95 protein-coding genes and 2 tRNA genes (2 of these 97 running past the window's edge) are annotated in these 115,343 nt (G+C 60.8%); 67 read left to right on the forward strand and 30 right to left on the reverse strand.

Going from position 1 to position 115,343, the window contains the following annotated elements; genetic code table 11:
* The 5 genes from CPH57_RS21035 to CPH57_RS21055 all read right to left on the reverse strand — a co-directional run.
* Positions 1-651, reverse strand: the 5' portion of a protein-coding gene (locus tag CPH57_RS21035; protein ID WP_047573224.1) for a sugar phosphate isomerase/epimerase. Its footprint begins 102 nt before the window's first position; the window shows 651 of its 753 coding nt (coding positions 1-651); its start codon is at positions 649-651; the stop codon falls past the left edge of the window.
* A 165-nt stretch (positions 652-816) separates the two neighbouring features.
* Positions 817-1,851 (reverse strand): LacI family DNA-binding transcriptional regulator, encoded by a 1,035-nt coding sequence (locus tag CPH57_RS21040; protein ID WP_004933951.1) that lies wholly within the window; start codon positions 1,849-1,851, stop codon positions 817-819.
* 124 nt (positions 1,852-1,975) lie between these two features.
* Complete coding sequence (locus CPH57_RS21045; RefSeq protein WP_033645129.1) at positions 1,976-2,638, reverse strand: OmpA family lipoprotein; 663 nt, start codon at positions 2,636-2,638, stop codon at positions 1,976-1,978.
* A gap of 248 nt (positions 2,639-2,886) precedes the next feature.
* Entirely contained in the window at positions 2,887-3,339 is a 453-nt protein-coding gene (locus CPH57_RS21050; RefSeq protein ID WP_033645128.1) for an N-acetyltransferase, read from the reverse strand.
* The gene (locus CPH57_RS21055; protein WP_033652312.1) at positions 3,336-3,902 is read right to left on the reverse strand and encodes a DNA-3-methyladenine glycosylase I; all 567 of its coding nucleotides are present in this window, start codon (positions 3,900-3,902) and stop codon (positions 3,336-3,338) included. Before CPH57_RS21055 ends, CPH57_RS21050 begins: the two co-directional genes overlap by 4 nt.
* A gap of 197 nt (positions 3,903-4,099) precedes the next feature.
* Here CPH57_RS21055 and CPH57_RS21060 point away from each other — a divergent pair, with 197 nt between their 5' ends.
* Positions 4,100-6,088 carry an autotransporter outer membrane beta-barrel domain-containing protein gene (locus CPH57_RS21060; protein WP_096242699.1) on the forward strand — a complete coding sequence of 663 codons (1,989 nt, stop codon included), beginning with the start codon at positions 4,100-4,102 and terminating at the stop codon, positions 6,086-6,088.
* 592 nt (positions 6,089-6,680) lie between these two features.
* Entirely contained in the window at positions 6,681-7,427 is a 747-nt protein-coding gene (locus CPH57_RS21065; protein WP_033652310.1) for a LuxR family transcriptional regulator, read from the forward strand.
* On the opposite strand, the gene CPH57_RS21070 is transcribed toward CPH57_RS21065, so the two are convergent.
* Entirely contained in the window at positions 7,374-8,048 is a 675-nt protein-coding gene (locus CPH57_RS21070) for an acyl-homoserine-lactone synthase (protein ID WP_033645124.1), read from the reverse strand. The two genes, CPH57_RS21065 and CPH57_RS21070, sit on opposite strands and share 54 nt — an antisense overlap.
* A gap of 475 nt (positions 8,049-8,523) precedes the next feature.
* Between CPH57_RS21070 and glyQ the strand changes: the two genes are divergently transcribed.
* On the forward strand, positions 8,524-9,441 hold the full coding sequence (gene glyQ / locus CPH57_RS21075) for a glycine--tRNA ligase subunit alpha (RefSeq protein WP_004933966.1): 918 nt from the start codon (positions 8,524-8,526) through the stop codon (positions 9,439-9,441).
* 9 nt (positions 9,442-9,450) lie between these two features.
* Positions 9,451-11,520 (forward strand): glycine--tRNA ligase subunit beta, encoded by a 2,070-nt coding sequence (gene glyS, locus CPH57_RS21080; RefSeq protein WP_033645123.1) that lies wholly within the window; start codon positions 9,451-9,453, stop codon positions 11,518-11,520.
* Between the two features lie 40 nt (positions 11,521-11,560).
* Here glyS and CPH57_RS21085 read toward each other — a convergent pair whose 3' ends face one another.
* Positions 11,561-12,565, reverse strand: coding sequence for a Fic family protein (locus CPH57_RS21085; RefSeq protein WP_060660858.1), 1,005 nt, complete (start codon positions 12,563-12,565; stop codon positions 11,561-11,563).
* 217 nt (positions 12,566-12,782) lie between these two features.
* Between CPH57_RS21085 and CPH57_RS21090 the strand changes: the two genes are divergently transcribed.
* From CPH57_RS21090 to CPH57_RS21105, 4 genes are all read left to right on the forward strand, one after another.
* Positions 12,783-13,502, forward strand: coding sequence for a DUF3053 domain-containing protein (locus tag CPH57_RS21090; protein WP_025304780.1), 720 nt, complete (start codon positions 12,783-12,785; stop codon positions 13,500-13,502).
* Positions 13,503-14,044: 542 nt separating this feature from the next.
* Entirely contained in the window at positions 14,045-15,958 is a 1,914-nt protein-coding gene (locus CPH57_RS21095) for a PTS mannitol transporter subunit IICBA (RefSeq protein ID WP_033652307.1), read from the forward strand.
* 58 nt (positions 15,959-16,016) lie between these two features.
* Complete coding sequence (locus CPH57_RS21100; RefSeq protein ID WP_096242700.1) at positions 16,017-17,162, forward strand: mannitol-1-phosphate 5-dehydrogenase; 1,146 nt, start codon at positions 16,017-16,019, stop codon at positions 17,160-17,162.
* A 94-nt stretch (positions 17,163-17,256) separates the two neighbouring features.
* A complete protein-coding gene (locus CPH57_RS21105) occupies positions 17,257-17,808 on the forward strand; it encodes an MltR family transcriptional regulator (protein ID WP_016929575.1) in 552 nt (183 codons plus the stop codon).
* Here CPH57_RS21105 and CPH57_RS21110 read toward each other — a convergent pair.
* Positions 17,805-18,413: a LysE family translocator gene (locus tag CPH57_RS21110; RefSeq protein WP_096242701.1), complete on the reverse strand. Its 609-nt coding sequence runs from the start codon at positions 18,411-18,413 to the stop codon at positions 17,805-17,807. The genes CPH57_RS21105 and CPH57_RS21110 overlap by 4 nt on opposite strands.
* Before the next feature lie 148 nt (positions 18,414-18,561).
* Here CPH57_RS21110 and CPH57_RS21115 point away from each other — a divergent pair, with 148 nt between their 5' ends.
* Positions 18,562-20,028, forward strand: a complete 1,467-nt coding sequence (locus CPH57_RS21115) for a PLP-dependent aminotransferase family protein (protein WP_033645119.1) — start codon at positions 18,562-18,564, stop codon at positions 20,026-20,028.
* Between the two features lie 73 nt (positions 20,029-20,101).
* Positions 20,102-20,464 carry a YibL family ribosome-associated protein gene (locus tag CPH57_RS21120; protein ID WP_021504152.1) on the forward strand — a complete coding sequence of 121 codons (363 nt, stop codon included), beginning with the start codon at positions 20,102-20,104 and terminating at the stop codon, positions 20,462-20,464.
* 11 nt (positions 20,465-20,475) lie between these two features.
* Here the strand turns inward: CPH57_RS21120 and CPH57_RS21125 are convergent, their stop codons facing one another.
* Both CPH57_RS21125 and yiiM read right to left on the reverse strand, forming a co-directional pair.
* Positions 20,476-21,255, reverse strand: a complete 780-nt coding sequence (locus tag CPH57_RS21125; RefSeq protein ID WP_033645118.1) for a class I SAM-dependent methyltransferase — start codon at positions 21,253-21,255, stop codon at positions 20,476-20,478.
* Between the two features lie 102 nt (positions 21,256-21,357).
* A complete protein-coding gene (yiiM, locus tag CPH57_RS21130; protein ID WP_033645117.1) occupies positions 21,358-22,029 on the reverse strand; it encodes a 6-hydroxyaminopurine reductase in 672 nt (223 codons plus the stop codon).
* Positions 22,030-22,160: 131 nt separating this feature from the next.
* On the opposite strand from yiiM, the gene CPH57_RS21135 reads away from it, so the two are divergent.
* On the forward strand, positions 22,161-22,775 hold the full coding sequence (locus CPH57_RS21135) for a histidine phosphatase family protein (RefSeq protein ID WP_046688002.1): 615 nt from the start codon (positions 22,161-22,163) through the stop codon (positions 22,773-22,775).
* Positions 22,776-22,807: 32 nt separating this feature from the next.
* On the opposite strand, the gene CPH57_RS21140 is transcribed toward CPH57_RS21135, so the two are convergent.
* Both CPH57_RS21140 and sodA read right to left on the reverse strand, forming a co-directional pair.
* Positions 22,808-24,736: a methyl-accepting chemotaxis protein gene (locus CPH57_RS21140; protein ID WP_033645116.1), complete on the reverse strand. Its 1,929-nt coding sequence runs from the start codon at positions 24,734-24,736 to the stop codon at positions 22,808-22,810.
* Between the two features lie 125 nt (positions 24,737-24,861).
* The gene (sodA, locus tag CPH57_RS21145; protein WP_004934003.1) at positions 24,862-25,482 is read right to left on the reverse strand and encodes a superoxide dismutase [Mn]; all 621 of its coding nucleotides are present in this window, start codon (positions 25,480-25,482) and stop codon (positions 24,862-24,864) included.
* A 427-nt stretch (positions 25,483-25,909) separates the two neighbouring features.
* On the opposite strand from sodA, the gene fdnG reads away from it, so the two are divergent.
* The 8 genes from fdnG (at position 25,910) to selB (ending at position 36,161) form a co-directional block, all read left to right on the forward strand.
* Positions 25,910-28,957, forward strand: coding sequence for a formate dehydrogenase-N subunit alpha (gene fdnG / locus CPH57_RS21155; protein WP_103101707.1), 3,048 nt, complete (start codon positions 25,910-25,912; stop codon positions 28,955-28,957).
* Between the two features lie 12 nt (positions 28,958-28,969).
* Positions 28,970-29,872 (forward strand): formate dehydrogenase subunit beta, encoded by a 903-nt coding sequence (gene fdxH, locus CPH57_RS21160; RefSeq protein ID WP_004934014.1) that lies wholly within the window; start codon positions 28,970-28,972, stop codon positions 29,870-29,872.
* Complete coding sequence (gene fdoI, locus CPH57_RS21165) at positions 29,869-30,504, forward strand: formate dehydrogenase cytochrome b556 subunit (RefSeq protein ID WP_004934017.1); 636 nt, start codon at positions 29,869-29,871, stop codon at positions 30,502-30,504. Before fdxH ends, fdoI begins: the two co-directional genes overlap by 4 nt.
* Complete coding sequence (gene fdhE / locus CPH57_RS21170; RefSeq protein WP_033645113.1) at positions 30,504-31,433, forward strand: formate dehydrogenase accessory protein FdhE; 930 nt, start codon at positions 30,504-30,506, stop codon at positions 31,431-31,433. The genes fdoI and fdhE overlap by 1 nt, the downstream gene beginning before the upstream one ends.
* A 114-nt stretch (positions 31,434-31,547) precedes the next feature.
* Positions 31,548-32,198 (forward strand): DcrB-related protein, encoded by a 651-nt coding sequence (locus CPH57_RS21175; RefSeq protein ID WP_033645112.1) that lies wholly within the window; start codon positions 31,548-31,550, stop codon positions 32,196-32,198.
* A gap of 40 nt (positions 32,199-32,238) precedes the next feature.
* Positions 32,239-32,844, forward strand: coding sequence for a glutathione S-transferase (locus tag CPH57_RS21180; protein WP_033645111.1), 606 nt, complete (start codon positions 32,239-32,241; stop codon positions 32,842-32,844).
* 69 nt (positions 32,845-32,913) lie between these two features.
* Positions 32,914-34,308 carry an L-seryl-tRNA(Sec) selenium transferase gene (gene selA / locus CPH57_RS21185; protein WP_096242702.1) on the forward strand — a complete coding sequence of 465 codons (1,395 nt, stop codon included), beginning with the start codon at positions 32,914-32,916 and terminating at the stop codon, positions 34,306-34,308.
* Positions 34,305-36,161 (forward strand): selenocysteine-specific translation elongation factor, encoded by a 1,857-nt coding sequence (selB, locus tag CPH57_RS21190; RefSeq protein WP_096242703.1) that lies wholly within the window; start codon positions 34,305-34,307, stop codon positions 36,159-36,161. Before selA ends, selB begins: the two co-directional genes overlap by 4 nt.
* Here selB and CPH57_RS21195 read toward each other — a convergent pair.
* Complete coding sequence (locus tag CPH57_RS21195; protein ID WP_033645108.1) at positions 36,151-37,062, reverse strand: LysR family transcriptional regulator; 912 nt, start codon at positions 37,060-37,062, stop codon at positions 36,151-36,153. The two genes, selB and CPH57_RS21195, sit on opposite strands and share 11 nt — an antisense overlap.
* A 121-nt stretch (positions 37,063-37,183) precedes the next feature.
* On the opposite strand from CPH57_RS21195, the gene CPH57_RS21200 reads away from it, so the two are divergent.
* Entirely contained in the window at positions 37,184-37,810 is a 627-nt protein-coding gene (locus CPH57_RS21200) for a LysE family translocator (protein ID WP_033645107.1), read from the forward strand.
* Positions 37,811-37,863: 53 nt separating this feature from the next.
* Here the strand turns inward: CPH57_RS21200 and CPH57_RS21205 are convergent, their stop codons facing one another.
* A complete protein-coding gene (locus tag CPH57_RS21205) occupies positions 37,864-39,111 on the reverse strand; it encodes an MFS transporter (protein ID WP_033633516.1) in 1,248 nt (415 codons plus the stop codon).
* 217 nt (positions 39,112-39,328) lie between these two features.
* On the opposite strand from CPH57_RS21205, the gene CPH57_RS21210 reads away from it, so the two are divergent.
* A complete protein-coding gene (locus CPH57_RS21210) occupies positions 39,329-40,321 on the forward strand; it encodes an acyltransferase (protein ID WP_033645106.1) in 993 nt (330 codons plus the stop codon).
* On the opposite strand, the gene CPH57_RS21215 is transcribed toward CPH57_RS21210, so the two are convergent.
* From CPH57_RS21215 to CPH57_RS21225, 3 genes are all read right to left on the reverse strand, one after another.
* The gene (locus tag CPH57_RS21215) at positions 40,316-41,239 is read right to left on the reverse strand and encodes a GlxA family transcriptional regulator (protein WP_033645105.1); all 924 of its coding nucleotides are present in this window, start codon (positions 41,237-41,239) and stop codon (positions 40,316-40,318) included. The genes CPH57_RS21210 and CPH57_RS21215 overlap by 6 nt on opposite strands.
* A 2-nt stretch (positions 41,240-41,241) precedes the next feature.
* Complete coding sequence (locus tag CPH57_RS21220; RefSeq protein ID WP_046688011.1) at positions 41,242-41,793, reverse strand: isochorismatase family protein; 552 nt, start codon at positions 41,791-41,793, stop codon at positions 41,242-41,244.
* Between the two features lie 100 nt (positions 41,794-41,893).
* Entirely contained in the window at positions 41,894-43,282 is a 1,389-nt protein-coding gene (locus tag CPH57_RS21225) for an amidohydrolase family protein (protein WP_046688012.1), read from the reverse strand.
* A gap of 208 nt (positions 43,283-43,490) precedes the next feature.
* Here CPH57_RS21225 and CPH57_RS21230 point away from each other — a divergent pair, with 208 nt between their 5' ends.
* Complete coding sequence (locus CPH57_RS21230) at positions 43,491-44,111, forward strand: nucleotidyltransferase domain-containing protein (RefSeq protein WP_033645102.1); 621 nt, start codon at positions 43,491-43,493, stop codon at positions 44,109-44,111.
* Positions 44,062-44,502, forward strand: a complete 441-nt coding sequence (locus tag CPH57_RS21235; protein ID WP_033645101.1) for a hypothetical protein — start codon at positions 44,062-44,064, stop codon at positions 44,500-44,502. Before CPH57_RS21230 ends, CPH57_RS21235 begins: the two co-directional genes overlap by 50 nt.
* 6 nt (positions 44,503-44,508) lie before the next feature.
* On the opposite strand, the gene CPH57_RS21240 is transcribed toward CPH57_RS21235, so the two are convergent.
* Complete coding sequence (locus CPH57_RS21240; RefSeq protein ID WP_033645100.1) at positions 44,509-45,363, reverse strand: LysR family transcriptional regulator; 855 nt, start codon at positions 45,361-45,363, stop codon at positions 44,509-44,511.
* 210 nt (positions 45,364-45,573) lie between these two features.
* Here CPH57_RS21240 and CPH57_RS21245 point away from each other — a divergent pair, with 210 nt between their 5' ends.
* The 3 genes from CPH57_RS21245 (at position 45,574) to CPH57_RS24475 (ending at position 48,301) form a co-directional block, all read left to right on the forward strand.
* Positions 45,574-46,689 (forward strand): cyanate transporter, encoded by a 1,116-nt coding sequence (locus tag CPH57_RS21245; protein ID WP_277988502.1) that lies wholly within the window; start codon positions 45,574-45,576, stop codon positions 46,687-46,689.
* Between the two features lie 75 nt (positions 46,690-46,764).
* Complete coding sequence (locus tag CPH57_RS21250) at positions 46,765-48,108, forward strand: esterase-like activity of phytase family protein (protein WP_025304806.1); 1,344 nt, start codon at positions 46,765-46,767, stop codon at positions 48,106-48,108.
* Between the two features lie 98 nt (positions 48,109-48,206).
* A tRNA-Sec gene (locus CPH57_RS24475) sits at positions 48,207-48,301 on the forward strand.
* A 147-nt stretch (positions 48,302-48,448) separates the two neighbouring features.
* Here CPH57_RS24475 and CPH57_RS21255 read toward each other — a convergent pair.
* Positions 48,449-48,787 carry a colicin E1 family microcin immunity protein gene (locus CPH57_RS21255; protein ID WP_033645080.1) on the reverse strand — a complete coding sequence of 113 codons (339 nt, stop codon included), beginning with the start codon at positions 48,785-48,787 and terminating at the stop codon, positions 48,449-48,451.
* A 199-nt stretch (positions 48,788-48,986) separates the two neighbouring features.
* Positions 48,987-49,889 carry a LysR family transcriptional regulator gene (locus CPH57_RS21260; protein ID WP_046688564.1) on the reverse strand — a complete coding sequence of 301 codons (903 nt, stop codon included), beginning with the start codon at positions 49,887-49,889 and terminating at the stop codon, positions 48,987-48,989.
* A 140-nt stretch (positions 49,890-50,029) separates the two neighbouring features.
* Between CPH57_RS21260 and CPH57_RS21265 the strand changes: the two genes are divergently transcribed.
* The 6 genes from CPH57_RS21265 to CPH57_RS21290 all read left to right on the forward strand — a co-directional run bounded on the left by CPH57_RS21265 (position 50,030) and on the right by CPH57_RS21290 (position 55,895).
* Positions 50,030-51,565: an MFS transporter gene (locus CPH57_RS21265; RefSeq protein ID WP_033645079.1), complete on the forward strand. Its 1,536-nt coding sequence runs from the start codon at positions 50,030-50,032 to the stop codon at positions 51,563-51,565.
* Between the two features lie 41 nt (positions 51,566-51,606).
* Positions 51,607-52,650: an HlyD family secretion protein gene (locus tag CPH57_RS21270; protein WP_046688034.1), complete on the forward strand. Its 1,044-nt coding sequence runs from the start codon at positions 51,607-51,609 to the stop codon at positions 52,648-52,650.
* Positions 52,647-54,092 carry an efflux transporter outer membrane subunit gene (locus CPH57_RS21275; protein ID WP_033645077.1) on the forward strand — a complete coding sequence of 482 codons (1,446 nt, stop codon included), beginning with the start codon at positions 52,647-52,649 and terminating at the stop codon, positions 54,090-54,092. The genes CPH57_RS21270 and CPH57_RS21275 overlap by 4 nt, the downstream gene beginning before the upstream one ends.
* Entirely contained in the window at positions 54,073-54,846 is a 774-nt protein-coding gene (locus CPH57_RS21280; RefSeq protein WP_033645076.1) for a siderophore-interacting protein, read from the forward strand. The genes CPH57_RS21275 and CPH57_RS21280 overlap by 20 nt, the downstream gene beginning before the upstream one ends.
* A gap of 21 nt (positions 54,847-54,867) precedes the next feature.
* Positions 54,868-55,311, forward strand: a complete 444-nt coding sequence (locus tag CPH57_RS21285; RefSeq protein ID WP_033645075.1) for a universal stress protein — start codon at positions 54,868-54,870, stop codon at positions 55,309-55,311.
* A 71-nt stretch (positions 55,312-55,382) separates the two neighbouring features.
* A complete protein-coding gene (locus tag CPH57_RS21290) occupies positions 55,383-55,895 on the forward strand; it encodes a DUF962 domain-containing protein (protein WP_046688035.1) in 513 nt (170 codons plus the stop codon).
* 64 nt (positions 55,896-55,959) lie between these two features.
* On the opposite strand, the gene CPH57_RS24605 is transcribed toward CPH57_RS21290, so the two are convergent.
* Both CPH57_RS24605 and CPH57_RS21295 read right to left on the reverse strand, forming a co-directional pair.
* Entirely contained in the window at positions 55,960-56,130 is a 171-nt protein-coding gene (locus CPH57_RS24605; RefSeq protein WP_162837995.1) for a hypothetical protein, read from the reverse strand.
* Positions 56,131-56,510: 380 nt separating this feature from the next.
* Positions 56,511-57,611: an alkene reductase gene (locus CPH57_RS21295; protein ID WP_033645073.1), complete on the reverse strand. Its 1,101-nt coding sequence runs from the start codon at positions 57,609-57,611 to the stop codon at positions 56,511-56,513.
* Between the two features lie 378 nt (positions 57,612-57,989).
* Between CPH57_RS21295 and CPH57_RS21300 the strand changes: the two genes are divergently transcribed.
* Positions 57,990-59,156: an MFS transporter gene (locus tag CPH57_RS21300; protein WP_033645072.1), complete on the forward strand. Its 1,167-nt coding sequence runs from the start codon at positions 57,990-57,992 to the stop codon at positions 59,154-59,156.
* Positions 59,157-59,188: 32 nt separating this feature from the next.
* Here the strand turns inward: CPH57_RS21300 and CPH57_RS21305 are convergent, their stop codons facing one another.
* Positions 59,189-59,938, reverse strand: a complete 750-nt coding sequence (locus CPH57_RS21305) for an NAD(P)-dependent oxidoreductase (RefSeq protein WP_033645071.1) — start codon at positions 59,936-59,938, stop codon at positions 59,189-59,191.
* Between the two features lie 660 nt (positions 59,939-60,598).
* On the opposite strand from CPH57_RS21305, the gene bglF reads away from it, so the two are divergent.
* From bglF to CPH57_RS21320, 3 genes are all read left to right on the forward strand, one after another.
* Positions 60,599-62,464, forward strand: coding sequence for a PTS beta-glucoside transporter subunit IIABC (gene bglF / locus CPH57_RS21310; protein ID WP_096242705.1), 1,866 nt, complete (start codon positions 60,599-60,601; stop codon positions 62,462-62,464).
* A gap of 14 nt (positions 62,465-62,478) precedes the next feature.
* Positions 62,479-63,882, forward strand: coding sequence for a glycoside hydrolase family 1 protein (locus CPH57_RS21315; RefSeq protein ID WP_033645069.1), 1,404 nt, complete (start codon positions 62,479-62,481; stop codon positions 63,880-63,882).
* A 150-nt stretch (positions 63,883-64,032) separates the two neighbouring features.
* Positions 64,033-65,403, forward strand: coding sequence for a carbohydrate porin (locus CPH57_RS21320; RefSeq protein WP_369825824.1), 1,371 nt, complete (start codon positions 64,033-64,035; stop codon positions 65,401-65,403).
* On the opposite strand, the gene CPH57_RS21325 is transcribed toward CPH57_RS21320, so the two are convergent.
* Positions 65,404-66,003: an HD domain-containing protein gene (locus CPH57_RS21325; RefSeq protein WP_033645068.1), complete on the reverse strand. Its 600-nt coding sequence runs from the start codon at positions 66,001-66,003 to the stop codon at positions 65,404-65,406.
* Between the two features lie 97 nt (positions 66,004-66,100).
* On the opposite strand from CPH57_RS21325, the gene CPH57_RS21330 reads away from it, so the two are divergent.
* The 13 genes from CPH57_RS21330 (at position 66,101) to dppF (ending at position 81,358) form a co-directional block, all read left to right on the forward strand.
* On the forward strand, positions 66,101-66,565 hold the full coding sequence (locus CPH57_RS21330) for a MarR family winged helix-turn-helix transcriptional regulator (RefSeq protein ID WP_033645067.1): 465 nt from the start codon (positions 66,101-66,103) through the stop codon (positions 66,563-66,565).
* A 160-nt stretch (positions 66,566-66,725) separates the two neighbouring features.
* Positions 66,726-67,151 (forward strand): organic hydroperoxide resistance protein, encoded by a 426-nt coding sequence (locus CPH57_RS21335; RefSeq protein WP_004934114.1) that lies wholly within the window; start codon positions 66,726-66,728, stop codon positions 67,149-67,151.
* A 226-nt stretch (positions 67,152-67,377) separates the two neighbouring features.
* A complete protein-coding gene (eptB, locus tag CPH57_RS21340; protein WP_033645066.1) occupies positions 67,378-69,072 on the forward strand; it encodes a kdo(2)-lipid A phosphoethanolamine 7''-transferase in 1,695 nt (564 codons plus the stop codon).
* A 119-nt stretch (positions 69,073-69,191) separates the two neighbouring features.
* Positions 69,192-69,782 (forward strand): transcriptional regulator UhpA, encoded by a 591-nt coding sequence (gene uhpA / locus CPH57_RS21345; RefSeq protein ID WP_033645065.1) that lies wholly within the window; start codon positions 69,192-69,194, stop codon positions 69,780-69,782.
* The gene (gene uhpB, locus CPH57_RS21350; protein ID WP_033652277.1) at positions 69,779-71,323 is read left to right on the forward strand and encodes a signal transduction histidine-protein kinase/phosphatase UhpB; all 1,545 of its coding nucleotides are present in this window, start codon (positions 69,779-69,781) and stop codon (positions 71,321-71,323) included. Before uhpA ends, uhpB begins: the two co-directional genes overlap by 4 nt.
* 95 nt (positions 71,324-71,418) lie before the next feature.
* Complete coding sequence (locus tag CPH57_RS21355) at positions 71,419-72,750, forward strand: MFS transporter (protein WP_033645063.1); 1,332 nt, start codon at positions 71,419-71,421, stop codon at positions 72,748-72,750.
* Positions 72,751-72,870: 120 nt separating this feature from the next.
* A tRNA-Pro gene (locus CPH57_RS21360) sits at positions 72,871-72,947 on the forward strand.
* Between the two features lie 426 nt (positions 72,948-73,373).
* On the forward strand, positions 73,374-75,065 hold the full coding sequence (locus CPH57_RS21365) for a glycosyl hydrolase family 18 protein (protein WP_033645062.1): 1,692 nt from the start codon (positions 73,374-73,376) through the stop codon (positions 75,063-75,065).
* 601 nt (positions 75,066-75,666) lie between these two features.
* Positions 75,667-77,274, forward strand: a complete 1,608-nt coding sequence (dppA, locus tag CPH57_RS21370) for a dipeptide ABC transporter periplasmic-binding protein DppA (protein ID WP_042783430.1) — start codon at positions 75,667-75,669, stop codon at positions 77,272-77,274.
* Between the two features lie 168 nt (positions 77,275-77,442).
* Positions 77,443-78,462: a dipeptide ABC transporter permease DppB gene (dppB, locus tag CPH57_RS21375; RefSeq protein ID WP_033645060.1), complete on the forward strand. Its 1,020-nt coding sequence runs from the start codon at positions 77,443-77,445 to the stop codon at positions 78,460-78,462.
* 11 nt (positions 78,463-78,473) lie between these two features.
* On the forward strand, positions 78,474-79,376 hold the full coding sequence (gene dppC / locus CPH57_RS21380; RefSeq protein ID WP_033645059.1) for a dipeptide ABC transporter permease DppC: 903 nt from the start codon (positions 78,474-78,476) through the stop codon (positions 79,374-79,376).
* 15 nt (positions 79,377-79,391) lie between these two features.
* Positions 79,392-80,372 carry a dipeptide ABC transporter ATP-binding protein gene (dppD, locus tag CPH57_RS21385; protein WP_033645058.1) on the forward strand — a complete coding sequence of 327 codons (981 nt, stop codon included), beginning with the start codon at positions 79,392-79,394 and terminating at the stop codon, positions 80,370-80,372.
* Positions 80,369-81,358, forward strand: a complete 990-nt coding sequence (gene dppF / locus CPH57_RS21390) for a dipeptide ABC transporter ATP-binding subunit DppF (RefSeq protein ID WP_015376237.1) — start codon at positions 80,369-80,371, stop codon at positions 81,356-81,358. Before dppD ends, dppF begins: the two co-directional genes overlap by 4 nt.
* Positions 81,359-81,645: 287 nt before the next feature.
* On the opposite strand, the gene bcsG is transcribed toward dppF, so the two are convergent.
* From bcsG to bcsE, 3 genes are read right to left on the reverse strand one after another with little or no spacing between them, the layout of a single operon-like run.
* Positions 81,646-83,301: a cellulose biosynthesis protein BcsG gene (bcsG, locus tag CPH57_RS21395; RefSeq protein ID WP_096242706.1), complete on the reverse strand. Its 1,656-nt coding sequence runs from the start codon at positions 83,299-83,301 to the stop codon at positions 81,646-81,648.
* Positions 83,298-83,504, reverse strand: a complete 207-nt coding sequence (gene bcsF, locus CPH57_RS21400; protein ID WP_033645228.1) for a cellulose biosynthesis protein BcsF — start codon at positions 83,502-83,504, stop codon at positions 83,298-83,300. Before bcsF ends, bcsG begins: the two co-directional genes overlap by 4 nt.
* Positions 83,491-85,059, reverse strand: coding sequence for a cellulose biosynthesis protein BcsE (gene bcsE, locus CPH57_RS21405; protein ID WP_033645056.1), 1,569 nt, complete (start codon positions 85,057-85,059; stop codon positions 83,491-83,493). Before bcsE ends, bcsF begins: the two co-directional genes overlap by 14 nt.
* Positions 85,060-85,248: 189 nt before the next feature.
* On the opposite strand from bcsE, the gene bcsR reads away from it, so the two are divergent.
* The 9 genes from bcsR (at position 85,249) to CPH57_RS21450 (ending at position 101,271) form a co-directional block, all read left to right on the forward strand.
* On the forward strand, positions 85,249-85,440 hold the full coding sequence (bcsR, locus tag CPH57_RS21410) for a cellulose biosynthesis protein BcsR (protein ID WP_033645055.1): 192 nt from the start codon (positions 85,249-85,251) through the stop codon (positions 85,438-85,440).
* Positions 85,441-85,443: 3 nt separating this feature from the next.
* Entirely contained in the window at positions 85,444-86,184 is a 741-nt protein-coding gene (gene bcsQ, locus CPH57_RS21415; protein WP_033645054.1) for a cellulose biosynthesis protein BcsQ, read from the forward strand.
* The gene (bcsA, locus tag CPH57_RS21420; RefSeq protein WP_033645053.1) at positions 86,181-88,784 is read left to right on the forward strand and encodes a UDP-forming cellulose synthase catalytic subunit; all 2,604 of its coding nucleotides are present in this window, start codon (positions 86,181-86,183) and stop codon (positions 88,782-88,784) included. The genes bcsQ and bcsA overlap by 4 nt, the downstream gene beginning before the upstream one ends.
* Before the next feature lie 62 nt (positions 88,785-88,846).
* Positions 88,847-91,135: a cellulose biosynthesis cyclic di-GMP-binding regulatory protein BcsB gene (bcsB, locus tag CPH57_RS21425; RefSeq protein ID WP_096242707.1), complete on the forward strand. Its 2,289-nt coding sequence runs from the start codon at positions 88,847-88,849 to the stop codon at positions 91,133-91,135.
* Positions 91,136-91,140: 5 nt separating this feature from the next.
* On the forward strand, positions 91,141-92,253 hold the full coding sequence (gene bcsZ, locus CPH57_RS21430; RefSeq protein ID WP_080273430.1) for a cellulose synthase complex periplasmic endoglucanase BcsZ: 1,113 nt from the start codon (positions 91,141-91,143) through the stop codon (positions 92,251-92,253).
* Positions 92,235-95,708, forward strand: a complete 3,474-nt coding sequence (gene bcsC / locus CPH57_RS21435) for a cellulose synthase complex outer membrane protein BcsC (protein ID WP_096242708.1) — start codon at positions 92,235-92,237, stop codon at positions 95,706-95,708. The genes bcsZ and bcsC overlap by 19 nt, the downstream gene beginning before the upstream one ends.
* A 230-nt stretch (positions 95,709-95,938) precedes the next feature.
* A complete protein-coding gene (gene hmsP / locus CPH57_RS21440) occupies positions 95,939-97,945 on the forward strand; it encodes a biofilm formation regulator HmsP (RefSeq protein WP_046688042.1) in 2,007 nt (668 codons plus the stop codon).
* A gap of 273 nt (positions 97,946-98,218) precedes the next feature.
* Positions 98,219-99,505, forward strand: a complete 1,287-nt coding sequence (locus tag CPH57_RS21445) for a dicarboxylate/amino acid:cation symporter (RefSeq protein WP_033645049.1) — start codon at positions 98,219-98,221, stop codon at positions 99,503-99,505.
* A 260-nt stretch (positions 99,506-99,765) separates the two neighbouring features.
* Positions 99,766-101,271, forward strand: a complete 1,506-nt coding sequence (locus CPH57_RS21450; RefSeq protein WP_033645048.1) for a pitrilysin family protein — start codon at positions 99,766-99,768, stop codon at positions 101,269-101,271.
* Positions 101,272-101,296: 25 nt separating this feature from the next.
* On the opposite strand, the gene ppiC is transcribed toward CPH57_RS21450, so the two are convergent.
* A complete protein-coding gene (gene ppiC, locus CPH57_RS21455; protein ID WP_004934175.1) occupies positions 101,297-101,578 on the reverse strand; it encodes a peptidylprolyl isomerase PpiC in 282 nt (93 codons plus the stop codon).
* A 109-nt stretch (positions 101,579-101,687) separates the two neighbouring features.
* On the opposite strand from ppiC, the gene rep reads away from it, so the two are divergent.
* Positions 101,688-103,712, forward strand: coding sequence for a DNA helicase Rep (rep, locus tag CPH57_RS21460; RefSeq protein ID WP_033645047.1), 2,025 nt, complete (start codon positions 101,688-101,690; stop codon positions 103,710-103,712).
* 32 nt (positions 103,713-103,744) lie between these two features.
* Here the strand turns inward: rep and ppx are convergent, their stop codons facing one another.
* Entirely contained in the window at positions 103,745-105,241 is a 1,497-nt protein-coding gene (ppx, locus tag CPH57_RS21465; RefSeq protein ID WP_047573155.1) for an exopolyphosphatase, read from the reverse strand.
* 5 nt (positions 105,242-105,246) lie between these two features.
* Entirely contained in the window at positions 105,247-106,533 is a 1,287-nt protein-coding gene (gene rhlB, locus CPH57_RS21470; protein WP_033645045.1) for an ATP-dependent RNA helicase RhlB, read from the reverse strand.
* Between the two features lie 131 nt (positions 106,534-106,664).
* On the opposite strand from rhlB, the gene trxA reads away from it, so the two are divergent.
* From trxA to rfbA, 8 genes are all read left to right on the forward strand, one after another.
* A complete protein-coding gene (trxA, locus tag CPH57_RS21475; RefSeq protein ID WP_004934187.1) occupies positions 106,665-106,991 on the forward strand; it encodes a thioredoxin TrxA in 327 nt (108 codons plus the stop codon).
* A 400-nt stretch (positions 106,992-107,391) separates the two neighbouring features.
* A complete protein-coding gene (gene rho, locus CPH57_RS21480; RefSeq protein WP_004934188.1) occupies positions 107,392-108,651 on the forward strand; it encodes a transcription termination factor Rho in 1,260 nt (419 codons plus the stop codon).
* A 296-nt stretch (positions 108,652-108,947) separates the two neighbouring features.
* The gene (wecA, locus tag CPH57_RS21485; protein ID WP_025160399.1) at positions 108,948-110,045 is read left to right on the forward strand and encodes a UDP-N-acetylglucosamine--undecaprenyl-phosphate N-acetylglucosaminephosphotransferase; all 1,098 of its coding nucleotides are present in this window, start codon (positions 108,948-108,950) and stop codon (positions 110,043-110,045) included.
* Positions 110,046-110,072: 27 nt separating this feature from the next.
* Entirely contained in the window at positions 110,073-111,128 is a 1,056-nt protein-coding gene (wzzE, locus tag CPH57_RS21490; protein WP_033645043.1) for an ECA polysaccharide chain length modulation protein, read from the forward strand.
* 84 nt (positions 111,129-111,212) lie between these two features.
* The gene (gene wecB / locus CPH57_RS21495) at positions 111,213-112,343 is read left to right on the forward strand and encodes a non-hydrolyzing UDP-N-acetylglucosamine 2-epimerase (protein WP_033645042.1); all 1,131 of its coding nucleotides are present in this window, start codon (positions 111,213-111,215) and stop codon (positions 112,341-112,343) included.
* Complete coding sequence (wecC, locus tag CPH57_RS21500) at positions 112,340-113,602, forward strand: UDP-N-acetyl-D-mannosamine dehydrogenase (RefSeq protein WP_033645041.1); 1,263 nt, start codon at positions 112,340-112,342, stop codon at positions 113,600-113,602. Before wecB ends, wecC begins: the two co-directional genes overlap by 4 nt.
* A complete protein-coding gene (rffG, locus tag CPH57_RS21505) occupies positions 113,599-114,666 on the forward strand; it encodes a dTDP-glucose 4,6-dehydratase (protein WP_033645040.1) in 1,068 nt (355 codons plus the stop codon). Before wecC ends, rffG begins: the two co-directional genes overlap by 4 nt.
* A gap of 49 nt (positions 114,667-114,715) precedes the next feature.
* Positions 114,716-115,343: the 5' portion of a glucose-1-phosphate thymidylyltransferase RfbA gene (gene rfbA, locus CPH57_RS21510; RefSeq protein ID WP_033645039.1), read on the forward strand. Its footprint extends 254 nt past the window's final position; the window shows 628 of its 882 coding nt (coding positions 1-628); its start codon is at positions 114,716-114,718; its stop codon lies off the right edge, out of view.

Genomic DNA, 115,343 nt, shown 5'->3' on the forward strand with positions numbered 1-115,343 from the left:
GGCCAGCAGATCGCGCCAGCTGCCGTCGGTATCGTCCAGCGCAATGGCGCGCCAGCCGCGCGGACCTTGCGTGGCGGCCTTGACGTGCACGTAACCGACGTGGCGGGCCAGGCGCTCGGCGGCGGCGAAGGCGTCTTGCCCCACCCACAGCCAGTTGGCCATATCGAAGGTCATGCTGACCGGCAGGTGGCTATCTTCCGCTGCATGGAAAAAGGCGTTCAGCATCGACAAAATGCCGCAGTCCGGCGTTTGGTCGTTCTCGACCACCAGTTTGACCGGATGTTGCTCCAGCGCCACTTTCAGCTCGGTAAAATCGAAGCCGGGGCGGAAATGGCCGAGGGAGAGCTTCAGCTGGCGCGCGTTCAGCGCCTGCGCTTCCGCCAGCAGCGCCGGCAGGTCGGGATTCAGCGTATGTTGCGGAGTGAACAGCGCCTCAGGGGCGGAATAGACGGCGAACAGCTGCTGGCGTTCTATCTCCTGGGCCAGCGCAGGCAGGCTGTCCAGTTCGCCGGCGGCGAACAGTTCGCGGCGGATCTCCACCCCGTCGGCGCCCGCGCCGGCAATGATGGGCAACAGCGCGCGCTGGCCGCCCTGTTGTTTGACGGTATCGGCGCCGTAGGCGCCGGTGACCACGATGATTTCTGTTTTCATTTTGACTCCTGAGGCGGCATTGTCGCCGCCGCTGCTGTTACCGGTACGTTAAATGGAACCGGTTCCAGTAGAAAGCGACAGAGTGTAAAAATATGATCGCAATCACGAAGCTGAGCAAAAAACAGCCGATGAAGGCGGGGCGGTTAAGGCCCCGGAGAAGGCGGGTTAGCGGGTGGTGGAGCCGCGGACGATCAGCTCGCCGGAGAACATCTGCTCGCCGCTGGGGGCGGCCAGACCCTGAATACGCTGCACCAGCCGCTCCAGCGCCGCGTGCCCCATTTGGTAGGTGGGTTGTTTCAGCGTGGTGATGCCGACGCCCGCCAGTTCCGCCCACTCCAGCTCGTCGAAGCCCAGCAGGCCGATGTCGTTGCCCCACTGGATGCCGAGCCGGCGCATGGCGCGCGCCACCTGCAGTGTCAGGGCGCCGTTGGCGGAGATCACCGCCTTGCGCATGCCGCGATGACGGCCGCTGAAATCGCTCAGCACCTGTTCCAGTTTTTGCCGATCGTTGAGCGGCGTTTCGGCCTGCTCCGCCAGCAGCGCAGGGTGCTGCGCCATGGTATGCCTGAAGGCGTGCAGGCGTTCCAGGCGGGTATTGACCGTACCGAGCGGTTCGCTGAGGAACAGGATCGCTTCGAAGCCTTGTTGCAGCAGGTGCTCGGTGGCGACGGTGGCGGCTTCGCGGTTGTTCAGGCCCACTACGTCGCAGGCGAAGTCGGGGATTTTGCGGTCGATCAGCACCATCGGCAGCATCGACTGTTGCAGCGTGGATAACGCTTCCTCGCGCATGCCGACCGCGTTGACCACGATGCCTTCCACCCGGTAACTGCTGAGCAGCTGCAGGTAGTGCTGTTCCTGATTGACTTCGTTGTTGGTGTTGCACACCAGCAGGGTAAAGCCGTGTTGGCGGCAGGCGGCCTCGATGCCGCGCATCACGTCCACCGAATAGGGGTTGGTGATATCGGCGAGGATCAGGCCGATCAGGCGCGTTTGGCCGCCCTTCAGGCTGCGCGCCATCTGGCTTGGGCGGTAGTCGAGCTGCTGGATCGCCTGTTCGATGCGCTGTTTGAGATCGTCGGAAAGCAGGTGCTGTTCACCATTCAGATAGCGTGACACGCTGGTCTTGCCGGTTTTGGCGATGCTCGCTACATCGCTGATGGTGGCGCGTCCTGAGGCGCGCGTTGCCTTGACAGTGCTCACAGCCGATCCCTCCTGCGGTTAATTGCCAAGGAGACTACCATACCCGGCGTGCGGGCGGGAATGTTGAAGGATAAGGAGAAAATCGCAGGGAAGCGGCGGGGCGCCGGTGGCGCCCCGCGCGGGATTATTGCAGCGGGCTGAGGGTGATCTCGACGCGGCGGTTTTGCGCCTTGCCTTCCGCGGTGCTGTTGGACGCGATCGGGTTGTCCGGGCCGGCACCGGCGGTGCGGATACGGTTCGCCGCCACGCCCTGGGTGATCAGCGCGCTGGCTACGCCATCGGCGCGCTGCTGCGACAGGTTCATGTTGAGCGAACGGGAACCGGTGCTGTCGGTGTAGCCGATGACGTTGACTGCGGTTTTCGGATACTCTTTCAGCACCATGGCGACGCCGGTCAGGGTATTGGCGCCCGCCGGTTTCAGCGTGGCGCTGCTGCTGTCGAAGGTCACGTTGTTCGGCATGTTCAGCACGATGTTGTCGCCCTGACGGGTGACGCTGACGCCGGTGCCTTTCATCTTGTCGCGCAGTTTGGCTTCCTGCACGTCCATGTAATAGCCAGCGCCGCCGCCGAGCGCCGCACCGGCCGCCGCGCCGATCAGCGCGCCCTTGCCGCGATCTTTCTTGGAAGAGGACAGTACGCCGACGCCGGCGCCCAGTGCGGCCCCGAGGCCCGCGCCGATGCCGGACTTGCCGACTTCGGATTCGCCGGTGTAAGGGTTGGTGGTACAGGCCGACAGCGTGAGCGCGACGCTCACTGCGCCGGCAATAATTGCAATGCGTTTTTTCATGTTCTTGTCCTTAATGGCATCAATATCTGTACGCGCCGGCCCAACACGGGGGCGCAAAAAAGTAGGCGACGCAGGTGGGGCCCGCATCACCGCGCTACTATGACGCGTTGGCTCGCCGGCAGTTCCGGAGAAAAACGTGACAAATGATGAGCGCGGGTAAGTGCTGGGGGAGTTATGCGACAAAACGCCGGGCGGCGCCATGCAGCGGATTCCTAATTGCGCGCCGCCAGGGCGCGAATGCGCCTTTTTTAACCGTAACCGGTTGAATTCTCGATTGCCGGCCAGTTCATGATCAGCGTATAGGCCTGGGTTTCGTCGTTAAACAGGCGCTGCGTCACCTGAAAACCGTGCTTGTGGTAAAACGCGCAGGCGCGCAGGTTTTGCTGATAAACCTCCAGGCTGAGCCGGCGGTAGCGCTGCTGCACGTGCGTCATCAGCGCCCGGGCTACGCCGCGGCCGTGATACGCCCGATCGACAAACAGCGCGCCGATGAACTGTTCGTCCAGCACGCTGATAAAGCCGACGATCTCGTTTTCATGCCAGCAGGCCCAGCTCTGCGCGCGCGGCAGGTAATTTTCCCGCACCAGTGCGGCGCTTTCACGCCAGTATTTTTCCGCCACGAACGGATGGGCGGCGATGGTGCTGGGCAGCCACAGCGCCATCAGCCGATCGATATCCGCCGGGCCACAGGGGCGGATCACCGTGGCTTTGGGTAGCACATGCACCCCGTGAGATGATCGTTCACCAGCCCGCTGGCCTGCATGAAGGCGTAACAGATGGTGGAGCCGATAAACTTGAAGCCGCGCTTTTTCAACGCCTTGGACATGGCGTCGGACTGCTCAGTTTTGGCCGGAACCTGGTTCAGCGCCTGCCAGCGGTTGAGCTGGGGCCGGCCGCCGACGAAGTCCCATATGAAGGTGACGAAATTCTCGCCGGCCGCCTCCATCGCCAGATAGGCTTTGGCGTTGGTGATGATGGCTTCTATCTTGCCGCGGTGACGGATGATGCCGCTGTCTTGCAGCAGCCTTTCCACGTCTTGTTCGGTCATGGCGGCGACCCGCTGCGGATCGAAATCATGGAAGGCGCGGCGGTAGTTCTCGCGCTTTTTCAGCACGGTGATCCAGGAAAGACCGGCCTGTTGTCCCTCCAGACACAGCATTTCAAACAGCTCGCGCGCGTCGGTGGTGGGCGTGCCCCATTCCTTGTCGTGATACTCGAGATACAACGGATCGGCCGTCACCCAACCGCAACGTTCTTCTGCCATCCTGAATGTCCTTGTGCTGTATTTATGAACAGTAATCATCGCTCGAAGCGGTGAACTTGGCAAGCCTCTGATTGTTTTGTCAGCAGCCCCGCTTGACGTGACGAAAAAGCCGACAATAGTTACTACATGGCCGGTGGAAAACCGGCCAACGATAAAAACGACATTGCCTTCATTTGCAGGCTCTCAGGAGTCGATTCATGCCTCTAAAAATAACATGCATGCCCCGCCCGGCGGCGCTTGCAGTGGCGTTACTTTGCAGTGTGACCCTTCCGGTTCAGGCGTATGACCAACTCTACGTCTTTGGCGACAGCCTGAGCGATACCGGCAACAACGGCCGGTTCACCTATGACGGCAGTCAGCACCTGCTGTACGACGAAGCGTTGGCGCAACGCATCGGTGCGGCGCTGGTGGCCTCGGACAACGGCGGTGAAAACTACGCCGCCGGCGGCGCCGTGGCGGTGCCGGGCCTGAACCCGGTCGACAACACCCAGGATCAGGTGCAGCGCTACCTGAATCGGGTTAACGGCCAGGCCGATGGCGACGGTTTGTATATTCACTGGATTGGCGGTAACGATTTGGCGGCGGCGGCGTTGAACGCCGCTACCGCGCCCGGCGTGGCCTATAACAGCGCCGCGGCCGCCGCCGCGCAGGTGCATTCGCTGCTGAACGCCGGCGCCGGCACGGTGATCGTGCCGACGGTGCCGAACATCGGCTCCACGCCGCAGCTGATGGAACTGATCATTCAGCAGGCGCTGCCGCCGGTACAGGGGGCGGCGATTCAGGCGGCCTATGCCACGCTCAATTCGGTGGCTACCCCGGACAACGCTTCGCGCACGCAGGCGATCCACGCGGCGTTGGCCGCCGCGGCGAAGCAGGGCAGCGCGATCCCTCAGGTGCAGCAGGCGATCGCCGCCCAGCTTGTGGCGGCGTATGACAGCCTGAGCGCGCAGGCCGCTCAGCTGACCGATTTCTATAATCAAAGCGAAGACCGTTTGCTGGCGCAGGGGGGCGGCAATATCGTGCGGGTGGACGTGAACAAGCTGTTCGCAGAAGCGATCGCCAATCCGGCGCAGTTCGGCTTCGCCAACACGGCCGGCATGGCTTGTCCGGCGGGCGTTTCCTCGGCGGTTTGCCGTTCCGACATGCCCGGCTTCGACGCCGGCCAGTCCTATCTGTTCTCCGACCATTTCCACCCCAGCCCGCAGGCGCACCTGCTGATTGCGGATTATATCCAGGCGGTGTTGGATGGCCCGGCGCAGGTGGTGGCGCTGAATCAGGCGACGGCGGCGATGGCGCGTGACAGCCGCGCCACGCTCGACAGCCGTTTCCAGCAGCTGCGCAACGGCGACAATCCGCAGGGCTCGCTGGGCGTGTTTGGCGGCTACGCAGGCCAGCACTATGACTATGCCGATAACCGGGCGGCGGGGGATGGCAACGCCACCACCCACAACCTGACCGTCGGCGTGGACTATCAACTGACCGACAGCTGGTTGATCGGTGCGTTGATCGCCGGTTCCAACGACGATCAGCATCCTTCCAGCCGCTATGACTACAAGGCGCGTGGGGTGCTGCTGTCGGCCTTCAGTTCGCTGGCCATATTCGAGCAGGGGTGGGTCAATGCCGATCTGCACTATGCGACGATGGATTATGACGACATCCGCCGCAGCATGCGGTTGGGGCCGCTGACGCGCACCGAAACCGGTTCGACCTCCGGCAAGCAGTGGGGCGCGCGCGTGACCGCCGGCTATGACTTCCCTATCGCTGCTTATCTCACCACCGGGCCGGTGGCGCAGTTCGCCTGGGATTACAGCCAAGTGTCCGGCTACAGCGAAGACGGTGATGACAGCACCGCCATGCGCTTCAACGATCAAACCTACCATTCGCAGATCGGCGCGTTGGGCTGGCGGTTGGATACGCAATTCGGCGTGTTTAACCCCTATGCGGAAGTGAGTTATCAGCATCAGTTCGGCGATGACGTCTACCGCGCCGGTGGCGGCCTGAAATCGACGCAAACCTCATTTACTCGCGACAGTGCGGGTCAGGACAAAAACTGGGTGGATGTCACGCTGGGGGCCAACATGCCGTTGACGGATAGAGTGTCGGCCTTCGCCACCGTCTCGCAAACCGGCGGCCTGAGCAGCGGCGAGCAGTTTATGTATAACGTCGGCGTCAGCGCGCGCTTCTGAGAACTCTCGGGAGAGGATAGAGCCTGTGACGGCGAGATGGCGAGGCGATGTGGGCGGATGAGACTGTACTTTAGTACAACTATCATTTATCGCTGAAAGTTCTTATCGTTATTGCATAACGATAAAATACAGCGCTACAAAAAAAAACTGATCCTATAAAGGATCAGGTAGCCACTTGGCCAACACCAGGGAAAATTTTGGTTATTATTGTATATCCAAATCTTCACTGTCAATGGCTTTTTCCCTTCATCATCGGATGCGGGGCGTTTTCGCCTGCCTGTCTGGCCCCCTCTCATCTTCAACGCGACAGAACGCTTTTGTCAGATGCATGTCATGATGCCGAGTTGTTATGATTTTGTTTTCTTTGTGTTTCTTTGCCGGATAATGCCCTCTGCCGCCCCTTCTTCAGCGACGCGCTTATTTCTCGATTAAATTAATTTCCCCTCCGAAATTATTTTAATTGATTCTTTAAAACGCCTGTTGATTATTAACGCTTCCTATTATGCCTGTCGGTTTAATTTACTTGGCGGCGCAACCGGGTTATACTCTTCTCAGTTTTATAGTGATGTTATTTCTTGAAGAGGATTGGTGAGTGTCTAACTTTTTTTTCAATAATGAAACCATTAATGCCTCTATAAAAGAAGAGTTGGAAAGCGGGCTGAGCAAATACAATAATATAAAATATGCCTATGCTATAATGAATAAAAGAAATCCGACTAGCTTTTCAATCATTTCCAATAGGACGGAGTGGTTCGAGTTTTATATCAAAAACAACTATCAGTTTATTGATCCTGTTTTGATTACCGCATCGCATAGAATTACCCCGTTTACCTGGGATAAAGATTTGGAAATTGGTGCAGGATTAAAATTGCCAAAGATTTTTGATATGGCCAAGAACTACAATATTATTAATGGGTATACTTTCGTCTTGCACGATCATCATCATAATCTGGTGGTGTTATCCATTATGTTGGATAAGCATTGTGATGCGGACGTTGAACAGCAGATTGACAATAATAAGGCCGAAATTCAAATGCTGCTGATTACCATGCACGGAAAAATGACGGCGCTCTACCAGGAAATGAGCACGCCTGCTGACTTTGAAAAAATGAACCAGCGGGAGTTTTTCTCCAAGCGTGAAAATGAGATCATCTACTGGGCGAGCTTAGGTAAATCCTATCAAGAAATTGCCCTTATCCTGGGAATAAAACTCACCACCGTAAAATATCACATCGGCAACGCCGTCAAAAAGCTTGGCGTCACCAATGCCAAACATGCCATCAGGTTAGGTGTGGAGCTGCAGCTCATCCGGCCGCTTCTCGCTGACTCGGAAGGATAATGGCCAGGAATCCAACGGGTTATCCCACTTTGTGGCGTGTTGGTTGATGCGCGCCAGCAATCTGTTCCGGTTGACATCGTCTATCGGCAGATAGATCAGATAAATATTTTTATTCTTTTCGGAGCATCCGGTTTTTACCACCGAGATATGCCAGCCGGAGCGTTGGAAAATAATGCGCATCGGGTGACTGATAATGGCGTATATGCCTTCGTAGCCGCAGCTTCTTGCATAGTTTATCATCGACAGGAAAAGCATGGTGCTAATTGGCGCTTGATGGAGTTGAAGTGCTTGAATGCGCGCCTTGTCTATAAATAATCTGCTGGCTTCAACGTAATTCCCTTCGGGGAGTTTTATATCGTTAAAGTAATTGTCGAATACGCCATCGCTGATCATGTTTGGGTATTTCGTTTCGATAAATCGCAAGCTGCAAATGACGTGATCTTGGTAGGTGCCGAAAATATAGGTGGCGTGACGGTTGTCGTATTCGTCAAACTCCATGTTATTTTCGCAATTAACGAGCCAGTCTAAACGGTCTTTAAACGTTTTTTTTCTTAAAGAGAATAGTTCTTTCGATCTGTTATCTGGCAGCAAATTATAGTCTACGTCAAAGAGCTCTATCATTTTCAATCTTTTTCCTAAGCGACTTAAATGGCTTTTTAGCTGCGGCTGTTATTTGTTCTTGTTATACTACCAGAGTCACTATGGCAAGTAAATTTCAGTCGATGCCGCGTCGGTAAGAATAAAGTAAATATATAACACTGAGTTATGTTTTTTTTCATTCCATTCACTTATTTGAATATTGTTCAACACGCCTGTTGTTTGTCGAAGAAGCCTCAAGCTGCCGGTAGTGGAAGCATGCGGGGGATGAATCGGCGTTTCTCTAAAGCCAGCCGATACCCGAGCCTGCGAAAGCGGTGCGGTTACCTCGCCCTCTGCGGCGCCGATGTCGCCGACGGTTTTCTTGGCCGACGGGTGAAAATCCAGCGCTTCTTGCCCCGATTCGCACTTGTTGCCGGATTCTGGCTGTATATCTTACGGTCAAAGGGTATACTGGCGCATTCCATATAAATCCACTTGTATCGCGTGCGAATTCAACATGCAAAAGTTTGATACCAAGACCTTCCAGGGCCTGATCCTGACACTGCAGGATTATTGGGCGCGCCAGGGCTGCACCATCGTTCAACCATTGGACATGGAAGTCGGCGCGGGAACCTCACACCCGATGACGTGCCTGCGCGCACTGGGGCCGGAGCCGATGGCCGCCGCTTATGTGCAGCCATCCCGTCGCCCGACCGACGGCCGCTACGGCGAAAACCCGAACCGTCTGCAGCACTACTATCAGTTCCAGGTGGTGATTAAGCCATCGCCGGACAACATTCAGGAACTCTACCTGGGCTCGCTGAAAGAGCTGGGTCTGGATCCGACTATCCACGACATCCGCTTCGTGGAAGACAACTGGGAAAACCCGACGCTCGGCGCCTGGGGCCTGGGTTGGGAAGTGTGGCTGAACGGCATGGAAGTGACGCAGTTCACCTACTTCCAGCAGGTCGGCGGCCTGGAGTGCAAGCCGGTGACCGGCGAGATCACCTATGGCCTGGAGCGTCTGGCGATGTACATCCAGGGCGTGGACAGCGTGTACGATCTGGTGTGGAGCAACGGCCCGCTGGGCGTCACCACCTACGGCGACGTGTTCCATCAGAACGAAGTGGAGCAGTCCACCTACAACTTCGAATACGCCGACGTCGACTTCCTGTTCTCCTGCTTCGAGCAGTACGAGAAAGAAGCCCAATCGCTGCTGGCGCTGGAAAAACCGCTGCCGCTGCCGGCCTACGAACGCATCCTGAAGGCGGGCCATACCTTCAACCTGCTGGACGCGCGCAAGGCGATTTCGGTGACCGAGCGTCAACGCTACATTCTGCGCATCCGCACGCTGACCAAAGCCGTTGCCGAAGCCTACTACGCTTCCCGCGAAGCGCTGGGCTTCCCGATGTGCAACAAGAAGAACGAGAACTAAGAGGCAGCCATGACTCAACAGACTTTCCTGGTGGAAATCGGCACGGAAGAGCTGCCGCCGAAGGCTCTTCGTTCCCTGGCGGAATCTTTCGCCGCCAACTTCACCGCCGAGCTGGACAACGCCGGCCTGGAACACGGTGACGTGAGCTGGTTCGCCGCACCGCGCCGCCTGGCGCTGAAAGTGGCCAACCTGAGCGCGGCGCAGGCCGATCGCGAAATTGAAAAACGCGGCCCGGCGATCGCTCAGGCGTTCGACGCCGAAGGCAAACCGAGCAAAGCGGCCGAAGGCTGGGCGCGCGGCTGCGGTATCACCGTCGATCAGGCGGAGCGCCTGGTGACCGACAAGGGCGAGTGGTTGATGTACCGCGCCCATGTCAAAGGCCAGTCGGCGCAACAACTGCTGGCCGGCATGGTCAGCACCGCGCTCGGCAAGCTGCCGATCCCGAAACTGATGCGCTGGGGCGATTCCGACGTGCAGTTCGTGCGTCCGGTGCACACCGTCACGATGCTGCTGGGCGCCGATCTGATCCCGGGCACCGTGCTGGGCATCGAATCCGCGCGCACCGTGCGCGGCCACCGCTTCATGGGCGAAGCCGAGTTCACCCTCGACAATGCCGACCAATATCCGCAGATCCTGCTGGAGCGCGGCAAAGTGGTCGCTGACTACGAAGCGCGCAAAGCCCTTATCAAACGCGACGCCGAACTGGCGGCGCAGAAGATCGGCGGCAAGGCCGATCTGAGCGACAGCCTGCTGGAAGAAGTGGCCTCGCTGGTGGAATGGCCGGTGGTGCTGACCGCCAAATTCGAAGAGAAATTCCTGGCGGTGCCGGCGGAAGCGCTGGTGTACACCATGAAGGGCGACCAGAAGTATTTCCCGGTGTACGACGCCGCAGGCAAACTGCTGCCTAACTTTATCTTCGTGGCCAACATCGAGTCGAAAGACCCGCAGCAGATCATCTCCGGCAACGAGAAGGTGGTGCGTCCGCGTTTGGCCGACGCCGAGTTCTTCTTCAACACCGACCGCAAAAAACGTCTGGAAGACAACCTGCCGCGCCTGGAAACCGTGCTGTTCCAACAGCAGCTGGGCACCCTGCGCGACAAAACCGATCGCATCCAGGCGCTGGCGGGCTGGGTTGCCGGCCAGATTGGCGCCGACGTCAACCACGCCACCCGTGCTGGCCTGTTGTCGAAGTGTGACCTGATGACCAACATGGTGTTCGAATTCACCGACACCCAGGGCGTGATGGGCATGCATTATGCGCGCCACGACGGTGAGGCGGAAGACGTCGCCGTTGCGCTGAACGAGCAGTATCAGCCGCGCTACGCCGGTGATGCGCTGCCGCAGTCGCTGGTGGCCTGCTCGCTGGCGATCGCCGACAAGATGGACACCCTGGCCGGCATCTTCGGCATCGGGCAGCATCCGAAGGGCGATAAAGACCCGTTCGCGCTGCGCCGCGCCGCGCTGGGCGTGTTGCGCATCATCGTCGAGAAAAACCTGCCATTGGATCTGCAGACTCTGACCGAAGAGGCCGTGCGCCTGTACGGCAGCAAGTTGACCAATGCCAAGGTGGTCGACGACGTGGTGGAATTCATGCTGGGTCGTTTCCGCGCCTGGTATCAGGAAGAAGGCCACGCGGTCGATACCATTCAGGCGGTGCTGGCGCGCCGTCCGACCAAACCGGCCGACTTCGACGCGCGCGTCAAGGCGGTATCCCATTTCCGTACGCTGGACGAGGCGGCGGCATTGGCTGCGGCCAACAAACGCGTCTCCAACATTCTGGCCAAGTCTACCGAAACGCTGAACGACAGCGTGCGCGCCTCGGTGCTGAAGGATGCGGCGGAGATCCAGCTGGCGACTCACCTGGTGGTGCTGCGCGACAAGCTGCAGCCGTACTTCGCGGCGGGCAACTACCAGGAAGCGCTGGTGGAACTGGCCGCGCTGCGTGAGCCGGTGGATGCGTTCTTCGACAACGTGATGGTAATGGCGGACGATGCGGAAGTGCGCGTTAACCGTCTGACGCTGCTGAGCAAACTGCGTGAGCTGTTCCTGCAGGTGGCGGATATCTCCGTGCTGCAGTAAGCGGTTCTTTGCTGTGAAAAGGCGCCTGCGGGCGCCTTTTTTATGGTTGGCGTAACAGTCTGATACCGGCAGCGGTCAAGCGATAGCGTTGTAAACGGCTCTTGGGTTTATCCGGTAGCGTCATTTCAATCCAACCCGCATTCAAGGCCGGCTGTAGATAGCGCTCGCGGAAAGATTTTCGATCTTGCAACTGTAGAACATTCTGGAGTGCTTCTCGCGACATCTCCCCTTGCAGCGCCGCTAGCAAGTCAGCGACTTGGGGGGTGACTTGGGGGGTGACTTGGGGGGTAATGCTCAGCTCAAGCGCTTTTAGAATCATTTCCAGCATGAATTCAACGAAGGGTGAGCAATCGGTCTTTTGGTTGCTGGCATTCAGCGCCTGGTAATATCCGGGTTGGTTATCATGTACCAGACTCTCAACCGGCACGTTGGCGAACAACGGATCCCAGCGTGACAAAATCAGCGTTTGCCACAACCGTCCCATACGGCCGTTTCCATCGGCAAAGGGATGGATAAATTCGAATTCATAGTGAAATACACAGCTGCCGATCAGCGGTGGCAGGTCGGTTTGTTGCAGCCAGATGAGCAATTGACGGATTAGCAACGGTACGCGTTCCGCCGGTGGAGCCATATGGATCACAACATTGCCGTTCATCACGCCGACGCCGCTTTGACGATAGCGGCCAGCATCAGGCAGTAAGCTGTTCATCAACATCCCATGTGCGGCAAGCAGATCGCGTTCATTTTCGGGATGCCAATGATTCAGGTTGGTATAGCAATGGATGGCATTCATCGCTTCCTGAACGTCACGCGGAGGGGCGATGACGCGCTTACCTGCGATGATAGCGGTGATCTGCTCTTCGCTCAGGGTATTGCCTTCGATCGCCAACGAACCTTGAATAGTGCGGATCCGATTGATGCGCCTTAGCCGCAATGCATGCTCTTGTTCCGCTTGTATCGTCAAACGGGCCAATGCGGCGCCGACGTCTGTCGCCAGATGCAGAATGGAGGGCGTGATGGTCAACGGTGGCTGATAAGAGGACATGAGCAAGTTGGCCCGACGATAAACGTTGGAAAAGTGTACCATGCGTGCGTGGCACGTGCAGTACGCCGTTTTCAACCGCCCGGCTGAGACAATGTTCACCGCAAGCGGAATCGCGTATCGGAACGCCGCCAGTTGATCTATTCTTATAGGCGCACGGAGTGCGGAAAAAGGGGCGGAGTCCAATGAAAAAGCAGGTTTATAACAGGAGTTATGTCACATGGCGGTAGGGATCCAGAGCAGAGGTTTCGCGCGTTGGTTGGCACCGGTATTGGCATTGTTGGTGGTCATGCAATTGACCGCCTGCGGCGATAAAGAGCCGGAACAGCGCAAAGCATTTATCGATTACTTACAGAATACCGTGATGCGCAGCGGGGCGAACATCCCCACGCTGAGCGAAGACCAGAAACAGAAGTTCGGCAACTATGCCGGTGATTACGCGATATTGGTCGGCTTTTCGCAGCAGTTGTCTAAATCGGTCGGCGCCAGCCTGACGCCGGCGCTGGATCAGATTAACCAGATCCGCACCGCGCAGGACTACCTGAACAAACGCGACGCGCTGCAGCAATCGGTCGGGGCGTTGAACCTGTTGGGCCAGCAGATCCAGTCGGCCAAATCGCAGGCGGATACTGCCCACGCGGCGCTGAAGCAGCCTGACGATCTGAAGGCGGTGTACAACCAGGCCTATGACAAGATCGTCACCGCCCCGGCCAACGCCTTGATGCCGGCGATCCCGACTACCGCCAGCTTTGTGCAGGATCTGGTGCAGGTCGGCGACTTCCTGCAGAGCCAGGGCAATCAGGTCAGCTTCAACAACAACGGCGTGCAGTTCCGCACTGCGCAGCAGGTGGCGCAATACAACACCATGATGTCGAATCTGGTGGCTAAGCAGCAGAACCTGATGAATGCGCAGAAAACCATTCAAAGCGTGACGCAATAATAACGCGTCCAGGCGCGAAACAGGCCGGCATTGCCGGCCTGTTTTATTTCCCCTCAGCGTTTCCAATCGCTTGCTGGCTTATTGCGCAGGCTTCTGTACTACACTTCAATTAATCCATTCATTAGGCAATGTAGTTTTCTTTCATTCATCACTTCGCTAGTTCCCGGCGGGATGAGTGCTCACAGGGAAGATCAAACAGAGCGTTGCGATCGGCGCTGCAGCTAAAAATAAATCGTGACTAATGTCACAATTCAAAAACAAAACGCCAATTTAAAAATGTGATCATAGTCACTTTATTGGGGGTTTTGTGGCGACTTTTTTCTCACTGTGCTTTTTTTACACGCCATAAATGTGATCTTAGTCACTATAAAGGGTGGTTTGTTGGGGTGTTGTGTGTGATTTGTATCACAAAAAATCCGTGAAGTTCGCGTGACAAAAACAGCGTGATAGAGTCCGTTTCGCATACAGCGGCAACACGGCTGGATCGTCACAACAATAATCACGCGCTCTATTGTCAGCGCGTAACAATAGGGGTGTGTTTTATGTTTTCACCAGACATCAAGGTTAAAGTGCAAAACTTTGGCCGCTTCCTGAGCAACATGGTGATGCCCAACATCGGCGCCTTTATCGCCTGGGGGATTATCACCGCGCTATTCATTCCAACCGGCTGGCTGCCGAATGAGACCTTGGCTAAGCTGGTAGGCCCGATGATCACCTACCTGCTGCCGCTGCTGATCGGCTACACCGGCGGGCGGCTGGTGGGCGGCGATCGCGGCGGCGTGGTCGGCGCCATCACCACCATGGGCGTCATCGTCGGCGCCGACATGCCGATGTTCCTCGGCGCGATGATCGCCGGCCCGCTGGGCGGTTGGGCCATCAAGCATTTCGATCGCTGGGTGGACGGCAAGATCAAAAGCGGCTTTGAAATGCTGGTGAACAACTTCTCCGCCGGCATCATCGGCATGCTGCTGGCGATCCTGGCCTTCCTGGGCATCGGGCCGCTGGTGGAGGTGCTTTCCAAGCTGCTGGCGGCGGGCGTGCACGTGATGGTGACGAACAACCTGCTGCCATTGGCGTCCATCTTCGTTGAACCGGCGAAAATCCTGTTCCTGAACAACGCCATCAACCACGGCATCTTCTCGCCGCTGGGTATTCAGCAGGCCACGGAAGCCGGCAAATCGGTGTTCTTCCTGATAGAAGCCAACCCAGGTCCGGGCATGGGCGTGCTGATGGCCTACATGTTCTTTGGCCGCGGCAGCGCCAAGCAATCCGCCGGCGGTGCGGCGATCATTCACTTCCTGGGCGGCATCCACGAAATCTACTTCCCCTACGTGCTGATGAACCCACGCTTGCTGCTGGCGGTGATCCTGGGCGGCATGACCGGCGTCTTTACCCTGACGATGCTGAACGGCGGCCTGGTTTCTCCGGCTTCCCCGGGTTCGATTTTGGCGGTGCTGGCGATGACGCCGAAAGGCGCTTACTTCGCCAACATTGCGGCGGTATGCGCAGCCTTCGCCGTCTCCTTCGTGGTATCCGCTTTCCTGCTGAAAACCTCCAAGGTGAAAGAGGATGACGATCTGGAAGCCGCGACCCGTCGCATGCAAGAGATGAAATCGCAGTCCAAAGGCGGCGCGGCGGCATCGGTCGACGGCGATCTGAGCACCGTGCGCAAAATCATCGTCGCCTGCGATGCGGGCATGGGTTCCAGCGCCATGGGCGCCGGGGTGCTGCGCAAGAAAGTGGCCGACGCCGGGCTGAAGAACATCTCGGTGACCAACAGCGCCATCAACAGCCTGCCGGACGACGTGGATCTGGTGATCACCCACCGCGATCTGACCGAGCGCGCGATGCGCCACGCGCCGCAGGCCCAGCACATCTCGCTGACCAACTTCCTCGACAGCAAGCTGTACAGCGATCTGGTCGAGCGTTTGGTGGCGGTCAACAAAACCACCGACAACCAGCAGAAGGTGCTGGGCGCGCTGGACGACAGCTTTGAAGCCGGGGAACCGAACCTGTTCAAGCTGAGCGAGAGCAACGTGTTCCTCAACCTGCAGGCCAGCGACAAAGAGCAGGCGATCCGCTTCGCCGGCGAGCAGCTGGTGAAGGGCGGCTACGTCGAGGCGGAATACGTGCCGGCGATGCTGGAGCGCGAAAAGCTCACCTCCACTTACCTGGGCGAATCGATCGCCGTGCCGCACGGCACCATCGAGGCCAAAGACCGGGTGCTGCGCACCGGCGTGGTGTTCTGTCAGTACCCACAGGGCGTGCGCTTCGGCGATGAAGAGGATGAAGTGGCCCGTCTGGTGATCGGCATCGCCGCGCGCAACAACGAGCATATTCAGGTGATCACCAGCCTGACCAACGCGCTGGATGACGAGAGCGTGATCGAGCGGCTGGCGAATACCACCAGCGTTCAGGAAGTGCTGGACCTGCTCGGCGGCAAAAAAGCCGGATAACGGAATCATTTTAAAGGGTGCAGCTTGCTGCACCCTTCGACATTAAGAAGGTAGAGTTATGAAAGCATTACATTTTGGCGCAGGGAATATCGGCCGCGGTTTTATCGGCAAGCTGCTGGCGGACGCCGGGGTTGAACTGACCTTCGCCGACGTCAATCAAACGGTGCTGGATCTGCTGAACAGCCGTAAAAGCTACGCGGTGCACGTGGTGGGCGAGCAAGAACGCGTGGAGAGCGTCAACAACGTCAGCGCCGTCAACAGCGGCAGCGAGGCCGCGGCGGCGCTGATCGCCGAAGCGGATCTGGTGACCACCGCCGTTGGCCCGCAAATTCTCGCCAAAATCGCCGGCACGATCGCCAAAGGGCTGGTGCTGCGCCATCAGCAGGGCAGTGTGCAACCGCTGAACATCATCGCCTGCGAGAACATGGTGCGCGGCACCAGCCAGCTGAAACAGCACGTGTTCGCCGCGCTGCCGCAGGATGAGCAGGCATGGGTTGAGCAGCACGTCGGCTTCGTCGATTCGGCGGTCGATCGCATCGTGCCGCCGGCGGACAGTAGCGATCCGTTGGAAGTGACGGTGGAAACCTTCAGCGAATGGATCGTCGATCAGACCCAGTTCAAAGGCCAGCCTCCGGCGATCGCCGGCATGGAGCTGACCGACAACCTGATGGCGTTCGTCGAGCGCAAGCTGTTCACCCTCAACACCGGCCACGCCATCACCGCCTACCTCGGCCAACAGGCCGGGCTGCAAACCATTCGCGACGCCATTCTCGACCCGGCGATCCGCCGCGTGGTGAAAGGGGCGATGGAAGAGAGCGGCGCGGTGCTGATCAAGCGCTACGGCTTCGACGCCGACAAGCACGCCGCCTACATCAACAAAATCCTCGGCCGCTTTGAAAATCCGTATCTGCACGACGACGTCGAGCGCGTAGGGCGCCAGCCGCTGCGCAAACTGAGCGCCGGCGATCGCCTGATCAAACCGCTGCTGGGCACGCTGGAATACGGCCTGCCGCATGCCAACCTGATCCAGGGCATCGCCGCCGCCATGAGCTACCGCAGCGAACAGGATCCGCAGGCGCAGGAACTGGCGGAACTGCTGAACACGCTCGGGCCGAAAGCCGCGCTGGCGCAAATTTCCGGCCTGCCGGCGGAAAGCGAGGTTGTAGAAGAGGCCGTTGCTGTGTATAACGCCATGCACAAGTAGAATCGTGATGATGAACACCCGAGCGCAGCTTGCTGCGCTCCTGGAACCCGAGTTCGGCATCGACGGCCCTCCCCACGCCTTTCGAAAAGCGACGATGGAAGAAGCACAGGCATTTGAAAACCAGGTTCTGGAAAAGCTGAACGCGGGCAAAACGGTGCGCAGCTTCCTGATCGCGGCGGTAGAGCTGCTGGCGGAAGCGCTCAACGTGCTGGTGGTGCAGGTATTCCGCAAGGACGACTATGCGGTGAAATATGCCGTCGAACCGCTATTGTCCGGCAGCGGCCCGCTGGGGGAGCTGTCGGTACGCCTGAAGCTGATGTACGGGCTGGGGGTGATCTCCCGCCACGAATATGAAGACGCCGAACTGCTGATGGCGATGCGCGAAGAGCTGAACCACGACGGTTCGGAATACCGCTTCGTCGACGACGAAATCCTCGGGCCGTTCGGCGAGCTGCACTGCGTGGCCGCGCTGCCGCCGGTGCCGACCTTCCTGCAGCCGGGCGAGGCGGATGAAGCGCTGATCGCCATGCAGCGCCAGCGCTATCAGCAGATGGTGCGCTCCACCATGGTGCTGTCCATTACCGACCTGATCGCCGGCATCGGCGCCAAACAACCTTCCCGACTCTCTCCTCTCGGCCGCGGCTAAGCGAAGGCCGCGCGCCATTCGTCGAACAGCAACCACAGCGCGGTGGCGGCCATCAGCCCGGACATCACGCCGTTGAAGGCGCGCAGTTTCCAGGTGACCCGCAGCGCGTTGCGCAACCGGTCGCCCAACACCGCCCACAGCAGCACGCACGGCAAGTTCAGCAGCGCGAAACCGGCGATGATAGACAGCGTATGGACGAAAGTGGCGCCTTCACGCGGGGTGAACAGGATCGCCACGTTGATCACCATCAGCCAGGCCTTGGGGTTGACCGCCTGAAACAGCGCGCCGCTGAGCAGGCTCATCGGCTGCGCCTGTTCTTTGGCGTCCGGCGAGGCCGCCTGAAACAGCTTCCATGACAGCCACAGCAGATAGGCGCAGCCGATCGCCGCCAGCGGCAGGCGGATGACGCCGGCCCAGCTCAGCGCCAGCGCCAGCAGCGGGATAATGATCGCCAGCTGTACCGCACAACCGACGCAGATGCCGAACAGCATCGGCAGGGTGCGGCGCAGGCCGAAGTTAACGCCCGACGAGGCCAGCAGCAGGTTGTTGGGGCCGGGGGTGATCGACATGACGGTGACGTAGCTGACAAAGGCGGAGTCCAGCATGGCAGGTTCCTTGAACGTGAAAATGACGGTAATAACGAGAGGATCAGCATAATCGCTGCGATGGGATGGTGACAGAATCACAAATCGGATATTGTCATGGTTACAGTTGTATGAAATGTAAACTGTACCCATTACCTGGAGAGAAACTGTGACCTTGCTCGATGAAACCCCGGATACCCGTTACCTGCAGCTGGCGGATACGCTGGCCGAAGCCATTCGCCGCGGCACGCTGCAGCCCGGCGACCGCTTGCCTTCGGTGCGGCGCTGTGCGCAAACCCATCGGGTCAGCATCAATACCGTGGTGTCGGCTTACCGCACGCTGGAGGATCGCGGGCTGATCGAAGCGCGGCCGCAGTCGGGGTTTTATGTCCGCAGCACGCTGCCGGCGCTGAAGATGGCCTCGGCGCCCAGCGGCCGCATCGAGCCGCCGGCGGACGACGTGCTGGCGTTGATCGATACGGTGTTCGCCGCCCAGCAGAACCCGGCCTTCACCAACATTGCGCTGGCCTGCCCGCAGACCAGCGATTTCTACCCCGGCGGCAAACTGGGGCGCATGCTGTCTTCCCAACTGCGCCGCCAGCCGGGTCTGATCGGACAATATCCGTTGCCGCCCGGCAGCCTGCGGCTGCGTCAGCAGATCGCCCGCCGCTCAATGACGCTCGGCATGCTGTTGGAGCCGGGCGACGTGGTGTTGACCCACGGCTGCATGGAGGCGCTGCAGCTGGCGCTGCGCGTCACCACCAAACCGGGCGACTGCGTCGGGCTGGAGTCACCGACCTACTTTTATCTGCTGCCGCTGCTGGCCAGCCTGGGGCTGAAAGCGCTGGAAATCCCTACCGATCCCCAGCTGGGGCTGTCGCTGGACGCGCTGGAGCTGCTGCTGAACGAGAAGCGGCTGAATGCGGTGATCGCCATGCCGACGGTGCAAAACCCGCTGGGTTGCACCATGCCGCTGGCGGCGAAAAAGCGGCTGGCGCGGCTGATGAACGATCATCAGGTGCCGTTGATTGAAGATGGGTTGTATGCCGAGATCCAGTTCGGCGGCGCGCTGTCGCCGGCGGTGAAGGCGTTCGATCGCGACGGCTGGGTGCTGTTTTGCTCCAGCTTTACCAAAACGCTGGCGCCGGATTTTCGCGTCGGCTGGATCTGCGGCGGCCGTTTTCACGAGGCGTTGCGCAAGCTGAAGGCGGTGTCGTCGATGTCCGAGTCGCAGCTGCTGTCGGAAACGCTGGCGACCTTCCTGGAGAGCGGCGGCTACGATCACCATTTGCGCAACCTGCGCAAGCGCTATGCGGCGCAGGTCGACGAGGCGAGGGCGCTGATCGCCCGGCATTTCCCGCGCGGCACGCTGGCCACGCAGCCGGCGGGCGGCTTCGTGTTCTGGGTCGAATTCCCTCCCGGCGTGGACAGCGTGGCGCTGTTCCATCAGCTGCTGGAGGAGCAGATCTGTTTGACGCCGGGCACCCTGTATTCCCCGAGCGGGCGCTACCGCAACGCGCTGCGGCTCTCCTGCTGCTACCCGTTCAACGCGCGCTACACCCAGGCGCTGGCTCGGCTCGGCGCCAGGGCCTGCGAGATGAGCGGCCTGCCGCCCGGCATTGCGCAGGGCGGGTAACGGCGCGCGCCTTTTGCTACAATGCCGGTATCATTGATTAGCGTGCCATTTTGGGCACAACGGGGCAGAGACCATGAAAGAGAAAGAAAAGGCAGAGATCAAGCGCCTGAGCGACCTGCTGGACGCCTTGAACCACAAAGACGCCACCGTGATCCAACAGGGCAACCCTGAGTTGATCGCGCAGCACACCAAAGAGAAAGAGAAACTGGCGACGGAGATCGAGCGCCTGAAAAACGTGCGCGGCGAGAAGCTGAGCGCCGAAGCGCAGAAGCTGAGCCAGCTGCCGTTCAGCCGCGAGATCACCAAGAAAGAGCAGGCCGATATGGGCGCGCTGAAGAAAAGCGCGCGCGGGCTGATCGTCGTGCACCCGATGACCGCGCTGGGCCGCGAGATGGGCCTGAAAGCGGTCACCGGCTACGCCAAGAAAGCGTTCTGAATCCCCGGGCGTCAGACCTTGGTGGTGAAATACGCCTTGGTCTGATAGGGCACGGTGACCGTGTCCTTGCCCCGCAGTTCCTCTTCTTCCGCCACCAGTTGGCGCAACCGATCGATAACCTGCTCCTGTTGCGGCTGCGGCAGCGCGGCGATAAAGCTGGTTGAACGCACGCGGTTGTAGATCACGTCCTCCACCGCGCCGCGGTGGCCGAGCATAAACACCTGCTCCTGCAGCGGTTCAAAGCCTTTGAACGGGAAGAGTTTGCGCCATTCGCCGGTATAGAAACGCGGCGCATCGCCTTCGTGGCTATCGACGATCTGATTCAGTTTACGCACCCAACCGACGCGCGCATCGCGCATGTTCCACACCAGGCCGAGTTTGCCGCCGGGCTTGAGAATGCGCTGGATTTCCGCCAGCGCCTGCGGCGTGGCGAACCAGTGGAAGGACTGGGCGCACACCACGGCATCCATCGACTCGTCCGGTAGCGGGATCGCGTCGGCGGTGCCCGCCAGCGTTTTCACCTGCGGCAGCGCCGCCGACAGTTTTTCCAGCATTTGCGGCACCGGTTCGACGGCGATCACCTGCGCGCCGGTTTCCAGCAGGCGCGGGGTGAACTTGCCGGTGCCGGCGCCGAGATCGATGACCGTCATGCCGGCGTGCAGGCCGATGACGTCACGCAGCCAGGCGGCGATTTCCGGCGGGTAATCCGGCCGGCCTTTCACATAGCGATCGGCATTGGCCTGATAGCCCTCGGCGGCGGCGTGATGAATCGAATGGGTCGGGGTGGTCATATACCTGGCTCCTGGCTGAAAAAACGTGCGGCTACAGTATAGGCGGAAGAAAAGGGTTAACGCGGCATTCGGCGCACGTTTTTCATTTTTCCGCCCGCGCTTTCAATGGCCGAGCAGGCGGCGGTTGAAATCCTCAAGGCGCCCTTCGGCGAGCCGAGTGAGCATGGTCTTGCTCCAGCTGGCGGAGAGGCCGGCCACCGCCAACAGGCGGCGATACTGTTCCGCATCGAACGGCATGTGCCAGGCGATGGCGATGGCTTCGGCCACCGACACATCGCTGTTGCGCGCCGCCAGCGCCAGCGGACGATCGCCGCTGACCGCGCCCGGCGACACCACCCGATACAGCCAGCCGCAGCGGCCGCTTTGCTGCATCAGCACCGAAATGTCCTCGATGGCGAAGTGATAATTGAGCTTGAAGCACGGCGAGCGCGGCTGGGTGACCTGGATAAGCGCCTCGCCCCAGCGGAATATGTCGCCCATAAACACATTGTGTTCGGTCAGCCCTTCGGTGGAGATATTCTCGCCGAAGGCCGGGGCGCAAAATTGCTCGGCCTGCGCCGGAAACTGCTCGCGCCAGTGGGCATAATGCTCGCGCGGGTAGTGGCACAGCGCGCGGTCCGGCCCGCCGTGGTAGCTTTTTTCGGCCTGTTCGTCGCCTTCCAGGCCGAGCGGCGTGAGCCGGATGGCGCCATCCACCTGGCGTTTGGCGATGGCGCTGGGGCGCCCGCCTTCATAGGGTTGGATGCTGCCGATGTAAACGTCTGGGTGATGCATGTGCGCCTCCGTGTCTCGCGTCGAGGGCTCAGCATAGCCTGAGTTGTTCTCGTACACTACCCGGCATTTACCTGTACGGAAGGATGTGTTTTTCCTGTCTATATTTAGGCTTTTATCGTCGAGAAAAAACCATGCGTTTCATTGTATTGAGGCATGCGGAGTCAGAATGGAACCGCTCGGGGATTATTCAGGGGCGAAGTGACAGTCCGCTGACAGAAGAGGGGCGACGTCAAATCGCTGGGCTTGGCGCTCGCTTGCAAATGTTATCGGTCACTTTGTTGATCAGTTCACCGGCTGGTCGGGCTTTTACGACAGCGGAGACGTTGGCTGAGAGATGTGGCTGCACTGTGCAAATGGATGAGCGTTTGCAGGAGCAAGATTTTGGCCGACTGGAAGGATTATCTTATGCGCAGGCCATGCGCGATTATCCAGAAGCGACGCAGTGCCTCTTTGCCGGTAAGGCAGAGGCGTCGGCTCCGGGAGGGGAGAATGCTTATGAGGTTGCCTGGCGCCTAATGGCTTGTCTGTCCGATCTGGCTGTCGATGGACAAAATCAAACGCTTGGTGTTGTTACGCACGGCCATGCTCTGCAGGCACTGATTTGGTGGCTTAAAGGGGCCTACCCGCAGGAGGACCTCCGCAGATACGGTCATCGCAATTGCGGCTACGCAATGCTTGATGTGACCGCCTCTGGTTTTAATTTGTTGAATTGGGGAGTCGCGACCCACCTGTTGCCACAAAGATAGGGCGAGGAACGGATATTCCTCGCCTGAGGGCGTCAGAAGGTGGTCCAGTTCTCTTCCGCTGCGGCGTTGGCGGCCGCGGGTTTTACGGCTGGCGCTTTCTGCGCAGCGGCTTTCACGGCGGCGGGTTCGGTCTGCTCCGCCAAACGGAACACCGAAACGCTCTGCAACAGCATGTCGGCCTGCTCTTCCAGTGAATCGGCGGCGGCGGCGGACTCTTCCACCAGCGCGGCGTTCTGCTGAGTGGTATGGTCCATTTCGACGATCGCCTGGCCAATCTGGGCGATGCCGCGCGTCTGTTCATCGGAGGCGGCGGCGATCTCGGCCATGATGTCGCGCACGTGGGTAACCGAGCGGACGATCTGCTCCATGGTATTGCCGGTGCTTTCCACCAGTTCGGTGCCGGTTTTCACCCGGCTGACCGATTCGGCGATCAGCCCTTCGATCTCCTTCGCCGCCTGGGCGCTGCGGCTCGCCAGGCTGCGCACTTCGCTGGCGACCACCGAGAAGCCGCGTCCCTGTTCGCCGGCGCGCGCCGCTTCCACCGCGGCGTTGAGCGCCAGGATGTTGGTCTGGAAGGCAATACCGTTGATCAGGGTGGTAATTTCTGCGATACGCTGTGAACTGCTGGAAATATCGCGCATGGTGCTGACCACGTTCTCCACTAGCTTGCCGCCCTGTTGCGCGGTCTGCGAGGCGTCGGTGGCCAGCTGGTTGGCGTGATGAGCATTGTCGGCGTTTTGTTTCACCGTGGCGGTCAGCTGTTCCATGCTGGCGGCGGTTTCCTCGACCGCCGCCGCCTGCTGCTCGGTGCGGGAAGAGAGATCGGTGTTGCCGGCGGCGATTTCCGCCGAGGCGGTGGAGACCTGGCTGACCCCCATCTGGATCTTCTCAATCATGGTGCGCAGATTTTGGCTCATCGCCGCCACCGCGTTCAGCAACTGCCCCAACTCATCGCGGCGGGTGCTGGTCTGCGCCTGGCGCAGATCGCCGCTGGCGATGCGTTCCGCCATCGCCAGCGTACTTTGCAGCGGACGGGTGATCTGCAGCGTGATGCGCCAGGCGATAAGCACTCCGGCGATAATCGCGATCAGGGTGGTGATGCCCATCTGCAGCTGCGCCAGGTTGATGTTGCTGCGCGTCTGCGCCAATTCGTCCTGCATAAAGGCGTTCACCAGCGTGCCGATCTCATGCGCGCGTTCACCGAGCTGTCGGCTGATCTGCTGCTCGTGCTCATAGGCCGGCAGGTAGGCCGCGATACGGTTTTTGTAATCGTCCAGGGCAGCCAGCAGCGGTTGCAGCTGCGGGCGCTGCGCGTCGCTGACCCGGCGGCTCAAGGCGTTGGCCGCGTCGCGCGCGTCGTCGATGGCCGCCATCAGCGGCGCTTCGGTTTCCTTGTTCAGGCTCAGCAGCAGACCGCGCGCGCCGTAGCGCACCTGGGTCAGCTTCTGGTTCAGCTGGATGAAGGCCAACTGCAGATCGCCGTTGGTGAGCTGGCGCTCCACTTGGCTCAGGCTGGCCTGCACTTCCGACATGTTCCAGCTCTGGCGCACCGCGTCTTTCGCCGAGACCGCCTGCTCAAAGATTTTTTGCTGTTGCTGATATTCCCCAATCAGCGTCACCAGACGCTGCAGATCCTTGCGGCTTTGGGCGTCCCAGTCCAACGTCTGGCCCTGGTCTATCAGTTTGACGGCGTTATCGATATTGGCGCGGTTGTTCTGCAGATACTCCGGCTGGTAGGTCTGGCCGTACATGGCGCGGTTGTATTTGGCCTGGTTGATCTCCTCGTTCAGCCGGTTGCTGAAGTCGATGCGATCGGCGCGGGATTCGATGATGTGCAGGTATTGCGCCCCGGTGCCGGCGATGACGACCGCCAACAGCAGCAACAGCGCGAAACCGAAGCCGAGCTTTTTACCTACGGTGAGATGGGTGAACTTTCCTGCCAATGCTTGCAATGCCGCCATAGCGTTTTTCCTTCTCCGGGCGAACGTCAATTGAACAAACCATCGGCAAGAAGTGGTCAAACTTTAGCGGATTTCAGGCAAAAAAATACCCGCCTGCGGCGGGCATCTTCATCAACGGGGGCGAATTACTTCTTCGCGGCGAAGCGTGCGGCCGCTTCGTCCCAGTTGACCACGTTCCAGAACGCCTTGATGTAGTCAGGGCGTTTGTTCTGATATTTCAGGTAGTAAGCGTGTTCCCACACGTCCAGACCGATGATTGGGAAACCGGAAGCGCCGGCGACGGCTTCGCCCATCAGCGGGCTGTCCTGGTTAGCGGTAGACACCACGGCCAGTTTGCCGTCTTTCAGCACCAGCCAGGCCCAACCGGAACCGAAGCGGGTGGCTGCGGCTTTCTCGAACTCTTCCTGGAATTTCTCAACGCTGCCGAAATCGCGCTCGATGGCCGCTTTCAGATCGCCGCCCAGCGTGGTGCCGGTTTTCAGGTTTTTCCAGAAGAAGCTGTGGTTGGCGTGGCCGCCGGCGTTGTTGCGCATGAAGGTGCGTTTGTCGGCAGGCACTTTATCCAGATCCTGGATCAGCTCTTCAACGCTGTATTTGGCCAGCTCAGGGTAGGCTTCCAGCACGGTGTTGGCGTTGTTGACGTAGGTCTGATGGTGTTTGGTGTGATGGATTTCCATCGTCTGCTTGTCGAAATGCGGTTCCAGTGCGTCGTAAGCGTACGGCAGGGATGGCAGTGAATAACTCATAATCATCATCTCCAGTGGTGTATGGGCGGCGCAAAGGGCGAGCACCGCGTAAGCAGTCGGATCATTATAGTTAATTAAATGATATTGAAAATGATTATCAATGCCCTGCTGACTGTGTGGTTAATGAACAAATCGCTGCGTTAACATACTGATAGAAAAGAGGCCTTGAGCGCCTCTTCATGCCTTGGCGCCGATGCGTTGGTTACTCTCTATACTGTAGAGAGCGCCGAGACTGCTGCGACGCCGAAATGTATCGAAATGTGCCAATGCGTTCACTGAATGAGCACGAGTGTGTAACAACCACAAGCACGCTGTGGTAATATCGCCGCGTCGCGTATCAGCATAACAATAGTGACATTAGCGCTCCGCCGTTTTGGCGAGGAGCGCCATTTGAACAATGTGACAATCGAGAGTAAAGGAGACCCCCATGCAGGTCAGCAGAAGGCAGTTCTTTAAGATCTGCGCTGGCGGTATGGCAGGAACGACGGTGGCCGCGCTGGGCTTTGCCCCCGAAGTGGCGTTGGCGGAAACCCGGCAGTACAAACTGCTGCGCGCCCGCGAGACCCGTAATACCTGTACGTATTGTTCCGTCGGCTGTGGGCTGTTGATGTACAGCCTTGGTGATGGCGCCAAAAACGCCAAAGAAAGCATTTTCCATATCGAAGGGGATCCGGATCACCCGGTAAACCGCGGCGCGCTTTGCCCGAAAGGCGCCGGCCTGGTTGACTTTATCCACAGCGAAAGCCGCCTCAAGTACCCGGAATACCGGGCGCCGGGGTCGGACAAATGGCAGCGCATCAGCTGGGACGACGCCTTTACCCGCATCGCCAAGCTGGTGAAAGAAGACCGTGACGCCAACTTCATCAAAACCAACGACCAGGGCGTTACCGTCAACCGTTGGCTGACCACCGGCATGCTGTGCGCCTCGGCCGCCAGCAACGAAACCGGTTTTCTGTCGCAAAAATTTAGTCGCGCTCTCGGCATGCTTGCCGTAGACAACCAGGCGCGTGTCTGACACGGACCAACGGTAGCAAGTCTTGCTCCAACATTTGGTCGCGGTGCGATGACCAACCACTGGGTTGATATCAAGAACGCGAATTTGATTATCGTCATGGGCGGTAATGCGGCGGAAGCGCATCCGGTGGGGTTCCGCTGGGCGATGGAAGCCAAAATACACAACAATGCCAAGCTGATCGTGATCGATCCGCGCTTTACCCGAACCGCATCGGTGGCGGACTTCTACACGCCGATCCGCTCCGGGACCGACATTGCTTTCCTGTCGGGCGTGTTGCTGTATCTGATGACCAACAACAAGTTTAACCGCGAGTACGTCGAGGCCTACACCAACGCCAGCCTGCTGGTGCGGGAAGACTTTGCCTTCGAAGACGGCTTGTTCAGCGGCTACGACGCGGAAAACCGCAAGTACGACAAAACCACCTGGAACTACCAGTTCGACGAGAACGGCTTCGCCAAGCGCGACGTCACGTTGCAGGATCCACGCTGCGTGTGGAACCTGCTGAAGCAGCACGTGAGCCGCTACACGCCTGACGTGGTGACCAACATCTGCGGCACGCCGAAGGACGATTTCCTCAAGGTGTGCGAATACATCGCCGAAACCTGCGTCGCGGATAAGACCGCTTCGTTCCTGTACGCCCTGGGCTGGACTCAGCACTCGGTCGGCGCGCAGAACATCCGCACCATGGCGATGATCCAGCTGCTGCTCGGCAACATGGGCATGGCGGGCGGCGGCGTCAACGCGCTGCGCGGCCACTCCAACATCCAGGGGCTGACCGATCTCGGCCTGCTGTCGCAGAGCCTGCCGGGCTACCTGACGCTGCCGTCGGAGAAACAGACCGATCTCGAGACCTACCTGAAGGCCAACACGCCGAAGGCGCTGCTGCCGGGCCAGGTGAACTACTGGGGCAACTACCCGAAATTCTTCGTCAGCATGATGAAGACCTTCTACGGCGACAAGGCGCAGAAGGACAACAGCTGGGGCTTTGACTGGCTGCCGAAGTGGGACAAGGGCTACGACGTGCTGCAGTACTTCGAGATGATGTCGCAGGGCAAGGTCAACGGCTACTTCTGCCAAGGCTTTAACCCGGTGGCGTCGTTCCCGAACAAAAACAAGGTGGTGGCTTCGCTGTCCAAGCTGAAGTTCCTGGTGACCATCGATCCGTTGAACACCGAGACCTCCAACTTCTGGCAGAACCACGGCGAGTTCAACGAGGTGGATTCCTCGCAGATCCAGACCGAAGTGTTCCGCCTGCCGTCCACCTGCTTCGCCGAAGAGAACGGCTCGATCGTCAACTCCGGCCGCTGGCTGCAGTGGCACTGGAAAGGCGCGGACGCCCCGGGTGAAGCGCTGAACGACGGCGAGATCCTGGCGGGCATCTTCAGCCGCCTGCGCGAGATGTATGCGCGCGACGGCGGCGCGGTGCCGGAACAGGTGCTGAACATGCGCTGGGACTACCTGACGCCGGACAACCCGGCCCCGGAAGAGGTGGCGCAGGAGAACAACGGCAAGGCGCTGGCGGATCTGCTGGATGCCGATGGCAAAGTGGTGGTGAAAAAAGGCGAGCTGCTCAGCTCGTTCGCGCAGCTGCGCGACGACGGCACCACCGCCAGCGGTTGCTGGATCTTCGCCGGCAGCTGGACGCCGGCCGGCAACCAGATGGCGCGGCGCGACAACGCCGATCCGTCCGGCCTCGGCAACACGCTGGGCTGGGCCTGGGCATGGCCGCTCAACCGTCGCATTCTGTACAACCGCGCCTCGGCGGATCCGCAGGGTAAACCGTGGGATCCGAAACGCCAGCTGCTGGAGTGGGACGGCGCCAAGTGGGTCGGGGCCGATATCCCGGACTACAGCACCGCCGCGCCGGGCAGCGACGTCGGGCCGTTCATCATGCAGCCGGAAGGCATGGGCCGCCTGTTCGCCACCGACAAGATGGCGGAAGGGCCGTTCCCTGAACACTATGAGCCGTTCGAAACGCCGCTCGGCACTAACCCGCTGCACCCGAACGTGGTGTCCAACCCGGCGGCGCGCGTGTTCAAGGACGATCTGGCGGCGATGGGCAAATCCGACAAGTTCCCGTACGTTGGCACCACCTATCGTCTGACCGAGCACTTCCACTACTGGACCAAGCACGCGCGGCTGAACGCCATCGCGCAGCCGGAGCAGTTTGTGGAGATCGGCGAAAAGCTGGCGGAGAAGAAGGGCATCAAGCAGGGCGATACCGTGAAGGTCAGTTCCAACCGTGGCTACATCAAGGCCAAGGCGGTGGTGACCAAGCGTATTCGCACGCTGCAGGTGCACGGCCAGGAAGTCGACACCATCGGCATCCCGATTCACTGGGGTTACGAAGGGGTGGCGAAGAAAGGCTTTATCGCCAACACGCTGACGCCGTTCGTCGGCGACGCCAATACGCAAACGCCGGAGTTCAAGGCGTTCCTGGTCAACGTGGAAAAGGTGTAACGGAGACGAATTATGGCCATGCAATCTCAAGACATCATTCGTAAATCCGCCACCAATGGCTTCACGCCGGCGCCGCGCGCCCGTGACCACCAGGAAGAAGTGGCCAAACTGATCGATGTCACCACCTGTATCGGCTGCAAGGCCTGTCAGGTGGCCTGTTCCGAATGGAACGACATCCGCGACGAAGTGGGGCACAACGTCGGGGTGTACGATAACCCCGCCGATCTGACCGCCAAGTCGTGGACGGTGATGCGCTTCTCCGAGGTGGAGGAAAACGGCAAGCTGGAATGGCTGATCCGCAAGGATGGCTGCATGCACTGCGCCGATCCGGGCTGCCTCAAGGCCTGCCCGTCGGAAGGCGCGATCATTCAGTACGCCAACGGCATCGTCGACTTCCAGTCCGAGCACTGCATCGGCTGCGGCTACTGCATCGCCGGCTGCCCGTTCGACGTGCCGCGCATGAACAAGGACGACAACCGGGTGTACAAGTGCACCCTGTGCGTCGACCGCGTGGACGTCGGCCAGGAACCGGCCTGCGTGAAAACCTGCCCGACCGGCGCCATTCACTTCGGCACCAAGGAAGCGATGAAGCAGGTGGCGGCGGATCGCGTTAGCGAGCTGAACACCCGCGGCTACCAGAACGCCGGTCTGTACGATCCGGCAGGGGTGGGCGGCACGCACGTGATGTACGTGTTGCACCACGCCGACAAACCGCAGCTGTACCACGGTTTGCCGGACAACCCGAGCATCAGCCCGGCGGTGACCTTCTGGAAGGGCGTGTGGAAACCCCTGGCGGCCATCGGCTTTGCCGCCACCTTCGCGGCCAGCGTGTTCCACTATGTCGGCGTCGGGCCTAACCGCGTCGAGGATGAGGACGAGCACGACGAGTCGCATGACGAGGAGACGCGCAAATGAGAAAGGAAAAGCCCATTCAGCGTTACAGCGCGCCGGAGCGCATCAACCACTGGATAGTGGCGTTCTGCTTCGTGTTCGCCGCCATCAGCGGGCTGGGGTTCTTCTTCCCCTCCTTCAACTGGCTGATGAACATCTTCGGGACGCCGCAGCTGGCGCGCATTCTGCACCCGTTTGTCGGGGTCATCATGTTCGCCGCGTTCCTGCTGATGTTCCTGCGCTACTGGAAGCATAACCTGATCAACCGGGAAGATATCGTCTGGGCCAAGAACATCCACAAAATCGCCATGAACGAGGAAGTGGGTGACACCGGGCGCTATAATTTCGGCCAGAAGTGCGTGTTCTGGGCGGCGATTATCAGCCTGGTGCTGCTGCTGGCCAGCGGCGTGGTGATCTGGCGGCCGTATTTTGCGCCGTCGTTCTCCATCCCGCTGATCCGCATCGCGCTGCTGGTGCATTCGCTGGCCGCGGTCGGCCTTATCATCGTGATTATGGTGCACATTTACGCCGCATTGTGGGTAAAAGGCACCATTACCGCGATGGTGGAAGGCTGGGTGCCGGCGGCCTGGGCCAAGAAACATCATCCGCGCTGGTACCGTGAGGTCCGCGAGAAACGACAGGAAGATAAACCCTGATGAGTATCCGCATCGTTCCTAAAGAGCAGTTAGGGGCACAGCGTGAGAAGTCCACAACGGCGGAGAACATCCCGCCGTTACTTTTCGCCAACCTGAAAAGCCTGTACAGCCGCCGCGCCGATCGTCTGCGTCAGCTGGCGGTCGACAACCCGCTGGGTGACTACCTGAACTTTGCCGCCGAGCTGGCGCAGGCGCAGCAGCATGCGTTGCACGATAACCCGCTGCAGCTCGATCTGAGTGAAGCGTTGGTGCAGGGCGCCGCCAGCGGCAAACCGCCGCTCGATCTGAGCGTGTTCCCGCGCAGCGAGCACTGGCGCAAGCTGCTGACGTCGCTGATCGCCGAGCTGCGTCCGCAGGCGCCGGAGCACATTCTGGTGGTGCTGGACAACCTGGAGAAGGCCTCGGCGCACGAGCTGGAGCTGATGGCCGACGCCTTGCTCAACCGCGAGTTCGGCAAGGTGGGCAGCGAGAAGGCGCCGTTCCTCTGGGCCGCACTGTCGCTCTATTGGGCGCAGATGGCCAGCCTGATCCCCGGCAAGGCGCGCGCCGAATACGGCGAGCAGCGCCAGTTCTGCCCGGTGTGCGGCAGCATCCCGGTTTCCAGCATGGTGCATATCGGCACCGTTAACGGCCTGCGCTACCTGCACTGCAACCTGTGCGAAAGCGAATGGCACGTGGTGCGGGTGAAGTGCAGCAACTGCGAGCAGACCCGCGATCTCAACTACTGGTCGCTGGACAGCGAGCAGGCGGCGGTGAAGGCGGAAAGCTGCGGCGACTGCGGCACTTACCTGAAGATCCTCTATCAGGAAAAAGACCCGCAGGTCGAAGCGGTGGCCGACGATCTGGCTTCGCTGGTGCTGGACGCCCGCATGGAAGAGGAAGGCTTCGGCCGCAGCAGCATCAATCCGTTCCTGTTCCCGGCGGAGTAACCGCCCGGCCCCGTTCGCACGGGGCCGGACAAGCAATTTCAGAACGGGCTTCTGGCATTCGCCCGGGCGAGTTGCTACGTTTAGGCCATGACGCGCCAAGCGAAAGGAACCACGATGTTAAACACCCTGGCAAAACTGACCGCGGTCGCCGTGTTGGCGATCGGACTGGCGGCCTGCGACAACAAGGACGACACCAAACCGGCGGTGCCGCCACCGGACACCAAGCCGACCGTGACGCAGCCCGCGCCACCGCCGCCGCCTGCGCCGGTAGAGGCCCCACCCGCGCCGCCGGGGCTGAACGTGTCGCTGCAGAAGGGCAAGATCACCTTCGAGTTGCCGCCGGGCTTTAGCGATCAAACGCTGAACAGCGGCATCGTCAATGACAGCACCTCCACCATCCAGCGCTTTCTTGACGGCAAGTCGCGCCAGAGCGCGGTTTCGTCCGAAGTGATCCCGCCGGACGGCATGAAGATCAATACCAGCGACAAAATGCTGAAAGAGCTGACGCAGAGCGCCATCACGGTGCTGGCCGAGCGCTATCAGAATATCCAGACCACCAAAGAAGAGAACTTCACCGTCGGCAAACAGAAGTTTCGCCGGGTGGATACCGAGCAGACCGTCAACGGCCAAAAGGTGGTGTCCACCCTGGTGTTGACGGTGTTCAACAAACGGGTGGTAACGCTGCAAATGCTGTCGCCGGCCAAAACGCCGGAAGTGCATCAGGCGCTGGTGCAGCGGATTATCGATACTCTGGCGGTGAAGTAAGGGCATTGCGCCGCGGCCAGGACGAAGCGGAGGAGACCGGATGAAGCTTATCGGCAGTTACACCAGCCCCTTTGTGCGCAAGATTTCCGTGATGCTGCTGGAGAAGGGGATCGCGTTTGAATTCGTCAACGATCCGCCGTATGAGCCCGGCAGCCGGGTGAAGGAGCAGAACCCGCTCGGCAAAGTGCCGGTGCTGATCGCCGATGACGGCGAGGTGTTTTACGACTCGCCGATCGTGGCCGAATACCTCGAACTGCTGACGGTGGAGCCGGCGTTTTTGCCGGCCGATCGCGCCGTGGCGCTGCGCGTCCGCCAGGTGGCGGCGCTGGCGGACGGCGTGACTGAGGCGGCGGCGACGCTGTACCGCGAAAGCCGGCGTGCGCCGGAAAAGCAGGACGAAAACTGGATGCTGCGCCAACGTGACAAGCTGACGCACGGTCTGGATGCGCTGGAGGCGCTGGCGCAGGAAAAAACGTGGCTCAATGCCGAGCGGCTGACGCTGGCGGATATCGCCACCGGCTGCGCGCTGGGCTACCTGAATTTCCGCCGCATCCTGCCCAACTGGTGCGTCCAACGTCCGGCGCTGGTCAAGCTGGCCGAACGCCTGTTCGCCCGCGAAAGTTTCGCCCGCACGGCGCCGCCCTGAACGTTCTTTTCTCCCCGCCGCGGCGGGGTTTTGCTATGCCGATACGTCTAAACTGAAAACCGAGCGACCATGAGCACTGAATCCCACCTTCTTTACAGCCAACTGCCCGCCATCGACCGCCTGCTGCGAGAACCCGCGATTGAACCGCTGGTGGCGCAGCATGGCCAGACGCTGATCGGCGAACTGCTGCGCCAGCTGCAGGCCGAGGCGCGCGACGCGATAAAACAGCAGCAACGTTTACCGGCCTGGTGCGGCGACTGGCCGCAGGCGCTGCGGGCCGAGCTGGCCCGGCAGCAGCGCCCGGCGTTATTGCCGGTGTTCAACCTCAGCGGCACTGTGCTGCACACCAACCTCGGGCGCGCCCTGCTGGCGCAGCCGGTGCAGGATGCGGTGAGCGCGGTGATGGGGGAGGCGGTGACGCTGGAGTACGATCTGGACGGCGCCGGGCGCGGCCATCGCGATCGGGCGGTGGCGAGTCTGCTGTGCCGGCTGACCGGCGCGGAAGACGCTTGCATCGTCAATAACAACGCGGCGGCGGTGCTGCTGATGCTGGCGGCGATCGCCCCCGGCAAAGAGGTGGTGGTATCGCGCGGCGAGCTGGTGGAGATCGGCGGCGCGTTCCGCATTCCCGACGTGATGCGCCAGGCCGGCTGTCAATTGGTTGAGGTCGGCACCACCAACCGCACCCATCTGAAGGATTACCGCCAGGCCATCAACGAGCAGACCGGCCTGTTGATGAAAGTGCACACCAGCAACTACAGCATTCAGGGCTTTACCGCGGCGGTCGATGAGGCCGAACTGGCGCTGCTCGGGGCCGAACAGGGCGTGCCGACCGCCACCGATCTGGGCAGCGGCTCGCTGATCGATATGGCGCAGTACGGCCTGCCCGCCGAACCGATGCCGCAGCGGTTGCTGGCCGCCGGCGTCGATCTGGTGACGTTCTCCGGCGATAAGCTGCTGGGCGGCCCGCAGGCCGGCATCATCGTCGGCAAAAAGGCGCTGATCGCGCGCCTGCAGCAGCACCCGCTCAAGCGCGCGCTGCGCGTCGGCAAGCTGACGCTGGCGGCCCTGGAGGCCACGCTGCGGCTTTATCTGCAGCCGGAAAAGCTGGCTGAGCAACTGCCGACGCTGCGGCTGCTGACCCGCCCGCAGCAGGAGATGCAACAGACGGCCGAGCGGCTGCTGACGGCGCTGACGCCACGGTTCACCGCCGATTTCGCGCTGCGCGCCGAACCGTGCTGGTCGCAGATTGGCAGCGGTTCGCTGCCGGTGGATCGTCTGCCCAGCTATGCGCTGACCTTCACGCCGCGCGACGGCCGTGGCGCTACGCTGGAAGCGCTGGCTGAACGCTGGCGCCGCCTGCCGCAGCCGGTGATCGGCCGCCTTGGCGACGGCCGGTTGTGGCTGGATCTGCGCTGTCTGGAACAGGAAGGGGCGCTGATCGACGCGTTGAGCGCATCATGATCATCGCCACCGCCGGCCATGTCGATCATGGCAAAACCACTCTGCTGCAGGCGATCTCCGGGATCAACGCGGATCGCCTGCCGGAAGAAAAGCGCCGCGGCATGACCATCGATCTGGGCTACGCCTACTGGCCGCAGCCGGACGGCCGGGTGCTGGGCTTTATCGACGTGCCCGGCCACGAAAAATTCCTCGCCAATATGCTGGCGGGCGTCGGCGGCATTGACCATGCGCTGCTGGTGGTGGCCTGCGACGACGGTGTGATGGCGCAGACCCGCGAGCATCTGGCGATCCTGCGCCTGAGCGGGCGGGCGGCGCTGACGGTGGCGCTGACCAAGGCCGACCGGGTGGAGGCGGCGCGTATCGATGAGGTGCGCGTTCAGGTGCGCGACGAGCTGGCGCGCCAGGGCTGGCCCGATGCGCCGCTGTTTGTCACCGCGGCGGCGGCGGGCGAGGGTATCGAGGCGCTGCGCGCGCATTTGCTGGCGCTGTCGCCCGGCGAGCATGCGCTGACGCGCCGTTTTCGTCTGGCGGTAGACCGTGCGTTCAGCGTCAAAGGGGCGGGGCTGGTGGTGACCGGCACCGCGCTCGGCGGCCGGGTGAAGGTGGGGGATACGCTGTGGCTGACCGGCGCCGACGCGCCGGTGCGGGTGCGCGGCCTGCATGCCCAGAATCAGACCGTGGAACAGGCGCAGGCCGGGCAACGCATCGCGCTTAACATCAGCGGCGATGTCGATAAAGACCGGATCGCGCGCGGCGATTGGCTGCTGGCGCAGCGCCCGCCGGAGGCGGCGGAACGCATTCTGGTGGCGCTTGAGACGGATCGGCCGATCCGCCATTGGCAGCCGCTGCATCTGCACCATGCCGCCAGCCACATCACCGGGCGCATTTCGCTATTGAACGACGGGCTGGCGGAACTGATCCTCGATCGTCCGCTGTGGCTGGCGGAGAACGATCGGCTGGTGCTGCGCGATATCGGCGCGCGGCAAACGCTGGGCGCGGCCCGGGTACTCAGGCTGAATGCGCCCAAGCGCGGCAAGCGCCAGCCGGACTACCTGGCCTGGCTGCAGGCCCTGGCGCAGGCGCAGGACGATGCGCAGGCGCTGGCGCTTGAGCTGCCGCACGGCGCGCTGTCGCTGGCGGCGTTTGCCTGGGCGCGTCAGTTGACCGACGACGGCCTGGCGGCACTGCTGGCGAACCGCGATCTGCTGATCGTCGGTGACCGGGCGCTGGCGCAGGATCAGGTGCAACAGGCGGAAAGCCGCCTGCTGCAGGTGCTGGCGGAGTATCACCAACAGCACGCCGATCAGCTGGGCTTAGGGCGCGCCCGCCTGCGGCGCATGGCCCTGCCTCAGCAGCCGGAAACGCTGGTGTTTATGATGATCGATCGGCTGCTGAAGGCCGGCGCGCTGCGCAATACGCGCGGCTGGCTGCATCTGCCGGAACACGGCCTGGCGTTCAGCGCCGACGAGGCGCCGCTGTGGGCGCGCATCGAGCCGCTGTTCGGCGACGAGCCGTGGTGGGTGCGCGATCTGGCGAGCGAGCTGGGCGAAGAGGAAAGCCGGGTGCGCGCGCTGCTGCGCAAGGCGGCTCAGCTGGGCCATGTGACGGCGGTGGTGGTGGATCGCTACTACCTCAGCCGACGCATCGATCAGTTCGCGGCGCTGATCCGCGAGCTGGATGCGGAGCGCGGGGGCGCCAACGCCGCCGATTTCCGCGATCGGCTCGGCGTCGGCCGCAAGCTGGCGATCCAGGTGCTGGAGTTCTTCGATCGCAGCGGCTTTACCCGCCGCAAGGGCAACGAGCATCTGCTGCGCGACGGCGGGTTGTTCGGTAGCGAGTCCCCTACCCGATAAACCTGACGGCGGCCCGGCTGACGTCGGGCGTTTGGGCGGCGAGAAACGCTTGTAAACGCTCGATCAGCGGCCGTTTCGCCGATTCCTCCGGCCAAACCAGATAGTAACCGTCGCCGGTGCGCACGGCGGCGTCACAGGGCACCGCCAATAACCCCTCCTCAATCGTCCGCAGGCTCAGCGCCAGATCGCCGATCGAGACGCCGTGCCCGGCGATGGCCGCCGCGTTGCCCTGTTCCAGCGAATCAAATACCTGGCCGCGCATAAGATCGATCGGGGTCGCGATGCCGCTTTTTTGCAGCCAGCGCCGCCAGTCGCGCCGATCGGGCGAAGGATGGAGCAGCGGGCAGGCGGCAAGATCGCGCTGCGCGTCGGCGAGCAGCGCAGGGGCGCAAATCGGGATCAGCCATTCGTCGAACAGTTTTACGGCGGCGGTGTTGGCGCCGAAATAGCCGTTGCCGAGCAGAATGGCGCAGTCGTAGGGTTCGCTGAAAAAGTCCACGTTGTCGATGTCCATCCACACGCTGGCTGCCTGCACTTCGAACGCCTGCGCCGTTTGCCGGAACCGGCTCAGGCAGTCCAGCAGCCAGCGCAGGGTCAGGGTAGAGGGCGCCTTCAGCCGCAGCAGATCGCGGTGGCTTCTGAACAGCTCGCAGGCTTGCTCGATGCGCGCAAACCCCTGCTGCAGCTCGGCGGCGAAGATTTTTCCCTGCGGGGTGACCTCGATGCGCGGGCCATTGCGCTGGAACAAGCGACAGCCAAAGTGCTGCTCCAGCGTTTTGATATGCTTGCTGACGGCGCTGGGGGTGAGATGCAGCGCGTCGGCGGCCAGCGTGAACGAGCCGGTGCGGGCGGCGCTTTCGAAGGCGCGCAGGGCGTAAAGCGGCGGAAGGGAACTGGCCATCGCGGCGTCTCTCAGGATGAGTCTGATTCACAGTAAACGACAGGATTACTCCTTTTTCAAGGCGGGGGCGGCGGCATCATAATGATCCGATGCCAACCGTTTGAATGTGAGTGAAATAAAGATGAACCTGTCGTTGCTGGCGGCGTATTTCGCCGCTATTTTCCTGCTTATCGCCACGCCGGGGCCGGTGGTGGTAATGGTCGCCAACACCGCGACGCGCTTTGGCGCCCGGCGGGCGCTGTGGACCGCGCTGGGCAGCAACGGGGCCTCACTGCTGCTGATCGGCATCGCTGCGCTGATCGTCACCGGGCTGTTCGCCGTCGAAAGGCGCATGCTGCAGGGGATCAGCCTGTTGGGCTGCTTGTTTATCGCCCGCATGGCGATCGCCTCGCTGTATGAGGATTTCTCCTCGCCGGCCCCCGATGCGCGGCCCGTTGCGCCGCCGCAAAAACGCTCGGCGATCGTGAACGGTTTTCTGGTGGGCATCGCCAACCCTAAGGACATCATTTTCTTCGTCGCCTTTTTTCCGCAGTTCATCGCCGTCACCCCCTCGGTCGGCGGCAGCCTGACGTTGCTGACCGCGCTGTGGGTGCTGATGGACTTCGCCATCTTGCTGGCCTATATCACCCTGCTGTCGGGAACGGCATTGCAGCGCGCGCGACGGGCGATCTCCGTCCTGTCGGCGTTGCTGTTGTTGGCGGTAGCGGTGGTGGGGGCGGGGTATGCGCTGGGGGGGCTGCTCGGCTGAAGCCGCATAAAAAACGCCGGTCGGGAAACCAGACCGGCGTTTTATCGTCGCGCTTATGCCGCGCCGTTCGGCTGCGGGGTGGGATCGCCGTTGCGGCGTTTGGCGAGGAACAGCGCCACCAACGTCAGCCAGCACAGGCCGCTGATGAGGTTGAACAGGTTGAACAGCCCGCTGCCGCCCCAGACGTAGGCGACCTTGGCCAGCTCGATGCCGACGGTGAACACCATCATGCTCAGCATGCCCATGGTGGCGGACACGGTGCCTTTGCTGACGTTGCTGGAGAACAGCGTCAGGCGGTACAGCCCGGCGTTGGCGAGGCCGATGCCGAAGGCGTACAGGCTCAGGCCGGCGGTCATCCACAGGTAGGCGTGGCTGGAGAATTGAGTCGCCAGCGCGGCGATCAGCAGCCCCAGAAGCATCGGGCCAGCGCCCAGCTTGATCAGGCGCTCCACGCTGTTTTTGCCGGTCAGGCGCGCCAGCGTCAGGTTGCCGAGGATCAGCGCGCCGAACACCGGGATCTGCAGCAGGCCGTAATCCAGCGTCGACAACGACTCCCCGCTGATCAGGATCACCGGCGACTGGGCGATCCAGGCCAGCAGCGGCAGGCTGGCGAAACCGATCGCCAGGGCGCCGCACAGGAAGCGGCGGTTGCCCAGCACCTGGCGGTAGTCGCGCCACAGGTTGGCGGCGGAGAACGCCTCGCCCTGCAGCGTGGCGGTCTCCGGCATGGCTTTCCACAGGCCGTAGAAGGCGATGGCCGCCAGCGCCGCAAACAGCACGAACATGCTTTGCCACGGTGCGACGTGGATCAGCGCCGCACCGGCCAGCGGCCCCAGCAGCGGGGCGATCAGCGCCACGTTAGCCATCAGGGCGGTGATTTTGATGCACACCGCCTCTTCGAACGACTCCTGAATCGTGGCGTAGCCGACCGCGCCGATAAAGCACAGGCCGATGCCCTGCAGGAAACGCATGGCGATGAACTGCTCGATGGTGGTGACCAGCAGGATCGCCAGGCAGGAGACGATAAAGAACGCTACCCCGGCCAGCATCACCGGGCGACGGCCGCGGCGATCCGACAGCGGCCCAAGCAGCCACTGCAGGAAGATGCCGCCGGCCAGATAGGCGGTCATCGAGGTGGGCACCCACTCTTCGCCGGCGTTGAAATCCGCCACGACGGCCAGCATGCCGGGCTGAATCATATCGTTGCCGATATAGGTGGCGAACTCGAACAGCACCAGACAAAGAGGGAATAAAAGCGCCTGCCGGCCCAAACGTGCCGCAGGTGGTAATGTCGTTTTCATATTATTGTACTGATAGTAAAAGAGAAAAAGGAACTGCCAGGGCGGGAAGCGCAAACTGAGCGAGTTATGGCGGCTATTTTGCCGCCAATTGTTCACCTTCGCAATCATAAGGTGTTGTTTAAGTGCATTCTGATATTTCGCTTTTGGGTTGTCGCCGAACGCCGTGCCCGATAACCTCTTCTTAACATATCAATATGACACAAGATCGGGCGAGCGTTTGAGCGAGAAAATCGGCTGGATAGACAACCTGCGGGCGATGGCGTGCATGATGGTGGTGATGATCCACGCCACCACCTATTACGTCACCAACGGCGCGGCGATAGGGTTGCACAACTGGGACATCGCCAACGTGCTGAACTCACTGTCGCGCGTGTCGGTGCCGCTGTTCTTCATGATTTCCGGCTACCTGTTCTTCGGCGAAAAGAGCGCCGGCCGGCGGCATTTCACCCGCATCCTCTGCTGCATTCTGTTCTACAGCGCCATTGCGCTGATCTATATCGCGGCTTTCACCAAGATCGGTTTCTGGCCGTCGCTGCGCGGCATCCTGCAAAAGCCGGTGTTCTATCATCTGTGGTTTTTCTACGCCATCGCGGTGATTTACCTGCTGTCGCCGCTGATTAGCGTCAAACCGGTATCGCGCCGCTACCTGGCCGCCGCGCTGGTGATGTTGGCGGCGATCGCCAACCCGAATACCGATAAGCTGACCTTCGGCAACGCGCATCTGCTGCCGGTTAACCTGTATATCTACGGCGATACCTTCTACTACCTGCTGTATGCGTTGGCCGGACGGGCGATTGGCATGATGGAGGCGCGCGGGCGCGCCGTGGGCTGGTTGGCGGCGTTGGGATTTGCGCTGTGCGTGGCGCTGATCGCGCGCGGCACCAAACATCAGCTGTTCATCAACGGCAACTTCGCCGATACCTACTACATCTACAGCGGCCCGCTGGTGTTTATGGCGGCGGTGGCGCTGCTGGTGTGGGTGAAACACTGTCTGCCGCAGCCGATCGGCTGGCTGAGCGTATTTTCCCGCCATTCGCTGGCGATCTACGGTTTTCACGCCCTGATCGTCAACGTGATGCGCAGCCGGCACCTGGACTTCACCGGCCACCCGCTGCTGGATATCTTCTGGGTGTTCGGCGTGGCGCTGGGGGGCAGCCTGCTGCTGTCTGTCGGCCTGCAGCGGCTGGATACCCGCCGGCTGGTGTCATAGCGGCGAGGGTTGGCGCTGCTGGGCGCGGCGCAGCTGCCGCCCGGAGGAAAAACCGGCCGCCAGCGCGGCCTTCTCCAAGCCATATCCTTGCTGCAGGCGCTGTTGCGCCACCGCCAACCGCAGCTGCTCATGATATTCCCGCACGCTGATGCCGACGTGGCTGCGAAACAGCCGCGCCAGGTGGCGGCTGCTGACGTGCGCCTTCTCCGCTATCTGCGGCACCGACCAGTCGGCCTCCGGCTCGGCGGCCATCACGTCCTGCGCGCGGTGCACCGCCGGGTGCAGGTGGTTGCGGTAGCGCAGCCAGGGCGACAGTTGCGGATCGTCCCCGGCGCGGCGGAAATAGACCACCATATCGCGGGCGACGTCGCGCGCCCGGCCGGAGCCGCAGTGGCGGTGGACCAGGTGCAGCGCCAAATCGATGCCGGTGGTGATGCCCGCGCTGGTGTAGACGCCGCGGTCTTCGACGAAGATGCGGTTCTCTTTCACCTGCGCCGCCGGCGCCTGCAGGCGGATACGTTCGATGACGTCGTGGTGGGTGGTGCACTGATAGCCGTCGAGCAGCCCGGCCTGCGCCGCCAGCAGCGCGCCGGAACAGATGCACACCAGGGTGATGCGCTGCCGTTGCAGATCGGGCCGCAGCGTCGCCAGCCAGCGGCGCGCCTGCTCGGCCTCCTCTCCGGCGAAATAGCGCTGCGAATCGCCGACGCCCGGCAGCACCAGGATGGCGCCGTCTTCCAGGCGCTCGGGCAACGGCTGCAGGCCGCTCAGCGTCATGCCGATGGAGCAGACGATCTGCGGCGCCGGGCTGAGGTAACGCAGGCTGAACTGCCCGGCGAGGCGCAGGGTTTCCGCCGGGCCGCTGACGTCCAGCGACAGCACGTTGGGCAACAGCAGAAAATAGACGGCCTGCGACATGGTTACTCCTGTGCGAGTTGCGCCAGCGCCTCATCCACGCTGGCGATGCGGGCGAAACGATCGACCAGTACGGTTTCAGTATGCCGCTTCAACTGCGCGGGGGTAAAGACTTCGCCGCCGGGATGGCGCATCGGGAAGGTTAACGTCGCCTCAGTGACGAAAGTCACCCGATAACCGAGATCGGACGCCACCCGGGTGGTGGTTTCGCAGCACTGCTCGGTGCGGATGCCGGAGACGATCAGGTGGTTGATGTCCCGCTCGCGCAGCCAGGCGTTGAGGCCGGATTCGGTCAGCGCATTGTGCACATGCTTGTGTATGGTGATATCCGCCTGGTGGGTGAGGAACGGCAGGCGCTGCACATGGCCCGAAGCCAGTGAGAACGGCCCTTGCGGCGAAACGTGCAGCACGTCGACCAGGGCCGCGCCGCGCTGTCGGCAGCCCGCGATCAGGCGGGTCAGCGCCTGTTGAAACGCCGGCAGATCGTCCTCCTGCCAGAATGGACGGTGCTGGAATGATTGCTGGACATCGATGATCAATAACGCGCTCTGTGACATTTTCGGCCCTCCGCCAGTGTGTGTAGCGACCATCTTGCGCCGCGCCTTACTCTGGCAGAAGGCCAAAAACGGCCATCATGATGACAACAACGGACCGACCTTAGGCTTTGCTCACCTGGCCGGCGACCAGGCGCCCCTGATGGAAGGTGGCGCTGCGCGCCGGCAGACGGGCGACCGCCTCGGCGGAACAGCTGGCGTTGACCAGCACGAACTCGGCGGCATCGCCGGCTTTCGGCCAGGCGCGCTGCCCCTTATCGTCCAGCGGCAGCACGCCGCCGGTGGAGATGGCCATGGCGCGCGACAGGTGATACTCGTCGGAACCGCGGTACAGCTGGGCGTACAGATTGGCCTTCTCCAGGATGTCGCCGGTGCCGAACGGCGACCAGTGGTCGATCACGCTGTCGGTGCCGGTCATCACGAACACCCCTTTCTCACTGAGCTGCGGCAGCGGCATCATCAGGCCGCCGATCGGCACCGTGGAGGCGATGGTGATCTGCTGCGCCGCCAGCCGGGTGGCGGTTTCCGCCAGTTCGCCCGGCGTCAGCGTGGTCAGGGCGAAAGCGTGGCTAATGGTGACCTTGCCGCGCAGCGCTGGGTTTTTCTCCACGGTGGTGATCATGTAGTTGATGGCGGCGACCCCGGCCGGGCTGGTTTCATGCAGGTGGATATCCACGCCTTTGCCGGTATCGAGGGCGATCTGGAACATGGCGTCGAGCGATTTCTCCATCGCGCCGTCGACGTTGGTCGGATCCAGCCCGCCGACGTACTGCACGCCCATCTGCATCGCTTCGCGCATCAGCGCATCGACCCTGGAGTGCAGCAGGCCGTGCTGCGGGAAGGCGACGATTTCACAGCTGAAGTCCGCCCGGTGGTTTTCCAGCGCGCGCTGCAGGTGCTCCAGGCTTTTCAGGCCGCTGACCGGATCGATATTGCAGTGGCTGCGTGCCACGGTGCTGCCTTTGGACTGCAGCAAGGCGATCAGGTTTTCCGCCCGTTGCTGCGAGGTGGGCAGCAGTGTCGGGATCAGTGTCTGCTCCAGCGCGATCATGTCCATGATGGTTTTGCCCTGGCGCGGGCGCGGCGCCTGCCACGGGCCGCTGTAGAAGGTTTTATCCAGGTGGATGTGCATATCGCGAAATGCCGGCAGCAGCAGCCGGCCCTGCGCCTTATAGCGGGGCACGCCGGCCGGCAACGCGGCGTTGGCGGCGTGAATGGCGGCGATCTTGCCGTCTTTGATCTCCAGGGTGTACAGCGCGGTGCGGGTGTCGATCACCGTTTCACCGTCGTATTCAAAGCCGTCTTCCAGCCGCACCTCGCTCAGGCAGTAGTGGCGATCGGTCAGGGTCATCGGCGTTGGCGCACACGGCTCGCCGCCAGGCGAAGCGGCCTGCGCCATGCCGCCGGTCAGGCCGATCACTGCGCAAGCGGTGGTGAGTTTGCCGGTTTGGCTGAGGAAGGCTCTGCGGCCCGGTTGTTGAGGGTTTTCCACGTTCGGTTCCTTAATCCAGAGGTGAGGTGGGTGAAAACATCCCCCAATTTAGGAGAGGAACCGGCCGGTTGGCAGCGACATTTGCCACTGGTGACTATTCGATTTGGTAATGACCGGCGTGCGCCGGGGCAAGGATTTTCCTGGCTTGCTCTTTCGTAGCTTTAATGGCTACATTTGTAGTCATTAAAGCTACATTGAGGTCAGCGTTATGCACGATCCGATGCTCGAGTTGCTGTTCAGCGAATACCGTAGAAAAGTGCTAAGCCTGCTGTTTATTGAAGCCGGGCGTGCGTTTCATGTGCGAGAAATTGCGCGGCGCACCGCAACTCAGGCCGGCACTTTACATAAAGAGTTGAGCAGGTTGGCGGAGAGCGGCATCTTGCTCAGGCAGCGGCAGGGCAACCAAATTTGCTATCAGGCCAACGCCGATTGCCTGATTTTCCCTGAGCTGGCGGCGATTTTCCGCAAGGTTTGCGGGCCGGCGGAGTGCTTAAGGCAGACATTGGCAGCGTTTGGCGAAGCTATTGAACGCGCTTTTATTTTTGGTTCTGTCGCCAGTGGCAAAGCGACGGCGGCCAGTGATATCGATGTTCTGATCGTCGGCAAACTGTCTTTTGCGGAGGTGATTCAGGCGGTTTACCCGCTGCAGGCAACGCTGGGTCGGGAAATTAACCCCAAACTGTATTCGCCTGAAGAGTGGCGAGCGGCTTTGGCCGAGAACTCCGCGTTTATTCAGGACATTATGGATAAACCCCAACTCTGGATTGTGGGAGACAAGGATGACGCTGGACAATCTGGTCGGGCTGGGACTGGAGGTGATAACGCCTGACGCGGGGGCGATTAAAAAATTGCTGGCCGCCGCCGCTCGCAACCGACGCGATGCGGGTATCACTCAGCTTAGCAATGAGAGCCGTTTCGACACGGCATATAAGGCGGTCATGCAAATGGCGAATGCCGCTTTACAAGCCAAAGGATACCGCACGCTGACCAGCAAACCCGGCCATCACCAGATCATGATCCAATCGTTGCCGCTCACCGTAGGGCTGCCGCGAGAGGAAATGATCTGCCTGGATGCATTGCGAAAACAGCGCAACGTGGCGGATTATTCCGGCGACTTGGTGACGGACGCGGCGGTACAGGCTTGCCTTGAGCAGACAGAAGCGCTGTGGGTACGGATTATCGACTGGCTGCAGCGCGAACATCCGCAGATAGTGGCGTAAGCTGCCTTACTTCAGCCCGCAAAACGCCGCCAGCCGCTGGGCCAGCGCCAGCGTGGCGGCGGGAGCGCCGTCGCGGTAGTAGAGCGCCAGTTCGAAGCTGTCTATCGGCGGCAATCCTTCGGCCGCGCCCAGCACCCGGTGCGTCGCCAAACGGCAGCCGGCCGGCAGCAGGGTGACGCCCAGCCCGGCGGCCGAAGCGGCGGTCAGCGCCGCCAGGCTGGCGCTGCTGTAGCCGATGCGCCAGCGTTTGCCGAGGGTGTCTAGTGCCTGGCACAGCTCGTCGCGGTACAGGCCGTTCAGTGGAAATACCGCCAGCGGCACCGGCGATTGCTCGATGGCCGGGAAGGCCAGGCTGTCCAGCCACAGCAGCGGTTCCGGCCGCGCGGCGCGCGGCGGTTGCCGGCGGCGCTGCTTCACCAGGATCAGATCCAGCTCTTCACGCGCGTAGGCGTTGTGCAGATCGGCGCTCAGGCCGCTGGCGACGTCCAGCCGCAGGTGCGGGTGCTCGCGGCTGAATTCGGCCAGCAGCCCGGTGGTGGGCACGGCGAAATCCTCCGGCATGCCGATCCGCAGCACGCCGTCGCGCCAGATGCCGGTCAGCGCATCGTGGGCTTCTTCATTCAGCGCGATAATGCGGCGCGCGTAGCTCAACAGCTTGACGCCTTCTTCGGTCAGCAGCACCTGATGCGAGGAACGCTCAAACAGCGGCTTGCCCAGCATCTCTTCCAGCCGGCGCACCTGCTGGCTGACGGTGGACTGCGACAAAAACACCCGCTCTGCGGCGCGGGTGAAGCTGTTGCTGTCGCACACGGCGACGAAGCTGAGCAGCAGCTGCGGATTGAACATCGGGTAGCGATTCATTTTCCCACTGTTGGCTATTTTATTATTTAATTTCCCAATACTAGCGGCGTTGCCTACAGTAACGCAACGCTGCGGCGATCGCGCTGTGACGCCGCACTCTTCATTTCGCAGTACCAGGAATATACCGTGTTAAATCATTCTGTTAATTCATCCTCCCCGCGCCGCTGGTTCAACCCCCTGTTGCTGGTGCTGGTGTTGATCGGCCTGAACATGCGGCCGCTGTTGACCTCGATCGGCCCGTTGCTGCCGACGCTGCGCCAGGCTACCGGGCTGAGCTTTGGCGGCGCGGCGCTGCTGACCACGCTGCCGGTGCTGATGATGGGGCTGATGGCGCTGGCGGGCGGCGCCATCAACCGGCTGTTCAGCGAACGCAGCGCGGTGACGCTGAGCCTGCTGGCGATCGGGCTGGGCGCGCTTTGGCGCGAACTGGCCCCCGGTAGCGTGCAACTGCTGATGAGCGCGGTGCTGGGCGGGCTCGGCATCGGGGTGATCCAGGCGGTGATGCCCGGCATCATCAAGCATCATTTCCTCAACAGCATGGCGCTGGTGGCCGGGCTGTGGTCGGCGGCGCTGATGGGCGGCGGTGGGTTGGGGGCGGCGATCACCCCGTGGCTGATGAGCGTAGGGCACGACTGGCACAGCGCGCTGGCCTGGTGGGCGTTGCCGGCGCTGGTGGCGCTGGTGGCCTGGTGGCCGGTCAGCCGCGGGCTGTCTCGCCTGGGCGCGGCGGGCGAAAACCGCGGGCCAGGCCTGCTGCGCAACCGGCGCGCCTGGCTGCTCGGCGCCTATTTCGGCCTGATCAACGGCGGCTATACCAGCCTGATCGCCTGGCTGCCGCCGTATTACATGCAGCTCGGCTGGCAGCCGCAGGCCAGCGGTTCGCTGCTGGCGCTGATGACCTTCGGCCAGGTCGTGGGCGCGCTGCTGTTGCCGGCGCTGGCGCGCAATCATGATCGGCGGCCGCTGCTGCTGCTGGCGCTGATGATGCAACTGATCGGCTTTATCGGCCTGATTTACCTGCCGCAGACGCTGCCGTGGCTGTGGGTGTTGGTTTCCGGGCTGGGGCTGGGCGGCGCGTTCCCGCTGTGCCTGGTGCTGGCGCTCGATCACCTGCACCAGCCGGCGGCGGCCGGGCGGCTGGTGGCCTTTATGCAGGGCGTCGGCTTCCTGTTGGCGGGCGTGACGCCCTACCTCTCTGGTCTGCTGCGGGACTACAGCGGCGGCTTCGTGCTGGACTGGCAGATCCACGCGCTGCTGGTGGTGGCGCTGATCGCCATCACCTGGCGCTTCCATCCGCACAGCTACCGACGGGCGTTCGCCGAATAATATTTCTGTCATTGCCGTTCCCTATAGTGACGTTGCTTTTACTTCTGGGCGATAACAACGAAAAGGGACAATGACATGCACAACACCAAAACCCGGCTGGCGCTGCTGGTCGGCTGCATGGCGCTGAGCGCCAACCTGTGGGCCGACGCGCAGCCGGTGCAAGCGACGCTGGCCGGGCATGCGCTACTGCCGGTGAAATCCGCCGTTTCCACGCCGAAGGATGCGCCGAGCGATTTGCAGCAGAGCGGCAAATACACCAGCGGCAAACGCGTCACCGAGCTGGGCAGCGTGGCGGGCAAATCCGCCGATCGCCTGACCGGCCTCGGCCTGCCGATCGACGGCCAGCCGCTGCAGGGCCACTCCGGCATCAAACACATGCCCGACGGCACCTACTGGGTGCTGACCGATAACGGCTTCGGCAGCAAGGCCAATTCGCCGGACGCCATGCTGTACCTCAATCACTACAAGATCGATTTCAAAGACGGCACGGTCGCGCCGCTGAAGACGGTGTTCCTGCACGATCCGGATAAAAAGGTGCCGTTCCACATCATCAACGAGAGCACCGAGAAGCGTTATTTGACCGGCAGCGATTTCGATCCGGAAAGCTTCCAGTTTGCCGACGATGCCTTATGGATCGGTGAAGAGTTCGGGCCTTACCTGATCAAGGCCGACCTGAACGGCAAAGTGCTGGCGGTGTTCGACACTCAGGTAGACGGCAAGGTGGTGAAATCGCCGGACAACCCGACGCTGACCCTGCCGGGCGCGCCGGACGGCAAGCAGAACTTCCAGGTGGCGCGTTCCAAAGGCTTTGAAGGCATGGCCGCCTCGCCGGACGGCAGCAAGCTGTACCCGCTGCTGGAAGGGGCGCTGTGGGACGGCGAGCAGTTCGAGAACGTCGGCGGCAAACGCTACCTGCGGGTGCTGGAGTTTGACGTGAAACAGCAGGCCTGGACCGGCCGCAGCTGGCAGTACGTGCTGGAAGACAACCAGAACGCCATCGGCGACTTCAACATGATCGACGCCACCCACGGGCTGGTGATTGAGCGCGACAACGGCGAAGGCACGCCGGATAAAGCCTGCGCCGCCGGCGCGCCAACCGACAACTGCTTCAGCCAGGTGGCCAAGTTCAAGCGGGTGTATAAAATCGCCTTCTCGGACGCCAACGTCGGCAAACCGGTCGAAAAATTGGGCTATATCGACCTGATGAACATTCAGGATCCGAACAAGCTGGCGCGCAAGCCGCTGAACGACGGCGTGCTGACCTTCCCGTTCTTCACCATCGAAAACGTGGACGTGGTGGACGCCAACCACATCATCGTCGGCAACGACAACAACTTCCCGTTCTCCTCCAGCCGCCAGCCCAATATGGCGGATGACAACGAGTTCATCCTGTTGGACGTGAAGGATTTCCTGAAGTAGCGCTCCCCGGCCGCCGAATCGCCGGCGGCCGCCATTTCCCGCTTAGCGCAGCGAACAAACTGCGCTATAATCAGCGCCTTGCTTCTTCTCTTCTCCAAGGAAGATCCTCGTCCCCGGTGGGGCGGCCGGACTTCAAATCCGGTTGGGGCCGCCAGCGGTCCTGGGCAGGTTCGACTCCTGTGATCTTCCGCCAATCAATGTCTCCCAATCTCCTCTGTGATTGTCGGCTCCGGTAGGGGTAATTTGCTTCTTTCGCTTTGTGATAGCGCAGCTTGCGTGGGTAGAAGAAACGTTCATGAAGAAGGACTATGAGGCAGTAAGCCGTTGACGTAAAAACCGCTTACGCGGCCTTTTTATTTCTGAGAAACAGGGCAAGCAGATACAGGGCGCCCAGCGGCAGGGCCATGACATAACAGAATGCATAATACAGGATCAGCACGCCATTTTTGCCTATGGTATCGGCGAACAGTCCGCGGTGCCAAAATTCTTCACTCGTGAACTGCAGGGCGGCCATTTCAGTGCCTTTTTTAGCACAGGGATACAGTAAAAAGCTCAGGATGGAGAGGATCAACGAAAGTGCGATATTCACCATGTCCTGGAAAGAATAGATGTAATAAAGCGCGATAAAAAAGTAAGTCACGCCCCACACCTGACTTTTCCAATAATACGCTTTGGTCATTTGTACCTCCCTGGACATGAGTTCCTTTCTGTTTTCGTGCTTGGCGAAATGGAATATCGATGCCATTGCCCGCGTTGCGCGGTTTACCCAAGACGTCTGAGTATGCGCAGGGCTTCGGCAAAATGCCATGTTACCGGCTTATCTGGCAGGCGTATTTGGGTTCTGCCGCGAGCGTCCCTATCCCCAATACACCATCCCCTCACTCCCGCTGCAAAAAGAACTGCTTGATGGTCTGCCGCAGCCAGCGGTGCGCCGGATCGCGATCCAGGCGCGGGTGCCAGGCCTGGACGATAAACACCGATTCAAGCTCGAGCGGCAGCTCGATCTCCGCCAACGGCAGGTGGATATTGCTCACCCCCTGCAGCACGTGGCGCGGCAGCGGCAGGATAAAGTCCGACTTCATGGTCAGCATCATCGCCGAATGAAAGCCCGGCAGGGTCAGGGCGACGTTGCGCTGCAGGCCGAGATCGCGCAGCGCGTCGTCGATCGGCCCCTGCGTTCGCCCGCGGCGAGAAACGCTGATATGCGGGTAATGGGTCAGGGTTTCGGGCGTTACCCGGCCGATGATCGGGTGCCCAGGGCGCACCAGCGCCTGAAAGGTGCTGGTGAACAGGCTCTGCGTTTTGATTTCCGGGTGCCAGTCGCGTGAGGAGCCGATCACCAGATCCACCTTGCCGCTGCGCAGCGCATCATCCTCGCCGTCGCTTTCTGCGATAAACTTCAGGCCGCTTAACGGCGCCATGTCCCGCAGCGTCTCCAGCAGGCCGCCCGCCAGCGCGCCGATAAAAATGTCGTTGGCGCGAATGGTGAAGGTTCGGGTCAGCTTGCCGGGCTCGAAGGATTCACTCGGCGCGATCAGCGCGGCGGCCTGTTCGATGATATCGCCGAGCTGGCGTTTCAACTCCAGCGCGCGCGGCGTCGGCACCAGATGCTTGCCGGCCCTGACCATGATCGGATCGTCGAACTGCCGGCGGATGCGCCCCAGAATGCGGCTCATTGCCGGCGCGCTCAGATTCATCTTCTCGGCGGCGCCGCTCACGCTGCCTTCTTCCAGCAGCAGATTCAGCGCATAGATCAGGTTGAAATCAATTTTTTGCGGCATGGCCTCTCCGGTGGTGGTGCGCTCAATGGATTGCGTTTTGTGCAACTAGTTAATTACATCATTTCATTTTAAACAATCCAAATAAGCCCGGATACTGCCCACGACAACAAAGATTGAGGCTGAAACAGCAGGAGTGGGGAATGGTTGAGGTGTCTGTTACGCCGCATCACAAGAATAGATGGCTCGCCAGCGCCGGCGAAATCAACGGCCGTACCTGGCTGGGGTTGTTCGGCGTGTTTTTGGCGGTGATGGCCAGCGGCGTGGGGGAAAACGCCAGCAAGTTCGCGCTGGCGGATATACAGGGCGGCATGCTGCTGAGTTTCGATGCCGGCAGCTGGCTGACCACGTGCTACGTCACCGGTTTTGTGATCGGTTCCGGGTTCACGCCCTGTTTTTGGCCGACCTTTTCGCTGCGCCGGGTGGCGCTGACGATGTGCGGCATTTACCTGGCCGGCGGGCTGCTGACGCCCTGGCTGAGAGAACAATATGGCGTGCTGCTGGCGGTGCGCAGCCTGCAGGGCTTCGCCGGCGGCGCGTTGCCGCCGATGCTGATGACGGTGGTGCTGCGTTTTATGCCGCCGCTGATCAAGGTGCTGGGGCTGGGCGCCTACGGCTGGGTCTCGGCCTGGAGCGCTACGCTGGGCGCCACCGCCGCCGCCTTCGCCTTTCACTGGGGCTGGAGCGGATATTTCTACTGGAACCTGCCGCTGATGGCGATCGCCGCCGTGTGCATCGGTTACGGCCTGCCGCAGGATCCGTTGCGGCTGGAGCGCCTGCGGCAGTTCAACTGGCGCGGCCTGCTGCTCGGCGGCATGGCGCTCGGCATGCTGACGATGGGCATCTCACAGGGGGAGCGCCTCGACTGGCTGAACTCGCCGCTGATCTACGTTTTATTGTTGGGCGGCATTGGGCTATTGGCATTATTTCTGATTAACGAATGGTATCACCCGCTGCCTTTTTTCAATTTGCAGCTATTAAGCAAAAGGAACTTGTCCTTCTCCTTAATTACGCTGGGTGGCGTGCTGTTAATTATGGTGTCGCTGGTCAATATCACGTCGGGATATTTATCCGCGATTCAGGGTTACCGTCAGGAACAAACCTCCGACTTAATGCTGTGGGTGGCGTTGCCGCAATTAATTACGCTGCCGATCGTCGCCATAATTTGCAATACGCCGCGGGTGGATTGCCGCTGGGTGCTGGCGATCAGCCTGCTGTTGATGGCCACCGCCTGCGTACTGGCCGCCCAGCTGACGCCGGAATGGAACGGCGACACGTTTCGCGTCATCGCACTGTTGCAGGCGATTGCTCAACCGATGGCGATCATCCCGTTGCTGATGCAGGCGACCGGCGGGCTGTTGCCGACCGACGGGCCGTTTGCGGCGGCGTGGTTCAACGCGGTGAAAGGTTTCGCCGCCACCGCGGCCGGCGGCGCCATCGCACTGCTCAGCCGGCAGCGCGGGGATTATCACGCCGGTACGATCGCCGACGGCTTCGGCTCGGCCTATAGCCGCGCATCGGGATCGGCGGAGCAGTTGGCGCAGCTTGCCGCCCGGCAGGGCCACGTGCTGGCCAGCGCCGATCTTTATCTGTTGGTTGCCGGCCTGGCGTTATTACTGACCGCGCTGATTTTAGTTATGCCGACCCGTATTTACCCGCCGCGTTCGGTCGCTGCCTGACATTTTATCATCAGACATAAATATTAAGTGGAGTCACTTTTATGGCTAACAAGAAAGTCGCCGTTGCCGTATTGGCGGTTGCCGTCATTACGCTGGGGTTATTAATGAATAAGTTCTTTATTAAAGAAACACAGCAGAATACCAACGACGCCTATATTCGCGCCGATATCTCGCGTATTTCACCGCAGATTGCCGGTGAAATTGCGCAGGTGTTGGTCAGGGACAACCAGTGGGTCAAACAGGGGGAATTGCTGGCGGTGATCGACCCGCGTGAATTCAACGTCGCGCTGGCGCAGGCGACGGCCCAGGAGCAATCCGCCCGCGCCCGCCAGGACGACGCCGGGGCCAACCTGACCCGACAGAGCGCGCTGATCGCCGCCGCGTTGGCGGAGCGGCAGGCGGCGCAGGCGGAGCTGGCGTTTGCGCGCCAGGAGCAGAACCGCTACCAGAGAATGGCCAGCAGCGGTGCGGGGTCGCAGCAGGCGGCGCAGCAGGCGACAACGCGGGTGCACACGCTTTCCGCCAATGTGGCGCAGGCGGAGGCGACGCTCAAAGCGGCGCGAAACATGGAGCAGGTGCTGCAAGCCAAGCTGGCGGACAGCGATGCCGAGCTGATGCTGGCGCAGGCGAAGAAAGCGATGGCCGAGCTGAACCTGTCTTACACCCGTATCACCGCGCCGATCGGCGGCGTGATCGGCAAGAAAAGCCTACGGGTCGGGGAGTTCGTCAAACCGGGCGATGCGCTGCTGGCCATCGTGCCGCAGGACAAGCTGTACATCATCGCCAACTACCAGGAAACCCAGTTGGAAAACATTGCGCACGGGCAGTCGGTAGACATCCATATCGATACCTTTCCCGGCCAAACGCTGAAAGGGCTGGTGGACAGCATCGCGCCGGCTTCCGGCGTCAGCTTCGCGGCCGCGGCGCCGGAGAACGCCACCGGCAACTTCACCAAGATCGTTCAGCGCATCCCGGTGAAGATTGTGTTTGATATCAACAAAGAGCACGCCGCCTTGCTGAGCGCCCTGCGCGTCGGCATGTCTGCGGACGTCAGCATCAATACGCTGGACGGGGGCCTGCAATGAACAGAGTCGTGATCCCGCTGCTGCTGATTGCGCTGAGCGGCTGCCGGGCGGTAGGGCCGGACTACGCTCGGCCGCAGAACGCGCTGCCCGAAAGCTGGGGGGAGCAGGCCGGCGGCGGGGCGCTGCCGGTGGCCTGGTGGTCGATATTCAACGATGCGTCGCTGTCGCAACTGGTGCAGCGCGCGGCGGCCGGCAACCTGGATCTGCAGCTCGCCACGGCGCGCATGCAACAAAGCCGCGCCCTGCTGGGCGTGACGGAGGCGGCGCTGATGCCGGATCTGAGTCTGGACGGCGCTTATCTGCGCCAACGCGCCACCTCGGTGGGCAGCATGGATCCGTCCGGCAACGGCGGAGAGGCGGATTATAACCTCTGGCGCGGCGGAGCCAGCGCCACCTGGGAGCTGGACATGTGGGGCAAGCTGCGTCGCGCGTCGGAAAGTGCGCGCGCCAGCTTCGCCGCTTCGCAGGAGAACCGGCGCGCACTGCTGACGTCGGTGACGGCGGAGGTGGCGAGCGACTATCTGCGCCTGCGCGCCACGCAGCAACAGCTGGCGGTGGCGCAGGAAAACCGCACTACGGCGCTGCGCACGCTGCAGCTGACGCAAAACCGTTATCAGAGCGGCGCGGGCAACGAACTGGATGTCGATCAGGCGCAGGTGCAGTTGGCGCAGGTGGATGCCCTGCTGCCGGCGCTGTTCGATCGGCAGGAACGCTTGATCAACGCCATCAGCCTGCTGTTGGGCGAGCGACCGGGCGCGCTGACAGCGATGTTGTCGCCGACGGGGCCGCTGCCGACGCTGGCGCGCGCCGTGCCGATGGGGGTGCCGTCGGATCTGGCGCTGCGCAGGCCGGATATTCGCGAAGCGGCGGAGCGTTTGCATCAGGCGACCGCCGAGATCGGCGTCGCCACCGCCGACTACTACCCGCGCATCACGCTGACCGGCAATGCGGGTTATCAGGCGTTGGCGCTGGCGGATATGGGCAGTTGGTCCACGCATACCTTCGCCATCGGCCCCGCCCTGTATTTGCCGCTGTTCGACGGGGGGAAAATCACCCAACGGGTGCGCCTGAGCGAATACCGGCAGCAGGAAATGGCCATCGCCTACCAGCAAACGGTGCTGCGCGCCTGGCACGAGATTGACGACGCGCTTGCCGGTTATCGCGCCCAGCAGCGCCGCCAGACGCACCTGGCCGAGGCGCTGGCCGCCAACCGACACGCGTTTGCGCTGGCGCGCGACAGCTATCTGAACGGCGCCAGCGATTTTATCCACGTTCTGAGCACGCAGCGCGCGCTGCTGGATCTGCAGTCCGCGCAAATTGTTTCAGAGGAGGAGACGGCGATCGCCGTGGTGAATATCTATCGAGCGCTGGGCGGCGGCTGGGAACACACCTACCCGTCTGCGGCGCCACAGGAGAAGGCTGATGCACAACACGCTGAATAAGATTGTCGACGAGATGCTGGAAAGGGACACCCGCCGCAAACGGGAGGCCCGGGTGAGCGCCGTGCGGCAAGTCACCGCCCGGATCCGTCGCATCACGTTGAGCGGCGATGATGTGGATAAGTTTATCGCCGATCCGCGCGCGCAGGAGCCGGCCAGTTGGGTCAAAGTGTTCTTCCCGTGGCGCGACACGCTGGCCGGGCGGGCTTACACCCTGAGCGGCATCGACAAACTCGCCCGCACCTTCGATATCGATATGGTACTGCACGGCGAAGGCCCGGCGTCGAACTGGGCGCGCGACGCGATGCCGGGCGACAAGCTGGGGTTCGCCGGCCCTTGTTCCGGCGGCTTCCGATTGTTGCCGCAAACTCGCTGGCTGCTGTTGCTGGGCGATGAGACCGCGTTGCCCGCCATGCGCACCATTCTCGCCTCGCTGTCCGACCCGTTGCCGGTGCTGTGGTTCGCCGAAGTGGGCGATGCGCAGGAGATTCAGGATGTCGATTGTTCCTTCTTGCAGGTGAACAGCTGGCAAATTCGCACGCGCCATTTTGACAGCGTGATGAACAGCCCGCTGGTGCAGGCCGTCAGCCATTGCGAACTGCCGCCCGGCGAAGGGCAGGTGTGGCTGGCCTGCGAGCAGCAGATCGCCGCATACCTGAAGGCGCGCTTTATCAACGAAATGGGCGTCTCCCGTGCGGCGCTGTTTGCCAAGGGGTATTGGAAAAAGGGCGAAGCCAACTTCAAGGGCGCGATTTAACTCAGCCGAACGAGGATTGTTATGATTAAGAGAGTGTTATTGGCGGTGGACTGCTTTGAGCACAGCGGCAATGCCCTGGATTTTATGGCGCGCCTGCAAGGCAGCATCGGCGACGTGATCGTACTGACGGTGGTGGACAATGCCTTCACGCTCAGCCGTAGCGGCCTGCGTTTCGACAGCGAGGAGCGCGAGGAGTATCCCGCCGCGCAACGGGAAGAGGCGCTGGCGGAAAAGCAGGTCGGGCAGGTGACGCGGGCGCTGAAACAGCAGGGTTTCAACGCCCAGGGCTTGCTGGCTGCGGGGACGCCCATCGAGGTGATCCCGGAACAGATGGCGCTGTTCAACTGCGATTTGCTGATCATCTCGCACCGCCACCTGTCTTCGTTGGGGCGCTGGTTGAACGCCTCCGTCACGCGTGGCCTGCTGGATGAGATTGGCCAACCGGTATTGGTGATCCCGCGCTAAGCTATGGGTAAGGGCAGCCGCATGCGGCTGCACGCGTTCGGCGACGAAGGCCGTACATACCGGAGGTCAACATGCGAAGTCTGGAAGATCAACTTGCCGCTTATGCCGCCTATCATCGCGATGCGCGCAATATCGTCACGCACTTTATCGGCATCCCCCTGATCGTCGTCAGCCTGCTGGCGCTGCTCTCCCGGCCGGCATGGGGCGCGGGATGGCTGCCGTTTTCGCCGGCCTGCGCGGTGGTGATCGTGTCGGCTCTCTATTACCTGCGGCTGAGTCTGCGGCTTGGCGTCATGATGTTGGCGTTGCTGCTGCTGTGCCTCGGGGTCGGCGCCTGGGTGGCGTCGCTATCGACGACGGCGTGGCTGAGCGTCGGCATCGGCGGTTTCGTCATCGGCTGGCTGTTTCAGTTTGTCGGACATTTCTGGGAGGGACGAAAACCGGCGTTTATGGACGACGTGACGGGCCTGATCATCGGCCCGCTGTTCGTGCTGGCGGAAGCCTGCTTCCTGGCCGGCGGGCTGCGCGAACTGCAACGGAACATCGAAATGCGATCGGGCAAAGTGCGCAACGGGAGGGTATAAAATAAGGCGTCATAGGATTTTTCTGCGAGGCCCCTTTTGAAAAAAGAGGCCTGAAGACGACGGATTATGCGTATTGGATCAATTTCCAGGTGACCCCTTTGCCGCCATAAGGAGGCATGATATTGCCTTTAGCGATTGGCGCTGTGGTTGAGGGTTTGCCAACCACTTCCCAGACGCCGCTTTCCGGGCATTTCTGTCCTGTCGTGGCTGTAGTGCCAATAGGTGATTTAGACATAAGATCTTTCCTTAATCAATGCAGCGCCACAGTAGCGCTGTTCAGAAAGATATTTACACGTTCGTGTATATATTCAACCCTGTTCGGTCAATACGGACTATGTGTTTAAATCTCCAGTTAATATTGTCTTTTCCGTTTTTATTTTCGTTTTTTTCATTGTTTTTGTTTCAAATTATATTGTTTTTATATGCTTTGTTATTTTGTATTCTAATAAGAAATTGCAATGAAAATGTTTAATTTATTATTTTATATTTAAGGTTTTCGATTTTTTTCTTTATCGTGCGGACACTGAAAATCTGGATTATGTCGCTTATTTTTAAGAGCGTTGTTTGCCTGGCCGGCGAAGCCCCCCGCCTCCAAGCTCGGGGGGCTGAATGTATTTACCCGATCGCTGGGTAATCGGTGTAGCCTTCCCGGCTGCCGCCGAAGAATTTCTCTTTGATTGGCGCATTCAGCGCCAGCCCGTGCTGTAGGCGGTGAGGCAGATCCGGGTTGGCGATGAACGGGCGGCCGAAGCCGATCAAGTCTGCCCAACCTTTGGCCAGCGCTTCTTCAGCGCGTTCAGGCGTGTATTTGCCCGAGTAAATCAGCGTGCCGCGGAAAATCAGGCGCAGCGATTCTTTGAACGCCGCCGGCATCACCGGGGCATCATCCCAATCCGCTTCGGCGATGTGAATATAAGCGGCGCCGATATCGTTCAGCACGCTGGCCGCCGCCAGATAGGTGGCTTCCGGGGTATCGTCCTGCGAGCCCATCAGAGTGGTCAGCGGCGCCAGGCGCACGCCCAGTTTCTCTTTGCCGATGGCGTCCGCGACCGCCTGCGCGACTTCCCGCAGGAAACGCAGGCGATTTTGCAGTGAACCGCCGTATTCGTCGTCGCGCTGGTTTTCCCGTGAGTCGATAAACTGATTGATCAGATAGCCATTCGCACCGTGCAGCTCTACGCCGTCGAAACCGGCGGCGATGGCGTTGCGTGCCGCCTGGGCGTAGTCGTTAACGATCGCCGGGATTTCTTCCCGCGTTAAGGCGCGCGGTGCGGAGTGTTGCACCATTTCACCCACGCCATGTTCCGGCCCGCGGCCTTCGACATCCACGAACACCTTGACCCCGTCGGCCTGGATGGCGGAGGAGGAGACCGGCGCGGCGTGGCCAGGCTGTAAAATGGTATGCGACACGCGGCCGACGTGCCAAAGCTGCGCGAAGATCTTGCCGCCGGCCTGATGTACGGCGTCGGTGACTTTTTTCCAACCGGCGATGTGTTCCGGGGTGTAAATGCCGGGCGTCCAGGCATAACCCTGGCCCTGCTGGCTGATCTGCGTGCCTTCGCTGACGATCAGCCCGGCGCTGGCGCGCTGGGCATAATATTCAGCCATCATGTCGGTGGCGACGTCGCCGGCGCCGGCCCGTGAACGGGTCATGGGTGGCATGACGATGCGATTGTTCAGCAATAAACCGTTTAAAGAATACGAGTCAAAAAGCATGGCGCTTCCCTCATGTGAATTAGGCCGTGGGGCGATGATGTTTTGCTGAGGCCATTATATTTCGTCGTTTAATTCTAAAAACGCGCACAATAACAAAACACTTTTGCTCTGTGTTCAATAGTCGCGGCAGCCGCCGGTGAGCCGGTATGGCGGGTGGGCCAGGTGGCGAGAATGAACCCGATGTGCGCACGGGCGACGGCGGCTATTGCCTGTCGGCGCGTGGCTGAGATAGAGTCGGCTGCTGTTTTTCCCCACGATTTTTAACAAAATCGCAAAAGTCTTTTAGCCTTCCGCCTGCTTATCTTTGGTGTGATCAATGTCATACTTTTGGCATCTTAACTTTCCCGCGCTTCGGCAGCGGTTAACCGGAGTTGTTGAATGAAAATTAACTTTCCCTTATTAGCCCTGGCGGTGGGGGCGTTCGGCATCGGCACGACCGAGTTTTCCCCGATGGGGTTGCTGCCGACGATCGCCAAAGGGGTGGACGTCTCCATCCCGATGGCCGGCATGTTGATCAGCGCCTACGCCGTTGGCGTGATGGTCGGCGCACCGCTGATGACGTTGCTGCTTTCTCACCGGGCGCGCAGAAGCGCGCTGATCTTCCTGATGGCGATCTTTACCCTGGGTAACGTGCTGTCGGCGGTTGCGCCTGACTACACCACCCTGATGCTGTCGCGCATCATCACCAGCCTGAACCACGGCGCGTTCTTTGGCCTCGGTTCAGTGGTGGCCGCCAGCGTGGTGCCGAAAGAGAAACAGGCCAGCGCCGTGGCGACCATGTTTATGGGCCTGACCATCGCCAATATCGGCGGGGTGCCGGCCGCGACCTGGCTGGGTGAAACCATCGGCTGGCGCATGTCGTTCCTGGCGACGGCAGGGCTGGGCGTGATCGCCATGCTGGGGCTGTGGTTCTCGTTGCCGAAAGGCAGCGCCGGCGCACGCCCTGATGTGAAACGCGAGCTGTCGGTGTTGGTGCGCCCGCAGGTGCTGTCCGCCTTGCTGACGACCGTGCTGGGCGCGGGCGCGATGTTCACGCTCTATACCTATATCTCGCCGGTGTTGCAGCACATCACCGATGCGACGCCGCTGTTCGTGACGGTCATGCTGGTGTTGATCGGCGTCGGTTTCTCCATCGGCAACTACCTGGGCGGTAAATTCGCCGACCGCTCCGAGAGCGCGACGCTGAAGGGTTTCTTGCTGCTGCTGGTGGTCATTATGCTGGTGATCCCGTTCCTGGCGCGCAGTGAAATCGGCGCCGCGGTCAGCATGGTGATTTGGGGTGCGGCGACCTTTGCCGTGGTGCCGCCGCTGCAGATGCGCGTGATGCGTGTCGCCAGCGAAGCGCCGGGCCTGTCGTCCTCGGTCAACATCGGCGCCTTTAACCTGGGCAATGCGCTGGGCGCCGCCGCCGGTGGCGCGGTAGTCTCCGCCGGGCTGGGATACAGCTTCGTGCCGGTGATGGGGGCTATTATTGCCGGATTGGCGCTGTTGCTGGTGCTGTTCACCCACCGTCAGGCCGAAAAAGTGGCCTACGCCAACGGGTAAACGATAATGTGCGGCGGGGTTCCCCGCCGCGCTCACTCAAAGCCGAGCTGGCTGAACGCATCGTCCTGCGGGGCGTAGCCGAGCAGGCGACGGGTCTCTTCCAGCGACAAACGCGTATAGCGGTTATTGGAAACCCCGTGCACCACCGCATATTGCACCCCTTCGACACGAATACAGCGATCCAGCAGATCGGCGGCGTCGCGATGGCTGAGAAAAGCGCTCATGTCGCGGGCGCTAAGCTGTTCGCCCCGGCTTAGAGTGGTGAAGTTGGCGATGCGTACCGACAGGGCGGAAAGCCCCTCCTGATGGGCGAAATAGGCGGCGATGCCTTCGCCGAACGCCTTGCTGGCGCCGTACAGATTTTTCGGCTTCGGGGCGTCATCCGGGCGGATTTGATAATCGAGCGGGTAGCCTTCCACCGCCTGCGCGCTGCTGGCGAACACTACCCGGCGGCAGCCGGCGTCTTTCGCCGCGCGGAAGATATTGAAGGTGCCGAGAATGTTGTTGTCCATCAGCGAACCGCAAAAATCGGCGTCGGGAGCCGGATCGGCGGCCAGGTGCAACACGGTGTCGATATTGGCGCAGGCCTCACGGCAGGCGTCGAGATCGGCGATGTTGAAGCTGATGACCTCATCGCCGGGCCGGCGATCGCGCAACAGAGCGAGATCTCGTTCCGCCAGCCGCAATGCATAGCGATCGCCCACTGCCTGGCGAAACGCGGTGGCGACTCGGCCGCCGGCGCCGGTAATCAAAATCCGTCCTACATCAGTACGCAACACCATGGTGACTGTCATCCCTACTCTCGATTAAGCGTTGACCAGTAATAATCCCCCGTGTGATTTTTGTCTAGTTGTTTTAATTAGTTATTCTGATGTTTATTTGCCGTATTCAATTGCGCACGGTGATTTTTACGCGGGTGAATATCGTGGAATGATAACAATATTCGATGAGGTTTGGCGATGTATTTGCCTTAATGGCTGCGAATATTGCCAGAAAAGCCGATTGGCCGCTGGAAAATGCGTGTTTCGCTTTAGCTTGATAGTGAATTATTAGGTTAGTTAATCTTATGTTTTTTTGACGTGAAGCCGGGCGATACTCTCTCATCCCTCTCTATCGCTCGCGCGATATATCATCGGCGCAGTGATCCCGGTAGAGGGCGGCATGCATTATTTCGCGCATTGAGGCCGTTTTGCCTTTGCGATCACAGTTCGGCAATTTGCCGTCGCAAAGCCTTGCTCCGCTAAAATCTGCGGTGTTAACGTCATAACTCAACCGATTTAGGGTTGTTACTGCTGCGGCAGGCAAAACCTAAACCTCGCGTTTCTGTTCCCCGATGGGGCAGAGGCCGCGAGGTTTAGGTTTTTTTTTGCGCCGAATTTCGCTCCTGCGCTAGGCCAGCGCAAAGGCGGGATCGGCAGAACGTGAAGTCTAAGGATAACCGTATGAAATATGACACATTAGCCAGTGAGATTTTGGCCGGCGTCGGTGGCCGCGACAATGTGAAAAGCCTGGTGCATTGCGCCACCCGCCTGCGTTTCAAGCTGCGTGACGACCGCCGCGCCAACGCGGCAGCGCTGAAGAAAAACCCGGGCGTCATCATGGTGGTGGAGAGCGGCGGCCAGTTTCAGGTGGTGGTAGGCAACCACGTGGCCGAGGTGTTCGACGCGGTCAACCGGGTCGGCGGGTTGGCCGAAGGCGCGTCGAGCGGCAGCGATGCGGACGGTAAAAAAGACAATCTGCTCAGCCGCTTTATCGACGTGGTTTCCGGCATCTTCACCCCATTGCTCGGGGTGATGGCTGCCTCGGGGGTATTGAAGGGGTTGCTGGCGCTGAGCCTGGCCTGCGGCTGGCTGCTGGAAAGCAGCGGCGCCTTTAAAATGTTGTTCGCCGCCAGCGACGCATTGTTCTATTTCTTCCCGATCATGCTCGGCTACACCGCCGGGAAAAAATTCGGCGGCAACCCGTTCGTCACCATGGCGATCGGCGGCGCGTTGACGCATCCGCTGATGATGGCGGCGTTCGAGGCGGCGCAACAGCCGGGCGCGGTGCGCGAATATTTCTTCGGCATTCCGCTGACTTTTATCAACTACAGCTCGTCGGTGATCCCCATCATCTTTGCGGCCTGGGTGTCCTGCTGTCTGGAGCCGCTGCTTAACCGGGTGATCCACAGCGCGCTGCGCAATTTCATCACGCCGCTGCTGTGTCTGGCGATCACCGTGCCCTTGACCTTCCTGCTGATCGGCCCGGCGGCGACCTGGCTCAGCCATCTGCTGGCCAACGGCTATCAGGCCATTTACGCCTTCAACCCGATCATCGCCGGCGCTTTCATGGGGGCGATGTGGCAGGTGTGCGTGATCTTCGGCCTGCATTGGGGGCTGGTGCCGTTGATGATCAACAACCTGAGCGTGCTGGGGCGCGACACCATGGTGCCGCTGCTGCTGCCGGCGGTGATGGGGCAGGTTGGCGCTACGCTGGGCGTGATGCTGCGCACCCGCGACGCCAAGCTGCGGGCGCTGTCCGGTTCGGCCATCGGCGCCGGGATTTTCGGCATCACCGAACCGGCGGTGTACGGCGTCACCCTGCCGAACAAGCGTCCGTTCATCTTCGGCTGCATCGGCGGCGCGCTGGGCGGGGCGGTGATCGGTTACTTCCATACCTCGGTCTACTCGTTCGGCCTGGTGAACGTGTTCACCTTCGCGCAAATCATTCCCAACGGCGGCATTGACGCCACGGTGTGGGGCGCGATCGGCGGCACTCTGCTGTCGTTTGTGTTCGCCGCGCTGGCCAGCTACCTGTTCGGCGTTGCGCCGGCGGAAGAGACGGCGCCGCCTGAAGCCGCCGCGCCACTTAACCGCAAACAGGCCATTCTCAGCCCGATTGCCGGCGACATCGTGCCGCTGGAACAGGTGAACGACGCGACCTTCGCCAGCGGCCTGCTGGGGAAAGGCGTGGCGATCGCGCCGCAGCAGGGGCGGGTGGTGGCGCCGGTGAGCGGCAGCGTGGCGTCGCTGTTCAAAACCAAACACGCCATCGGCATCGAATCGGACGACGGCGCGGAGATTCTCATCCACGTCGGCATCGATACCGTGAAGCTCGACGGGGCGCATTTCACCGCCCACGTGCGGGAAGGCGAGCGGATCGCGCCGGGCGATCTGCTGATCGAGTTCGACCAGGCGGCGATCCATGCCGCCGGCTATGACACCACCACGCCGATCATCATCAGCAACAGCGATGACTACGTGGACGTGTTGACCAGCGGCCTGTCTCCGGTGCAGGAACAGGCGCCGCTGCTGACTTTATTACGTTAATTGAGGAGCAAGCGATGAACGGCAAGTTTCCGCAACATTTTCTGTGGGGCGGCGCGGTAGCGGCGAACCAGGTAGAAGGCGCGTATCAGGCCGACGGCAAGGGGCTGTCGACCTCCGATCTGCAGCCGCAGGGCATCTTCGGCGCCATCACGCCGCGCACGGCGGGCGACAGCGGCATCAAGGACGTGGCGATCGATTTCTATCATCGTTACCCGGAGGATATCGCGCTGTTCGCCGAGATGGGTTTCAAGTGCCTGCGCACCTCGATCGCCTGGACGCGCATTTTCCCGCAGGGCGATGAAGAGACCCCGAACGAAGCCGGGCTGGCGTTTTACGATCGGCTGTTCGATGAGATGGCGAAATACGGCATTCAGCCGCTGATCACGCTGTCGCACTATGAGATGCCTTACGGTCTGGTGAAGCGCTACGGCGGCTGGGGCGATCGCCGCACTATCGATTTCTTCGAGCGCTATGCGCGCACCGTGTTCGAACGCTATAAGCACAAGGTTAAACACTGGCTGACCTTCAACGAGATCAACATGTCGCTGCACGCGCCCTTCACCGGGGTTGGCCTGCCGCAAGAGAGCGACAAGAGCGCCGTCTATCAGGCGATCCACCATCAGCTGGTGGCCAGCGCCAGAGCGGTGAAGGCCTGTCACGAGATCGTGCCGGAGGGGCAAATCGGCAACATGCTGCTGGGCGGCATTCTGTATCCGCTGAGCTGCAAGCCGGAAGATCTGCTGGAAACCCAGCGGCAAAACCGCGACTGGCTGTTCTTCGGCGACGTGCAGGCGCGCGGCTATTACCCGGCCTACATGCAGCGTTTCTTCCGTGAAAACGGCATTCAGGTGGCGATCACCGAGGAAGATCGGCAAACGCTGCGCGAAACCATCGACTTCATCTCGTTCAGCTACTACATGAGCGGCTGCGTTACCGCCGACCCGGAGCAGTACGAAACGGCGCGCGGCAACATTCTCGATATGGTGCCGAACCCGCACCTGGCCAGTTCGGAGTGGGGGTGGCAAATCGACCCGATCGGGCTGCGCTACCTGCTCAACGTGCTGTACGACCGCTATCAGAAGCCGTTGTTCATCGTCGAGAACGGGCTGGGCGCCAAAGACCGCGTCGAGGCCGACGGCAGCATCAACGACGACTACCGCATCAACTACCTCAATGACCACCTGGTGCAGGTGGCCGAGGCGATCGACGACGGCGTCGAGGTGATGGGCTACACCAGCTGGGGGCCGATCGATCTGGTCAGCGCCTCGAAGGCCGAAATGTCGAAGCGCTACGGCTTCATTCACGTCGACAGAGACGATGCCGGCAACGGTAGCCTCGAGCGCCGCCGCAAGAAGAGTTTCTACTGGTATCGCGATGTGATCCACAGCAACGGCGCCAGCCTGAAAGACCGACGCTAACCCTTCAGCCCGGCGGCAAGCGCCGGGCGTTAACTAACGTTATTCGCTGCTGTTCATGATGGGAAATTCTCTCCCAGGGAATGCTGTTGCCCGCAGTCAGCCGTTATGCGGAGAAATATAATAATGATGAAAAGCTTATTACCTCGTTCCATGACCCTGGCGGCGCTGGCGCTGCTCTGTAGCCAGGCGCAGGCGGAAACGCTGCAAATCGGCAAGGACGTTGAAGCTCCCACCGCCAAATGGGAAGGGGTGGCGCTCGGCTTTGAACCGCCGCAGCCTGGGCTGTTGGGGGATATGCTGGGGATCAGGCCGATCCTAGAGGATCACGGTTTCCACTATAATCTCGGCTACCTCAGCCAGCTGTCGTATAACGCCGGCGGCGGTTACAACCACGATAAACAGGCGTCGTACATCGACCAATTTTCGCTGACCTTCAGCCAGGATCTGCAGGCGCTGACCGGCATTCCGGACGCGGCGATCGAAGGCAATATCGTCAACCGCAACCATGACAACAACCTGACCCGCGATCGGCTGCAGGATCCGCGCGTCGGCCTGACCGATCTGTCGCAGGAGAGCTTTGGCGGGCAGTCGATCACCCGGCTGGGCTGGTTGACCTTCAGCCGTTCCTTCCTCGACAGCCGGCTGCAATGGCGCATCGGCATGATGAACAAGGTGCAGGATTTCGATCAGATCATCCCCTGCGATTTTCAGACGCTGACGCTGTGCGGCGGCAAGTCCGCCAACTCGTTGACCTGGTACAACTGGAACGTGCATTACTGGGGCACCACGCTGCAATACAAGCTGACCGACGGCCTGACGCTCAAGGGCGGCGTGATGGAGCAGAACCCGAGCGCCCCCAGCCGCAGCCACGCCTGGAGCGGATCCACCAAGGGCAGCAAAGGCTTCCTGTTGCCGATGGAGCTGGAGCTGAAAACCCACGCCGTCAACCAGCTGCCGGGGGTGTATAACCTGGGCGTGTTGTTTACCAATGCGCGCCAGCGCGATCTTTATGAAGGGGTATCCGGCGGGCCGGGCGCCAGCGATCCGCAGGGCTATCGCAGCCACGATCGCACCTGGTTCCTGTATACCGGTTTCAACCAGCAGGTGACGCGCCATGCGGATGACGTCAACCGTGGCCTGAGCGTGTTCTACAGCCTGGGGCTGGGGGATCAGCGCAGCAACTACCTGCACTGGTCCACTTCGACCGGCATCCGCTATCGCGGGCTGTTCGATGCGCGGCCGGACGACTGGCTGGGGCTGGGCGTTTCGGTAGTGAAACTGAGCGACCGCTATAAAGACAATCAGCGTTACCTCAACGAGATGAGCGGCATCAGCGATTATCACGATCCGAACTACCGGCCGGTGCCGGGCCACTCGGTGACGGCGGAGCTGTACTACCGCGTTAACGTCACGCCGTGGCTGCAGCTGCAGCCGGGCCTGCAATACTGGCATCATCCGGCGGGCGTCAGCGAAACGCAGGACGCCTGGGTGACGGCGTTGAAAACGGTGGTGACCTTCTGATCAGGCCGCGTCGTTCTCGCGGTAGCGCCGGCGTGCGTGCTCAAACCAGCTGGCCGGCACGTTGTGCGGCGGCTGCTGTAATCTGAGCAGCCCCTGTTCGACGATATGGCTGGCCTGGCGCCACAGCGTCGGGTCGCCTTCGGTCAGCACTTCCAGCAGGCGCTGTTTCTCGATCAGATAGGTTTGGGCGAAGTGGCTGTCGTAGTCCAGCAGCGAGCGGGTGTTGTCGATCAGATCCGCCAGTTTGATGGTTTTGGCCTGCGGCGATGCGCTGGCGCTGTGGCGCCGATCGCGGTTTTTACGCTCGAAGCGGTTGCCGTCCTCGGCGTGGCTGACGTTGGTTAACATCCGCACCAGCTCCGCTACCTGCGGCCCAAAGTGGCTTTCGATATCGCCGAGGGTGGTGGGCGTGTCTTCCACCGTGTCATGCAGCCAGGCGGCCGCCAGCATCTCTTCGGTGTGCGGCACGCTGCGTACCAGCTCCATGACCGCCTGCGGGTGGACGATGTACGGATCGTTGGTGTATTTGCGGCGCTGATCGATGGCCGCATGCGCCTTGGTGGCGTAGCGGCGCGCGCGTTCTGCAAGCGTATTCGTCATTTCCTTTCCCTCCCGGCATCCTCTGCATGAAAAAAATGTAGCATACCTCACAAGAAATAGCTTGCGATTACATCGTGCGCTATCTATATTCACTCACATGAAAAGCACCGATACCGAACAACCCAACGCGAAGAACCTGCTGCTGCTCGATCAGCAGCTCTGTTTCGCGCTGTACTCCGCCAACCTGGCGCTGCACAAAGTCTACCGCAAGCTGTTGAATCAGCTCGAGCTCACCTACCCGCAGTATCTGGTGATGATGGTGCTGTGGGAACGCGATCGGGTGACGGTATCGGATATCGGCGAGCGGCTGTTCCTCGATTCCGCCACGCTGACGCCGCTGCTGAAACGGCTGGAAACCGCTGGTTTGCTGGTGCGCTATCGCGCCACTACCGACGAGCGCCAGGTGATCATCGCGCTCACCGAAGCCGGCCGCGCGCTGCGTGAACGGGCGCAGTCGGTGCCCGAGGCGGTGATGTGCGCCACCGACTGCAGCCTGGACGAGATCGTCTCGCTCAAACAGCAGCTGGAAAAGCTGCGCGGCAGCCTGATCGATCAGATTTGACCCACCGACGCCGGACGCAAGAACGGCAGGGGTGGTCTACACTGGTTAATAAGCGTCAAAAATAAGTAGTGCACGATTTAATCGTAAAAGATATATATGTGACCGGCTACCCCTCGCGGGGGCCGTTGTCATCTCGCCAACCAGCAAGAAGGAATGAACGATGTCTATTGAGAAAGTGGTTTACCGCGCTCACGCCACCGCAACCGGCGGCCGCGACGGCCGTGCAACCTCCTCCGACGGCGTGTTGGACGTGAAACTGGGCGTACCGAAAGAGATGGGCGGCGCCGGCGGCGAAGTCACCAACCCCGAGCAGCTGTTCGCCGCCGGTTACTCGGCCTGTTTCCTCGGCGCGTTGAAGTTTGTCGCGGCGAAAGAAAAGGTCAAAATCCCGGCCGAAGCGAAGATCGACGGCACCGTCGGCATCGGTGAAATCCCGAACGGCTTCGGCATCGAAGTGCAGCTGGATATTTCGCTGCCGGGCATCGAGCGCAGCGTGGCGGAAGATCTGGTGAAAAAGGCGCACGTGGTGTGCCCGTATTCCAACGCCACCCGCGGCAATATCGACGTTACGCTGAACGTTAAGTAAGTTTTTTGCCGACACCATGGAAAAAATGGAGGGTTTATCCCTCCATTTTCTTTGATATCCCGTCTGAAAAGTGCTCAAAAAAGCGGTAAATTTTGCCCGTTTTGTGAGAATTCTCTTGATTATTACTCGCAAAATAACGCTTATTGCCGGTTGGCTGAACCAGAAGCCGCAATCAGTGTCTGACTGAGTCAGAACCGCTACACCGTCCCCGGAGCCACCGCGTTACATGAACAAAGTTAAATCGCTATCACAGCAGAATTTATCGTTATTGTTAGCGATCTATATCGGCATCTTTCTAAACCTGTCCGTTTTTTATCGCCGTTTTGATTCGCTGGCGCACGGCATTCAGGGAATTAAGCTTATTTCGGCGGTGACGGAAGTCATCGCTATCGTCCTGTTCACGTTCTTCATCATGCGGCTGGTATCGCTCGGCGGCCGGCTGTTTTATCGCATCGTCGCCTCGCTGCTGGTGCTGATTTCGGTTGCCGCCAGCTACTACATGACGTTTTTCAACGTGGTGATCGGCTACGGCATCGTGGTGTCGGTGATGACCACCGATATCGATCTGTCGAAAGAGGTGGTGGGCCTGCATTTCGTGCTGTGGATGGTGGCGCTCAGCGCCTTGCCGCTGCTGCTGATCTGGAAAAACAGCCTGCGCTTCACCCTGATCGAACAGCTGAAAACCCCCGGTCACCGCATCAAACCGCTGCTGGTGTTGTTGGCGGTGGTAGCGTTGGTCTGGCTGCCGCTGCGCATGCTGGACGACGAGCAAAGCGTGCAGGAGAAGCTCGCCAACGTCGATCTGCCGAGCTACGGCGGCGTGGTGGCGCACTCGTACCTGCCGTCTAACTGGCTGTCGGCGCTGGGGCTGTTCGCCTATACCCGCTATGACGAAAGTCAGGATCAGAGCACGCTGTTCGATCCGGGCAAACACTTTACCTATGTGCCGCCGGCGGACATCGACGATACCTACGTGGTGTTCATCATCGGCGAGACCACGCGCTGGGATCACATGGGCATGCTGGGCTACGAGCGCGACACTACCCCGCGCCTGTCGAAAGAAAAGAATCTGGTGGCGTTCCGCGGCGAGTCGTGCGACACCGCCACCAAGCTGTCGCTGCGCTGCATGTTCGTGCGCGAAGGCGGCACCGAGGACAACCCGCAGCGCACGCTGAAAGAGCAAAACGTGTTCGCGGTGATGAAGGAACTGGGCTTCTCTTCCGAGCTGTTCGCCATGCAGAGTGAGGTGTGGTTCTACAACAACACCGAGGTGAATAACTATTCGTTCCGCGAGATGATCGCGTCCGAGAAGCGCAACGACGGCAAGGCAGTCGACGATATGCTGCTGGTGGACGAAATGAAGGAGTCGCTGGCGCGTTATCCGAAGGGCAAACACCTGGTGATCCTGCATACCAAAGGCTCGCACTACCTGTACTCGCAGCGTTATCCGCGCAGCTATGCGCGCTATCAGCCAGAGTGCATGGGGGTGGATGACTCCTGCACCAAGGCGCAGCTGATCAACGCCTTCGACAATACGGTGCTGTATACCGACAGCTTTATCAGTAATGTGATCGACCAGGTGCGGGACAAGAAGGCCATCGTGTTCTATGCCGCCGATCACGGCGAGTCGATCGGCGAGAATACGCACCTGCACGGCACGCCGCGCGAAATGGCGCCGCCGGAACAATTCCGCGTGCCGATGATGGTGTGGGCGTCGGACAAGTTCCTCGAGAACCCGCAGCACCTCAGCGCCTTTGAGCAACTGCAGGCGCAGCAACGCATCGGCAGAACGCATCGCCACGTCGAGCTGTTCGACACCATCCTCGGTTGCCTCGGCTACACCTCGCCGAACGGCGGCATCGTGGATAAAAACAACTGGTGCCATCTCCCGCAGAATAAAACGGCACCTGCCAGCCTGTAATCCCTCCCGCCGGGTGCCTTGCGCACCCGGTAATTTCCGCCAATACATTCTCTTCATCAATTATTCCGGTGTGTGCATACGGTATACTTGCGCACTTCCCCTTCTAACCGGAGATTTCCATGACCCTGCGCGTGGCGTTTATCGACGATCATGACATTGTGCGTTCGGGCTTTGTGCAGCTGCTGTCGCTGGAGGCCGATATTCAGGTAGTGGGCGAGTTCAGCAGCGCGGCGCAGGCGCGCGCCGGCCTGCCGGGGCTGGAGGCGGAAATCTGCATTTGCGACATTTCGATGCCCGACGGCAGCGGGTTGGATCTGCTGGCGGACATTCCCTCCGGCATCCGCGTGGTGATGCTGTCGATGCACGATAATCCGGCGCTGGTGGAAATGGCGCTGGAACGCGGCGCCAGCGGCTTTCTCTCCAAGCGCTGCAAGCCGGAAGATCTGATCACCGCCGTGCGCACCGTCGCCGGCGGCGGCGTCTATCTGATGCCGGAAATCGCCCAGCAGCTGGCGCGGGTGAAGGTGGATCCGTTGACCCGCCGCGAGCGCGAGATCGCGCTATTGCTGGCGCAGGGCCAGGAGGTGCGCGAGATCGCCGCCGCGCTGGGGCTGTCGCCGAAGACGGTGCATGTGCATCGCGCCAACCTGTTCGCCAAGCTGGGCATCACCAATAACGTTGAGCTGGCCAGACGGATGCTGAACCTGTGACGCAGCGTCTGATCACCCAGCTGGCGCTGTTCTTCATTTATGCCGCCAGCGCATTTTGCCTGTGGGGCATTGGCACCGCGCTGATCGACCCGCCCTGGCAGGCGCTGTTGCTGTTCCCGTTCGGCCTGCGCATGGGCATTTTGCTGCAGAGCCCGTACCGTTTCTGGCCGGGGATCCTGCTGGCCGACCTGCTGCTGATGGCGCTGCTGGCGGACCAGTACGGCTACGGCCCGGCGCTGTGGGCGTCGGTGGCGGTGCTGGTGCTGACGGTGCTGCTCAGCCTGTTGGCCTCGCCGTGGCTGCTGCGCCATCAGCAGAGCGACAGCGAATGGCGCTGGCCGCTGTTGCAGGGCGCGGTGGTCGCCGCCGCCGCTTTGCTGCAGGCGCTTGTGTGGCAGCTGGTGAGCGGCGAAGGCGCCCGCGCGCTGCTGCTCGGCCTGACCGGCGGTTTCACCATCGCGCCGACCTGCCTGCTGTTGTGGCACTATCTGGCGCGCCAAATCTGGGTGCCGCTGGAGCCGGGGCTGATCCACAAGCCGGTGGAGCTGCGCCTGGGCCACCTGGCCAGTTATCTGCTGCTGTTTGCATTCAGCATCTGGCTGCAGCAGCAGGTTAACGCCGCCGAGCTGCGCCGCTTTGCGCCTTTCTGCCTGGCGATCCCGATCGTGTTCATGTCTTACCGTTATGGCTGGCAGGGCGCGCTGTTGGCGACGCTGCTCAACGGCGTGGCGTTGATGGTCAACGAGCCGCCGCAGCCCGAGTCGCACCGCGACTTGCTGTTGTCGCTGCTGGCCCAGAGCCTGACCGGGCTGCTGCTGGGCGCCGGTATTCAGCGCCAGCGCGAACTGAATCAGCAGCTGCGGCTGCGGCTGGCGGAGAACCGGCAGCTGGCCCGGGCGCTGGTGACGGCGGAGGAACAAACCCGGCGCGAGGTGGCGCGCGAGCTGCACGATGAAGTGGGGCAGACCATCACCGTGATCCGCACACAGGCCAGCATCGTTAAACGCCTGGCGCCGGAGCCGGCGGTGATCGGCTGCGCCGACACCATCGATGCGTTAGCGCTGCGGGTCTACGATGGGGTGCACGATGTGCTGACCCAGCTGTGGCCGGCGGCGCTGAACAACCTGCCGCTGTCGGCGGCGGTGGCGGCGATGCTGCGGGAGTCGCTGCCGCAGGACGCCTCGTTGGTGAGCAGCATGCAGTGGCAGGTGCCGGACGAACTGCTGGATGAAACGCTGAAAATCACGCTGTACCGGGTGTGCCAGGAAGGGGTGACCAATGTGTGCCGCCACGCCGGCGCCAGCCGCCTGGAATTGGACGCGCGTCTGCAGCCGCGCAAAGGCGCCGCGCCGCAGATTGCCTTGACCATCCGCGATAACGGCGTGGGCTTCGATGCGGACCACCATCAGCCGGGGTACGGCCTGCGCGGCATGCAGGAGCGCATCAGCGCTCTCGGCGGCAGCCTGCGGCTCACCTCTGAGCGGGGCGCCTGTTTGAGTGTGATCTTGCCCACAGTTTCACCGGCGCAAGCGCAAAACTAGGAAAAACTCCTAACCGCGTCGGGAATCCGGCGTAAGCCTCCCGCGCGCGCGGGGAGCATCATAGCGGCACTTTATTCAATCCTCTGAGGTTCCACATGTGGTCTTTCCTTAAAAGCCGCCCGGATGCGCCGCAGGTCACCGATCAACGGCAGATCGACGCCAGCTACAAGTACTGGCGCATCCAGCTGATGTGCACCATGTACATCGGCTACGCCGCGTTTTACTTCACGCGCAAAAGCTTCAACTTCATCATGCCGGCGATGCTGAGCGATCTGGGCCTGACGATGTCCGACGTCGGCATCCTCGGCACGCTGTTCTACATCACCTACGGCTGCTCGAAATTCATTTCCGGCATGATCAGCGATCGCTCCAACCCGCGTTACTTTATGGGGCTGGGCCTGATCATGACCGGGGTGCTGAATATCTTCTTCGGCCTCAGTTCGTCGCTGCTGATGCTCGGCACGCTGTGGATCCTCAATGCCTTCTTCCAGGGTTGGGGCTGGCCGCCGTGCTCCAAAATCCTCACCAGCTGGTATTCGCGCTCCGAGCGCGGCAGCTGGTGGGCGATTTGGAACACTTCGCACAACGTTGGCGGCGCGCTGATCCCGCTGCTGGTGGGCTTTATCTCGCTGCACTTCAGCTGGCGTTACGGCATGATCATTCCCGGCATCATCGGCGTGGTGCTCGGCCTGCTGATGTGCTGGCGCCTGCGCGACAAGCCCTCCACCCTGGGGCTGCCGAGCGTCGGCAAATGGCGCAACGACGCCATGGAGCTGGTGCAGGAATCGGAAGGCCAGGGGCTGAGCAACCGCGAGATCATCAAGCGCTACGTGCTGACCAACAAGTACATCTGGCTGCTGGCGGTCTCTTACGTGCTGGTGTACATCGTGCGCACCGCGATCAACGACTGGGGCAACCTCTACCTGACGCAGGAAAAGGGCTATTCGCTGATGACCGCCAACTCGGCCATTTCGCTGTTTGAAGTGGGCGGCTTTATCGGTTCGCTGGTGGCCGGTTGGGGTTCCGACAAGCTGTTCCGCGGCAACCGCGGCCCGATGAACCTGATCTTCGCCATCGGCATCTTCCTGTCGGTGGCGGCGCTGTGGCTGATGCCGGGCGTCACCTACCTGCTGCAGGCCTGCTGCTTCTTCGCCATCGGCTTCTTCATCTTCGGCCCGCAGATGCTGATCGGCATGGCGGCGGCGGAGTGCTCGCATAAAGATGCGGCGGGCGCGGCGACCGGTTTCGTCGGCCTGTTCGCCTACCTGGGCGCGGCGCTGTCCGGCTACCCGATCGCGCGGGTGATGGAAATCTGGCACTGGAACGGTTTCTTTGTGGTGATTTCCATCGCCGCCTGCCTGTCGGCGCTGTTCCTGCTGCCGTTCCTGCGTGCGCAGACGCCGGTGCTGAAAACCGCCAAAGCCTGAGTAAAATGCGCTGCGCAACCCCCGGCGCAGCGCATTATGGCGCTTTTATCACCACTTGAAATGCAGGGGAAAAAAAGTGATTGACGCCTATAACCGCCAGCAGTAAGATGCGCCCCGCATCGGCGAGTAGCGCAGCTTGGTAGCGCAACTGGTTTGGGACCAGTGGGTCGGAGGTTCGAATCCTCTCTCGCCGACCACCATTCGAAAAACCTGCTTTTAAAGCAGGTTTTTTTTCGCCTGCGGTTTATGAGGATGAGCACCTCCTACGATACGACCGGCTTCGCTTTATGGCACGTGTCAATCCGCCAGCCTCGTGAAATATATTTATCCTTTACGCTTAATTAATTCAAACTCCTTATTCCAGTTAGGTTCTTTTTCTCATATTTAAATAAATTCACGCTTGCTGAATAAAACCCAGTTGATAGCGCTCTTGTTTTTACGCCTTTTTTATTTATAGTCTGAATGTACGCGGCGGGAATGATTTTTTTCCGTTACGTGGAAAAACGCTGTTTTTATTTGTTGACTTTAATCTTCGTGGATTATTGCGGAATTTTTTCGCTTCGGCAATGCGTAGCGACGATTAACTCTTTTATGTTTATCCTCTCGGAATAAAGGAATCAGTTATGCGCAAATTTAATAAACCGCTGTTGGCGCTGTTGATCGGCAGCACGCTGTGTTCCGCGGCGCAGGCCGCCGCGCCGGGCAAGCCGACCATCGCCTGGGGCAACACCAAGTTCGCCATCGTTGAAGTTGACCAGGCGGCTACCGCTTATAATAATTTGGTGAAGGTAAAAAATGCCGCCGATGTTTCCGTCTCCTGGAATTTATGGAATGGCGACGCGGGCACGACGGCCAAGATTTTATTAAATGGCAAAGAGGCGTGGAGCGGCCCTTCAACCGGTTCTTCCGGTACGGCGAATTTTAAAGTCAATAAAGGCGGCCGTTATCAAATGCAGGTGGCATTGTGCAATGCCGACGGCTGCACCGCCAGCGACGCCACTGAAATTGTGGTGGCCGACACCGACGGCAGCCATTTGGCGCCGTTGAAAGAGCCGCTGCTGGAAAAGAATAAACCGTATAAACAGAATTCCGGCAAAGTGGTCGGTTCTTATTTCGTCGAGTGGGGGGTTTACGGGCGCAATTTCACCGTCGATAAGATCCCGGCGCAAAACCTGACCCACCTGCTGTACGGCTTTATCCCAATCTGCGGCGGCAACGGCATCAACGACAGCCTGAAAGAGATTGAAGGCAGCTTCCAGGCGCTGCAGCGCTCCTGCCAGGGCCGCGAGGATTTCAAAGTCTCCATCCACGATCCGTTCGCCGCGCTGCAAAAAGCGCAGAAGGGCGTCACCGCCTGGGATGACCCCTATAAGGGCAACTTTGGCCAGCTGATGGCGCTGAAGCAGGCGCGTCCCGATCTGAAAATCCTGCCGTCGATCGGCGGCTGGACGTTGTCCGACCCGTTCTTCTTCATGGGCGACAAGGTGAAGCGCGATCGCTTCGTCGGCTCGGTGAAAGAGTTCCTGCAGACCTGGAAGTTCTTCGACGGCGTGGATATCGACTGGGAATTCCCGGGCGGCAAAGGCGCCAACCCGAATCTGGGCAGCCCTCAGGACGGGGAAACTTATGTGCTGCTGATGAAAGAACTGCGGGCGATGCTGGATCAGCTGTCGGCGGAAACCGGCCGCAAGTATGAGCTGACCTCCGCCATCAGCGCCGGCAAGGACAAGATCGACAAGGTGGCATACAACGTCGCGCAGAACTCGATGGATCACATCTTCCTGATGAGCTACGACTTCTACGGCGCCTTCGATCTGAAAAACCTGGGGCATCAGACCGCGCTGAATGCGCCGGCCTGGAAACCGGACACCGCCTACACCACGGTGAACGGCGTGAATGCGCTGCTGGCGCAGGGCGTCAAGCCGGGCAAGATCGTCGTCGGCACCGCCATGTATGGCCGCGGTTGGACCGGGGTGAACGGCTACCAGAACAACATTCCGTTCACCGGCACCGCCACCGGGCCGGTCAAAGGCACTTGGGAGAACGGCATCGTGGACTACCGCCAGATCGCCAGCCAGTTCATGAGCGGCGAGTGGCAGTACACCTACGACGCCACGGCGGAAGCGCCTTACGTGTTCAAACCTTCCACCGGCGATCTGATCACCTTTGACGATGCCCGCTCGGTGCAGGCCAAAGGCAAGTACGTGTTGGATAAGCAGCTGGGCGGCCTGTTCTCCTGGGAGATCGACGCGGACAACGGCGATATTCTCAACAGCATGAACGCCAGCCTGGGCAACAGCGCCGGCGTTCAATAATCGGTTGCAGTGCGTTGCCGGGGGATATCCTTTCGCCCCCGGCTTTTTCGCCGCCGAAAGTTTTTTTACGCCGCACAGATTGTGGGCCTGCCCGGCGAAAAATACGCTCATCGGACTCACCCTTTTGGGTAATCCTTCAGCATTTCCTTCTGTCTTTAACGGCGATCACAAAAATAACCGTTCAGATATTCATCGTTCAGCAACAAAGTTTTGGGGTTTTTTAGCGGAGTTTAAAACCAGTAAATTTATCAGGGTCAGACCAATGCGCTAAAAATGACCGCTTAGCATAAATTTTCATGCTGGAACTGTTAACAAAAGGTTTTTTTTATGTTTGTTTGCTGTTTCTCACAGTCTGCGTAAATCCCCACTGGTTATATTGACGACACCTCAAACAGTTGGCAACTTGATAGCCTCAGGGGTAAGAGCGAGAGTTGTTTGAGTGAATTCCACGCGCTCAGACGTCCCCGCCGCGATGCGTTCCATCCGGCATTCTCTCCTCGTACACCTTCTGCCTTCGGGCGCCGATCGCACAGGCCACGCAATAAAAAATACAGGTCTGGCGGCAATTACACACATCACATCACACAATGGAGCACTAACGATGACACGTTCCTTGGGTAAATCGGGGGTTCTGAAATTCGGCATTGGGCTGATCGCGCTGACCGTGGCGGCCAGCGTACAGGCCAAGACGTTGGTTTACTGTTCTGAAGGTTCCCCGGAAGGGTTCAACCCGCAGCTGTTCACCTCCGGCACCACCTACGACGCCAGTTCGGTACCGATCTACAACCGCCTGGTCGAATTCAAAGTCGGCACCACCGAACTGCAGCCGGGCCTGGCTGAGAAGTGGGACGTCAGCGAAGACGGCAAAACCTATACCTTCCACCTGCGCAAAGGCGTGAAGTGGCAGAGCAGCAAAGATTTCAAACCGACGCGCGACTTCAACGCCGACGACGTGGTGTTCTCCTTCGAACGCCAGTTGGATGCCAATAACGCCTACCACAAAGTGTCCGGCGGCAGTTACGAATACTTTGAAGGCATGGACATGCCGAAGCTGATCGCCAAGATCGAAAAAGTAGACGACAACACCGTGCGTTTCGTGCTGAACCGCCCGGAGGCGCCGTTCCTGGCTGACCTGGGCATGGACTTCGCGTCCATCCTGTCCGCCGAATACGCTGACGTCATGATGAAAGCCGGTACGCCGGAAAAAGTCGACCTGAACCCGATCGGTACCGGCCCGTTCCAGCTGCTGCAATACCAGAAAGACTCCAAAATCCTGTACAAGGCGTTCGACGGTTTCTGGGGCACCAAGCCGAAGATCGATCGCCTGGTGTTCTCCATCACGCCTGACGCTTCCGTGCGTTACGCCAAGCTGCAGAAAAACGAATGCCAGGTGATGCCGTTCCCGAACCCGGCCGATATCGCCCGCATGAAGCAGGACAAATCCATCAACCTGATGGAGCAGCCGGGGCTGAACGTGGGTTACCTGTCGTTCAACACCGAGAAAAAACCGCTGGATAACGTGAAGGTGCGTCAGGCGTTGACCATGGCGGTCAACAAGCAGGCGATCATCGACGCGGTTTATCAGGGCGCGGGCCAGGCGGCCAAGAACCTGATCCCGCCGACCATGTGGGGCTATAACGACGCGGTGCAGGATTACGCTTACGATCCGGCCAAGGCGAAAGAACTGCTGAAAGAAGCGGGCATGGCCGATGGTTTCAGCATCGACCTGTGGGCGATGCCGGTACAGCGTCCTTACAACCCGAACGCGCGCCGCATGGCGGAAATGATCCAGGCCGACTGGGCCAAGATCGGCGTGAAAGCCAAAATCGTGACCTATGAGTGGGGTGAATACCTCAAGCGCGCCAAAGCGGGCGAGCACCAAACGGTGATGATGGGCTGGACCGGCGACAACGGGGATCCGGACAACTTCTTCGCCACGCTGTTCAGCTGCGCGGCGGCGAAAGACGGCTCCAACTACTCCCGCTGGTGCTACAAGCCGTTTGAAGATCTGATTCAACCGGCGCGCGCCGAGTCCAACCACGACAAACGCATCGAACTGTACAAGCAGGCGCAGGTGGTGATGCACGATCAGGCTCCGGCGCTGATCGTCGCGCACTCCACCGTGTATGAGCCTGTGCGTAAGGAAGTGAAGGGCTACGTCGTGGATCCGCTCGGCAAGCATCACTTCGAGAATGTCTCTGTAGACTGATTCCGACCTAAACCGGAGATGCACGAATGGACTTGCAGGGGCGCAACAGGTTTGCGCCTCTGCTGACCAGTCTCCGGCGTATGGCCGTTGGATCGTTCAAAGGCATGTGAGCGTTAATAAGCCTGGCGGACGATGAGCTGCCGGGCATTGATACAGAGAGTTCGGGATATGTTGCAGTTCATACTCCGACGTTTGGGGTTAGTTATCCCAACGTTTATCGGCATTACATTGCTGACTTTTGCATTCGTCCATATGATCCCCGGCGACCCGGTGACCATCATGGCCGGGGAACGCGGTATCTCCGCCGAGCGCCACGCGCAGCTGATGGCGGAAATGGGGCTGGACAAGCCGCTCTATCAACAATACTTCTCCTATGTGTCCAACGTGCTGCACGGCGATCTGGGCACCTCACTCAAAAGCCGCATCTCCGTCTGGAGCGAGTTCGTTCCGCGCTTTCAGGCCACGCTGGAGCTGGGCCTGTGCGCGATGATCTTCGCGGTGCTGGTGGGCATCCCGGTCGGGGTGCTGGCGGCGGTCAAACGCGGCTCGGTCTTCGACCATACCGCGGTGGGCATCTCGCTGACCGGCTATTCGATGCCGATTTTCTGGTGGGGCATGATGCTGATCATGCTGGTGTCGGTGCAGCTTAACCTGACGCCGGTGTCGGGGCGCATCAGCGACACGGTATTCCTCGACGACAGCCACCCGCTGACCGGCTTCATGCTGATAGACACCCTGATCTGGGGCGAACCGGGCGACTTTATCGATGCGGTGATGCACATGATCCTGCCGGCCATCGTGCTGGGCACCATCCCGCTGGCGGTGATCGTGCGCATGACCCGCTCCTCGATGCTGGAGGTGTTGGGCGAAGACTATATCCGCACCGCGCGCGCCAAGGGCGTGAGCCGCATGCGGGTGATCGTCGTTCACGCGCTGCGCAACGCGCTGCTGCCGGTGGTGACGGTGATCGGGCTGCAGGTCGGCACCATGCTGGCCGGCGCCATTCTGACCGAAACCATCTTCTCCTGGCCGGGTCTGGGCCGCTGGCTGATCGACGCGCTGCAGCGCCGTGATTACCCGGTAGTGCAGGGCGGGGTGTTGCTGGTCGCCTGTATGATCATTCTGGTTAACCTGCTGGTAGACGTGCTCTACGGCGTGGTCAACCCGCGTATTCGCCACAAGAAATAAGGGGCGCTCTCATGTCTCAAATCACTGAGTCTGCAGTTAAAGGTGCGCCGAAGCCGATGACCCCGTTTCAGGAGTTCTGGCACTATTTCAAGCGCAATAAAGGGGCCGTGGTCGGCCTGGTGTATATCGTTTTGATGCTGGTGATCGCGCTCGGCGCCGGGGTGCTGGCGCCGCATGCGCCGGCGGACCAGTTCCGCGACGCGCTGCTCAAGCCGCCGGTGTGGCAGGAGGGCGGCAGCTGGCAATACATCCTGGGCACCGATGACGTGGGCCGCGACGTGCTGTCGCGCCTGATGTACGGCGCGCGCCTGTCGCTGCTGGTCGGTTGTCTGGTGGTGGTGTTGTCGCTGGTCATGGGCGTGGTGTTCGGCCTGCTGGCCGGCTACTTCGGCGGCGCGGTGGACGCGGTGATCATGCGCGTCGTCGACATCATGCTGGCCCTGCCGAGCCTGCTGCTGGCGCTGGTGCTGGTGGCGGTATTCGGACCGTCGATCGTCAACGCCTCGCTGGCGCTCACCTTCGTCGCCTTGCCGCACTATGTGCGTCTGACGCGCGCGGCGGTGCTGGCGGAGGTGAACCGCGATTACGTCACCGCTTCGCGGGTGGCGGGTGCCGGCGCGCTGCGTCAGATGTTCGTCAATATTCTGCCTAACTGCCTGGCGCCCTTGATCGTTCAGGCTTCTCTCGGTTTCTCGAACGCCATTCTCGACATGGCCGCTCTCGGCTTTCTGGGCATGGGCGCGCAACCGCCGACGCCGGAGTGGGGCACCATGCTCTCCGACGTGTTGCAGTTCGCGCAAAGCGCCTGGTGGGTAGTGACCTTCCCCGGCCTGGCGATCCTGCTGACGGTGCTGGCATTCAACCTGATGGGGGACGGTTTGCGTGACGCTCTCGACCCCAAACTCAAGCAGTAACAGAGGACGAGAGAGATGGCGTTATTGAATGTAGACAAGCTTTCGGTGCACTTCGGTGACGAAGGCACCCCGTTCCGCGCGGTAGACCGCATCAGTTACAGCGTGGATCAAGGTCAGGTGGTCGGCATCGTCGGTGAATCCGGCTCCGGCAAATCCGTCAGTTCGCTGGCGATCATGGGCCTGATCGATTTTCCCGGCAAAGTGATGGCCGACAAGCTGGAGTTCAACGGCCAGGACTTGCGCAAGATCTCCGAAAAAGAGCGCCGCCAGCTGGTGGGCTCCGAAGTGGCGATGATCTTCCAGGATCCGATGACCAGCCTGAACCCGTGCTACACCGTCGGTTATCAGATTATGGAGGCGCTGAAGGTGCATCAGGGCGGCAACCGCCGCACTCGCCGCCAGCGCGCTATCGACCTGCTGACGCAGGTGGGGATTCCCGATCCGGCCTCGCGGCTGGACGTGTACCCGCACCAGCTTTCCGGCGGCATGAGCCAGCGCGTGATGATCGCCATGGCTATCGCCTGTCGGCCGAAGCTGCTGATCGCCGATGAGCCGACGACCGCGCTCGACGTGACCATCCAGGCGCAGATCATCGAACTGCTGCTGGATCTGCAGCAGCGCGAGAACATGGCGCTGTTGCTGATCACCCACGATCTGGCGCTGGTGGCGGAAGCGGCGCATCACATCATCGTGATGTACGCCGGCCAGGTGGTGGAATCCGGCAAAGCGGCGGAGATTTTCCGCGCGCCGCGCCACCCGTACACCCAGGCGCTGCTGCGCGCGCTGCCGGAGTTCGCCGCCGACAAGGCGCGGCTGGCTTCGCTGCCGGGCGTGGTGCCGGGCAAATACGATCGCCCGACCGGCTGCCTGCTCAATCCGCGTTGTCCGTACGCCAACGAGCGCTGCCGTAACGAGGAGCCGGAACTGCGCAGCATTCCCGGCCGTCAGGTTAAATGTCACACACCGCTGGATGATGCGGGGAGGCCGACCGTATGAGCCAGAATCAACCTTTACTGCAGGCGATCGACCTGAAAAAGCATTACCCGGTGAAAAAGGGCCTGTTCGCGCCGGAGCGGCTGGTCAAGGCGCTGGACGGCGTGTCGTTCACTCTGGAGCGCGGTAAAACGCTGGCGGTGGTCGGTGAGTCGGGCTGCGGCAAATCCACGCTTGGCCGCCTGCTGACGATGATCGAAGTGCCGACCGGCGGCGAGCTGTACTACCAGGGACAGGATCTGCTGAAGCCGGACGTTTCCGCCGAGAAATTGCGGCGCCAGAAGATCCAAATCGTGTTCCAGAATCCTTACGGATCGCTCAACCCGCGCAAGAAGGTCGGGCAGATCCTCGAGGAGCCGCTGTTGATCAACACCTCGCTCAGCGCCGCCGAACGGCGGGAAAAAGCGCTGGAGATGATGGCGAAGGTCGGCCTGAAGACCGAGCATTACGATCGCTATCCGCACATGTTCTCCGGCGGCCAGCGTCAGCGTATCGCCATCGCCCGCGGGCTGATGTTGAATCCGGACGTGGTGATCGCCGATGAGCCGGTGTCGGCGTTGGACGTGTCGGTGCGCGCGCAGGTGCTGAACCTGATGATGGATCTGCAGCAGGAGCTGGGGCTGTCCTACGTGTTCATCTCGCACGATCTGTCGGTGGTGGAACACATCGCCGATGAAGTGATGGTGATGTACCTGGGCCGCTGCGTGGAAAAGGGCAGCAAAGAGGCGATCTTCAACAACCCGCGCCATCCATACACCCAGGCGCTGCTGTCGGCGACGCCGCGGTTGAACCCGGATATGCGCCGCGAGCGCATCAAGCTGACCGGCGAACTGCCCAGCCCGATGAACCCGCCGCCGGGCTGCGCATTCAATGCCCGCTGCCGCCGCGCCTTCGGCACCTGCGTACAGCTGCAGCCGCAGCTGAAGCAGTACGGTGAGCAGATGGTGGCCTGTTTTGCGGTCGATCAGGACGAACATCCGGGGGCGTAAAGCGTCGGATTTCACCGCATAAACCCACGCCGGCTTAACGCCGGCGTTTTTTATTATTTAATCAATCAGTTAATCGAATCGCTTTTCGGGGCGTTATTGAATGCTTAACGAAAATCTGACGAATGCTTATTTTTATAGGAATTTTCGCAATGAATTAATAAGCGAATAAAAAATTTAACGGGAGGTGAGTAATAATATTTTTGCCAGACGTTTAACTTCGCCTTTTGTCGGACTTGCTCAATAAAAAAAGCACGCCGTCGGCGTGCTTTGGGTCGATAAGGCCGCGCTTATTGCGGATAAGGCACCCAATCGCCGCCGTTCAGGCGAATGTAAGGTTTCCCCTGATATTGCATCACGATGGCGTTGTCGTTTTCGGAGATGACCGGCGTCTGCGGCAGCCCTTGCGTCAGCGCCTGCCAGTCGACGCTGGACTCGCTGAAGACTTTGCCGTCCACCAGACGTGATACCAGCTCCGACAGCGCCAGATAGCTGCTCGGCGTTTTGATCTGCAGCGGGCTGCCCTGATGCGGCGCCTTCATGCCGATCAGTTTGATGCCGACCGGCGTATGGGTGATGTTTGGGCTGGGGATATCGCGCAGGCCGGACATTTGCATCTTGTCACCCACCAACGCCGCGCCGTGCTCCGGCACGATCACCACCACCACTTTGCGGCCGGATTTTTCCAGCTGATCGAGGAAGGTGTTCAGCTGATCGAACAGCTTCTGCGCGCGCGGCTGATAGTCGGCGCTCTTGTTAGAGCCGACGAAGCGGTTGCCGTCGTGCAGCGGAATGACGTTGAAGAAGGTGGCGGTGCGGGCGTCTCCGGCTTTTTGCTGCTGATCCAGCCAGCGGGTCAGCAATTCCAGATCGCTATAAATCGGCTCGCCGTCGAACGACGTCAGCTCGTTGCCGACGCCGGCCTGCGACATCAGCGGCGCCTGCATATCCCCCTGTTCACGCAGCTCTTTCAGGAAGTTGCCGAACACCCCGGAGTGATCGAGCATCAGCTGTTCCTTGAAGCCGAGCTTCGCCAGGTTGTCGAACAGGTAACACTGCTGGTTCACCGGCTGGTACAGATCGTGATGCGAAAGCTGGCCGCAGCTGGCGCGCAGCAACCGTATGGCCGCCGGGCCGCTGTAGGCGGTGGCCGAGTTGAAGCTGTCGAACATGATATCCATCTTCGACCACAGCGGATGATTCTGCAGGTTGACCGCCTCCATATCGGCCCAGGCCAGCGAGCAGATGTTGATCACCAACAGATCGAACGGTTGGGCGTCGGCGGGCAAAGTGGCCGGGAACGCGGTGGCGCGGCCTTTTTCCCGCTCGTAGAACTGGTTCAGATAGGCCGTCAGGTTGGCGCTGGTCGGCGGCAGGCTGTCTGCGGGCGCATTATCTCCTGCCGTCGGCGCGGCCGTGGCCGGCGTGCCGGCGCCGCCGGCGGCAGCCGTGGAACTGGCGGGCAGCAGTGAGACCGCCGGCCCGGCGATGTTGACGATATTGAGCCACACCAGCGCGGCCACGGTGAACACCGTAACGCGCACCCACTGGGCGACGAACAGGTAAGCGATAAGCAACACGAAGGCGGCGCCGACCATCTGCCAGTTGATAAAGCGGCTGACCAGCTCCAGCAGGTACTGGGCGCTGAAGCCGGCCAGCTGAGAGCCCTGGCTGAGAATGCTGTTGATGCCCGGCAGCCAGGTATCGTGGTAGAACAACGCGATGCCGATCGGGATGGCGAGGTAATGGCGCCAGCGGTGCAGCCGCGGCGAGGGGATCGGCATCAGCAGATAGGCCATGAACACCAGGTTCGGCAGCGCGTGGAAATTCAGGTAGCCGAACCACAGCAGGGCGAATTTCGCCAGAAAGTAGAGGTTCCAGCCACCCAGCCCGCGCCAGTAGCGCCACAGAGCGTTATCGGATTGCGTATTTGTGTTTGGATTCATGGCTGCTTCTTATGACGTTTAATCTGGGAGGATGAGCCTGTGCGCACCCATAAACCGGCGGATTTCAAATAGCGCGGCGATAACAACAGGTTTTGCCAGTATTGACGCAAATGCGGAAAACGCCGGTGAAAGGCGTAGCCCAGCGGAATGAAGACCAGCGCGCACAGCAAGATCAGTTGCAGGATGTCGTTAAGGTTCAGCATGCTTTTCCTCCTGCGGGCCAAGCGGCAGCGTGAAAGCGATCGGCTGGCGGCGTTCTGCGGGCTCTGCGGCCGTCACCACGGGGGGCGGCGGCGCGACGCCCGCGGCACCGGTGGCGGTAAGCTGCCAGCGCCCCTGAGCCATGCGTTTGATTTCCGAAATGATATCGACATCCTGGTGCCACACCACCCGGTTGCTGAAGGCTTCATCCACCGGCAGGCGGAAGATGAACTTCAGCGCGGTGTTCAGATCGTTGATGCGGCAGGTGGAGAGGAACAGCACCAGGCGCCCCTGCACCACGGTCATCACGTCGCCGAAACGCCGCAGGTGGCACAGGGTCATCGCCTGTTCGGCGCGCAGGCCGGTGGCCGGGCGCAACGCCACCATCACGCCTTTGCCGTCCTCGGGCAGCAAGGTGTTGGCCATCAGCGAAAGCACCGCCTGGCTAAACGGTTCCGGTCGCATGTAGCCTTTCAGCTGCAGCGGACGCAGCCCGGCCAGCAGCGCATCGATGTCGGCGGGCACGTGACGTGAGAAGCGCTGCCCCTGGATGCCTTCAAGCATGGTCAGAAAACGCGACAGCGGCGCGACGTGCGGCACGATCAGGTTGGCACCGCAGGCCAGCAGCAGCCGTTCGTCGCTGTAGCGCAGGCTGGCGCTCATCTCGCGCACCGCGATTTTCAGGCCGTTGCCGCGGCTGCGGCGCAGGGTGTGGATCTGGTGCGCCAGATGATCGATTTGGTCGCTTTGATACAACGCGAAAATCAACGTCGCCGAGAGTCTCAGCATGCCGTGCTGCGCCAGTTCGTCGTTGTTCTCCAACAGCTGCCAGTTGGCGGACAGCGGCGGCGCGCCTTCCAGGATGCTGCGCTCGGCCAGATACTGGCCTTCGTCGCTGCGCAAGGCGGTGGGGGAGGGTTGGCTATTTTCCTCCTCGCCCTGCCAACCGCCTTCCGCCGCATACAGCGTCAGCAGCTGATTGGCGTTGATGCCGTTTTCGGTGCTCCACCAGTTCACCAGGTATTGCGCGCTGTCCTGCTGCCATTGCAGGCTGGACAGGCCGTTCAGGATGCGGTGCTGTGTGCTGAGCTGCCCTTTGAGCTTATTGATGCCGCCGCCGTGGCTGAGGATCAATAGCGTACACCCCTGCCGCCGCAGCCAGGCGGCGAGGGTGCGCGTCCATTCGCGCAGTTCTTCGGTGGTGAAGGTTTGCCACAGGCTGGCGTGGGCCAGCAGGATAAGTAAGCGATTTTGCGGCCGCAGGGCGCGCATCAGATCGTCGCTCAACTGCGCCAGCGCGGCTTTTTTCTCCGGTAGTTGATACAGCGGCAGCTTCTGCAAAGCGGGCGCAGCCAGCTCGGCCAGCAGGCGATCGGGTTTGTCTCCGCTGCAGATCAGGGCGAGCTTGCGGGTGGCCGGCTGGGCGGCGATGGCCTGGCGACACAACAGCGCGGCGTCGCTTTGCCTGTCGATATTGATCCAATAAAGCCCGGGGGCCTGCATCACCGACAGCTCTTCCCAAATCTGCCGAATGCCTAGAGAAAAAGAGTGCGCCATAGGATGTGTTCTACTTTCGTTGAAAGCCGACTAAAGGCGTTTATATTTAAAGATAGCCATTTTTACGCTGGCAATAACAAATCTCCGATGCTCTTCAATAATATTTGTTGAGAATCATCTTATTGCCTGTCTCTTTTTGTATCGTTGCTATAGTTAATTAACATAGCCTATTTTCGCCAAGGCGGAAGAATGAATAACGCACCCAGCCATTTTCGTGCAGCGGCGCCGGAGGAGAGCCAGGATGACCTGCAGGCGCTCAGCCAGGCTTTTTCATTACCAAAATTAAGCTATGTCGATATTTCGCGGCAGGAGCGGTTAACGCAAATGATGACGCGCTGGCCGCTGCTGGCCGAATTGGCGCAAAACGCGGGGAGCCACTGATCTATGCCGGCGATCGCGCTGCAAGGGTTGCGGGGTGGAATGGGGACGACGTCAGTCACGGCGGCGCTCGCCTGGGCGTTGCGCCAGCTTGGCGAGTCGGTGCTGGCGATAGACTTTACGCCGGACAATCTGCTGCGCCTGCATTTCAACACGCCGTTCGAACTGGCGCGCGGCTGGGCACGCGCGGAACAGGACGGCGGCGGTTGGCGGGAAGGCGCGCTGCGTTATTGCGAAAACCTCGACTTTTTACCGTTTGGCCGCCTGAATGCGGCGGAACGGCTGGAAGTGCAACATCGGTGTCAGGCGCATCCCGATCGCTGGCGCGATAATTTGCGTCAGCTGATGGCCGGCGATCCGCAGCGCTGGATCCTGCTGGACGTCCCGGTCGGGGATGGCGTTTTGGCGCAGCAGGCATTGCAACTGGCCGACAGCGTGTTCGTGCTGTTGAACCCCGACGCCAACTGTCAGGTGCGGCTCCATCAGCAGGCGCTGCCGCACGCAAGTCATTTCCTGATTAACCATTACTCTTCGGCCAGCCGGCTGCAGCAGGATTTGCATCAGCTGTGGCTGCAAACGCTGAGCGGCCTGTTGCCGGTGGTTATCCACCGCGATGAAGCGCTGGCGGAAGCGCTGGCGGCCAAACAGCCGCTGGGCGAGTACCGCCCCGAGAGCCTGGCGGCGGATGAAGTGCTGACGCTGGCCAACTGGTGCCTGATCAACCTCAAACGGGGCATTGCGCCATGAGTCGGGTGCTGAGCCTGCTGCTGGTGCCGCCGGTGCGCCAGGCGGTGCAGGCGCGTTACCGCGCCTATCGCCGCAGCGGGGCGTCGGCGCTGACCGCCTTTTTCACTACGCTGTTGGTGGCGCTGGGGTGGATGCTGCTGCGTTTGGAGTCACCGGCCTGGCGGCGCGTGCGCGCCGGCCGCGCTTACTGGTTCCCGCATCTGTCCGCCGAACGCCCCCGCCCGGCGGATGCGCTGCGCTATTTGCTGCAGGGGGCGTGGCTGCTGCTGTTCCGCAGCGGCCGCGCGCCGGTGCAGCGCGATTATTTCGCCGGTTGGCGGCGGCTGCAGCAGCGCTATGCCGACTGGCTGCAGGGCTTGCCGCAGCGGCTGAAAAACGCCGGCGTGGAACAGCGCTCGGTAGAGCGACTCGGCCGCATGAACCGCGGATTGCGGCGCGCGCTGTTCATTCTGGTCGGCGTGCTGGCGGCGATCCTCGCCATGCTGTGCATCTCGCAACCGTTCGATCTGTCGGCGCAGTTCGTGTTCGTTCTGCTGCTGTGGGGGATCGCGATGGTGGTGCGCCGGGTGCCGGGGCGCTTGCCTGCGTTGATGCTGATCGTGCTGTCGTTGACCGTCTCCTGCCGTTACCTGTGGTGGCGCTATACCGCCACGCTGAACTGGGACGATCCGCTCAGCCTGGTATGCGGCCTGCTGTTGCTGGTGGCGGAAACTTACGCCTGGGTGGTGTTGGTGCTGGGCTATTTCCAGACTATCTGGCCGCTTAACCGCCAGCCGGTGCCGTTGCCCGAAGACAGCGCCACCTGGCCGACCATCGATCTGATGGTGCCGACCTACAACGAAGACCTCGGGGTGGTGAAGCCCACCATCTATGCGGCGCTGGGCATCGACTGGCCGAAAGAGAAAGTGAACATCTATATCCTTGATGACGGCAATCGCCCCGAGTTCCGGGCGTTCGCCGCCGAGGTGGGAGTGAAGTACATCGCCAGGCCGACTCACGAACACGCCAAGGCCGGCAACATCAACAACGCGCTGAAGCAGGCCACCGGCGAGTTCGTGGCGATTTTCGACTGCGACCATGTCCCGACGCGCTCCTTCCTGCAGCTGACCATGGGGTGGTTCTTCAAAGACAAAAAGCTGGCGATGCTGCAGACCCCGCACCACTTCTTCTCGCCGGATCCCTTCGAGCGCAACCTTGGCCGCTTCCGTCAGACGCCCAACGAGGGCACTTTGTTCTACGGGCTGGTGCAGGACGGCAACGACATGTGGGACGCCACCTTCTTCTGCGGCTCTTGCGCCATCCTGCGCCGCAGCGCGCTGGACGAAATCGGCGGCATTGCGGTGGAAACCGTCACCGAAGACGCCCATACCTCGCTGCGTTTGCACCGGCGCGGGCATACCTCGGCCTATATCCGCATTCCGCAGGCCGCCGGGCTGGCGACCGAAAGCCTGTCGGCGCACATCGGCCAGCGCATTCGCTGGGCGCGCGGCATGGTGCAGATCTTCCGGCTCGACAACCCGTTGCTGGGCAAGGGGCTGAAACTGGCGCAGCGCCTGTGCTACGCCAACGCCATGCTGCACTTCCTGTCGGGCATCCCGCGGCTGATCTTCCTCACCGCGCCGCTGGCGTTTTTGCTGTTGCATGCCTACATCATCTTCGCGCCGGCGCTGGCGATCGCGCTTTACGTGCTGCCGCACATGATCCACGCCAGCCTGACCAACTCGCGCATCCAGGGGAAATACCGCCATTCGTTCTGGAGCGAAATCTATGAAACGGTGTTGGCCTGGTATATCGCGCGGCCGACGACGGTGGCGCTGTTCAATCCGCACAAGGGCAAATTCAACGTGACCGCCAAGGGCGGGCTGGTGGAGGAGGAGCACGTCGACTGGGTGATCACCCGGCCTTACATGTTCCTGGTGGTTCTTAACCTCGCCGGGCTGGCGTTCGGCGCCTGGCGGCTGGCCTATGGCCCGACGGACGAGGTGATGACGGTGATCATCAGCCTGGTGTGGGTGCTGTACAACATGACCATTCTCGGCGGCGCGGTGGCGGTGGCGGTGGAAGCCAAACAGGTGCGTCAGGCGCACCGCGTGGAGATCGCCATGCCGGCGGCGATCGCGCGTGCCGACGGCCACCTCTACCCCTGCACGCTGCGCGATTACTCCGATGGCGGCGTGGGCATCGAGATGCGGGTGGCGGACACGTTGAAAGAGGGCGACAAGGCCTCGCTGCTGCTCAAACGCGGCCAGCAGGAGTACAGCTTCCCCTGCGTGGTGACGCGCGCCTTCGGCAACAAGGTGGGGGTGCGTCTGGTCAGTCTTTCCACCCGCGAACACATCGATTTTATTCAGTGCACCTTCGCCCGCGCCGATACCTGGGCGCTGTGGCAGGACGGGTTCCCTGAAGACCGGCCGATCGAAAGCCTGCGCGACGTGCTGGCGCTGGGCTTCCGCGGCTATGTGCGCATGGCGGACTACGCGCCGCCGCTGGTGCGCGGTCTGCTGGTCGGGGTCACGTCGTTGACCGCCTGGGTAGTGTCGTTTATTCCGCGCGGCGTCGGCAGGGATCCGACCTTGGGTCAACAAGAAACCGTGGGTTAGCTGCGAGTTCAACCGCCCGCTCACTCGCCCGGTGAACAGGCTCCAACATTGATGATGATACGATGACGAGAAAAATAACCTGGTTAACTGCTCTGGCCTTAGGCATCAGCACCCTGTCGCAGGCCGAAACCGCCACCGCGCCGACCGTGGCGGCCCAGCCGCCGATCGCTGCGGCGGCCGATACGGCGACCGCGCCGCAGGATCCGAATGCGCCGGTGCGCGACGTGTCGCTGCCGTTCGCGCAGATAGCGCCGCCGCCGGGCACCTTTGTTCTGCGCGGCACCCGGCCGGACGGGCAGATCGAATTCGGCGTGCGCAGCGATGAGGTGGTCTCGCAGGCGATGCTCGACCTGGAATTTACGCCGTCGCCGGCGCTGATCCCGGTCGAGTCGCACGTCAAGGTCTACCTCAACGACGAGCTGATGGGCGTGACCACGATCGCCAAGGAGCAGTTGGGCAAGCCCAATCGCATCCAGATGGCGATCGATCCGCGCTATATCACCGATTTTAACCGCGTCCGGCTGGTGTTCGTCGGCCATTATCAGAACATCTGCGAAAACCCGGCCAGCACCTCGCTGTGGCTCGACGTCAGCAAATCCAGCGCGCTGAAGCTGCGCTTCCAGACGCTGCCGGTGAAAAACGAGCTGTCGCACTTCCCTGAGCCGTTCTTCGACAGCCGCGATAATCGGCCGCTGACGCTGCCGATGGTGTTCGCCGGCCAGCCGGATCTGGCCCAGCAGCGCGCGGCGGGCATTCTGGCCTCGTGGTTCGGCAGCAAGGCGCAGTGGCGCGGGCAATCCTTCCCGACGCTGTATAACGCGCTGCCGACGCAGCACGCGGTGGTGTTCGCCACCAATAAGCAGCGCCCGGATTTCCTGCGCGATTACCCGGCGGTCAACGGCCCGACGGTGGAGATGATCAGCCACCCGGACAATCCCTACGTCAAACTGCTGCTGATTCAGGGGCGTGATGACAACGATTTGATCACCGCGGTGAAAGGCATCGCGCAGGGCGACATTCTGTTCCGCGGCCAGAACGTGACGGTGGACAAGGTGGAACAGCTGGCGGCGCGTCAGCCTTACGACGCGCCGAACTGGGTGCGCACCGATCGGCCGATGACCTTCGCCGAACTGCAGCAATACGCCGAACAGCTGCAAACCAGCGGTATCGAGCCCGGCCCGATTTCATTGACCATGAACCTGCCGCCGGATCTGTTCCTGATCCGCAGCACCGGCATCGACATGCACCTCAAGTACCGTTATACCGCGCCGCGCATTCAGGACGGTTCGCGGCTGAGCGTCAGCCTGAACAACCAGTTCGTGCAGGCGTACTCGCTGGTGCCGGAACACGAACAGGGCACGCAGCTGCTGCGCCTGCCGTTGACGCAGGGGCTGCTCGACTCCGACAAGAACGTCAGTATCCCGGCGCTGCGGCTGGGTGCCACCAACCAGCTGCGCTTTGACTTTGATTACACCACGTTGCTGGCCAGCGGCGCGGAAGGGCGCTGCGAAACCTACTCCTTCACGCAAAACCACGCGGTGATCGACGGCGCGTCTACCATCGATTTCTCCGGCTATCGCCACTTTATGGCGATGCCGGACCTGCGCGCCTTCGCCAACGCCGGCTTCCCGTTCAGCCGCCTGGCGGATCTGTCGCAAACGCTGGTGTTGGTGAACCAGAAACCGCAGCCGGCGCAGGTCAGCGCGCTGCTGAACGCGCTCGGCGTGATCGGCGCGCAAACCGGCTACCCGGCGCTGGCCTTTACGCTGAGCGACGATTGGTCGCAGGCCAAGGAGCGCGACGACGATATCCTGATGGTCGGCACCATTCCGCCAGAGCTGCGCGACGACAAGAAAATCAGCCTGCTGGTGGACGCGACCCAAAGCTGGGTGAAACAGCCGACGCGTCAGCCGCCGCTGCCCAGTGCGGAAGTGCTGGCGGAGGATACACGGCCGGACAGCAAGACCACCGTCAGCTCCGAGGGCGCGATGTCGGCGATCATTGGCGTGCAGTCGCCGTTCAACGACCAGCGCAGCATCGTGGCGCTGTTGGCGGACAGCCCGCGCGGCTATGAGCTGCTGAACAATGCCCTGCTGGACAGCGGCAAGCGCGCCGCTGTGTTCGGCTCGGTGGCGGTGATCCGCGAATCGGGGGTCAACAGCCTGCGCGTCGGTGATGTTTACTATGTCGGCCACCTGCCTTGGTGGGAGCGGCTTTGGTATGCCCTCTCCACCCATCCGGTTCTGCTGGCGGTGCTCGCGGTGGTGCTGGTGGTGATCCTGGGGTTGATGCTGTGGCGCGGCCTGAAGGCCTTCAGCCGGCGGCGTCTGGCGCCTGAAGATCGGGATTGACGGCGGTGAACGCGATGCTGCAACGCCTGTCGCTCGGCATGCTGCTGCTGTGCGCTTTCAGCGCGGCGGCGGCCTGCGAATGGCCGGGCTGGCAACAGTACAAGCAGTTCTACATCAGCCCGCAGGGGCGGGTGATCGATCCGAGCAGCCCGAACAAAATCACCACGTCGGAGGGGCAGAGTTACGGCCTGTTCTTCGCCCTGGTGGCCAATGACCGGCCGACCTTCGACCAGCTGTTGACCTGGACGGAGAACAACCTGGCGGCGGGCGATCTCAGCGCCCGTTTACCCGCCTGGCTGTGGGGCGAGGGCGACGACAAGCAGTGGAAGGTGCTGGACGCCAACTCGGCGTCGGACGCCGATCTGTGGATCGCTTATAACCTGCTCGAAGCCGGCCGCCTGTGGAAAAGCCGGCGTTATCAAACCCTGGGGACGCTGCTGTTGCAGCGCATCGGCCGCGAGGAAGTGGCCGACATCCCCGGCCTGGGGCTGATGCTGCTGCCAGGCAAAGTCGGGTTCGTGGCGGAAGATCGCTGGCGGCTGAACCCCAGCTACCTGCCGCCGCAGCTGTTGACGCGTTTTGCGGCGCTGAACGGCCCGTGGCGCGCGATGCGCGAGATCAATCAGCGGCTGTGGTTGGAGACCGCGCCGCACGGCTTCTCGCCGGACTGGGTGGTATGGCGGGTCGGTGCCGGCTGGCAGCCGGACACCGTCAAGCCGAACGTCGGCAGCTACGACGCCATTCGGGTCTATCTGTGGGCCGGCATGCTGGCGGACGACGATGAACACAAGGCGGCGCTGCTCAAACGCTTCCAGCCGATGGCGCAGCTCACCGCCAGCCAGGGCGTGCCGCCGGAGAAAACCGATACCGCCAGCGGCAAAACCACCGGCGACGGCCCGGTCGGCTTTTCCGCCGCGATGTTGCCGATGTTGGCGGCGCAGGCCGACGCGCTGGCGGCCCAGCGGCAACGGATCGGCGAACACCCGCCGGGTGACGACGCCTATTTCAGCGCCTCGCTGACGCTGTTCGGCCAGGGGTGGGATCAACAACGTTATCGCTTTAATCGTCAGGGTGAATTGCAACCCTCGTGGGACGGCCAATGCACAACTTCAAAATAAACTGGCTGAATTTGATTCCGCTGAGTCTGGCGATGCTGCCGCAGGCGCGCGCTGCGGAGGCCGTGGCGCCGGAGCAGTGGCTGCTGGAGCAGGTGCGCATTGGCGAGGCCGGCAACAAGGACGATCTGGTGCGCCAATCGCTGTACCGGCTCGAACTGATGGATCCGAACAACCCGGACGTGATCGCCGCGCGCATGCGTTTGGCGCTGCGGCAGGGCAACATGGCGCTGGCGCAGCAGCAGTTGGACAAGCTGAAAACGCTCGCGCCGCAGTCCAGCGCTTATCGCCAGGCGCAAATGAACATGCTGCTGACCCAGCCGGAAACCCGGCAAAAGCTGCAGCAGGCGCGCCTGATGGCGACCGCCGGCCGGTTGCCGGAGGCCAAGGCGCAGTACGATGCGTTGTTCCACGGCGAGCCGCCGACGCTCGATCTGGCGGTGGAATACTGGCGGCTGGTGGCGCGCTTGCCGGGACAGGAGGCGAAGGCGTTAAAGCAGCTGCAGGCGCTGGATCAGCAATATTCCGGCAACGCGGCGCTGCGCATGTCGCTGGCGCGCATGCTGTTCAGCCAGAATCAGGACGCGCAGGCCTATGAACTGCTGCAGAAGATCGCCGCCGATCCGGCCGGGCGCGGCGACGCCGCCGATCTGTGGCTGGACAAGGTCAAAGCGATGCCGGTCAGCGCGCAGAGCGTAGCGGCGCTCAACCGTTTCCTCGGCGTGTTCGACACCGGCGATCAGGCGACCCGCGCCCGTGAAGAGCTGGCCAGACAGCAGAAACTGTTGGCCGATCCGGCTTATCAGGCGAGGGTGCGCGGTCTGGCGCAGGTGGATAAAGGCGGTAGCCGGGCAGCCATTCCAGAGTTGCAAAAGGCGCTGGCGGCGGCGCCGAACGACGCCGAGGTGCTGGGCGCGCTCGGCCAGGCCTACTCGCGCGCCGGCAACCGCCCGCAGGCGCTGAAGCTGTTTCGCCAGGCGCTGGCCGCCGACAAGAGCGGCTACGGCAGCGGCAAATGGCAGAGTCTGATCAAGAGCACCGGCTACTGGCTGGCGATCGACGAGGGCGACAAAGCGCTCAAGGCCGGCAATCTCGCGCTGGCTCGGCAGAAATATCAACAGGCGCGCCAGCTCGACGACAGCAACGGCGACGCGTTTATCGGCCTGGGCGATGTGGCGGTGGCGAGCAAGGATGACGCCGCGGCGGAAGGGTTTTATCAGCAGGCGTTGCGGCGCGATCCCGGCAACGGCAGCGCGCTGCGCGGCCTGGTGAATATCTATCAACGCCAGTCGCCGGAAAAAGCGCTGGCCTACCTTGACGGCCTGCCGCGCAGCCAGCAGGCCAAGCTGCGCAGCACTCTCGATGGGCTGCGGCTCGACAGGTTGAAACAGCAGGCGGAGACGCTGGCGCAGCAGCAACAGTGGCAGCAGGCGGCGGAAATCTATCGGCGCGCCCAGCCGATGGCGCCCGACGATGTCTGGCTGACCTATCGCTATGCCCAGGCGCTGCGTCAGGCCGGGCAGCCGCAACAGGCGGACGCCTTATTCCGGCAGCTGACGCAGCGCCAGCACGCCAATCCGCAGCTGACCTACGCCTATGCGCTCTATCTTTCCGGCAGCGATCGCGACAGGCAGGCGCTGGCGCAGCTCAATACGCTGCCTGCGGCGCAATGGAACGACAACATGCGCGAACTGGCGCAGCGGCTGAAAATGCAGGCGGTAATCGAGCATGCCGAACGGCTGCGGGCCGCCGGTGACGAAGCGGCGGCGGAAGCCTATCTGCGTCGGCAGCCGGCGGACACCCGCATCGATTTGCTGCTCGCCGACTGGGCGCTGGCGCGCGGGGAGTATGCGGCGGCGCTGGACGACTATCAGCGGGTGAAACGGCGTGAACCGAACAACCCGGATGCGCAGCTGGGCGAGATCGAAGCCTATGTGGCGCAGGGGGATCTGGACGCGGCGCGTCAGCGGCTGAAAACCGAACCGCAGCCGCAAGACGCTTCGCTCAACAGCCAACGGCGGGTCGCCAACGCCTGGGGCGCGGTCGGCGATCCGCAGCAGGCCGACGCGCTCTTCAGCCGGCTGAAAACGGCGGCGGCTTCGGAGCCCGCCGGGCAGACCAAGGCGCTTGTTTATCGTGACGCCGCCCGGCTGGAACGGGCTCAGCAACAGCCTGAGCGGGCGCAGCAGGATTACCGCCAGGCGATGGTGGCCGGCGGCATCACGCCGACGCTGCCGCAGGATAATGACGGCTACACCTATTTGACGCGCAATAATCCGAGCGACGACTGGCTGAAACGCGGCATCCGCTCCGACGCCGCGGATCTGTATCGACAGCAAGACGTGAACGTCACGCTCGATCACGATTACTGGCGCTCGAGCGGCACCGGCGGCATTTCCGACTTCAACGCGCACGACACCATGCTGCAGGTGGACATGCCGCTGTATGACGGGCGCGCCTTTTTGCGTACCGACACCGTGCAGCTGGATGCCGGCCGCTTCTCGACCGACGGCAGCGGCAAGTACTACGAAACCTTCGGCACCTGCAACACGCAAGGGTGCCGCGGCGATGAACACCAGAAAACCACCGGCACCAGCGTGGCGGCCGGCTGGAAAAACGATCGCTGGGCCGCCGACATCGGCACGACGCCGATGGGCTTTGAGGTGGTCGACTGGACCGGCGGCCTGGCCTACAGCGGCGACTGGAACCACATCGGCTGGACGCTGGCGGCCTCGCGGCGGCCGATCTCCAGCTCGCTGCTGGCGTTTGGCGGCGCCAAGGATCCGAATACCGGCACTACCTGGGGCGGCGTGCGCGCCACCGGCGTCAGTCTGAGCGCCAGCTACGATCGCGGCGAGGCGAACGGCGTGTGGGCCGATCTCAGCGCGCACCAGCTCACCGGCAAGAACGTGGCGGACAACCAGCGGCAGCGGTTGATGGCCGGTTACTACTACAAGCTGATCAACGAAGACAATCGCCGCCTGAGCGTTGGGCTCAATACCATGCTGTGGCACTACCAGAAGGATTTGAGCGGCTATTCGCTGGGGCAGGGCGGCTATTACAGCCCGCAGCAATATCTGTCGCTGTCGCTGCCGGTCAACTACCGTCAGCGCACCGAGAACTGGTCGTGGGAGCTGGGCGGTTCGGTTTCGCTGTCCCATTCCAAAACCGACAGCCAGCGCCGCTATCCGCTGCAGGGACTGATCCCGGATTCGTTGCCCGATAAGTTCGCCGTCGAGGACGGCAGCGCCTCGAGCGGCGTCGGTTATACCCTGCGGGCGATCGTCGAACGCCGTCTCAGTTCGCACTGGACGCTCGGCGCCGGCATCGACATTCAACAGGCGAAGGACTATACGCCGAGCCACGCGTTGATTTATCTGCGTTATTCCCTGGCCGGCTGGCAAGGGGATCTCGATTTGCCGCCGCAGCCGCTGACGCCTTACGCCGACTTCAAGTAGCCGGAAGGGGGAAAGATTCGGAGTGTCGGACGCCGGGGAGTTTTGTTACCCTGTGTGCGGGTCGCGTTTGTTCGCTTTAGGAAAAGACTGAAACCCGCGATTTTCTTGGTTTTGCCTGCGGCATAGCCAGATAAAAACAGCCGATGATCGAGTATACTCAGCCCGGTTCGAGGGGGCGGGTGAGAGTCAGCCCCCTTTTTTGTTTCAGCCCGATTTCACGGAGAGCAGGTTTGCGGGTCAGGCGTTCGTTAACGATTAAGCAGATGGCGACAGTGTCCGGCGTGGCGCTGGTTACGATCTGCATCTTTATCGTGATCCAGTTATTCCACTTTGTGCAGCAGCGCAGGGATGACTACGCCCAGCAACTGGAGAATATCGCCCACTCCGTGCGCCAGCCGCTGGCGGAGGCGGTGCTGCGCATGGACGTGCCGGAAGCCAAAAGGGTGCTGAACACGCTGTTGCCGGTCGGCATTCTCAGCCGGGCGGATATCGTCTTGCCGAACGAGTTTCAGGCGCTGCACGCCAATTTCCCGCCGGAGCGGCCGGTGCCGACGCTGATCGCCCGGCTGTTTGAACTGCCTATCCAAATATCCGTGCCGCTCTATTCGCTGGAACGGGTGCCGGCCAACCAGCAGCCGCTGGCCTACCTGGTGCTGCAGGCCGATTCGTTCCGCATGTATCAGTTTATCCTCAGCATATTGTCGACCATGCTGTCGACCTACCTGCTGCTGGCGCTGATCCTGTCGGTGTCCATCACCTGGTGCATGAACCGGCTGATGGTGCATCCGCTGCGCGCGATGGCCAAAGAGCTGGAGAACATCTCGCAGGACGAAGCGCCCTATCATCAACTGATGCTGCCGGCGCTGCACCAGGATGATGAGCTCGGCCTGCTGGTGCGCAATTACAACCGCAATCAACAGACGCTGGCCAAGGCGCATGCCGACATGAGCCGCCTGAGCACCCGCCACCCGGTGACCGAACTGCCGAACCCGGCCTTGCTGAACGCGTTGCTGGAACAGCATATCGCCTCCAGCCTGCGCCCCGAGCGTTTTAACCTGCTGGTGATCGGCATCGAGACGCTGCATGAAGCGTCGGGCGTGATGAGCCCGGCGATGCGCGAGGCATTGCTGTTGGCGCTGGCGAAGAAGCTGCGCGGCTGCATCGACGAAAACGGCGTGCTGGCACAGCTGAGCAATACCGAATTCGCCATCCTGGCCAAGGGCATCGAGCGGCCGTTCCACGCTATGCAGCTGGCGCGGCGCATCATGGCGGAGATCAACGCGCCGTTGACGCTGGAAGGACTGGCGCTGCGGCCCAACGCCAGCATCGGCATCGCCCACTACCTCAATCAGGGGGAGAGTGCGGAACAGCTGCTGCGTAGCGCCACCTCGGCGATGATGTCCGCGCATCGCGAAGGGAAAAATCAGATCCTGTTCTTCGAACCCAGCCTGACGGAGCGCACGCAGAAGCGATTGACGCAGGAGAGCGAGATCCTGCACGGCATTGAGCAGCGGCATTTCACGCTGTTCCTGCAGCCACAGATCGACATGCAGTCCAACGAGGTGATTGGCGCAGAAGCGTTGCTGCGCTGGCAGCAGTACGACGGCAGCTATACCCTGCCGGCCGACGTCATTCCGCTCGCGGAAGAGCTGGGCGTGATTGTGCCGCTCGGCAACTGGGTGCTGGAAGAGTCCTGCCGTATCCTGGCGGACTGGCAGCAGCGCGGCATTGCGCTGCCGCTGGCGGTCAACGTTTCCGGCATTCAGATGCAGGACGAGGCGTTTGTTCCGCATCTGAAAAATCTGCTGGCGCAGTATCGAATCGATCCGCGCAAGCTGCTGCTGGAGATCACCGAGACGGTACGCATCGACGATCTCGACCGCGCGCTGGCGCTGCTGCGCGAGCTGCACGATCTGGGGCTGTCGATCGCGTTGGACGACTTCGGCATGGGCTACTCCAGCCTGGAGTACCTGAACCGGTTGAAATCCCTGCCGATCGATTTGATTAAAATCGACCGCAGTTTCATTCAGGGGCTGCCGGCCGACGATGCGATGGTGCGCATCGTCAGTTCAATCTCTGAAGTGCTGGCGTTGCCGGTGATGGCCGAAGGCGTGGAAAACGCCGAGCAGCGCGACTGGCTGCTGAAGCACGGCATTCGCAGCGGGCAAGGGTTCCTGTTCGCTCGGCCGCTGCCGCGTGAAGCGTTCGAAACCGAGTTTTGCCGCGCGGCGCCGTGAGCGCCGCGTTACCTTTCCGGTACTTTTCCCCGTCCGAAAATCGCTATTCCACTCATACCTCTTTTGCGTTAGTGCAAACAAAGGCTTACGCAATTTTCAGCTTTGCACCCGGACTGACGCGTTTCAGCTCTTAAATTCACATCAACCCTGAGGGGTGGGTGCAACAAATTATTTCCATGTTGTTAAGTGGGTGTTATTTTCCGCGCAAGCAATGAACAGGCTGGATTTTTAGACTGCCGCCTGGTGCGTGTCTTCCCCCCATAGGATGTTCATATGAAAACAACAATTTTTAAGAGCCTCTATTTTCAGGTGCTGACGGCGATCACGCTGGGTATCCTGCTTGGCCACTTCTACCCTGACCTCGGCGCCCAGATGAAACCCTTGGGCGATGGCTTCGTCAAACTGATCAAGATGATTATCGCCCCGGTGATTTTCTGCACCGTGGTGACCGGCATCGCCGGCATGGAAAGCATGAAGGCGGTGGGGCGCACCGGCGCCATCGCGCTGCTGTATTTTGAAATCGTCAGCACCCTCGCGCTGATTATCGGCCTGGTGATCGTCAACCTGGTGCAACCGGGCGCCGGCATGAACGTCGATCCCGGTACGCTGGACGCCAAAGCGGTGGCGATCTACGCCGAGCAAGCGCAGCAGCAGGGCATCATTCCGTTCCTGCTGGACATCATCCCCGGCAGCGTGATCGGCGCGTTCGCCAGCGGCAACATTCTTCAGGTGCTGCTGTTCGCGGTGCTGTTCGGCTTCGCCCTGCATCGTCTGGGCGACAAAGGGCAGCTGATCTACAACGTGATCGACAGCTTCTCGCGGGTGATTTTCGGCATCATCAACATGATCATGCGCCTGGCGCCGCTGGGGGCCTTCGGCGCCATGGCGTTTACCATCGGTAAATACGGTGTCGGCACGCTGGTGCAACTCGGCCAGCTGATCGTGTGTTTCTATATCACCTGCATTCTGTTCGTGGTGGTGGTGTTGGGCAGCATCGCCCGCGCCAACGGCTTCAGCATCTTCAAATTCGTCAACTACATCAAAGAAGAGCTGCTGATCGTGCTGGGGACCTCGTCGTCTGAATCCGCGCTGCCGCGCATGCTGGATAAAATGGAGAAGTTGGGCTGCAAGAAATCGGTGGTGGGCCTGGTGATCCCGACCGGATACTCCTTCAACCTGGACGGCACCTCTATCTACCTGACCATGGCCGCGGTGTTTATCGCGCAGGCGACCAACACCCACATGGATATCATGCATCAGATTACCCTGCTGGTGGTGTTGCTGCTCTCCTCCAAAGGGGCGGCGGGCGTGACCGGCAGCGGCTTTATCGTGTTGGCCGCCACCATCTCCGCCGTAGGCCACCTGCCGCTGGCCGGCCTGGCGCTGATCCTCGGCATCGACCGCTTTATGTCGGAAGCCCGCGCGCTGACCAATCTGGTGGGCAATGGCGTGGCGACCGTGGTCGTGGCCAAATGGTGTAATCAGCTGGATGAGAAGCAGCTGAAAGACACTCTGAACAACAAAAACACCGGCGCGGACAAAACGCTGCCTTCCGCCTGATTTTGGCGGTAAATCACCGGCCGCATCCGCGGCCGGTGAGCTTCTTCCCCTGCCTCGTAACGATTTTTTGCATTAAAAACCCCGCAATCTATTATTTTTCACTCTAATGAGTGACATCCGCAAAGGCGCGCGGTCTAACACGATGGTACACTTTCTGCTTTCCGCCCCACCGTGAAACTCAGGGCGTATTTTTATGATTCCATTGAATGGAATACACGCATTTGCATAAGAAATTGGATAGTCATTAAGTAGGGGTTCACATGCAGGGCACCAGAATTCATCTTATAGTTGGTGGGCTGCTACTGGCGGCAGCCAGTGGCAGCGTGCAGGCTGAAGCACTACAACCCGATCCTGCCTGGCAGCAGGGGGCGCTGGCCAACGGGTTTTCATGGCAGATTCTCGATACGCCGCAGCGGCCGAGCGACCGCGTGGAACTGCGGCTGATCGTCAATACCGGCTCTTTGGTGGAGTCTTCGCAGCAGACCGGCTTTGCCCACCTGCTGCCGCGGCTGGCGTTGACGCGCAGCGAAAGCTTCACGGCGCCGCAGCTGCGGGCGCTGTGGCAGCAGAGCGTAGATAACGAGCGGCCGCTGCCGCCGGCTATCATCTCGTACGATTTCACCATGTATAACCTCAGCTTGCCGAACAACCGGCCCGATCTGCTGAAAGAAGCGCTGGCCTGGCTGGCGGACACGACCGGCAAACTGGCGATCGACGAGCACACGGTGCACGCGGTGATGAATTCCAGCATCAATCCGGTCGGCACTTTCCCACCCAATACCAAAGACGCCTGGTGGCGTTACCGCCTGAAAGGCTCGACGCTGCTGGCGCACGATCCGGCGCAGCCGGCGAAACGGCCGGTCAACCTTGAGCAGTTGAAGAAATTCTATCAGCAGTGGTACACACCGGACGCCATGACGCTGTTCGTGGTCGGCAAGGTTGACAGCCGCAGCCTGGGCGAGCAGATCAACAAGGCTTTCTCGCCGCTGCAGGGCAAACGTGAAACCCCGGCTCCGATGCCGACCCTGACGCCGCTGCCGCAGCAGCCGGTGAGCCTGATCAGCGAGCAGGTGAAGCAGGATACGCTGTCGATCATGTGGGATTCGCCGTGGCACCCGATTCGCGATTCGCAAAGCCTGCTGCGCTACTGGCGTGGCGATCTCGCCCGCGAGGCGTTGTTCTGGCACCTCCAGCAGACGCTGGAAAAAAGCGACCAGAAAAACCTGCATTTGGGCTTTGACTGCCGCGTGCAGTACCAGCGCGGGCAGTGCGCCATCCACCTGGATACGCCGAATAACAACCTGAACGGCAGCCTGGGCTTCATTGCCCGCGAACTGGCCAACGTGCGGGACAACGGCCTGTCGAAAGAGGAATTCGATGCGCTGCTGGCGCAGAAAAACGATCAGCTGAGCAAGCTGTTCGCGACCTACGCCCGTACCGACACCGACGTGCTGATGAGCCAGCGTCTGCGGTCGCAGCAGAGCGGGGTGGTGGATATCGCGCCGGAGCTGTACCAGAAGTTGCGCCAGGAATTCCTGTCCAGCCTGACGCTGGAGACGTTGAATCAGGCGCTGAAGCTGCAGTTGTCTCAGGACGCGACGTTGGTGCTGATGCAGCCGAAGGGCGAGCCGGAAATGAGCATGAAGCAGCTGCAGGATACCTATAACGGCATCATGATGCCGCCGCCGGCGGTGGTGACGGAAGAAGCCAAACCGGCGGACACCGCAGTCGCTTCGCCGGCGACGGACGCCGCTGGCGCGCAGTAATTCGTGGCAGGGGGCTCAGGCCCCCTCAGTTGCGGTACAGCACCTTGATGATATGGTAACCGAACTGGGTTTTGACCGGGCCGTAAGGTTTGAGCAGCGGGATGCTGAACACCGCTTTATCGAACGCAGGCACCATTGCGCCTTTGTTGAATTCGCCCAGCGAGCCGCCGTTGCGTTTTGACGGGCAGCTCGAGTATTTGCGCGCCAGCGTGTCGAAGCTGACGCCACGCTTAAGCTTGGCCAGCAGCTCGTTGGCCAGCTTTTCATTGTCTACCAGAATGTGCAGGGCGCACGCCGTTTTTGCCATGGTATTGCCTTTGTCGATGCGAAAATTGCGCTGATTATACCCGCTAAATCTCATCGGCGCTTTCTGCTACAATTCCCTTCCACGTTTTACAGTCGAGCAAGTCAGCGCCATGCGATTAAACCCCAGCCAACAACAAGCCGTCGAATTCGTTACCGGGCCCTGCCTGGTGTTGGCCGGTGCCGGCTCCGGCAAGACGCGCGTTATCACTAATAAGATAGCCCACCTGATCCACCACTGCGGCTATCAGGCGCGGCACATCGCCGCCGTGACTTTTACCAACAAAGCCGCGCGCGAGATGAAAGAGCGCGTGTCGCAAACCCTGGGACGCAAAGAGGCGCGCGGGCTGATGATTTCCACCTTCCACACTCTGGGGCTGGAAATCATCAAGCGGGAATATGTGGCGCTGGGCATGAAGTCCAACTTCTCGCTGTTCGACGACCAGGATCAGCTGGCGCTGTTGAAAGAGCTGACCGAAAAGTGGCTGGAAAGCGATAAGACGCTGGTGGCGCAGCTGATTTCGACCATCTCCAACTGGAAAAACGACCTGATCGATCCCCAGCGGGCGGCGGAGCTGGCGCGCTCGGAGCGCGACAAGCTGTTCGCCCACTGCTACGGCCTTTACCACGCCCATATGCGGGCGTGCAACGTACTGGACTTCGATGACTTGATCCTGCTGCCGACGCTGCTGCTGCAACGCAACGAAGAGGTGCGTGAACGCTGGCAGCAGCGCATCCGCTATCTGCTGGTGGATGAGTATCAGGATACCAACACCAGCCAATACGAGCTGGTGAAGCTGTTGGTGGGCCATCGCGCGCGCTTTACCGTGGTGGGCGACGACGACCAGTCGATTTACTCCTGGCGCGGCGCGCGGCCGCAGAATCTGGTGCTGCTGAAGGAAGATTTCCCGGCGCTGCAGGTGATCAAGCTGGAGCAAAACTACCGTTCCAGCGAGCGCATTTTGAAGGCGGCCAACATTCTGATCGCCAATAACCCGCACGTGTTTGAAAAGCGGCTGTTTTCTGAGCTGGGGTATGGCGAGGAGCTGAAGGTGGTGACCGCCAACAACGAGGATCACGAAGCCGAGCGCGTGGTGGGGGAACTGATCGCCCACCACTTCGTGAAAAAAACCAACTACGGCGACTATGCGATTCTCTACCGTGGCAACCACCAGTCGCGGGTGTTTGAAAAGATGCTGATGCAGAACCGCATCCCGTACAAGATTTCCGGCGGCACGTCGTTCTTCTCTCGCCCCGAGATCAAGGATCTGCTGGCCTACCTGCGCGTGCTGACCAACCCGGACGACGACAGCGCCTTCCTGCGCATCGTCAATACCCCCAAGCGCGAGATCGGTCCGGCGACGCTGCAGAAGCTCGGCGAATGGGCCAACCAGCGCAACAAGAGTTTATTCCACGCCAGTTTCGATCTGGGGCTGAGCCAGCACTTGACCGGGCGCGGGCTGGAATCGCTCCAGCGCTTCACCCACTGGCTGGGCGGCATCGCCCAACAGGCGGAGCGTGAGCCGGTGGCGGCGGTGCGCGATCTGATCCGCGGCGTGGATTATGAAAGCTGGCTGTTTGAAACCTCGACCAGCCCGAAGGCCGCCGAAATGCGGATGAAGAACGTCAATACGCTGTTCGGTTGGATGACGGAGATGCTGGAAGGCAACGATTTGGACGAGCCGATGACGCTGACCCAGGTCGTGACGCGTTTCACCCTGCGCGACATGATGGAGCGCGGTGAAAGCGAAGAGGAGCTGGATCAGGTGCAGCTGATGACGCTGCACGCTTCCAAAGGGTTGGAGTTCCCCTACGTGTTCCTGGTGGGCATGGAAGAGGGGCTGCTGCCGCACCAGAGCAGCATCGACGAAGACAATGTCGATGAAGAGCGGCGTCTGGCCTATGTGGGGATCACCCGCGCGCAAAAAGAGCTGATCTTCACCCTGTGCCGCGAACGCCGTCAGTACGGTGAGTTGGTGCGGCCGGAGCCGAGCCGATTCCTGCTGGAGCTGCCGCAGGACGATTTGGCGTGGGAAACCGAGCGCAAAGTGGTGAGCCCGCAGGAGCGGATGCAGAAGGGGCAGAGCCATCTGGCCAATATCCGCGCCCAGCTGGCCAAGGCCAAAGGCGGGAATTAAAAAGAAAGGGCGCTCATCGCGCCCTTGCTATTTCAACGTTGTTCTTCCAACCGCAGCGTCCAGTGGACGTAGCTCTGCCAGTGGCTTTCCTGCTCCAGCGCCTCGGCGCGCAGCGGATGCTGCTCCAGCCAACCCGGCGGCAAGATCACCGTCAGTTCATCGTCCTGATTGGCGCGTAAACGCACCGCCGGCAGCGTGTCGTCGCGGCGTCGGCTGGCGAAGATGATCGCCAGGCGCAAAATGCGGCACAGACGCTGCGCGGTGCGCGGCGGCAGGGCGTTTTGCTGGTTCAACAGCGACAGGTCGAGGGTGTTGCTCTGGTTTTGCAGCAGGGTGGCCAGCAGTTTTTTCTGCGCGGGGGTAAAGCCGGGTAAGTCCAGGTGTCGGATCAGGTAGGCGGCGTGTTGCGGCGCCTGCTTGAAATCGACGCTGAGGCCGAGTTCGTGGATCAGGCTGGCGCTGTGCAACAGCTCGCGACATCGCGCATCCAACTGCCACTCGTTGGCGACCTGCTGCGAGAAGTTGGCGGCGAGCTGGCTGACGCGCTCGGCCTGCTCGGTGTCGATCAGGTAGCGACGCTGCAGGTTGCGGATGGTGCGGATGCGAATATCCTGCTCCACCGGCAGATGCAGCATGCCGTAAACCAGGCCTTCACGCAGCGCCCCGCCGGCCAGCATCATGCTTTCGATGCCCAGCTCCTGGAAGATGGCCAGCAGAATGGACAGGCCGCTCGGGAAGACCAGCGCGCGTTCCAGCGTCAACCCTTCGATCTCCAGCTCTTCCAGCTTGCCGCACTGAATGGCCCGCTGTTTCAATTGGCGCAGCTTGGGCAGGGTGATGCGTTCATCCATGCCTTGCGCCACCATGATTTCCTGCAGCGCTTGTACGGTGCCGGAAGCGCCGACGCAGATTTGCCAACCGTGCTGGCGCAGCTGCGGCGCGATCGGCCGCACCATTTCGCGCGCGGCCTGTTCGGCGCGCTCGAAGTTTTCTTTCCCGAGGTTGCGATCGCTGAAGTAGCGCTCCAGCCAGGTGACACAGCCCATCGACAGGCTGTACAGCTGCGATGCCTGTGCGCCGGTGCCGGTGACCAGTTCGGTGCTGCCGCCGCCGATATCGACGACCAGCCGCCGATCCGGCCCGCCGGTGGTGTGCGCGACGCCATGATAAATCAGCCGCGCTTCTTCTTCGCCGCTGATGACCTGCACCGGGCAGCCGAGGATTTGCTCGGCGACCTGCAGGAACTCATCGGCGTTGGACGCCAGGCGCAAGGTGGCGGTGGCGACGACGCGGATCTGCTCGCGCGGGATGTCCTGCAGGCGTTCGGAGAACAGCCGCAGGCACTGCCAGCCGCGTTGCATGGCCTCATGCGACAGGTGATTGTGCTGATCCAGCCCGGCCGCCAGGCGCACCTTGCGCTTTATCCGCGCCAGAGTCTGAATGCTGCCGGCCACCTCGCGCACCACCAACATATGGAAGCTGTTGGAGCCGAGATCGATGGCAGCATAAAGCGTGCTGGAGCTGAGCATGGCGATCAGCTCGAGCGTTTACGGTTGCTGCGCGGCGCGCCGCCGCGACGTGGCGCGGAGTTGCGACGTGGGCCGTTGCCGCCGCGCGGACGCGACAGGCGCTTCGGTGCCGGCAGATCGGTCAGCAGCGCATCGCTGTTGTACTTGCTCACCGGAATGCTGTGATCGATATAGGTCTCGATCGCCGGCAGGTTGAGCGCGTACTCTTCACACGCCAGGCTGATGGAGTGGCCGCTGGCGCCTGCTCGGCCGGTACGACCGATGCGGTGCACGTAGTCTTCGCAGTCGTCAGGCAGATCGTAGTTGAAGACGTGCGTGACGGCGGGAATGTGCAGACCGCGCGCGGCGACGTCGGTGGCGACCAGGATATCCAGATTGCCCTTGGTGAAGTCGTCGAGGATGCGCAGGCGTTTTTTCTGCGCCACGTCGCCGGTCAGCAGGCCGACGCGGTGACCGTCGGCGGCCAGGTGGCCCCAGATGTCTTCGCAGCGGTGCTTGGTGTTGGCGAAGATGATGGCGCGATCCGGCCACTCTTCTTCGATCAGCGTCTGCAGCAGACGCATTTTTTCTTCGTTGGACGGGTAGAACAGCTCTTCTTTAATGCGGTGGCCGGTTTTCTGTTCCGGTTCCACTTCAACATATTCGGCGTTGTTCATCTGCTCGAAGGCCAGTTCGCGTACGCGATAGGACAGCGTGGCGGAGAACAGCATGTTCAGGCGTTGATCGGCCGCAGGCATGCGGCGGAACAGCCAGCGGATGTCTTTGATAAAGCCGAGATCGTACATGCGATCGGCCTCATCCAGCACGACGACCTGCATCGCGCCGAGATCGACATAGTTCTGCTTGGTGTAATCGATTAAACGGCCGGTGGTGCCAATCAGAATGTCCACGCCGCTTTCCAGCACTTTCAGCTGTTTGTCGTAGCCGTCGCCGCCGTAGGCCAGGCCCAGCTTCAGGCCGGTGCTCTGGGAGAGGGCTTCCGCATCGGAGTGGATTTGCACCGCCAGTTCACGCGTAGGCGCCATGATCAAGGCGCGCGGCTGATTGGTCTGGCGATCCTGTTTCGCCGGGTGGGTCAGCAAATAGTGAAAAGTAGACGCCAAAAACGCCAGCGTCTTTCCGGTACCGGTTTGCGCCTGACCTGCAACGTCACGCCCGGAGAGCGTGAGCGGCAATGCTAACGCCTGGATGGGCGTGCAATTGTGAAACCCTTTTTTCTCAAGGGCTTCAAGGACTAACGGGTGCAGGGCGAAGTCGGAAAACTTCTGTTCGGTCAAGTGTGTTTTGCTCATAGTGTGGTAGAATATCAGCTAACTATTGCTTTACGAAAGCACATCCGTTGAAATAAACGCGGTGCAATAAAATCACCTTGAGTTGGTTAATGCTACACCAACAAGGTAGACATAATCCTGTGGAGTAGAACATGAGCGATAAAATTATTCACCTGACTGACAGCAGCTTCGAAGCTGACGTGCTGAAAGCGGAAGGGCCGATCCTGGTCGATTTCTGGGCTGAATGGTGTGGGCCGTGCAAGATGATTGCTCCGATTCTGGATGAGATTGCCGAAGAGTTCGAAGGCAAACTGACCATCACCAAGCTGAATATCGATCAGAACCCGGCTACCGCGCCTAAGTACGGTATCCGTGGCATCCCTACGCTGTTGCTGTTCAAGAACGGTGAAGTGGCCGCGACCAAGGTTGGCGCGTTGTCCAAAGGTCAGCTCAAAGATTTCCTGAACGCGAATCTGTAATCGGGCGGGAAGCCCAGTATCAGGCGCCTGGCGGTGATGTTCAATTCACCGCTAGACGCCTGCCAAGAAGCGTGTTAAGTTTAACCACACTGCATATAGAACTTGCCCGAAGTTTTAAATCTAAAGAGTTTGAATCTAAAGCTATACTCTGTGTCGAACCACCGGCGTTGAAAGTAAACTGAACTCAACCCGTGTTTTGGCAATCAAACGGTTTTGCAAAAATCATTTTTAAGGTACCTTCGATCTTCAACCGTCAATGCGTGCGCCCGATGTAAGCCATTTCTTACCGCGACGGCTCTGCGCCCGGTGATCGAACGTCCAGTAAACAGGCACGCATCTCGCTGCCATACCATTCACGATACAAGTTCGAGACATACCCCGAGTTTAAGAACCCACCACTATGAATCTTACCGAATTAAAGAATACGCCGGTTTCTGAGCTGATTACTCTCGGCGAAAATATGGGGCTGGAAAACCTTGCCCGCATGCGCAAGCAGGACATCATCTTCTCCATTCTGAAGCAACATGCGAAAAGCGGAGAAGATATCTTCGGCGACGGCGTGCTCGAGATATTGCAGGATGGATTCGGTTTCCTCCGCTCTGGAGACAGTTCCTACCTCGCCGGTCCCGACGACATCTACGTATCCCCTAGCCAAATCCGCCGCTTCAACCTCCGCACAGGTGACACCATTTCCGGTAAGATTCGTCCGCCAAAAGAAGGCGAGCGCTATTTTGCCCTGCTGAAAGTCAACGAAGTCAACTACGACAAGCCGGAAAACGCCCGCAGCAAGATCCTGTTCGAGAACTTGACGCCGCTGCACGCCAATTCCCGTCTGCGGATGGAGCGCGGCAACGGTTCGACCGAAGACTTGACGGCGCGCGTACTGGATCTGGCGGCGCCAATTGGCCGCGGCCAGCGTGGCCTGATCGTGGCACCGCCGAAAGCCGGTAAAACCATGCTGCTGCAGAACATCGCGCAGAGCATCGCCTACAATCACCCAGACTGCGTGCTGATGGTGCTGCTGATCGACGAACGTCCGGAAGAAGTGACCGAGATGCAGCGCCTGGTGAAAGGCGAAGTGATCGCATCGACCTTCGACGAGCCGGCTTCGCGTCACGTGCAAGTGGCCGAAATGGTGATCGAGAAGGCCAAGCGCCTGGTTGAGCACAAGAAAGACGTGATCATTCTGCTCGACTCCATCACCCGTCTGGCGCGCGCCTACAACACCGTGGTGCCGGCCTCGGGCAAGGTGCTGACCGGTGGTGTGGACGCCAACGCCCTGCATCGTCCGAAGCGCTTCTTCGGTGCGGCGCGTAACGTGGAAGAGGGCGGCAGCCTGACCATCATCGCGACCGCGCTGGTTGATACCGGTTCGAAGATGGACGAAGTGATCTACGAAGAATTTAAAGGTACCGGCAACATGGAATTGCATCTGGCGCGTAAAATCGCCGAGAAACGCGTATTCCCGGCTATCGATTACAACCGCTCCGGTACCCGTAAAGAAGAGCTGCTCACCACCTCTGAAGAGCTGCAAAAAATGTGGATCCTGCGCAAAATCATTCATCCGATGGGGGAAATCGACGCGATGGAGTTCCTCATTAATAAGTTGGCGATGACTAAAACCAACGATGAATTCTTCGATATGATGAAACGCTCATAATTCGTTAAAAAATTCGCTGAACGCCACGCCTAGTCGTGGCGTTTTTCGCTTTTGGCGGATACGATAAGTAGCAGTAATGGAAAAGTAAGTTGTTTCCTCGACTTATTGAGAATTCATCTTGTTTGTCGGTCGGTTTCGCGCCGGTCGGCTTTGCTGCTGTCATTTTGTCAGTCGATGCGAAGAAAATAGGCATGAATCACCGTTGTCATAGGAAATGACCGAAAGGTAGCGGGGGCCGATGGCACAAGCCTTAGCCCGTGGTAAGCTGCCTTATCTTCTACAGAGATCTGTTAACTGTGAACTTACTCACTATGAGTACTGAAATTCTATTTGTTTTCCTGTTTTCTTTGGCTTTTCTCTTTGTTGCCCGCAAGGCGGCAAAACGTATTGGTCTGGTAGATAAACCCAATTATCGCAAACGCCATCAGGGGCTGATTCCTCTGGTCGGCGGTATTTCCGTTTATGCCGGGTTGTGCTTCGCGTTTTGGATCTCTGAACAACCCATCGCACACGCCAAGCTTTATCTCACCTGCGCCGGTATTCTGGTGTTTGTGGGGGCGCTCGACGATCGTTTCGATATCAGCGTTAAAATTCGCGCCCTGGTGCAGGCGCTGGTCGGCATCGCCATGATGGTGTTCGCCGGTCTGTATCTGCGCAGCTTCGGCCATGTGCTGGGTGATTGGGAGATGCTGCTGGGGCCGTTCGGCTATCTGGTGACGCTGTTCGCGGTATGGGCGGCGATCAACGCTTTCAATATGGTCGACGGCATCGATGGTCTGCTGGGCGGTTTGTCGTGCGTCTCCTTCGGGGCGCTGGGCCTGTTGCTGTACCTGAGCGGCCATCATGAGCTGGCGTTCTGGTGCTTTGCGATGATCGCCACTATCGTTCCCTATATTTTGCTCAATCTCGGCATCCTTGGCCGCCGTTATAAGGTATTTATGGGGGATGCTGGCAGCACCCTGATCGGCTTTACCGCCATTTGGCTGCTGCTGCAAAGTTCACAGGGAAAGGCGCACTCGATCAACCCGGTGACCGCGCTGTGGATCATCGCTATTCCGCTGATGGACATGATAGCAATCATGTATCGTCGTTTACGCAAGGGGATGAGCCCCTTCTCTCCCGATCGTCAACATATTCACCACCTGATCATGCGCGCCGGCTTTACGCCGCGGCAGGCTTTCGTGCTGATCACCCTGGCGGCCGCGTTGCTGGCTGCGGTGGGCGTGATCGGCGAACGCCTGACTTTTATCCCTGAGTGGGTTATGTTGGCATTATTCTTGCTTGCCTTCTTCCTGTACGGTTACTGCATCAAGCGCGCCTGGCGGGTTGCGCGGTACATTAAGCGTATCAAGCGCCGGCTGCGGCGTTCGGGCGATAACAAGCAAGTACCTTAACCAGAGACCAGAGGCTTTTTGGCTGTGATGAATCCAGAAACAACGTCTGACAAGCATACCCCGGCGGTGGATAACGAACTCGATATCCGCGGCCTGTGCTGCACCCTGTGGCGCGGCAAACCGTGGATTATCGGCATTGCGGTGCTGTTCGCGGCGGTCGCGCTGATCGTTTCTTACCTGGTTAAGCAAGAGTGGAGCGCCACCGCGATCACCGACAGGCCGACGGTGAATGCGCTGGGCGGTTATTACTCCCAGCAGCAGTTCCTGCGCAATCTGGATGTGCGCACGCTGCCGGCGGCGGCGGCCGGCGATCAGCCGAGCATCGCGGATGAAGCGTACAATGAATTCATCATGCAGCTGGCGGCTTACGACACGCGTCGCGATTTCTGGCTGCAGAGCGATTACTACAAACAGCGTCAGGAAGGGGATGCCCGTGCCGATGCGGCATTGCTCGACGAGCTGATCAATAACATCCTGTTTACGCCGCGCGACGACAAAAAAGTCCCGAACGACGGCGTGAAGCTGACGGCGGAAACCGCCGCGGACGCCAACCGCCTGCTGCGACAATACGTGGCCTTCGCCAGCCACCGCGCAGCCCTGCACCTGAACGAAGAGATCCAGGGCGCGTGGGCCGCTCGCACCACCTCGATGAAGGCACAGGTCAAGCGTCAGGAAGCGGTCGCGGAGTCGGTTTACAAGCGCGAGCTGAACACCACGCAACAGGCGTTGAAAATTGCCGAGAGCCAGGGGATCAGCCGTACGCAAACCGACACTCCGGCCGAACAGTTGCCGGATTCGGATCTGTTCTTGCTGGGCCGGCCAATGCTGCAGGCGCGTCTGGAAGGCCTGCAGGCCTCCGGCCCGACCTACGATCTGGATTACGATCAGAACCGCGCAATGCTGGCGACGCTGAACGTTGGCCCGACGTTGGATGAGAAGTTCCAGACCTATCGCTATTTGCGCACGCCGGAAGAGCCGGTAAAACGCGACAGCCCACGCCGGGTCTTCTGGCTGATTTTGTGGGGCGCGATGGGCGCGTTGGTTGGCGCCGGTGTGGCCTTGGCGCGTCGGCAGCCGAAGTAACCATAGATTTAACTTACCGATGGGCGCTTAGTGCGCTCGGTTCGCAGGTACGCCTGCGCTTAACTGACCAAAAAGAGATTCTCTGTGAAAGTGTTGACTGTTTTCGGCACCAGACCTGAAGCCATTAAAATGGCGCCGCTGGTACATGCTTTGGCTCAGGATGAGGCCTTTGACGCAAAGGTCTGTGTAACGGCGCAGCATCGTGAGATGTTGGATCAAGTATTGCGGTTGTTTGAGATTACGCCGGATTACGACCTGAACATCATGAAACCTGGCCAGGGGCTAACGGAAATCACCTGTCGCATCCTGGAAGGGCTGAAAGGGGTGTTGGAAGAGTTCAAACCTGATGTGGTGCTGGTGCACGGCGATACCACCACCACGCTGGCGACCAGCCTGGCGGCGTTCTATCAGCGAATTCCTGTCGGGCATGTGGAAGCCGGATTGCGTACTGGCGATCTGTACTCCCCTTGGCCTGAAGAAGCCAACCGAACTCTGACGGGGCATTTGGCGAAATTCCATTTTGCGCCGACCGAAAATTCACGTCAAAACCTGCTGCGCGAAACACTGCCGGATAATCAGATTTTCGTGACCGGCAATACGGTAATCGACGCGCTGTTTTGGGTGCGCGATCGGGTGATGAGCGATGCCGCTCTGCAGGCTAGCCTGGCGCAGCGTTACCCGTTCCTCGACGCCGACAAAAAACTGATTCTGGTCACCGGCCATCGCCGGGAAAGTTTCGGCGGCGGTTTTGAGCGGATCTGCAGCGCGTTGGCTCAAATAGCCCGCAACCACCCGGAGGCGCAGGTAGTATATCCGGTGCACCTGAACCCGAATGTCAGCGAGCCGGTCAACCGTATTCTGAAAGGTATCGATAACATCATGTTGATCGAACCGCAGGATTATCTGCCGTTTATTTATCTGATGACCAAAGCGCACCTGATCCTGACCGATTCCGGCGGCATTCAGGAAGAGGCGCCCTCGTTAGGCAAGCCGGTGCTGGTGATGCGCGATACCACCGAGCGCCCGGAGGCGGTGGATGCGGGAACGGTGCGTCTGGTTGGGACCGATGTGACCAAAATCGTTGATACGGTAACTCGGTTGTTGACGGACGAAAGCGAATATCAAGCGATGAGCCGGGCGCATAACCCATACGGTGACGGACATGCCTGCCAGCGTATCCTCGAAGCCTTAAAGAATCATCAGGTGACACTATGAGCTTTGACACTATTTCTGTCATTGGTCTGGGTTATATCGGCTTGCCAACGGCGGCGGCGTTTGCCTCACGCAAGAAAAAAGTGGTGGGCGTTGATGTAAACCAACATGCGGTAGATACCATTAACCGTGGCGCGATCCACATCGTCGAACCGGATCTGGATAAAGTGGTCAAGGACGCCGTTGAGGGCGGTTATCTGCGGGCGGTGACCAAACCGCAGCCGGCCGATGCGTTTCTGATCGCGGTGCCCACGCCGTTCAAGGGCGATCATGAACCCGACCTGAGCTATGTCGAGACAGCGGCGAAGTCGCTGGCACCGGTGCTGAAAAAAGGCGATCTGGTGATCCTTGAGTCCACTTCGCCGGTGGGCGCCACTGAGCAGGTGGCGGAATGGTTGGCTGAAACGCGCAGCGATCTCAGCTTCCCGCAGCAAGCGGGCGAAGCGGCGGACGTGAATATTGCCTACTGCCCGGAACGCGTGTTGCCGGGGCAGGTGATGGTGGAGCTGATTAAAAACGACCGTGTGATCGGCGGTATGACGCCGAAGTGCTCGGCGCGCGCCAGTGCGCTATACAAGATTTTTCTCGAGGGTGAATGCGTACTGACTAATGCGCGAACCGCCGAGATGTGCAAGCTGACGGAAAACAGCTTCCGTGATGTGAACATTGCCTTCGCCAACGAGCTGTCGTTGATTTGCGCCGAGCAGGGGATCAACGTCTGGGAACTGATTCGTTTGGCGAACCGTCATCCGCGAGTGAATATTCTGCAGCCTGGCCCGGGCGTCGGCGGCCACTGCATCGCCGTCGACCCGTGGTTTATCGTGGCGCAGAATCCGCAGCAGGCGCGTCTGATCCACACCGCGCGCCTGGTAAACGACGGTAAACCGCTGTGGGTAGTCGACCGGGTGAAAGCGGCGGTGGCCGATTGCCTGGCCGCGACTAACAAGCGCGCGTCCGAGGTGAAAATCGCCTGCTTCGGCCTGGCGTTCAAACCCAATATCGACGATCTGCGTGAAAGCCCGGCGGTGGAAGTTGCCCATTTGATTGCTGATTGGCATTCGGGGGAAACGCTAGTCGTGGAACCTAACGTCGAACACCTGCCGGCATCGTTGGTGGGTCATGTGGCGTTGAAAACGATCGCTGAGGCGTTGCAGCAGGCCGATGTGATCGTGATGTTGGTCGATCATCAGCAGTTCAAGGCCATCCGGCCGGAAGAGATCAAGCAAAGCTGGGTGGTGGATACCAAAGGAGTTTGGCGTTGAAGCGTATCTTAGTCACCGGTGGCGCCGGATTTATTGGTTCTGCGGTCGTGCGACATATCATCGAGGCCACCGGCGACAGCGTAGTGGTGGTGGATAAGCTGACCTATGCCGGTAACCTGGAGTCGCTGGCGGTAGTGGCCGACAGCGATCGTTATGCCTTCGAGCAGATCGACATCTGCGATCGCGTCGGGTTGGATCGGGTGTTTGCCCGCTATCAGCCGGATGTGGTGATGCACCTGGCGGCGGAAAGTCACGTCGATCGCTCTATCGACGGCCCGGCGGCGTTTATCGAGACCAACGTGGTCGGCACTTACACCCTGCTGGAAGCGGCGCGCCACTATTGGCAGCCGTTGGCGGCGGAGAAGAAGCAGGCTTTCCGCTTCCATCATATCTCCACCGACGAAGTGTACGGCGATCTGCATGGCACTGACGATCTGTTCACCGAAACCACGCCCTATGCGCCGAGCAGCCCGTATTCCGCTTCCAAGGCGTCGAGCGATCATCTGGTGCGCGCCTGGCTGCGCACCTATGGTTTGCCGACCCTCGTCACCAACTGTTCGAACAACTACGGCCCTTATCACTTCCCGGAGAAGCTGATCCCGCTGGTTATCCTGAATGCCGTCGCTGGTAAACCGCTGCCGGTATATGGCAACGGCGCGCAGGTGCGCGACTGGCTGTATGTCGAGGATCACGCGCGCGCGCTCTATCAGGTGGTGACCGAAGGCGTGGTGGGCGAAACTTACAATATCGGCGGCCATAACGAGCGCAAGAATATCGAAGTGGTGCAGACCATCTGTGACCTGCTGGAAGAACTGGCGCCGAACAAACCGCAGGGCGTGGCGCACTACCGCGATCTGATCACTTACGTCAAGGATCGTCCGGGCCACGATATGCGTTACGCCATCGACGCTGGCAAGATCGACCGTGAGTTGGGGTGGCGGCCGCAGGAAACGTTCGAAAGCGGCATTCGCAAAACCGTGGTTTGGTACCTGAATAACGAAGTCTGGTGGCGCCGGGTGCAAGACGGTTCTTATGCCGGCGAGCGTTTGGGGCTGTCCGATTGAATGTAGCGCAGTGCTGTCCTTATAAGGCGCTGCGGATTTGGGAGCTAGTATGAAAGGTATTATTCTGGCCGGCGGTTCCGGCACGCGTTTGCATCCGATCACGCGCGGTGTGTCCAAACAGCTGTTGCCGATCTATGACAAACCGATGATTTATTATCCGATGTCGGTGCTGATGTTGGCGGGGATTCGCGACATTTTAATCATCTCGACCCCAGCGGATTTGCCGTCCTTCGAACGTTTGCTGGGTAATGGCGAACAGTTTGGCGTCAATCTCAGCTACGCCGCGCAACCTAAGCCGGAAGGCCTGGCCCAGGCGTTCCTGATCGGCGAGGAGTTCATCAACGGCGATTCTTGCTGCCTGGTGTTGGGAGATAACATCTTCTTCGGCCAGTCTTTCAGTCCGAAATTAAAAACCGTCGCGGCTCGTACCGAGGGCGCCACCGTGTTCGGTTATCAGGTCATGGATTCTGAGCGCTTTGGCGTTGTGGAGTTTGACGACAATTTCCGCGCGCTGTCGATCGAAGAAAAACCGAAAAAACCGAAATCCGATTGGGCGGTAACCGGCTTGTATTTCTACGATAGCCAGGTGGTGGAGTTTGCCAAGCAGGTGAAGCCTTCCGAGCGCGGCGAGCTGGAAATTACCAGCATCAACCAGATGTATCTGGAGCGCGGTGATC

The sequence above is a fragment of the Serratia sp. JKS000199 genome, from assembly GCF_900215455.1.
In the GTDB taxonomy this organism is placed as follows: domain Bacteria; phylum Pseudomonadota; class Gammaproteobacteria; order Enterobacterales; family Enterobacteriaceae; genus Serratia; species Serratia ureilytica.

What these genes read in the sequence shown, in the direction of transcription:
- CPH57_RS21045 (WP_033645129.1), bottom strand. Translation starts at nt 2,638, where the DNA reads ATGAAAAAACGCATTGCAATTATTGCCGGCGCAGTGAGCGTCGCGCTC.
- CPH57_RS21055 (WP_033652312.1), bottom strand. Translation starts at nt 3,902, where the DNA reads ATGGCAGAAGAACGTTGCGGTTGGGTGACGGCCGATCCGTTGTATCTC.
- CPH57_RS21060 (WP_096242699.1), top strand. Translation starts at nt 4,100, where the DNA reads ATGCCTCTAAAAATAACATGCATGCCCCGCCCGGCGGCGCTTGCAGTG.
- CPH57_RS21070 (WP_033645124.1), bottom strand. Translation starts at nt 8,048, where the DNA reads ATGATAGAGCTCTTTGACGTAGACTATAATTTGCTGCCAGATAACAGA.
- glyQ (WP_004933966.1), top strand. Translation starts at nt 8,524, where the DNA reads ATGCAAAAGTTTGATACCAAGACCTTCCAGGGCCTGATCCTGACACTG.
- glyS (WP_033645123.1), top strand. Translation starts at nt 9,451, where the DNA reads ATGACTCAACAGACTTTCCTGGTGGAAATCGGCACGGAAGAGCTGCCG.
- CPH57_RS21085 (WP_060660858.1), bottom strand. Translation starts at nt 12,565, where the DNA reads ATGTCCTCTTATCAGCCACCGTTGACCATCACGCCCTCCATTCTGCAT.
- CPH57_RS21090 (WP_025304780.1), top strand. Translation starts at nt 12,783, where the DNA reads ATGGCGGTAGGGATCCAGAGCAGAGGTTTCGCGCGTTGGTTGGCACCG.
- CPH57_RS21095 (WP_033652307.1), top strand. Translation starts at nt 14,045, where the DNA reads ATGTTTTCACCAGACATCAAGGTTAAAGTGCAAAACTTTGGCCGCTTC.
- CPH57_RS21100 (WP_096242700.1), top strand. Translation starts at nt 16,017, where the DNA reads ATGAAAGCATTACATTTTGGCGCAGGGAATATCGGCCGCGGTTTTATC.
- CPH57_RS21105 (WP_016929575.1), top strand. Translation starts at nt 17,257, where the DNA reads ATGGAAGAAGCACAGGCATTTGAAAACCAGGTTCTGGAAAAGCTGAAC.
- CPH57_RS21110 (WP_096242701.1), bottom strand. Translation starts at nt 18,413, where the DNA reads ATGCTGGACTCCGCCTTTGTCAGCTACGTCACCGTCATGTCGATCACC.
- CPH57_RS21120 (WP_021504152.1), top strand. Translation starts at nt 20,102, where the DNA reads ATGAAAGAGAAAGAAAAGGCAGAGATCAAGCGCCTGAGCGACCTGCTG.
- CPH57_RS21125 (WP_033645118.1), bottom strand. Translation starts at nt 21,255, where the DNA reads ATGACCACCCCGACCCATTCGATTCATCACGCCGCCGCCGAGGGCTAT.
- yiiM (WP_033645117.1), bottom strand. Translation starts at nt 22,029, where the DNA reads ATGCATCACCCAGACGTTTACATCGGCAGCATCCAACCCTATGAAGGC.
- CPH57_RS21135 (WP_046688002.1), top strand. Translation starts at nt 22,161, where the DNA reads ATGCGTTTCATTGTATTGAGGCATGCGGAGTCAGAATGGAACCGCTCG.
- CPH57_RS21140 (WP_033645116.1), bottom strand. Translation starts at nt 24,736, where the DNA reads ATGGCGGCATTGCAAGCATTGGCAGGAAAGTTCACCCATCTCACCGTA.
- sodA (WP_004934003.1), bottom strand. Translation starts at nt 25,482, where the DNA reads ATGAGTTATTCACTGCCATCCCTGCCGTACGCTTACGACGCACTGGAA.
- fdxH (WP_004934014.1), top strand. Translation starts at nt 28,970, where the DNA reads ATGGCCATGCAATCTCAAGACATCATTCGTAAATCCGCCACCAATGGC.
- fdoI (WP_004934017.1), top strand. Translation starts at nt 29,869, where the DNA reads ATGAGAAAGGAAAAGCCCATTCAGCGTTACAGCGCGCCGGAGCGCATC.
- fdhE (WP_033645113.1), top strand. Translation starts at nt 30,504, where the DNA reads ATGAGTATCCGCATCGTTCCTAAAGAGCAGTTAGGGGCACAGCGTGAG.
- CPH57_RS21175 (WP_033645112.1), top strand. Translation starts at nt 31,548, where the DNA reads ATGTTAAACACCCTGGCAAAACTGACCGCGGTCGCCGTGTTGGCGATC.
- CPH57_RS21180 (WP_033645111.1), top strand. Translation starts at nt 32,239, where the DNA reads ATGAAGCTTATCGGCAGTTACACCAGCCCCTTTGTGCGCAAGATTTCC.
- selA (WP_096242702.1), top strand. Translation starts at nt 32,914, where the DNA reads ATGAGCACTGAATCCCACCTTCTTTACAGCCAACTGCCCGCCATCGAC.
- selB (WP_096242703.1), top strand. Translation starts at nt 34,305, where the DNA reads ATGATCATCGCCACCGCCGGCCATGTCGATCATGGCAAAACCACTCTG.
- CPH57_RS21195 (WP_033645108.1), bottom strand. Translation starts at nt 37,062, where the DNA reads ATGGCCAGTTCCCTTCCGCCGCTTTACGCCCTGCGCGCCTTCGAAAGC.
- CPH57_RS21200 (WP_033645107.1), top strand. Translation starts at nt 37,184, where the DNA reads ATGAACCTGTCGTTGCTGGCGGCGTATTTCGCCGCTATTTTCCTGCTT.
- CPH57_RS21205 (WP_033633516.1), bottom strand. Translation starts at nt 39,111, where the DNA reads ATGAAAACGACATTACCACCTGCGGCACGTTTGGGCCGGCAGGCGCTT.
- CPH57_RS21215 (WP_033645105.1), bottom strand. Translation starts at nt 41,239, where the DNA reads ATGTCGCAGGCCGTCTATTTTCTGCTGTTGCCCAACGTGCTGTCGCTG.
- CPH57_RS21220 (WP_046688011.1), bottom strand. Translation starts at nt 41,793, where the DNA reads ATGTCACAGAGCGCGTTATTGATCATCGATGTCCAGCAATCATTCCAG.
- CPH57_RS21230 (WP_033645102.1), top strand. Translation starts at nt 43,491, where the DNA reads ATGCACGATCCGATGCTCGAGTTGCTGTTCAGCGAATACCGTAGAAAA.
- CPH57_RS21235 (WP_033645101.1), top strand. Translation starts at nt 44,062, where the DNA reads ATGACGCTGGACAATCTGGTCGGGCTGGGACTGGAGGTGATAACGCCT.
- CPH57_RS21240 (WP_033645100.1), bottom strand. Translation starts at nt 45,363, where the DNA reads ATGAATCGCTACCCGATGTTCAATCCGCAGCTGCTGCTCAGCTTCGTC.
- CPH57_RS21245 (WP_277988502.1), top strand. Translation starts at nt 45,574, where the DNA reads ATGCGGCCGCTGTTGACCTCGATCGGCCCGTTGCTGCCGACGCTGCGC.
- CPH57_RS21250 (WP_025304806.1), top strand. Translation starts at nt 46,765, where the DNA reads ATGCACAACACCAAAACCCGGCTGGCGCTGCTGGTCGGCTGCATGGCG.
- CPH57_RS21255 (WP_033645080.1), bottom strand. Translation starts at nt 48,787, where the DNA reads ATGACCAAAGCGTATTATTGGAAAAGTCAGGTGTGGGGCGTGACTTAC.
- CPH57_RS21260 (WP_046688564.1), bottom strand. Translation starts at nt 49,889, where the DNA reads ATGCCGCAAAAAATTGATTTCAACCTGATCTATGCGCTGAATCTGCTG.
- CPH57_RS21265 (WP_033645079.1), top strand. Translation starts at nt 50,030, where the DNA reads ATGGTTGAGGTGTCTGTTACGCCGCATCACAAGAATAGATGGCTCGCC.
- CPH57_RS21270 (WP_046688034.1), top strand. Translation starts at nt 51,607, where the DNA reads ATGGCTAACAAGAAAGTCGCCGTTGCCGTATTGGCGGTTGCCGTCATT.
- CPH57_RS21275 (WP_033645077.1), top strand. Translation starts at nt 52,647, where the DNA reads ATGAACAGAGTCGTGATCCCGCTGCTGCTGATTGCGCTGAGCGGCTGC.
- CPH57_RS21280 (WP_033645076.1), top strand. Translation starts at nt 54,073, where the DNA reads ATGCACAACACGCTGAATAAGATTGTCGACGAGATGCTGGAAAGGGAC.
- CPH57_RS21285 (WP_033645075.1), top strand. Translation starts at nt 54,868, where the DNA reads ATGATTAAGAGAGTGTTATTGGCGGTGGACTGCTTTGAGCACAGCGGC.
- CPH57_RS21290 (WP_046688035.1), top strand. Translation starts at nt 55,383, where the DNA reads ATGCGAAGTCTGGAAGATCAACTTGCCGCTTATGCCGCCTATCATCGC.
- CPH57_RS24605 (WP_162837995.1), bottom strand. Translation starts at nt 56,130, where the DNA reads ATGTCTAAATCACCTATTGGCACTACAGCCACGACAGGACAGAAATGC.
- CPH57_RS21295 (WP_033645073.1), bottom strand. Translation starts at nt 57,611, where the DNA reads ATGCTTTTTGACTCGTATTCTTTAAACGGTTTATTGCTGAACAATCGC.
- CPH57_RS21300 (WP_033645072.1), top strand. Translation starts at nt 57,990, where the DNA reads ATGAAAATTAACTTTCCCTTATTAGCCCTGGCGGTGGGGGCGTTCGGC.
- CPH57_RS21305 (WP_033645071.1), bottom strand. Translation starts at nt 59,938, where the DNA reads ATGGTGTTGCGTACTGATGTAGGACGGATTTTGATTACCGGCGCCGGC.
- bglF (WP_096242705.1), top strand. Translation starts at nt 60,599, where the DNA reads ATGAAATATGACACATTAGCCAGTGAGATTTTGGCCGGCGTCGGTGGC.
- CPH57_RS21315 (WP_033645069.1), top strand. Translation starts at nt 62,479, where the DNA reads ATGAACGGCAAGTTTCCGCAACATTTTCTGTGGGGCGGCGCGGTAGCG.
- CPH57_RS21320 (WP_369825824.1), top strand. Translation starts at nt 64,033, where the DNA reads ATGACCCTGGCGGCGCTGGCGCTGCTCTGTAGCCAGGCGCAGGCGGAA.
- CPH57_RS21325 (WP_033645068.1), bottom strand. Translation starts at nt 66,003, where the DNA reads ATGACGAATACGCTTGCAGAACGCGCGCGCCGCTACGCCACCAAGGCG.
- CPH57_RS21330 (WP_033645067.1), top strand. Translation starts at nt 66,101, where the DNA reads ATGAAAAGCACCGATACCGAACAACCCAACGCGAAGAACCTGCTGCTG.
- CPH57_RS21335 (WP_004934114.1), top strand. Translation starts at nt 66,726, where the DNA reads ATGTCTATTGAGAAAGTGGTTTACCGCGCTCACGCCACCGCAACCGGC.
- eptB (WP_033645066.1), top strand. Translation starts at nt 67,378, where the DNA reads ATGAACAAAGTTAAATCGCTATCACAGCAGAATTTATCGTTATTGTTA.
- uhpA (WP_033645065.1), top strand. Translation starts at nt 69,192, where the DNA reads ATGACCCTGCGCGTGGCGTTTATCGACGATCATGACATTGTGCGTTCG.
- CPH57_RS21355 (WP_033645063.1), top strand. Translation starts at nt 71,419, where the DNA reads ATGTGGTCTTTCCTTAAAAGCCGCCCGGATGCGCCGCAGGTCACCGAT.
- CPH57_RS21365 (WP_033645062.1), top strand. Translation starts at nt 73,374, where the DNA reads ATGCGCAAATTTAATAAACCGCTGTTGGCGCTGTTGATCGGCAGCACG.
- dppA (WP_042783430.1), top strand. Translation starts at nt 75,667, where the DNA reads ATGACACGTTCCTTGGGTAAATCGGGGGTTCTGAAATTCGGCATTGGG.
- dppB (WP_033645060.1), top strand. Translation starts at nt 77,443, where the DNA reads ATGTTGCAGTTCATACTCCGACGTTTGGGGTTAGTTATCCCAACGTTT.
- dppC (WP_033645059.1), top strand. Translation starts at nt 78,474, where the DNA reads ATGTCTCAAATCACTGAGTCTGCAGTTAAAGGTGCGCCGAAGCCGATG.
- dppD (WP_033645058.1), top strand. Translation starts at nt 79,392, where the DNA reads ATGGCGTTATTGAATGTAGACAAGCTTTCGGTGCACTTCGGTGACGAA.
- dppF (WP_015376237.1), top strand. Translation starts at nt 80,369, where the DNA reads ATGAGCCAGAATCAACCTTTACTGCAGGCGATCGACCTGAAAAAGCAT.
- bcsG (WP_096242706.1), bottom strand. Translation starts at nt 83,301, where the DNA reads ATGAATCCAAACACAAATACGCAATCCGATAACGCTCTGTGGCGCTAC.
- bcsF (WP_033645228.1), bottom strand. Translation starts at nt 83,504, where the DNA reads ATGCTGAACCTTAACGACATCCTGCAACTGATCTTGCTGTGCGCGCTG.
- bcsE (WP_033645056.1), bottom strand. Translation starts at nt 85,059, where the DNA reads ATGGCGCACTCTTTTTCTCTAGGCATTCGGCAGATTTGGGAAGAGCTG.
- bcsR (WP_033645055.1), top strand. Translation starts at nt 85,249, where the DNA reads ATGAATAACGCACCCAGCCATTTTCGTGCAGCGGCGCCGGAGGAGAGC.
- bcsQ (WP_033645054.1), top strand. Translation starts at nt 85,444, where the DNA reads ATGCCGGCGATCGCGCTGCAAGGGTTGCGGGGTGGAATGGGGACGACG.
- bcsA (WP_033645053.1), top strand. Translation starts at nt 86,181, where the DNA reads ATGAGTCGGGTGCTGAGCCTGCTGCTGGTGCCGCCGGTGCGCCAGGCG.
- bcsB (WP_096242707.1), top strand. Translation starts at nt 88,847, where the DNA reads ATGACGAGAAAAATAACCTGGTTAACTGCTCTGGCCTTAGGCATCAGC.
- bcsC (WP_096242708.1), top strand. Translation starts at nt 92,235, where the DNA reads ATGCACAACTTCAAAATAAACTGGCTGAATTTGATTCCGCTGAGTCTG.
- CPH57_RS21445 (WP_033645049.1), top strand. Translation starts at nt 98,219, where the DNA reads ATGAAAACAACAATTTTTAAGAGCCTCTATTTTCAGGTGCTGACGGCG.
- CPH57_RS21450 (WP_033645048.1), top strand. Translation starts at nt 99,766, where the DNA reads ATGCAGGGCACCAGAATTCATCTTATAGTTGGTGGGCTGCTACTGGCG.
- ppiC (WP_004934175.1), bottom strand. Translation starts at nt 101,578, where the DNA reads ATGGCAAAAACGGCGTGCGCCCTGCACATTCTGGTAGACAATGAAAAG.
- rep (WP_033645047.1), top strand. Translation starts at nt 101,688, where the DNA reads ATGCGATTAAACCCCAGCCAACAACAAGCCGTCGAATTCGTTACCGGG.
- ppx (WP_047573155.1), bottom strand. Translation starts at nt 105,241, where the DNA reads ATGCTCAGCTCCAGCACGCTTTATGCTGCCATCGATCTCGGCTCCAAC.
- rhlB (WP_033645045.1), bottom strand. Translation starts at nt 106,533, where the DNA reads ATGAGCAAAACACACTTGACCGAACAGAAGTTTTCCGACTTCGCCCTG.
- trxA (WP_004934187.1), top strand. Translation starts at nt 106,665, where the DNA reads ATGAGCGATAAAATTATTCACCTGACTGACAGCAGCTTCGAAGCTGAC.
- rho (WP_004934188.1), top strand. Translation starts at nt 107,392, where the DNA reads ATGAATCTTACCGAATTAAAGAATACGCCGGTTTCTGAGCTGATTACT.
- wzzE (WP_033645043.1), top strand. Translation starts at nt 110,073, where the DNA reads ATGAATCCAGAAACAACGTCTGACAAGCATACCCCGGCGGTGGATAAC.
- wecC (WP_033645041.1), top strand. Translation starts at nt 112,340, where the DNA reads ATGAGCTTTGACACTATTTCTGTCATTGGTCTGGGTTATATCGGCTTG.